The sequence below is a fragment of the Promicromonospora sp. Marseille-Q5078 genome (assembly GCF_050315395.1).
GTDB lineage: Bacteria > Actinomycetota > Actinomycetes > Actinomycetales > Cellulomonadaceae > Isoptericola.
This window is the reverse complement of record NZ_JBNPQG010000001.1, coordinates 1580514-1693210: the sequence shown is the minus strand read 5'-3', so window position 1 is coordinate 1693210 and position 112697 is coordinate 1580514. Positions and strand designations below refer to the sequence as shown.

Sequence of the window (112697 nt, the reverse complement as noted above, 5' to 3'; positions counted from 1 at the left end):
ATTCGAGACTCCAGCGGACACGCTGGAGGACCGGCATGGCGGCCGGTCCACCAGCCTACGCGACCCCGGCGCTCACACGCCGACCGGGACGGGCTCGTCCGCGTCCGCCGGCTCCGCCGCGGCGTCGTCGTCCGGCGCCCGGCCGTCCGCGGCCGTGGCCCACGGGTCGCTGCCCTCCGGGCCCTGGCCGGGAGCCGGGTCCGCGTCGGACCGGTCCACCACGCGCGTGAACCGCGCCAGCCCGCGCGTGACGTCGGGGCCGACGGCGTTCGCGTCGATCACGAGCTGCCAGCGGTCCTTGCCCTCCTTGTCCACCCACTCCTCGGTGGACAAGCGGCCGACCACCACCACCGGGTCCCCCTGCCCGAGGGACTCGGCCACGTTCCGCGCTCCGGTGCGGAAGGACTTCACGGTGAACCAGAGGGTCTGGCCGTCGGACCACTCCCCGCTGCGCTGGTCGCGCACGCGCCGCGTGCTCGCCACCCGGAAGGTGGTCCACTCGACGCCGCTCGGCGACCGGTTCAGCGTGGGCTTCGTCCCGACGAACCCGTTGACCGTGATGCTGACCTCGTTCATGCGCTCCTCCTGGGCTCGCCGCCGACGGGCGCCGGCGGTGCCCCCAGGATCAGTCGCGCGACGCCCGGTGGGCCCCCGCCTTCGGCGCATCTGTGGAGGACGGCGCCAGCTCGTGGCCTGTGGGCAGCCTCAGGGACCCGGTGAGCGGCTGCGACGTCGGCACCTCGGTCGCTGCCTGCGCGAGCTCGCGCACGCGGCGGTGCTCCACCAGCAGCTTCTGCGTCGGCTCCCCCAGCCCCTCCGCGAGCACCCGCTCGAGGGCGGCGCGGCCGGCGGCCGCGACGGCGTGCTCCCGCTTGCGCGCCAGCCCTCGCCGCGCCGCGGTGCCCGCGAGGGCCACCGCCAGCGCGGCCACGGCCGCGACGCCCGCCAGGCCGAGCAGCACGGCCGGCCACGGGGTCCCGAGGCCCAGCACGCCCGTGAGCGCGAGCACCCCCACGACCGCCGCGACGACGGCGACCGCGCCCAGCACCCACGCCGTGCGGCGCAGCACCCGCCCCGACGTCGGGCCGCGGGTGTCGAGCGCGACGCCGCGCAGCGCACCGGCCACGGACGTGCGCAGCTGGTCCGCCCCCGCGACGGACGACGCGAGCGACCGCTGCCAGCCCGGCCGGAGCGACGCACCGGCACGGGTGAGCCACCGGGCGCGCGAGAGCGCGACGGCGTCCCGGTCCGGCGGCGGCACCTCCGGGCGCCCGTAGCCGTTGCGCACCGCGTTGCCCACCTGCGTCGCGACCGCGGCCAGCCCGGTCGCGGCGACGAGCGCGTCGAGCTCGCGCTCGACGGCCGGACCCATCTGCCACGGCACCTCCGCGGGCGTCTGCGCCAGGAGCAGGCGGGCCGCCACGTCGAGCTCGGCCGCCGCGCGCCCGGCCGCGACCGACCGGCGCGCGCAGGCCTCCTCGAGGAGCACGCGCACCCGGTCGATCCCCTCGCCGGTCCGGGCGGAGACGCCCTGCACGTACACGCCGGTCAGCCCGTCGTCCTCGAGCAGGCGGGCCAGGTCCTGGAGCAGGTTCTCCCGCTGCGAGTCCGGCACGGTATCGACCTGGTTGAGCAGCACCACCATCGACGACTCGGAGCCCACGGAGTCGCGCAGGTAGCCGGAGTGCAGCGCGTCGTCCGCGTACTTCTGCGGGTCCACCACCCACACGAGCAGGTCCACGAGCGGCAGCACGCGGTCCACGACCTCGCGGTGCGCGGGCTCGACGGAGTCGTGGTCGGGCAGGTCGAGGAGCACCAGCCCGGCCAGCTTCTCCTCGTCCACGCCGTCGAGCTCGCCGCCCTGGGTGATGCGGCGCTCGCGGTCGACGCCCACCCAGTCGAGCAGTGCCTCCGCGTCGTCCGACCAGGAGCAGGCCGTGACGCGCGCCGTCGTGGGGCGCTTCACCCCGACGTCCGCGAAGCTCAGCCGCGACACCTTGTTGAACAGGCTCGACTTGCCCGAGCCCGTGCCACCGGCGAAGGCCACCACGGTGTGGTCGACGCCCAGCGAGAGCCGCTGGCGCACCCCGTCGACGGCGGCCGTCACGCGCCGGGACGTCGCGTCGTCGAGGCGCGGGCCGGCGATCTCGAGCGCCTCGGCGAGGTCCTCGGTGCGGGCGCGCAGCGTCGCGTCGTGGGTCGGGCTCTCGGTCATGTCAGCCTCCTGAGCTCGGCGAGTCGCACGCGCAGCCCCGCGGCCGCGTCGTCGGCGGGTTCGGACGGACCGAGGTCGTCCAGCACGGCCTGCACCTCGGCGTCGACGACGGCGGCCGCGCGGTCGCCGAGGTCGTCGCGCAGCGTGCCGACCAGCGCGTCCGCCGCGTCGCCGAGGACGCGGGCGAGCAGCCGGGCGGCCTCGTCGCTGCCCGCCGCCGACGCCAGCAGCAAGGTGGCGAGCCCGCGCGGCCCGAAGGCCTTGACCGCGGACTCGACGCGCGCCGTCGTCGAGGCCGACCCGCCGGAGGAGGAGGCAGCGAGGTCGGTGACGAGCGTGTCGGCCCCCTCGGCCCACGCCGTCACGCGCCCGGGCACGTCCGCCTCGCGGGCCGCCGTGCGCGCCGCTCCGTCGGGCGCCACGGCCTCGCCCCCGGCGGGCGCGCCCGGACCGGCGAGCACGGCGCGCAGCCGCTCCTCCACCCGGGCCCCCGACGCGGCGAGAGTGCGTGCCGCGGCGTCGACGACGTCGGCCCGCAGCCCGTCGAGCGCGACCTCGCGCGCGCGGCCGGCGCGCCGGGTGCTGCGCGCCCGGTCGCCGCGGACCTTCACCCGGTCGACCCCCGCGGTGCCGGACAGCTCGCGCCACCTCGCCTCGACGGACGCCCCGGCGACGACCCCGGCGGCGACCGCCTCGCGCGCCAGCCGCTCCGCCGCGGGGACCTCCTCCTCGACCCGGCGGCGCAGCGTGTGGGTCGCGTCCTGCTGGGCGTCGAGGGCGTCGGCCAGGGACGTGACCCAGCCGGGCAGCGCTCCCAGGGCGCCCTTGAGGGTCCGCACGACGACCGCACGGGACCGGTCCGGCCCGGCCAGCATCGAGAGCCAGCGCCGCACCGGCTGCACGACGGACGGGTCGAGCAGGCCCTCGTGCGGACCGACGTCGGGGACCACGAACAGCGGCACGTCGGTCATCCCGTGCTCGCGCAACCGCTGCAGCAGGTCGCCGCGCACGGTGGTCAGCGTCTCCTTCGGCACCCGGTTGAGGACCATCGCCACCGACGCCCCGCGCTCCGTCGCCCGGGAGAGCGCCTGCCACGGCAGGGCGTCGCCGTACCGGGAGGCCGTCGTGACGAACAGCCACAGGTCGGCGGCCTCGAGCAGCTGCTGCGCCGTCGACCGGTTCTTCTGCACGAACGAGTCGAGGTCGGGGGCGTCGAGCAGCGCCGTGCCGCGCGGCACGCCCTCGTGCTGCACGACGCGCGACAGGTCGGTCACCGGGCCGGGCGACATGACGTCGGCGTCCGCGGGGTGGTGGGCGAGCACGGGCTCGCGCGTCGTGGGGCGCAGCACCCCGGCCTCGGACACGGCCTCGCCGAGCAGCGAGTTGTACAGGGTGGACTTGCCCGCACCGGTCGACCCGGCGACCACGACGACGGCGGGCGACGACAGCTCCTTGAGCCGCGGCAGGAGGTGCTCGTCGAGCTGGGCGAGGAGCCGGTCCCTCGAGGCCGCGGCCTCCTCCGCCCCGTCGATCGGCAGCGGGAGCTCCACGGCGGCGACGTCGCGACGCAGGTCGCGGGCCACGTCGTGGACGGTGACGCCGATCTCCTCGCTCGCCCCCGCGTCTTTCCTGCTCGCGGCGCGGCGCGAGGCGCGGGTTTCCAGGGAAGGTGTCACGGGCACATCCTTCCCGCTGGGGCGTTCCGTGCCAAACGCGCGCGCCGCGCGGGAGGTCGATCCCCGCGCGGCACGCGATCGGCCCACCGGCCGGCTCGGGGTATCAGCGGCGGCGGAGGCTCTCGTAGATGCGCGCGAAGTCCTCCGCGCCGTGCCCCGCGTCGACCTGACGGCGACGCAGCTCCACCACCATCGCGATCGGCGCGGGGTCCACGCCCTGCTCCTCGCTGGCCCGCACCAGGTGGCCCAGGTCGGACCAGTCGAGGCTCTGCACGGGCCCGGAGTAGTCGCCGCCGTCGATCACCTCGGCGTCGAGCGCGAAGAACTCGGTCATCGCGGCGAGGAAGGGCGCCGCCCGGCGGGCGAACGAGGCCGCGTCCACCCCGTCGACGCCCACCATCGCGGCCCCGTGCAGGAACCCCGCGAACATCGTGTACATGCCGGAGAGCATGGCGAGGTCCAGCAGCGACGCGCGGCCGGGGTCGGTGCCCTCGAACGTGCCCGTCGCCCACACGTCCAGCACGCCGCGGGTCTCGCGGAACACGCCCTCGTCGCCGCTGTACAGGATCGCGGCGCCCGGCGCCCCGATCATCGGCGGGGCGGCCATGATCGCGCCGTCGATGTACCGCAGCCCGTGGTCGGACGCCCACGAGGCGAGCTCGCGGGCCTGGTTCGGCGTGGTCGTGGTCAGGTTGACCACGACGCGGCCGCGCAGCTGCTCGGCGAGCGGGTCGAGCGTCTCGTGCACCGACGCGTGGTCGTCGAGGCAGACGACGACGGTCGGCGCCGCGCGGACGGCGTCCCCGGAGTCGGCCGCCCGGCGGGCGCCGCGCTCGACCAGCCCGGTGTCCCGACCGGGCGAGCGGTTCCAGACGGTGACGGCGTGGCCGCCGTCCAGCAGCGTGGAGGCCAGCACGCGGCCCATATCGCCCAGCCCGAGCAGGGCGACGGCCTGCGGCTCCGGCCGCGACCCGCCGCTCATCGCGGGTCCCGGATGCCGTCGATGATGCGCGTCCAGGTGTCGCCGCCGTGCCCGTCGTCGATCGCCCGGCGATAGTGCGCCTGCACGGCCCGGGGCAGGACCGTGTCGATGCCTGCCGCCTCGCTCGCGGCCACGACGTGGTCGGCCGTCGCGCCCATCATGGTGACGGCCGACAGGTCGCCCGGGTGCCGCCCCGCGTCGATCTGCTCGCCCGAGCTCTCCCCTGCCTCGAGCATCGCCGGGATGCCCGTCAGGGTGGCCAGCGCCTCGGGCAGGAAGTCGCGCGCCGGGACACCGGCACTGCCCACCAGCGCGGTGGCGTGCATGAGCGCCGACAGGGAGGTGAGGAACACGTCGAGCTGCGCCTGGTACATCAGCTGGGCCGTCCCGGGGTCCGCGCCCACGTACCGCGGTGCGCCGATCAGCCTCAGCGTGCTGCGGTGCCGGTCGAGGATCTCCTGCGGCCCGGAGTAGTAGACGTAGGCATCGTCCGTGCCGACCGTCGGCGCGGGGCTCATCACACCGCCGGCGAGGAAGCGAGCCCCGTGCTCCGCGGCCCACGCGGACGCCTCACGCGTGCGCTCCGGCGTGTCCGAGCTGAGGTTGACGAGGGTGCGCCCGGCGAGCACGTCGGTCGCGCCGTCGAGGATCGCGTCCATCGCCGCGTAGTCGGTGAGGCTGAGCACGACCAGCTCGGCCGCCTCCAGCGCTTCCCGGGGCGTCGGCGCGAGGAGCGCACCGTCCGCCACCACGCCGTCGGCCCGGGACGGGGTCCGGTTCCAGACGGTCACGGGATGGCCGCCGTCGAGCAGGCTGCGGACCATCGCCTGGCCCATCGGCCCGAGTCCGATCACGGTGACCGGTGCGGGATGCTGCGTCATGCGTGTCTCCTTCTGCGCGTCGGGGCTTGTCCGTCGAACGGGACACCTCCATGCTGAGGGGGTACGGCGACGCCGTGAAGTACGCACCATTTACTGGGGTACTCACCTTCAGGTAAGTACCCGGAGGCGAGGAGCACGATGGCGACGAGCACCCGGCGCGGCCCCTACGTCTGCGGCATCGACGCCGCGCTCGACGTCGTGAGCGGCAAGTGGAAGGGCCTGATCCTCTGGGAGCTCGACGAGCACGGCGTGCGCCGCTTCGCGGAGCTGCGCCGCGGCCTGCCGGGCGTGAGCGAGAAGATGCTCACGCAGCACCTGCGCGAGATGGAGGCCGACGAGCTCGTGGTCCGGACCGTCTACGCCGAGGTCCCCCCGCGCGTCGAGTACACCCTGACCGAGCACGGCCACGCGCTCAACGACGCGCTCGCCCCGCTCGGCCTCTGGGGCAGCGAGCGGATCCGGCGCGAGGGCCGCGAGCTGGTCGACCACGCCGACGCGGCCGCGATGCCCCGCCCTTGACGAGGGCAGTCGGTGCCCCCGACAGGACTCGAACCTGCAACCGACGGATTAGAAGGCCGTTGCTCTATCCATTGAGCTACGGAGGCGCGGGGCCATCGTATCGGGCCGGCTCGCCGCGGAAGGATCGGCGCGGGACGGCAGTCCCGGCGGTCCCACCTGGGAAAAAGCCGTGCGCCGGACGAACGCCGCCCGGCAGACTCGTCCATGCACCGCGGTGACGCGCGGCCGGCCAGACGCCGGTCGCACGGGTGGTCCCTGGCCCGGACCGACGACCCCACGTCACGAAGGACACCATCACCATGTTTCCCCCGGAGAACCTGCTTCTCGTGCAGGCCATCCAGCGCGAGCGTCTCGAGGACGCCGAGCGCCGACGCACCATCCACCGACTGCAGGAGCAGCAGCGCACGCTGCGCCGGCAGCCGCACGCCCGACGACAGCGCACCAGCATCGCCCGGTGGCTGTTCGACTGGCTGACCGCATGACACCCGCCGAGCGGGCGCCGGCCGGGTATCGACCCGCCGACGACGCCACCACGAGGGCCCCGGGGCCCGGACCGTTCGCACCGAACCGTCCGGAGCGCCGGGGCCCTCGTCACGTCCGCGGGCAGGTGCTCGGGCAGGTGCTCGGACAGGTGCTCGGGCAGGAACCCCGGCACGACCCCGAGCAGGCTCCCGGGCACGCGGACCGTAGGCTGACCCCGTGAGCCCCGCGAACCCGAACGAACGCATCGTGTGGATCGACTGCGAGATGACCGGCCTGAACCTGCGCGCCGACGCGCTCGTCGAGGTCGCCGCCGTGGTCACCGACTCCGAGCTCAACGTGCTCGGCGAGGGGGTGGACGTCGTCATCGCCCCGCCCGCCGCCGCGCTCGAGCAGATGAACGACTTCGTCCGCGACATGCACACGTCGTCCGGCCTCATCGAGGAGATGCCCGCGGGCATGACGCTCGAGGAGGCCGAGCAGGCGGTGCTCGACTACGTCCGCGAGTGGGTGCCCGACCCGGGCAAGGCTCCGCTCGCCGGCAACTCCGTGGGCACCGACAAGATGTTCCTCGACCGGGACATGCCCGAGCTGGTGGGCCATCTGCACTACCGGATCGTGGACGTGTCCTCGATCAAGGAGCTCGCCCGGCGCTGGTACCCGCGCGTGTACTTCGCCTCCCCCAAGAAGGAGGGCGGCCACCGGGCGCTCGCCGACATCCTGGAGAGCATCGACGAGCTGCGCTACTACCGCGAGGCCCTCCTCGTCCCGCAGCCGGGCCCGGACTCGAAGACCGCGCGCGCCGTCGCCGAGCGCGTCAAGGAGACGTCGGTCACCCGGCGCCGGACCGAGGCCTGAACCGCCTCTCGGAGCATGTACACTTTTCGACGGTCCGGTGCTTCGGTACGCGGACCATGGTGGCTATAGCTCAGTCGGTAGAGCGCCTGGTTGTGGTCCAGGAGGTCGCCGGTTCAAGCCCGGTTAGCCACCCCACCCGCGAGGCCCCCGCAACGTCCGTCCGGACGCCGCGGGGGCCTCGCGCTCTGTCGGGTCGGCGCCCGCCTGCCACGGCCGCCAGGACGGCCGCGTCTCCCCTATTCGGTATACCATCGCCACCGGCCGCGGACGCGGCCCGTGACCGAAGGAGACGTTCCCGCCGTGGCACCGCAGGCCGCCCTCGCCCGACCGACCGGCCTCGCCGCGGCGTTCTCCTGCCTGCGGGGCAACCGCCCCTTCCAGCTCCTGTGGACGTCGAACCTGTTCTTCTTCGGCGGCGTCTGGACGCAGACCCTGGTGCTCGGCTGGCTCGCGTTCGAGCTGACGCACTCCGAGCTCCTCGTGGCGGTGTTCACCGCGGCTCGCCTGGCTCCCCTGCTCCTCGGCCCCGTCGCGGGGGCCCTCGCCGACCGGTACGACCGGGTCCGCCTGCTGGTCGTGGCCTGCTCGTGGGCGGCCGGCGCCGTCGCCGTCGTCGCGGCACTCGCCACCGCCGGCCTGCTGCCGTACTGGGCGCTCGTCGTGGCGGGCTTCGCCATCGGCATCGCCCAGTCGCCCTCCCAGCCGGCCCGGATGTCCCTCGTGCTCGACCTCGTGGGCCGGGAGAACCTCTCCAACGCGAACGCGCTCAGCTCGATGGCGCTCCACTCGACCCAGGTGATCGGGCCCGCCCTGGGCGGCGCGATGATCGCGGCGATCGGCGCTCCGGCAGCGCTCTGGGTCTCGACCGCCTGGTACGCGCTCTCGCTCGTCCTGCTGCTGCCGCTGCGCCGCGTACGCACGCGCGCGGTTGCCGCCGACCACCCGACGACGTCCGTGCTCGCCATGGTCGCGGGCGGGTTCCGCGCCGTGGCCGGCAACCGGCTCGCCGTCGCGGTCCTGCTCGTCACCCTCGCCGCGAACGTCTTCCTCTGGCCCGTCTACCAGTCGTTCATGCCCGTCTTCGCCGCCGAGTCGTTCGGGCTCGACGCCGCCGGCCTCGGCGCGCTGCTCACCTGCGCCGGCATCGGCGGCCTGGTCGGGTCGCTCGTCATCGCCATGCTCGGCGACTTCCGCCTCAAGGGCGCCCTGTTCGTCCTCGGCACCACGGTGTGGGGGCTGGCCTGGGCCGCGTTCTCCCTCGTCACGACGCCCGCCGCGGCCTTCGTGCTGATGGGGGTCATCGGGCTGTCCGGCGCCGCCTTCGGCGTGCTCCAGACCACGCTGCTGCTCCTGACCACCGAGCCCGCGGTGCACGGGCGCGCGCTGGGGCTGCAGGAGCTCGCCATCGGCGTCATGCCCGCCGCCACCCTGGCGATCGGCGCCGTCGCCGAGCACGTCGGGGTCCCCCGCACGGCGCTCGGCGCGAGCCTGGCGCTCGTCGTCGTCCTCGGCGTCCTCATGCTGGCCGTCCCGGACCTGCTGCGCCTCGGCCGCGCGGAGCGCGACAGGCCGCTGGAGGACGCGGGATGACGCCCCCGTCGGCTCTGGACCGGGTCAGGCCCGCGCGACGATCGCGTCCGCGAACGCGTCCAGCGTGGCCGCCGTCCCGGAGTGCTGCATCCACAGCGACGGCTCGGTGAGCTCGAGCTCGATCACCATCGGGGTGCCGTCGTCGCGGGTCACCAGGTCGACGCGGGCGTAGAGGAACGGCCGCTCTCCCCCGACCTGCTCGCGGGCGATCGCGAGCGCCTTCTTGGCCACGTCCACCTGCTCGGGGGTGGCCGTCGCGGGCTCCATCCGCTCCGCGGCGAAGAGCTCGTCGCTGGCCTCCGCCGGCCCGGTGAGCAGCGCGTGCTTGCGCACCGCGTGCCGCAGCTCGCCGTCCACGAAGACGAGGCCCATCTCCCCCGTCGTGTCCACCGACGTCACGTACGGCTGGATCATCACCGCGCGGCCGCCGTCGAGCAGGTCCACCGCGTGCTTGATCGCGAGCGCCCGGGACTGCGCGGACACCGGCTGGTAGCGGCCCGTGTCCTGCGCGCCCGCGCTGACCACGGGCTTGACCACGAAGTCGCCGAACGCCGGCATGCGCGTGTGCACGGCGCGCTTCGACAGGTGCAGGTCGGGGTCGAGCCAGATCGTCGGGATGACGGGCACGCCCGCCTCCTCGAGGATGCGCAGGTAGCCCTTGTCGGTGTTCCAGCGCAGCACGTCGGCCTTGTTCTCCAGGCGCGGCACCCCCTGCGCCCACGCGAGGAAGTCGTCGCGGCGCGGCGAGTAGTCCCAGGTGGAGCGGACGACGACGAGGTCGTAGACCGACCAGTCCACGTCCGGGTCGTCCCACACGACGGCCTCGGCCACCACGCCCCGCTCGGTGAGCGCGGCGAGCAGCGGACGGTCGTCGCTGTCCAGGCGGGGCAGGGCGGAGCAGGTGGCGAGGCCGATGCGGGTGGAAGTCACGCGCCGAGCCTAGTGGCCGTCGCCCGCCGTGCCCTCCGCAGGGGCCGCGGCGTCGGCGGCACGCCGCAGCCCGCCCAGGATCCCGGCCGCGGTGAGCGACCCGACGACGCTCCCCGCGTCGTCGGTCACGGGCACCCGCCCCTGGGACGACGTCGGCAGCGCGGCGACGGCCTCGAAGGCCTCGGCCAGGGTGGCGCCGAGCGGCACCGGGGCCGGCGCGGGCTGCACGACGAGGTCCGCGTCCTCCAGGTCGTCGCGCCGCACCTCGGCGAGCGCCAGCATGCGCTGGTGCGCGCCGGCGCCGACGAAGTCGCGCACGCGGTCGGTCGCGGGGTGCGCGAGGACGGTCAGGGGCGAGGCGACCTGCTCGAGGTGCCCCCCGCGCGAGAGCACGGCCACGCGGTCGCCGAGGCGCACGGCCTCGTCGACGTCGTGCGTGACCAGCACGACCGTCGACCCCACCTCCGCCAGGATCCGCGCGACCTGGTTCTGCAGGTCCCGCCGGCGCTCGGGGTCGACGGCGCCGAACGGCTCGTCCATGAGCAGCACCGGCGGGTCGGTGGCGAGCGCCCGGGCCACCCCGACGCGCTGCCGCTCCCCGCCCGAGAGCTGGTGCGGGTACCGGCGGCCGTACTGCTCCGCGGGCAGGCCGACGAGGTCGAGCACCTCGGCCGCCCGGTCGCGCACGCGCTTCGCGTCCCAGCCGAGCAGCCGGGGCACGGTGGCGACGTTGGCGGCCACCGTGCGGTGCGGCAGCAGGCCGACGTCCTGGATCACGTAGCCCGTGCGGCGGCGCAGCGCCACCGCGTCCACGTGCGTGACGTCCTCGCCGTCGACCAGCACGCGACCCGAGCTGAGCTCGACGAGGCGGTTGATCATCCGCAGGGTGGTCGACTTGCCGCAGCCCGACGGCCCGACGAGCGCGAGCACCTCGCCGGGCTCCACGGTGAGGCTCAGGCCCTCGACCGCGACGGTGCCGTCCGGGTAGGCCTTGCGGACGGCGTCGAGCTCGATGCCGGTGGACAACCGGGCGGGCCTCGAGGTGGACGGGGCGACGGGCGGCGCGGCGGACATGGCTGCGAGGCTATCCAGCCGCTCCGACACGCCGGCCCGCGGCGCGCCGGTGCGGCACCCGCCCGCGCGTCGGAGGCGCCCGCTACCGTCGGGCCCATGCTCAGCACCGTCAGCACCGCTGCGGACAACCCGTGGTTCTCCTGGTCGTACGTGACGGCGAACGCCGACGTCCTGTGGGCGCGGACCACCGAGCACGCGCTGCTCACGATCGAGGCGGTCGCCATCGCCGCGCTGGTCGCCGTCCCGCTCGGACTGCTCGCGTCGCGGGTCCGCTGGCTCGCCGCCCCGCTGCTGGGCACGGCCGCGATCGTGTACACGATCCCGTCGCTGGCGCTCTTCGCGATCCTCGCGCCGATCATGGGGATCGGCCGCCAGCCCGTGCTCCTCGGCCTCGTGCTGTACGCGCTGCTCGTCATCCTGCGGAACACGATCACCGGCCTCGACGGCGTCGACCCGGCCGCGGTCGACGCCGCCCGGGGCGTGGGGCACGGGCCCCTGCAGGTGCTGGCGCGGGTGCGGCTGCCGAACGCGCTGCCGAGCATCATGGCCGGGCTCCGGCTGGCCACCGTCACGACGGTCGCGCTGGTCACGGTGGGGGTCGTGGTCGGCTACGGCGGGCTGGGCCAGCTGATGTTCCAGGGCTTCCGCAACAACTTCTACCGCGCGGAGATCATGACGGCGACGATCGCCTGCGTCCTGCTCGCCCTCGTCCTCGACCTCGTGCTGTGGGCCGCCGGACGGGCGCTCACGCCGTGGCTGCGCGGGAGGTCCGCATGAGCGCCCCGGCCGCGAGCGCCGACTCCACGGGGGTCGTGGAGCAGGCCGTCGCCTACCTCAACGACCCCCTGAGCTGGACCGGCCCCGGGGGCATCCTCGAGCTGGGCCGGGAGCACCTGGTGCTCACCGCCTCGGCGGTGCTCATCGCCATGGTGATCGGCCTGCCGGTCGGGGCGTGGCTCGGCCACGGCCGGCGCGGCGGCGGCGTGACCGTGTGGCTCACCAACGCCAGCCGCGCCGTCCCCACCCTCGGCATCATCCTGCTGCTGGCGACCGCTGGGCTGTTCGGCGACGGCGCCACGGTGGTGGCCGCCGCCGTCTTCGCCCTCCCGGTGCTGCTCGTCAACACGTACGAGGGCGTGCGCGGGGCGGACCCCTCGGCGCGCGACGCCGCGATCGGCCTCGGGATGCCCGGCCACCAGGTCCTCACCCGCGTGGAGCTCCCCCTGGCCACGGCCCTCGTGGCCGCGGGCGTGCGCACCGCCGTCGTGCAGGTCAGCGCCACCGTCCCGCTCGCCGCGCTCGCGGGCGGCGGCGGCCTCGGGCAGATCATCGCGCTCGGCATGGGCACGCAGCGGTACGGGCAGGTGCTCGCCGGCGGCGTCCTCGTCGCGCTCCTGGCCCTCGTGCTCGACGGCGTGTTCGCCGTCGTGCAACGCCTCGTGACCCCCGCACCGCTGCGCGCCGCCGCCCGGCGGTGAGCGGGTCCCGCCCGAGAGATCGGACAAACCGGTTGCCCCGCCGGGACCCTCGCGGTCGAATGGGGCGGTCCCCCCTTCTCTTCTCACCCGGTACCGGCCCGACCACCGCCGGCCCCACCCACGGACGGAGCGCACGATGACCTCCCACCGCACGACCACCCTGCGACGCACGACGGCCGCCCTTGCCGCCGTCGTCGGTGCGACCGGCCTGCTCGCCGCCTGCGGCGAGCCGGGCTCGGGAGGGGGCGGCGGATCGTCGTCCGCCTCCGCCTCGGGCGACGCCGCCGCGACCTGCGAGGCCGTCCCCGGCGACGAGCTCGTGGTCCTCGAGGACGACAAGAAGCTGCAGACCGTCGACAACATCATCCCTGCGGTCAACGCCGACCTCGCCTCCCAGGCGCCCGACCTGATCCCGCTGCTCGACACCGTGTCCGCGGCGCTCGACACGGACACCCTGATCAGCCTCAACAAGGCGGTCGACATCGACCGCAAGACGTCCGAGGACGTCGCCGCGCAGTTCGTCGAGGACGCCGGCCTCGCCTCCGACGACACCTCGGCGGGCGAAGGCGTGACGGTCGCGATCGGCGCGGCCGACTTCGCCGAGAGTGCCACGCTCGGCAACATCTACGCGGACGTGCTCCAGAGCGCGGGCTACGACGCCTCGGTCACCACGATCGGCAACCGCGAGACGTACCTGCCCGCCCTGCTGAAGGGCGACCAGGTGCAGATGGTGCCCGAGTACACGGGCACCCTCACCGAGTTCCTCAACAAGGACCTCAACGGTGCGGACGCCGAGCCGCTCGCGAGCGGCGACCTGGACTCGACCGTGAGCGCGCTGACCGACCTCGGCAAGCAGGCCGGCCTGGCGTTCGGCACCCCGTCGCCGGCGCAGGACCAGAACGCGTTCGCCGTCACGACGGCGTTCGCCGCCGAGCACGACCTCACCACGCTGAGCGACCTGTCCGCCGCCTGCGGCGGCCTCGTGCTCGGCGCCGGGCCGGAGTGCACGGAGCGCCCGTTCTGCCAGCCGGGCCTCGAGGACACCTACGGCCTGACGTTCTCCGAGTTCCGGTCGCTGGACGCCGGCGGCCCGCTGACCAAGGCGGCGCTGCAGAAGGGCGAGATCACCCTCGGCCTGGTGTTCAGCTCCGACGGCTCGCTGTCGACCTCGGCGGGCTGACTTCCCGCGAGATAGAGAGGCTCCTCGCCGAGATAGAGAGGGCGGACCGTGTGTGCCACGGCCCGCCCTCTCTATCTCGGCGAGGAGCCTCTCTATCTCGCGTACTAGTGCTTGGCGACCGCCTTCTCGGCGCCGGCACCGGTGAGCGACCGGACCTCCATCTCGGCGAACTTCTCCGGGTGCGGCTTCTCCTTGGACAGGAACGTGCCGACGACGCCGAGCACGAAGCCCAGCGGGATCGACACGAGGCCCGGGTTCGTCAGGGGGAAGACCGCGAAGTCCGCGCCCGGGAACATCGCCTTCTCGTCGCCCGACACGGTGGGCGAGAGCACGATGAGCACGATGCACGAGACGAGCCCGCCGTAGATGCTCCACAGCGCGCCCGACGTGTTGAACCGCTTCCAGAACAGCGAGAACAGGATCGTCGGCAGGTTGGCGGACGCGGCCACCGCGAACGCGAGCGCCACGAGGAACGCGACGTTCTGGTTCTGGGCGAAGATGCCGCCCACGATGGCGATGATCCCGATCACGACCACGGTCCAGCGCGCGATCCGCACCTCGGAGTCGGGCTTGACCTCGCCCTTCTTGATGACGTTGGCGTAGATGTCGTGCGAGAAGCTCGCCGCCGCGGTGATGGTCAGGCCGGCCACGACCGCGAGGATCGTGGCGAACGCGACGGCCGAGATCAGGCCGAGCAGGATCTCGCCGCCCAGGGCGAACGCGAGCAGCGGCGCGGCCGAGTTCACGCCGCCCGGCGCGTTCTCGATCGCCTCCGGCCCCACGAGGGCCCCGGCCCCGTAGCCGAGCACCAGGGTGAACAGGTAGAAGATGCCGATCAGCCAGATCGCCCAGACCACCGAGCGCCGGGCCTCCTTGGCCGTGGGCACGGTATAGAAGCGCATGAGCACGTGCGGCAGGCCCGCCGTGCCGAGCACGAGGGCCAGCGCCAGGGACAGGAAGCTCAGCTTCGAGGTGGCGTCCGCGCCGTACTGCTTGCCCGGCTCGAGCAGCGACTCCCCGCCGGGCCCGGCGGCCTCGACGGCACCGCCGAGCAGGTCGGAGAGGTTGAATCCGAACTGGGCCAGCACCCAGACGGTCATGATGGCCGCCCCCACGATGAGCAGCACCGCCTTGATGATCTGCACCCAGGTGGTGCCCTTCATGCCCCCCACCAGGACGTAGAGGATCATCAGCGCGCCGACGACGGCGATGACGAGGCTCTGCCCGGCCCTGCTGTCGACGCCGAGGAGCAGCGCGACGAGGCCGCCCGCCCCCGCCATCTGGGCGAGCAGGTAGAAGAAGACCACGAGCAGGGTCGCGAGGGCGGCCGCCATCCGCACCGGGCGCTGGCGCAGCCGGAAGGAGAGCACGTCGGCCATCGTGAACTTGCCGGTGTTGCGCAGCAGCTCCGCCACGAGGAGCAGCGCCACGAGCCAGGCGACGAGGAACCCGATCGAGTAGAGGAAGCCGTCGTAGCCGTTGAGCGCGATGGCACCGCAGATGCCGAGGAAGGACGCGGCGGACAGGTAGTCGCCCGCGATCGCGGTGCCGTTCTGCGGCCCGGTGAAGTTGCGCCCGCCGGCGTAGAAGTCGGCGGCGGACTTGTTCTGCCGCGAGGCGCGGAAGACGATGACGAGGGTCACGAGGACGAACGCGGCGAAGATGCCGATGTTCACCCAAGGGTTGCCGATGTCGGTGCCGGTCTCGCTCACAGCTCGCCCTCCTCGATCTCACGGCGCAGCGCGTCGGCCCGCGCGTCGAACTTCCGGTTCGCCCAGCGGGCGTAGAGCATCGTGATGACGAACGTGGAGACGAACTGGCCGAGCCCGAACAGCAGGCCGACCGTGATGTTGCTGTCGCCCAGCCGGGTGCTCATGAAGTCGTGGGCGTAGTTGGCGAGCAGGACGTAGACGAAGTACCAGACGAGGAACAGCGCCGTCATGGGGAAGACGAAGTTCCGGAAGGCGCGTCGCAGCCCCTGGAACTCGTCCGACCGCTGCACCCTCTGGTACTCGGTCTCCCCCGGTGGTGACTCCGCGGTGGACAGGTCACTCATGATGCCTCCGTTGGCTCATGCGGGCGCCGGGGCCACGCTGCCCCGGTCGATAACGTTTCGCGAGGCCACCCTGCTAGAGGCGGAGGGTGTGGCGCAAGCCACTCTCCGGGCGCGTCCCCAGGTCAGCGACCGACGGGCTCAGGCGCGCACGTACTCCAGGTCCGTCACGACCCGCCCGGCGGCGGACCCCTTCTTCTCGAAGCTCGTCAGCACGCGGCCCTCGAACCGCGGGGCGCGAACCCCGCGCCCGTGCGCGTTGCGGAAGTCGTCGCTGGCCTCGAGGACGTCGATCATCTGGTCGGCGTAGTGCAGCCAGTCCGTCGCGAGCCGCCACACGCCGCCGGGCCGCAGCACCCGCGCGGCGAGCTCGGCGAACGCCGGGGTGACGAGGCGCCGCTTCTGGTGGCGCGACTTGTGCCACGGGTCGGGGAAGAAGACCCACAGCTCGTCCACCGACGCCTCCGGCAGCGCCGTGGCCAGCAGCTCCGCCGCGTCCGCCTGCACCAGCCGCAGGTTGTCGAGCTCGTTGCCGGGGGCTCCCCCGGCGACGCCGGGGTCGGCCCCGGCGTGCCCGGCCCGCACGATGGTCTGCGCCAGGCCGGGGGTGTACACCTCGACGGCCAGGTGGTCGCGCTCGGGGTGCCCGGCCGCGGCGGACACGATCGCCTCGCCCTGCCCCGACCCGATCTCCACCACGAGCGGCGCCGTGCGGCCGAAGGCCTGCGCGGGGTCGAACCGCCAGGAGGGCTCGACGGACGTCACGGTCAGGTCGCGGGGCACGTCCACCAGGTAGCGGTCGCGGCGGGTGTCCCACGCCTTGTGCTGCGCGGCCGTGAGGCGTGCGCTGCGCCGCACGAAGCTGACGGGCTGTCGGCGGTACAGCGGGTCGACGGCGTCAGGGTTCTGCTCGGAGGTCACGGGATCGGGCACGGGTCCAAGGGTAAGCGGCGCCGCGGGTCCCCCTCGGACCGTCAGCCGCTGAGCTGCACGAGGGCGAGCAGCGCCGCGCCGTACGCCCCGGCCGGCTCCGCGTCGGCGAAGCTCCGCCGCTCGCCGAGCAGTTCGACGTCGACCTCGTACCCCTCCCCCGTGCGCCGGAGGCCGACGAACGTGGTGCGCAGCAGGTCGCGCAGCTGGTCCTCGCGCGGCAGCCAGAGAGCGTCCTCGATCGCGACGGAGTCGAGCGCCCACTCCGTCGTGCCGTTGAACCCCAGGATGGTGCCGGTGGGGAACTCGTGGGCCTGGATCGTCATCGTGCTGACCGTGAAGACGTCCGCGGACAGCTCGGGCGCGTCGATGCGGAACCGGTCGCCGTCGGCGGGGCGCCAGACCAGCCCCGCGTCGCGCAGCCGGGCCGCGAGCTCGGTGGAGATCATCGCCTCATCCTCCGCCCCGTCGCGGCCCGGCGCGCGCCGGGGTCGCCCCTCGGGACGGGTCAACCCCGTCAGCCCAGCCCCAGCACCCGCTGCACGAACCAGAACAGCCCGACCGCAGCGACGCCCGCGGCGACGACCGCGGTGACCCACCGCGCCGCGCCCGGCGCACGGCGCCGCAGCAGCACGAGCAGGGGGAACACCACCGCGATGATCCCGAGCTGCACCACCTCGATGCCGACGTTGAAGACGAGCAGCGACCCGAGCAGCCCCCACGACCACGGCTCGTCGAGCCCCAGCGCGCCGGCGAACCCGAGCCCGTGCACCAGGCCGAAGGCGAACACGACCGCGAGGCGCGCCACGTCCGCCCGCGACAGGTCGAACCACGACCGGCGCGGCTCGGCCACGACGTCGAGCGCGAGCGCCGCGCCCGGCCGCGCCGTCCAGAGGTGCCCCGCGGCGACGGCCGCGATCGAGAGCGCGATGACCGGCTCCACCACGGCCCCGGGCGCGCTCACGGCGCCCGTCGCCGCCAGGAGGAAGGTCACCGAGTGCGCCACCGTGAACGACGTCGCCACCAGCACGACGTCGCGCAGCCGGCGCGAGCCGACGATCAGCGCCAGCAGGAAGAGCACGTGGTCGGGGCCGAGCAGCAGGTGCTCGGCCCCCAGCACGAAGAACTCGCCCAGCCGGTGCCAGGTGCGGTGCTCGCCGGTCGTGACCGTCGGGTCCGCCGGCGTGAGGACGGCCGACCCCTCCTCCTCGTCGAGGTCGTACGTGACCATCGTCTCCGTGGAGTGCACGAAGGACTCCGTGTCGGGGAAGAGCGCGCTGAACAGCGTGTGCGCCGAGTCCGGGCCGCCGGGGCAGGCGTAGTCGAGCGCGACGGTCGCGTACGGCGTGCCGCCGCGGTCGCCCGCGGTCGGGTCGGCCGCGAGCGCCGGCGTGCAGAGGTCGTCGCCGGCGGCCACCTGGAACCGTTCGATGACGTAGGCCGCGACCTCGTCGGCGTGCTCCGCGAGCTGCGCGTCCTGCGCCTTGTCACCGCGGGCGTCGTAGGCCTCGGCCGTGAGCCAGGCGGACTTCATGAGCAGGTCGTACTCGAGGTCCAGCTCCACGTGCACGTCCGCGCCGCCGGCCGCGGTGACCTGCGCGTACGCGTCGGTGGTGGCGTCGTGGGCGGCGGCGGGCACGGCCGTCGCGACGCCGAGGAGGCCGACGACGCCGGTGCCGAGCGCGGCGAGGGACGCCAGGACGGCGCCGCGACGCGACGCCGTCCTGGTGGGTGTGCGTGTCACGACCGGTGCCCCCCGGGGACCTGGGACCCGGGCACCGTCTCGGTGCCCTTCGGCCACGGCCGCCCGGCGCGGGTGGTGAAGAGCGCCGGGTCGGCGGCGGTGACGCCACCGCCGCGCGTGCTGGCCGTGACGACCCACGCGTACTGCGTGTCCCGCCGCAGGTGGTCCCACCGCACGGACGCGACCTCGCCGGAGGTCACCGCCCGCGTGCCGATGACGCGGGTGGGCGCGTACACGGCCAGCGAGTCCGTGCTGAACGACGTCGTGCGCGAGGTGAGGTCCACCGGCAGCACCATGGTGTCGGCGGTGGAGTCGTACCGGGCGTCCGGGTCCCACTCGTCGGCCCCGAAGTCGTCGAGGAACGGCGAGTAGGTGTCCACGCTCATCTCGGCGCGGTCGACGTCGAACTGCAGCAGGCGGAAGTACGAGGCCCCGAACCGCAGCCGCTCGGCCGGGTCGTAGCCGCCGATCGTGCCCAGGCCCACGCGCCCGGCCGGCACGGTGAACGCCTGGTAGTCCGCGAGCAGCTCCACGACGCCGTCGGCGATCTGCCCGACCTTCGGCTTCACGTTCGTCGTGACGCCGTGCACGTGGCCGGCGAGCACGAGGAACACGTTGTCGTTCGGCTCGACCACGTACGTGTACAGCGGCGAGCCGTCCGGCGTGGCGAAGCCCGCGTTGCGGCCGTCCTTCTGCGTGCTGGCCGCGAGGTACGCGTGCGTCATGAGGATGCCGTTGCGGTCGGGGTACCGCTCGAAGATCCCGTCCGCCCACTCGGCCTCCTCGCGGGTGACGCCGTAGCCCATGCCGACCGCGACGAAGTCGAGCCCGCCCGCGGAGAACAGCACGTAGTGGTTGGAGTTGTCGCCGTCGCGCCAGGAGCCGTACTCGGCGTTCTCCCAGGACTCGGCCGCGGCCTCGTACCGGTCGGGGCCGAAGTACTCGTTGTACTTCTCCTGCCCGCCCGCGGCCCCCGACCAGTTGTCGTGGTTGCCGGCCACGGCGGAGTTGGGGATGCCGTCGATCTTCGCCTGCTGCCGCGAGGACACCTCGAACTCGCCGGTCACCTCCTCCTTCATGGCGTCGTCCCGGGGCTCGCGGATGTTGTTCTCGATGAGGTCGCCGGTGTGCGAGACGAACGCGATCTTGCGCTCGTCGGCGTTCTCGGCGATCCAGTCGACCACCCCGGCGTACGCGGACTCCCAGACGGCCCGCTCCTCGGCGGTCTCCTGCTCGACGGCGCCCTCGGACAGGTACTGCGTGTCCGTCATGTGCGCGATGGAGAAGTCGTAGTCCGCCGGGTCGGCGAAGCCCTCCCCGCCCGCGTCGAGGTCGTCCGCGAACGGGTCCGTGGCGGCCACCATGACGTGCACGACGCCGCGGTCCCGGTGCCCGGGGCCCGCGGTCGCGACCAGGACGGTGTCGCCCTCGGCCGCGCCGCGCGACGACGCGAGCGGGTCCCACGCCTTCGCGCGGACGTCCCAGACCAGCAGGGAGATCTCGCGCGCCGGGTCGGCGGTGCCGCTCCAGCGCACCACCGGGTGCTCCTCGCGGGACCGCACGCGGACGTCGAAGCGCTGGAACGACACGGCGTCGGCCTCTGGCGCGGCCAGCTCCTTCCCGTCGCCGGCGGCCAGCCCCTTCGCGGAGACCTTCGTCGTGCCGCGCGGGTCCAGCTCGGTGGGCACGGCGTCGGCCGTGCCCTGGCGCACCTCGCCGGGGAGCAGCACGTCGGCCTGCGCGAACGTCGCGGTGACCTTGCCGCCGTCGGGCCCGGCCACCCGCGCCGACAGCGTCACCGGGTCCTCGACGTCCGTCGTCCCGGTGGCGGGCGCGAGGTCGGCCGGGGCGTCGGGGACGCCGGCGCTGGTGAAGGCGATCTCCCGCGTGGCCGTGTTGCCGAGCGAGTCGGCGGTCGCCACCTCGAGGGTGTGCCGGCCGGCGGTGAGGCCGGGGCCGACGTCGTCGCCGAGCTCGACGGCCTCGCCGTCGAGCGTCACCGCCGGGTCGCCGACCACGCCGTGCGCGTCGGCGAGCTCCACCGCGAGGGGCACGGCGCCGGTGATCCGCGCGCCGTCGGCGGGCGTGGACGCCGCGACCCGCGGCGCCGTGTTGTCCGTCTCCAGGACCCGGGTGGCGGCCTGGCCGGTGGCCGAGACGGCCGCGAGCTCGTGCTCGCCGTCCTCGAGGTCGGCGGTGTCGACGTCGGCGCGCAGGCCGCGTGCGGGGGCGTCGACGAGGAAGTGCAGGTCGACCTGCCGGAACGAGTTGAGGTTCGAGCCGCAGGTGCCGTCGCCCAGCGCGTACGACGCGGCGGCGTTCTGCTGCTGCGCAGTGCCGGCCGCCGGGGTGAGCACGACGTCGGAGACCGTGAAGTCGTCCAGGTTGCAGTCGTTCTCGAACGTGCCGGTCACGATGTCGACCTGGTTCCAGCCGGGCAGGAGCCACTCGTCCGGGAACGTGATCACCCCGCGTCCGCCGACGATCGTCTGGTCGATCCGGCGCTCGACGCCGTTGATCCGCAGGGCGTTGCTCGCCGACCCGTCGAGCGAGTTGGAACCGACGACGAACGACACCGTGGCCTCGCCGTGGCCCAGTGCCGGGAACGAGGTCTCACCGGCCGCGTCGAGGGTCCAGGTGAGCTCCACCTCCGGCAGCGCGGTGCTGCTGGAGCCGCAGCTGCCGTCGCCCATCGCGTACGCCGCCTGCAGGTCCGCCGGGGGCGTGACGGTGCCGTCGGCCACGCTCAGCGCCAGGCCCGAGGCGGAGAAGTCGTCGAGGTTGGCCCCGCACGACGAGGAGACGTCGCCCGCGACCAGCGCGATCGAGTTCTCCCCGGGGTGCAGCAGGCGGTTCGGCACGCCCACCTCGACCCGCTCGGAGACGAGGTCGCGCCCACCCTCCCCGCGGAGGTCGAGCCGCGTGCCGTTGACGAGCAGGTGGTTCTGGTAGCGCGTCTCGATCGAGTTGGTACCGACGTCGAACGAGAACACCGACACGCCGTCGCCGAGCGTCGCCGGACCGGCGGCGGGCTCGCCGTCGACGGTGAGCGACGCGGTGCCACCGTCGCCGTCCGCGGGCGCGGCCGCGGTCACCGTCTGCGTGCCGCGGGTCAGCGTCCCGTCCTCCGGGGTCACGACGGGCGCCCCCGCGGGCGCGTTGTTGACCCGCACCGTGTGCGTGGCCGTGGCGCCGGAGCGCGTGGTGGCGACGACCGAGTGCGCGCCGTTGGCGAGCGCGGTGGTGTCGACGTCGGCGGCCAGGCCGGTCGTGGCGCCCGGGACGCTCTCGACCTCGAACGTGACGGTCGCCTCCTTGACGTAGGAGGTGTTGCTGCCGCAGGAGCCGTCGCCCATCGAGTACCCGAACGAGTTCCCGGCGTCGCCGGCGGTCTCGCCCAGGAGCTCGAGCTGCAGCTCGGAGAGCACGAAGTCGTCGAAGTTCATGCCGCAGGACGAGTCCAGCCCGCCCGCGTGGATCTCGACGGTGTTGGTGCCCTGCACGAGCCACTCGTTCGGCACGGGCACCTCGACCCGCTCCGACACCCAGGTGCGCTCCTGGTCGACCCGGTGGCCGTTGACCACCAGGAAGTTGCCGAACCGCGCGTCGGCGGAGTTGCTGCCGACGTCGAACGTGAGGGCGGAGGTGCCCGCCGTCGTCGCGAGGCCGGGCAGGTCGGCGCCGTCCACCGTGATCCGCCCGACCGGGTCGCCCCCCGTCGTCGGGGCGGCCGCGAACGTCACGCTGCCCGTGAGGTGGGCGCCGTCCGCGGGCGCGAGCGTGGGCGCGGAGCCGGGCCTGCCGGGCTTGCCTGGCCTGCCCGGCTTCGTGTCGCCCTTCGTGCCGGACTCCGTGCCGGCCGTCGTGTCGGGGCCCTGGTCGGTCCAGCCGGGGAAGCCCGGGAACCGGCCGTCGTCCGAGGCGTCCGTCGCGTCCGTCGCGGGCGACGGGCTCGCGGGCGGGGTCGAGGGCTGCGCCGCCGCCGGCGCGAGGCCGGCGGTAGGGATCGCCAGCGACGCCGCCACGACGCACGCGGCGACGGTCGACGCGCGCAGGCGTCCTGAGGGTTTCGGCCGCATCAGCGTGCCGTCCTTCCTGTCGTCGATGAAGGGAAGGGCGCTCCCGCAGGCAGCCCGGGCTCACCCGGGACCACACGCTGGCGACACCGGGTGAACGCTGCGGTGCCCGCGAGGGACGGCAGGGAGAACACTGGACGGCCACTGGACGTGGCGTCCCAGATCGTGGGACGGCACGACGAAGCCCCGCCCGGCGATGCCGGACGGGGCTGGGTGGTGCGCCATCAGGGACTCGAACCCCGAACCCGCTGATTAAGAGTCAGCTGCTCTGCCAATTGAGCTAATGGCGCATGGCCAGAGGTCGCCCACGGTTCGCACCGGAGGAGGTCCTCACGCGACGAGGTCCCCGCGGTGCGAGGACCTCGTGCTGGTGCGCCATCAGGGACTCGAACCCCGAACCCGCTGATTAAGAGTCAGCTGCTCTGCCAATTGAGCTAATGGCGCTGGCGGGGTGAAACATTACCAGCCGTCCGCACCTGCCGGGAAACCGTCCTGCCCGGTCAGCGCTGTGACCTCCGCGACAGCCGCGCCGGAACGCCGCCGGCCGGCGTCCCGACGGTCACCGGAAGGCCTGGTGGCCCGTGAGGTGCCGCCCGAGGATCAGCGTGTGCACCTCGTCGGTGCCCTCGTACGTGCGCACCGACTCGAGGTTCGCCGCGTGCCGCATCGGCGAGTGCTCCAGCGTGATCCCGTCGCCGCCGAGCACCGTGCGTGCGGTCCGGGCGACCTCGATCGCCGACCGCACGTTCGCGAGCTTGCCGGCCGAGATCATGTGCGCCTCCAGCCGGCCGGCGTCCTTGAGCCGGCCCAGCCGCAGCGCGAGCAGCTGCGCGCGGGACACCTCGAGCGCCATGTCCACGAGCTTCGCCTGCGTGAGCTGGAACGCGGCGATCGGCCGGCCGAACTGGACCCGCTCCCCCGCGTGCCGCAGGGCGGCGTCCAGGCTGTCGCGCGCGGCGCCCGCCGCGCCCCAGGCGATGCCGTACCGCGCCTCGTCGAGACAGGCGAACGGCCCGGCCAGCCCGGGGTGCTCCGGCAGTAGAGCGTCCGCGGGGAGGCGCACGTCGTCGAGGGTCACGTCGCACTGCACGGACGCCCGCAGCGACAGCTTCGGCTCGATGGGCCTCGCGGCGAAGCCCGGCGTCGTCGTCGGGACGAGGAACCCGCGCACCCGCGGCGCGCGCCCGCCGTCGGCGGCGGCGTCGTCGTCGTGCTCAGGAGCGACGGCCCGCGCCCAGACCACCGCGACGTCCGCCACCGACGCGAGCCCGATCCAGCGCTTGCGCCCGGAGAGCACCCACCCGTCCCCGGTGCGGGTCGCGGTGGTCTGCATCGCCGCCGGGTCGGAGCCGGCGGCGGGCTCGGTGAGGGCGAAGCAGCCGAGCAGCTCCCCGGCGGCCATGCCCGGGAGCCAGCGCTCCTGCTGCTCGGCCGAGCCGTGCTTCGCGATCGCGGTCATCGCCAGCGACCCCTGCACCGAGACGAACGTGCGGATCCCGGAGTCGCCCGCCTCCAGCTCCGCCATCGCGAGGCCGTACTCGACCGCCGAGCGCCCCGCGCAGCCGTGCCCGGGCAGGTGCATGCCCAGCAGGCCCGCCTCCGCCAGGCGTGGCACGAGGTCGAGGGGGAACACCGCGTCGGCGAACCAGCGCGCGACGTGCGGGCGGACGTGCTCGTCGACCAGCGCCCGCACCCGGTCGCGCGTCTCGCGCTCCGCGGGGCTCAGCTCGTCCTCGAGCGCGAGCAGGTCGAGGGGGTCCGCGGGGCGGGCGTCGTCGCCGGTCATGGGCCCACCGTAGCGACGGCGGGCCGGGCCTTCAGGAGCGACGTCAGAGGTACAGGCCGGTCGCGCCGCCCTCGGCCTCGGTCTCGGTGACGCCGTGCACGTCGCGCTCCCGCAGCAGCACGTAGTCCGTGCCGCCGAGGTCCACCTCGGCGCGCTCCTCCGGGTCGTAGAGCACGCGGTCGCCCACGGCCACCTGGCGCACGTGCTCGCCCTTCGCCACCACCACGGCCCACGCGAGCCGCTTGGGCCCCGTCGCGGTGGCGGGGATGACGAGCCCCGCCGTCGACTGCCGCTCGGACGAGTCCACCTCCGGCTGCACCAGCAGGCGGTCGTGCAGCATGCGGATGGGCAGGGGCGTGGTGCTGGGCACGGCGTCGGTCACGGGTCAACGCTAGACGACACGGGCGTCTACGCTCGACGCCGGGGCGCCGCCGCACGCCGGCCCGGTGCCCCCGTGACCGACCGGTCGCCGCGCGACCGCCACCTCGACCCAGGAGCACCCGTGACCCGTCTCGCCGTCGGCGACGCCGCCCCCGCCCTCGAGCTGCCCGCCGTCCTGCCGGACGCGTCGGGCACCGGCACCATCACCGGCACGTTCTCCCTGGCCGCCGCGCTGGCGGCGCCGGGCCTCCGGGGCGTCGTCGTGTACTTCTACCCCGCCGCGATGACGCCCGGCTGCACCACCGAGGCCTGCGACTTCCGCGACTCCCTCGCGTCGCTCCAGGGCGCCGGGTACGCCGTCGTCGGCGTCTCGCCCGACGACGTGGACAAGCTCGCCCGGTTCGCCGAGCGCGACGCCCTGACGTTCTCCCTCGCCGGCGACACCGAGCACTCCGCGCTCGAGGCCTGGGGAGCCTGGGGCGAGAAGAAGAACTACGGCAAGACGTACGTGGGCGTCATCCGCTCCACCGTCGTCGTCGACCCGGACGGCAAGGTGGCCGTCGCGCAGTACAACGTCAAGGCGACCGGGCACGTCGCGCGCCTGCGCAAGACCCTCGGCCTCGACTGACGCCGACTGCCTACACTGGCCCGGCGCGCGAGTGGTGGAATGGCAGACACGCTGGTCTTAGGAACCAGTGTCTTCGGACGTGCGGGTTCGAGTCCCGCCTCGCGCACCGGCAATCGACGACGCCCGCCCCGGGAAGCCGGGACGGGCGTCGTGCGTGGTGCTGGCGGTGCGGCGATCAGGCCTGCGGCGCACCGTTGTTCGCGGCGGCGATCTGGGCGCGCACGTCGTCCATGTCGAGGTCCTTGACGGCGTCGACGACCTGCTTGAGCGCGGGGGCGGGCAGCGCACCGGCCTGGTTGAAGACCAGCACGCCCTCGCGGAACACCATGAGCGTCGGGATGGCGCTCACGCCCGCGGCGGCGGCGACGCCCTGGTGGGCCTCGGTGTCGATCTTCGCGTGCACGACGTCCGCGTTCTCCTCGGACGAGGCCTCGAAGACGGGCGCGAACTGCTTGCACGGGCCGCACCACTCGGCCCAGAAGTCGACCAGCACGATGTCGTTGTCGGTGACGGTCTTCTCGAACGTGTCGTCGGTGAGCTCGACGGTGGCCATGGGTGTCCTTCCGTGGGGGATCTCCTCGGCACAGCACCGGGACCGGCCCCAGTATTCCCGGCGCGCTCCCGCGGGGCACGGGCTGGTAGAAACGACCTGTGACGGACACGGCCGAATTCCCCCCCGACGACGAGTTCTACCGCGACGAGCCGCAGCCTGCGGGCTGGCTCACCCCGGAGGACCTCGCGGCCGTCCGGGCGCAGCTCCCGCTCGTCTACGTCGACGCGGTGCCGGTGCGCGTGGACGACTCGGGCGACGTCGTCGCCGTCGGGCTGCTGCTGCGCGTCACGCCGCTCGGCACCATGACCCGCGCGCTCGTGTCCGGCCGCGTGCTCTTCCACGAGCGGGTGCGCGACGCGCTGCTGCGCCACATCGAGAAGGACCTCGGCCCGGTCGCGCTGCCGCAGGTCCCGGCGTCGCCGCAGCCGTTCACCGTGGCCGAGTACTTCCCCACCCCCGGCATCACGGCCTACCACGACCCGCGACAGCACGCGGTGTCCCTGGCGTACGTCGTGCCGGTCACCGGCGACTGCCGCCCTCAGCAGGACGCGCTCGACCTGGCGTGGCTCACGCCGGAGGAGGCCTGCAGCGACACCGTGCAGGCGGAGATGATCCACGGCCAGGGCACCATCGTGAAGCAGGCGATGGCCTGGGTGGGACGCCTCAGCTGAGGTCGAGCACCGGCCAGTCGGCGAGGTCGGCGCGCATGCGGCGGTCGTGGGTCGCGACGACGACGGCGGCCGGGGTGGCGACCAGCGCCCGGGTCAGCTCGTCCACGAGGTCCACCGACAGGTGGTTCGTGGGCTCGTCGAGCAGCAGCAGGTGGGGCGCGTGGAGCAGAGCCCGCGCCAGCTCGAACCGGCGCCGCTGACCGGCGGAGAGCTCCGCCAGCGGACGCTCCAGGTCCTCGTCGCCGAGCAGGCCGAGCGCGGCCACGGGCACCACGTGCTCCGGGTCCAGCTCGCCGCGCTCCAGCAGCTCCAGCGCCTCCGTCGCGTACGCGTCGAACCCGGACCTCGGGCCGCCGTCAGGGGCGTCCCGGTCGCCCGGAACGGGGGCGCGGTCGGGCGCGAGCGCCGTCTCCTGCGTCACGACGCCCAGCCGCGCGCCCGCCGTCACCGTCCGCGTCCCGCGCGCCAGCGGCACGCGGCCCGCGAGCGCCGCCAGCAGGGTCGACTTGCCCGCGCCGTTGGGCCCGACGACGAGCAGCCGCCCGGACGGCGGCACCGCGACGCGCGTGCCCGGCAGGTCGAGCCGCACCCCGCCGTCGTCGGCCACGACCCGCGGCGAGCGCACCTCGACGAGCGGGTCGCCGGGGTCCCAGCCGGGCGACATCGCGGGCAGGTCGGGGAAGGAGAGCCGCGCCGGCGGGACGGGCACCTCCACGGCCTCCGCCTCGAGCTTCTGCACGAGCCGGTCCGCGGCCTTCACGTGGATGCGCGCCCGGGTGGCCCGCCGGTGCTTCTGCGAGCCCTTCTCCGGGCGCCACTCGTCGGACAGCCCCTCGTAGGAGGTGTCCAGCCGCTCGGCGAGCACGCGGGCGCGCTCCTGCTCGGCCCGGTAACGCTGGCGCCACCGGTGCAGGGCCTGGTTCTTCGCGAACCGGTACGCGAGGTACCCGGGCTGCCCGTACAGCACGGGCCGGCCGTCCATCGACGGGTCGAGGTCGAGGATGCCGGTGGCGACGTCGTCGAGCAGCTCGCGGTCGTGCGTCACGACGACCACGCCGCCGCGCCAGGCCACGAGCTCGCCCGTGAGGAACTCGATCGCCGAGTCGTCGAGGTGGTTCGTGGGCTCGTCGAGGAGCAGCAGGTCGGCGCGCTCGGCGAGCCGGCACGCGAGGCGCACGCGGTAGCGCTGCCCGACGGAGAGGGTCTCGAGGCGCCGGCGCGGGTCCCGCTCCGCGCCCAGGCGGGTGAGCGCGACGTCGACCCGCCGGTCGGCGTCCCACGCGGCGAGGTGCTCGGCCCGGGCCAGCAGCCCGGACAGCCGGCGCAGGTCGCCCGACTCATGATCGAACCCCGCGGCCTCCGCCTCGATCTCGGCGGACAGCGCGCGCAGGCCGGCGAGCGTGCCCTGCACGAGGTCGCCGACCGTCTCCGCGGGGGTCGTGGGGAGCTCCTGCTCGACCAGCGCGACGCTCCCCCGCCTGCGGACCTCGCCGCGCGCGGGGGGCAGGTCGCCGGCCAGCAGGTGGAGCAGGGTCGACTTGCCGGACCCGTTCTCCCCCACGACGCCGAGCCGGGTGCCGTTCGACACCCGCAGGCTCACGCCGTCGAGCACCGGGCGGCCGGGGTACGCGAACGCGAGGTCCGTGGCGGTGAGGTGCACCCGTCGATCCTAGGTGCGGGCGAACGTCTAGGGTGGCGGCATGACTTCCCCCACTTCTCCCGACGCGGTCGTGCGCGCCGACGGCCGCACGCCCGACCAGCTCCGCCCCGTCACGATCACGCGCGGCTGGACCGAGAACGCCGAGGGCTCGGTGCTGGTGGAGTTCGGCCGGACGCGCGTCCTGTGCACGGCGTCGTTCACGGCGGGCGTGCCGCGCTGGAAGAAGGGCTCCGGCGAGGGCTGGGTCACCGCGGAGTACGCGATGCTCCCCCGCGCGACCAACGAGCGCAGCCAGCGCGAGTCGGTCAAGGGCAAGATCGGCGGCCGCACCCACGAGATCTCCCGCCTCATCGGCCGCGCGCTGCGCGCCGTCGTCGACGTCTCGGCCCTCGGCGAGAACACGATCGTGCTCGACTGCGACGTGCTGCAGGCCGACGGCGGCACCCGCACCGCGGCGATCACGGGCGCGTACGTCGCGCTCGCCGACGCCGTCGCGTGGGGCGCCCGGCACGGCCACGTCACCGGTGGCAAGCAGGTGCTCACCGACTCGGTCGCGGCGGTGAGCGTCGGCATCATCGACGGCACGCCCATGCTCGACCTGCCCTACGTGGAGGACGTGCGCGCCGAGACGGACATGAACGTCGTGACGACGGGCTCGGGCACGTTCGTCGAGGTCCAGGGCACCGCGGAGCACGCCCCGTTCGACCGCGCGGAGCTCGACGCGCTGCTCGACCTCGCCCTCGCCGGCACGGTCGAGCTCACCGAGAAGCAGCGGGCCGCGCTCGCGCAGGAGCTCTGACGATGACGGCCCCGACCCCCGGCACGGTCCCCGCCGGCGCCCGCCTCGTGCTGGCCACGCACAACCGCAAGAAGCTCGTCGAGCTGCGCGCCATCCTGCGCGAGCAGCCGGGCCTCGACGCGCTGCCCGACGACGCCGTGGTGACGGCGGGCGACCTCGGCGCCCCCGAGCCGGTCGAGGACGGCGTGTCGTTCGTCGAGAACGCGCTCATCAAGGCGCGCGCCCTCGCCGCGGCGACGGGGCTGCCCGCCGTCGCGGACGACTCCGGCCTGAGCGTGGACGTCATGGGCGGCGCGCCCGGCATCTTCTCCGCCCGCTGGTCCGGGCGGCACGGCGACGACGAGGCGAACCTCGAGCTGCTGCTGGGCCAGCTGGCCGACGTCCGCGACGAGCACCGCGGGGCGGCGTTCGTGTGCGCGGCCGCGCTCGTGACCCCCGACGGCCGCGAGGAGGTGTGCCTCGGCGAGATGCCCGGCACGCTCGTGCGCGCGCCGCGCGGGGACAACGGCTTCGGCTACGACCCGATCCACGTGCCCGTCGAGCAGGCCGCGGGCCCCGACGGGACGCCCGGGACGCGGACGTCGTCCGAGCTCGAGCCGGCGGAGAAGAACGCGATCAGCCACCGGGGCAAGGCCTTCCGTGCCCTCGCCCCCGAGATCGCCGCCGCCCTCTGACGGCGGCTCGTCGCCCGCCCGTCAGGCGCGACGGCGGGCGGCGAGCGACGCGAGCGCGCGCCACCCGAGCATCGTCACGCCGAGGAACACGGCCGTGACGATCGCGAACGAGGGCTCCACGCCGCCGACGCCAAGCACCGGGCGCAGCGCCAGGCCGAGGGCCACGGTGGCGAACCAGACGGCCACGCCGGTGGGCCAGACCTGCGCGGGCGCGCGCCAGGCGCGGGTGGCGAGCCAGCCCACGGCCAGGCCGACGAGGACCGGCAGGCCCACCATCGCGACGTGACCGACGTCGCCCGCCGTCTCGTGGTTCACGGTGCCCACCACGGTGAACACGAGCACGCACACGAGGTCGCAGACGACCGCGGGCCAGGCGGGCAGGGTCGTCGGGGCCGCGGGGGTGGTGGAGGAGGCGTCGTTCACGGTGCCGAGGCTACCGCTCACAGCTCGTGCACCCCGCCGGCCTCCGCGACCGCGACGGGCCCGTCGTAGGCGGACCGCGCCTCGGCCAGAGCCACCTCCGGGGAGTTCCAGACCGGCAGGTGCGTGAGCAGCAGGCTGCCCACCCCCGCGCTCGCCGCGGCCTCGCCGGCGCGGCGGCCGGTGAGGTGGATGCCGCGCACGACGCCGTCGTCGCGCCCCTCCTGGAACGCCGCCTCGGCGAGGAACAGGTCCGCGCCGCGGGCGCCCTCGACCAGCCCGTCGCACGCGTCCGTGTCGCCCGAGTAGACCAGCGTGGCCCGCTCGCCGGGCCGCACGCTCGACGGGCCCGTGACCCGGATGCCGTACGCCTCCACCGGGTGGTAGACGGCGAACGGCTCCAGCTCGAACGGCCCCACGCGCACGGCGGTGCCGGGCTGCCAGGGGCGGACGTCGTACTCCCCGTCCATCGACTCCCCCGGGCCCAGCCCGTACATGGCGGCCGCGCGCTCGGCCGTGGCGCTCGGGCCCAGCACGGGCAGCCGCCGCCCGGCGCCGGTGACCACGCCGCCCCGCTCCGGGTGGTAGCGCAGGTACACGTACAGCCCGGACAGGTCCGCGCAGTGGTCCGGGTGCAGGTGGGACAGGCCGACGGCGTCCAGGTCGAGCGGGTCGACGTGCCGCTGCAGCGCGCCGAGCCCCCCGTTGCCGAGGTCGAGCACCACGTTCCAGTCCCGCGCGTCGTCGCCCGTGAGGCCGGACGCCGCGGCCAGGGCGGCCGGCACCTGCAGCAGGTACGTGGACGCGGGCGAACCCGGGCCCGGGAACGAGCCGGCGACGCCGACGGTGACGAGCCTCATGCGGCCTCCACCAGGTCCACCTCCGGCCCCAGGAAGCGCCGCGCGAGCTGCTCGAACGGCTCCGGCGTCCCCGTGGCCAGGAACCGGTGCACGGGCGGGGGCGCGTCGACGGACCGCTCCAGGTCGTGCTGCACGAGGTTCCGGTACACGTCCTTCGCGGTCTCCTCGGCACTGGAGACGAGGGTGACGCCCTCGCCCATGACGTACGAGACCGCGCCCGCCAGCAGCGGGTAGTGCGTGCAGCCGAGCACGAGCGTGTCGACGCCGGCGGCCTTCACCGGGTCGAGGTACCGGTGCGCCACCTCGAGCACCTCGGGGCCGGACGTCTGCCCGCGCTCCACGAGCGGGACGAAGTCGGGGCACGCCTGCGTGGTGATCTCCAGGCCGGGGGTCACGTGGAAGGCGTCGTCGTAGGCGCGCGAGTCGACGGTGGCCTTGGTGCCGATCACCCCGATGCGGCCGGTCTTGGACGCGAGCACCGCGCGGCGCGCCGCCGGCCGGATCACCTCGACCACCGGGATGCCGCGCCGCACCGTGTACCGCTCGCGTGCGTCGGGCAGCGCCACCGCCGTGGCGGAGTTGCAGGCGATGACGAGCATCTTCACGCCCTCGTCGACCAGGCGGTCCATCACGGCGAGCGCCATGGCGCGCACGGCGGCGAGCGGCTTGGGCCCGTACGGGCTGTTGGCCGTGTCGCCCAGGTAGAGCACCTGCTCGTGGGGCAGCTGGTCGAGGATGGAGCGCGCGACGGTCAACCCGCCGACGCCGCTGTCGAAGATCCCGATGGGGGCGTCGTTCACGCGAGGAAGCCTAGTCGCGACGGGCGGCCCCGACCGTGCGGAGTGAGCGGCGACACGGCGTGGCGCCCGCCACAGCGGGCGCCGGACCTGCGGCTACGCCGTGGGACGCCCGGCCCGCAGGTCCGCGAGCATCTCGTCGACCAGCGACTCCTGCGCGAAGCCCGCCGCGACGAACACGCCGCCCCAGTACCGCCGCTCCGCGCCCGTCAGCCCGACGCGCTCCCACCCGGCGAGCTCGTCGCCGTCGTCGAGCTCCTCGTCGTCGTCGCTGTCGTCGTCGCTGTCGTCGTCGCTGTCGTCGTCGTCGAGCCCCGCCAGGACGTCGTCGTGCAGCGTCTCCACGTCGGCGTCGTCCACGAGGCCCAGGCGCTCGGCGAGGACGAGCCGCAGGTCCGTCAGCGCACCGGCGAACTCCTGCGCCCCCTCGCGCGGCACCACGATCTCCGCCCCCGCCCGCGGGTCGTCCGGGAGCTCGTCCCGGGAGTCGATCTGGTCCGCGAACGCGACGAGCCGCGCGACCTTCCCCGCCGCCAGGTCGGTCTGGGTGAGGTGCCGGAACTCGGTGGCGACGTCGGCGTCGTCGTCGTGCGCGTCAGGCAGCAGCCGCTGCACCGCCGGGTCCTGCGGCACCCGCGCCACGCCCGTGAACGCGACGCCGTCGCCCACCTCGATCCCGGGCTCCAGCCCGGACTCGGCGCGCACCAGCTCCGCGACGTCCCGCGCCACGCGCGCGAGCACCTCCCGCTCGACGTCGTCCCACCGGGCGACGTAGCCCGCCGGCGCGGACCGGAACGGCGTCACGCCGCTCCCCCGTCCGCGCTGCCGTCGGACGCGCCCGACTGCCGCAGCGTGGCCCACAGCCCGAACCCGTGCATCGCCTGCACGTCCACCTCCATGCGCTCGCGGGGGCCGGTCGACACCACCGCGCGGCCGTCGTGGTGCACCTGCATCATCAGCTTCTGCGCCTTCGACGGCGGGTAGCCGAAATAGCTCTCGAAGACGTAGCTCACGTACGACATGAGGTTGACCGGGTCGTTCCACACGATCGTGATCCACGGGTCGGCGACGGCCGCGACCGCCTCGGTCTCCGCCTCGCGCTCCACCCCGGTCGCCGCGACCGCCGTCGCGCGCGTCGTCGTCTGCCCGTTCACCCGCCCAGCCTAGGCACAGGCGGCCGGTGGGCGTCGACCGTCCGCCAGGCGGGCGTCACCCTGCCGGATGACCGGACGGGCCCTACCGTGTCCCCATGACCGACGAGCCCCGGGGCAGCGTCGCCCCGCCGCCGTATGCCGTGCCTGCCGCCCCGCTCCCCACCATCCGTCCGTCGGTCGCGCTCCTCACGGACCGCTACGAGCTGACGATGCTGCAGGCGGCGCTCGCCGACGGCACCGCGCACCGGCACTGCGTCTTCGAGGTGTTCACGCGGCGGCTGCCCGCCGGGCGGCGCTACGGCGTCCTCGCGGGCACCGGCCGCATCCTGGAGGCGCTCGCCCACTTCCGCTTCGGCGACGCGGAGCTGGCCTACCTCGAGCGCGCCGGCGTCGTCGACGACCGCACCCTCGACTTCCTGCGCGGCTACCGCTTCACCGGCAGCGTCCAGGGGTACGCCGAGGGCGAGATCTTCTTCCCCGGATCGCCGGTGCTGCAGGTCGAGGGCACGTTCGCCGAGGCCGTGCTGCTCGAGACGCTGATCCTGTCGATCCTCAACTACGACTCGGCGATCGCCTCCGCGGCGTCCCGCATGACCAGCGCGGCCGTGGACCGGCCCGTGCTGGAGATGGGCTCGCGGCGCGCGCACGAGCAGGCCGCCGTCGCGGCGGCGCGGGCGGCGGTCGTCGGCGGGTTCACGGGCACCTCGAACCTCGAGGCGGGCATGCGGTACGGGCTCGACACCATCGGCACCGCGGCGCACGCGTTCACGCTGCTGCACGACGACGAGCGCTCGGCGTTCGACTCCCAGGTCGCGTCGCTGGGCGCCGGCACCACGCTCCTGGTCGACACCTACGACGTGCGGCGCGGCGTCGAGAACGCGATCGCCGCGGCCGGCACGTCGCTCGGGGCCGTGCGGCTCGACTCGGGCGACCTCGGCGTCCTGGCCGTCGAGGTGCGCCGCCAGCTCGACGACCTCGGCGCGACCGGCACCAAGATCGTCGTGACGTCCGACCTCGACGAGCACGCCATCGCCGGGCTCGCCGCCATGCCGGTGGACGTGTACGGCGTGGGGACGTCGCTGGTCACGGGCTCGGGCGCGCCGACGTGCGGCATGGTCTACAAGCTGGTCGCCCGCGCGGACGCCGCGGGCGTGCTGCAGCCGGTCGCGAAGGCGTCCGCGCACAAGACCAGCCAGGGCGGGCGCAAGGGCGCCGCCCGGCGGTTCGGCCCCGACGGGCGCGCCGTCGAGGAGGTGCTCGTCACCGGCCCCGACGACCTCGTCGTGGCCTGGAGCCCCGAGGACGGCGCCTCGACCGTCCCGGACCGCGACGCGCCCGACGACGGCGAGGGCGGCAGCGAGCGCTCCGACCTGCGCGGTCTGCTGGTCCCGCTCGTGGTGGACGGCGCCGTCGACTCCCGCTGGGTGGGCTCCTACGGCGTCCAGAACGCGGCCGAGCACCACCTGCAGGCCCGCGCGGAGCTGCCGCGCGGCGGGCGCCGGCTCTCGGCCGGCGACCCGGCGATCCCCACCGTCGAGCTCCCGCTGGTCTGAGGCCTGCTCCCCCGGGGCCCTACCGCTTGCCGACGAACCAGCCGCGCACCATCTCGACGCGCGCGGTGAGCTGGTCGGCGGTCGCCAGCGGCACCTCGGGCCCGCCGCAGCGGCGGCGCAGCTCGTTGTGCACCGAGCCGTGCGGCGTGCTGCTCTTGCGCGCCCACGCGGACACCAGCTTGGAGAGCTCCTTGCGCAGGTCGGCGGCCCGCCGGTGCTCCGCCTCCGACTGCTCGAGCGCGGCCTCGGACGCCGTGGCGCCGCCCCGCCCGCGCACCTGCTGCGCCTGCCGCTGCCGCAGCAGCGTCGTCACCTGGTCCGCCTCGAGCAGCCCCGGGAGCCCGAGGAAGTCCAGCTCCTCGGCGGAGCCGACGTCGGCGCCCGTGCCGAACTCGCCGCCGTCGAACAGGACGCGGTCGAACGACGCCTGGGCCTCGAGCGCCTCGAAGGAGCCGAGGAGCTCCCCGGACGCCTTCTCCTCCTTGTTCGCCGCCGCGAGGAGCGCCGCCTCCGGGTCGTACTCGATGCCCTGCTCCTCGGCCGTCTTCGGCCGGTCGAGCGCGTGGTCGCGCTCGAGCTCCATGCCGTTGGCCAGCTCGAGCAGCAGCGGCACGCTCGGCAGGAAGACGGACGCCGTCTCGCCGCGCTTGCGGGCGCGCACGAAGCGGCCCACCGCCTGCGCGAAGAACAGCGGGGTGGAGGTGCTCGTCGCGTACACGCCGACGGCGAGCCGCGGCACGTCCACGCCCTCCGAGACCATGCGCACCGCGACCATCCACCGCGAGTCGCTCTGGGCGAACTCGTCGATGCGCGCGCTCGCGCCGTCGTCGTCGCTGAGCACCACCGTCGGGCTCTGCCCGGTGAGCCGCGCGAGGTGGCCGGCGTACGCCCGGGCGTCCGTCTGGTCGGTCGCGATCACCAGGCCACCGGCGTCGGGGACGACGCGGCGCATCTCGGTGAGCCGCTTGTCCGCGCCCGCGAGGACCGACGGGATCCACTCGCCGTTCGGGTCCAGCGCGGTGCGCCAGGCCTGGGCGTGCATGTCCTTGGTCATCGCCTCGCCGAGGCGGGCGCTGACCTCGTCGCCGGCCTTGGTGCGCCAGCGCATGCTGCCCGAGTAGGTCATGAACAGCACCGGCCGCACGACGTGGTCCCGCAGCGCGTCGCCGTAGCCGTACGTGTAGTCGGCCTTGGACCGGCGGATGCCCTCCCGGTCCTCCTCGTAGGTGACGAACGGGATCGGCGCGGTGTCCGACCGGAACGGCGTGCCCGTCAGCGCGAGGCGCCGGCTGGCGTCCTCGAACGCCTCGCGGACGGCCTCGCCCCAGCTCAGGGCGTCGCCGCCGTGGTGCACCTCGTCGAGGATGACGAGCGTGCGCGCGGCGTCCGTGCGGGCGCGGTGCAGCGCGGGCTTGGCCGCGACCTGCGCGTACGTCAGCGCGACGCCGTCGTAGTGCGAGCCGTGCCGGCCCTGGCTGTTCTTGAACGACGGGTCGATCCGGATACCGACGCGCGCGGCGGCGTCCGCCCACTGGTGCTTGAGGTGCTCCGTGGGCGCGACGACGGTCACGCGGCGCACGATCCCGGCCTCGAGGAGCTCGGTGGCCACGCGCAGCGCGAACGTCGTCTTGCCGGCGCCGGGCGTCGCGACCGCGAGGAAGTCGCGGGGGTTGCGCTGCCGGTACAGCTCGAGCGCCTCGGCCTGCCAGGCACGCAGGTTCGACGCCGTGCCCCACGGCGCGCGGCGCGGGAACGCCGGGCTGAGGTGGGACGCCGCGGACGACGACGGCGACTGCGGGAGCGGCTTGGCCGGCTCCGCCGCGGCCTCGAAGAGATCGGGGGTGGACTCGGGCTCGTTCAGCGGCTGCGCGCTCACTTGCCGGAGTCGCCCTCGCCGCCCTCGCCGTCCTGCGGGTCGCGGAGGCCGTCGTAGATCTCCTTGCAGACCGGGCAGACCGGGAACTTCGCCGGGTCGCGGCCGGGCACCCACACCTTGCCGCACAGCGCGATCACGGGCTTGCCCGACAGGGCGGACTCCATGATCTTCTCCTTGCGCACATAGTGCGCGAAGCGCTCGTGGTCGCCCGGCTCCGCCGCCTGCTCGCGGGTGTCCGGACGCTCCAGCACGCTGGTGCCGGCCCCGGTGTCCTGCGAGGGGTCGGCCGGCGGGGTGGAGAGGGGATCGCTCATGCGGGGAAGTCTACGACGGCCCCTCCGACGGTCCCCGTCCACGCCCGCCCCCGAGCCGCGGATCCGGGCACGGATCACAGGCCCTGCCAGTCGGGCTTGGACGCGAACGTCTGGCGGTAGTAGTCGCCGAGCTGCAGCCGCGAGGCCGCCGCGTCGTCCACCAGCACCGTGGCGTGGGGGTGCATCTGCATCACCGTGCCCGGCCACATCGCGGAGATCGGGCCCTCCACGAGCTGGTGCACGGCCTCGGCCTTGCCCCGGCCCGTGGCCAGCAGCACGAGGTGGCGCGCGTCCATGATCGTGCCCAGCCCCTGCGTGAGGCAGTGGGTGGGCACCTGCTCCACGTCGTCGTCGAAGAACCGCGCGTTGTCCACGCGCGTCTGCCGGGTGAGGGTCTTGATCCGGGTGCGCGACGCCAGCGACGAGCCCGGCTCGTTGAACGCGATGTGCCCGTCCGTGCCGATCCCCAGGATCTGCAGGTCCACCCCGCCGGCGTCGGTGATCGCCTGCTCGTAGGCGGCGCAGGCGACGGGGAGGTCCTCGGCCAGCCCGTCCGGGCCGTGCACCTGGCCGGCCGGCCACGCGACGCGGGAGGCGATCTCCGTCTCGATGACGTTGCGGTAGCGCTGCGGGTGGTCGGCGGGCAGGCCCACGTACTCGTCGAGCATGAAGCCGCGGGCCCGCTCGAAGGACAGACCGTCCTGCTCGTGGCGCCGCGCCAGCTCGTCGTAGACCCGCAGCGGGCTCGACCCGGTCGCCAGCCCCAGCACCGTCGCGGGGTTGCGGCGCAGCAGCGCCTCGATCGCGTCGGCCGCGAGCACGGCCAGCTCCTCGGCGGGGGCGATCACGACTTCCATGCGGGGCTCCAGTCTCTCGGTTCCGGGATCGAGCGCGTCGTCCCGGCGTGCAGTCGTCGGGCGGCACGCGTGCGGCCCGGTCGTTCCGGCCCGATCATTCCTCAGGATCGGCCGGGGGCGCGTTGAGCATCGGCGTGAGGCGCGCGTCGAACTCCTGGGCCAGCGTCGCGACGTCGCCGCCGCCGGCGATCCGGCCGAACAGGTCCTCGTACACGCCCGCGTCCTCGATCGACGCCCAGCCGGGCGCCGCCGGGGTGAGCTTCGACGCGGCCGCCGTGCGCACCAGGGTGCGCCCGAACTTGTCGCCCTTCATCAGCTCCTGCGCGTCGGCGTCCGCCGGGCCTAGCCCGCTCTCGGCGAGCCTCGACTGGAACTCGTCCGAGAAGACGACGCGGAGCACGTCCTCGGCCAGCTCGGGGCTCGGCGACGTGGCCGAGACCGCGATGTTCGACCCGCCGGCGAAGACGGGGGCCAGGCCGCCGTCCACCCCCGGGAGCGGGAAGATGTCGAACGTCGAGGAGTCCTTCATCCCGTCGCGCACCTCCTCGCCCTCGTCGTTGCGCTCGAGGTCGCCGATCGACCACCGCGCCCACGCGGGCGCCATGATCGTGGCCGCGGCCGGCGGCGCGTCCTCCACGCCGTCGTTGAGGAAGTCCCAGTAGGAGACGTCCTTCTCCGTGGACGGCAGGTACGACGCGTTCTCGTACACGTCCTGCCACATCTCGAGGCCCTCGACCGTCTTCGGGTCCGCGAGGGTCGAGACCCAGCGGTCGCCCTCCTTCACCGCGAGCTCGCCGCCCGTGGCGAACACCCAGGAGATGCCGTTGCGCCAGTCCTGGCCGCCCATCGCGAGCCCGGCGTGGACGTCGTCGGTGAGGCTCTTCACCGCCTCGCCGAACTCCGCCAGCGTGCTCGGCTTCTCGAGGCCGGCCTCGCGCCACACGTCCTTGCGGTAGAAGACGTAGCGCGAGCCGAAGTAGTACGGCAGCGCGTAGTGGCGGCCGTCCACCGAGCCCGCCTCGACGAACGACGGCAGCAGGTCGTCGCCGCCCAGCTCCTCGTACAGCTCCGGCGAGATCTCGCGGAACGCGCCCGACGTGGTGAACGTGGGCGACTGCGTGTTGCCGATCTCGACGACGTCCGGGGTCGTGGCCGGGTCGGCCAGCGCCTCGGTGAGGGTGTCGACGAGGTCGCCCCACTCCTGCTGCTCGATGGTGAGCGTGGCGCCGGGGTGCTCGTCCTCGAAGGTCTGCACCAGGTACTCGCGCAGATCGGGCGTGGTGTCCGTGCCGACGAGCCACAGCGTCAGGTCGGTGTCCGGTCCGGTGTCCTCCGGCTCGTTTCCCAGCGCGGCGCACCCGGCCAGGGCGAGCGCCACCGACCCGGCCAGCACCACGGCCACGGGCCGGGTCGTCGACAGGGAATTCGACCGGGACGCCTGGCGCCCGGTCACGACGCCACCCCGTTCAGCGGGTTCATGGGGGCGCGGCCCGCGACCGACCGGCCCACGACCGCCGCGCCGACCGCGCCGACGGGCACGCGGCCCGGGGCGAGCCGCACGCGGTCCGCGAGGTGCAGGGAGCCGAGGAAGCCGGACGAGGCGGACTCGCGCACGAGGGCGGCGCGCACGGCGTCGAGCAGCGGCTCGCCGAGCTGGGCCACGCCGCCGCCCAGCACGACGTGCCGCACGTCGACGGTGAGGACGAGCATGCGCACCGCCGCGGCGACCGCCGAGGCGTACGTGTCGCGGGCCTCGAGGGCCGCGGGCACGCCGCGCCCGGCCGCCTCGAAGAGCTCGACGGGCGCGGGTCGGCCCGTGCGGGCCGGCCACAGCCGGTCCACGGCGGTGCCGGACGCGTAGAGCTCGAGGCAGCCGCGCTGGCCGCAGGGGCACTCGGGGCCGGCGGGGTCCACGGGGACGTGCCCGATCTCCCCGGCCGCGCCGCCGAAGCCGCGTCGCAGCTCGCCGTCGAGGACGAGGCCCGCCGCCAGCCCGGTGCCGAGCGCGAGGAACGCGAGGTCGACCTGCGACCGGGGCGTCCCGGTCGCGGTGGCCTCGAGGTGCGCGGCGCCGAGCGCGGCGACGTTGAGGTCGTTCTCCAGGCCCACGGGGATCCCCCCGAGCGCGTCGCCCAACAGCGCGGCGAGCGCGAGCGGCTCGCCGTCCACGCCGACGTTGACGGCGTGCCGGACGGTGCCGGCCTCCGGGTCGACGAGGCCCGGCATGCCCACGCCGATGCCGACCACGTCGGCGAGGTCGATGCCGGCCTGGCGCGCGACGCCGCGCGCGGCGCGGGCGGCGCCCGCCACGACGCCGCGCGGGCCGCGCTCCGTGGCCAGCCGGGCCTGCGCCACCGTGGTGCCGTCGGCGTCGAGCAGCACGGCGAGCGTCTTGGTCCCGCCGATGTCGAGACCGACGGTCGGGCCGGTCACGGCCTCCTCGGTCAGGGGTGTGCCGTCGTCCACGTCAGCCCTTCACCGCCCCGGAGACCAGGCCGGACGTCATCCGGCCCTGCACGAAGAGGAAGAAGACGATCACCGGCACCGCGATGAGCGTCGAGGCCGCCATGACCTCCGCCCAGTCGATGCCGCGGTTCGCGGACGCGGACAGGAAGCTGCGCAGCCAGATCGGCAGTGTCTGCCGGTCCTCGGCGGGCAGGATCACCAGCGCCGTCGTGAACTCGTTCCACGCCTGGAGGAACGCGTACACCCCGGACGCGACGAGGCCGGGCGCGAGCAGCGGGAACGTGATCCGCAGGAACGCCTTCGTGCGCGAGAGCCCGTCGACCATCGCCGCCTCCTCGAGCTCCGCGGGGATGCCCGCGACGAAGCCGCGCAGCATCCAGATCGTGAACGGCACCAGCATGGCGGTGTACAGCACCGAGATGCCGAGCACCGAGTTGAGGCCGAGCACGGGCGCGCTCTCCCCCACCGAGGAAAGCATCTTGTACTGCGCGATGAACAGCCCCTCGGCCGGCAGCATCTGGATGAAGAGCACCGCCAGCACGAAGCTCGTCCGGCCGCGGAAGCGCCAGCGGCTGATGGCCAGCGCCGCGAGGAACGCGAACGCCAGCACGAGGACGATCGTGACGCCCGTGATCATCAGGCTCATCCGCAGCGCCCCGCCGAAGCCGGAGTCGCTGATGACGCTGGTGAAGTTGGCGAGCGTGAAGTGCGTGGGCAGGAAGCTCGGGGTGCTCGCCTTCAGGCGCGCGTTCGGCGTCACGGCCGACAGCAGCATCCAGTAGACGGGGAACACCCACACCAGGGACAGCGCGATCCCCAGCACGCCCAGCAGGATCTTGCCGACGCGCGGGCGCGGGCGGCGGGCGGGCGGCCTGATCTCGCGGGACGCGACCGCGGCGGGCGGCCGGACGGTCTCGGTCGCGGCGCTCATGCGGCGTCCTCCTTCATGAGGCTGCGCACGTACGGCGCGGCGAGCAGCACCGTGAGCAGCAGGACGAAGATCGAGACGGCGGCGGCGCCGGAGAAGTCCTGGCTGCCGATGCCGAGCTCGTAGATGAAGTTGCCCAGCAGGTTGGTCTCGGACACCGGGGCGCCGCCGTCCTGCAGCAGCCGGATCTGCGCGAAGACGCGCAGGTCCCAGATGATCTGCAGCAGCAGCACGATGGCGAGCACCGGGCGCACCAGCGGCAGCAGGATGTGGCGCAGGATCTGGCGCGGGCTGGCGCCGTCGAGCCGCGCGGCCTCGAGGACCTCCTCGGAGACCTGGGTCAGGCCGGCGTACAGGGACATGGCCACGAACGGCACCGACATCCACACGATGACCAGGGTCGCGACCAGGAAGAACGTCAGCGGCTGCGCGAGCCACGCGTACCCCTGGTACTGGTCGAGCCCGATCTGCACGAGCAGCCAGTTGACGACGCCCGAGCGGTAGTCGAAGAGCCACCGGAACACGGTCACGGCGGCCACCAGCGGCGTGGCCCAGGCCAGCAGCAGCACCACCTGCATGGTGATGCGCACGCCGGCGTGCACGGCCTTCATGAGCAGCGCCAGGCCGAGGCCGATCGCCACGGTGAGGAAGGCGTTCACCAGGCAGAAGACGATGGACCGCCCGACGACGGCCCACAGGCGGTCGTCGGTGAAGATGCGCGCGTAGTTGTCCAGCCCCGCGAACGTCGGGGGCGCGCCGAACTGCTGCATCATGCCGTACTGCTGCAGCGAGGTCACGACCTGCCAGTACACGGGGTACCCGAGGCCGACCAGCAGGATCAGCACGGCGGGGAGCAGCAGGAGGTAGGGGGTGGCCGGCGTGCGCCGACGGCGGATCGCGATGGCGGACGCGGGCGTCGCGGTGGTCATGCGGTCCTCCTTCCCGGGGGTCGTGGGTGACGGGCGGAGCGGCACCGGTTCGTCGGGCACCGCCCCGCCCGTCGTGGCGGGGAGCCGAGGAGGGTCAGCCCGCCTGGCCGTTGAGCATCGGCGTGAGCTTCGCGTCGTACTCCTTCGCGATGGCCGTCACGTCACCACCCTCGGCGATCTTCTGGAACAGCTCCTCGTAGACCAGGGCGCCCTCGACGGCGGCCCAGCCCGGCGCGGCCGGGGTCAGCTGGGAGGCCTGGGCGGTCTCGACGGTGACCTCGCCGAACTTGTTCGGGTTGCCGTCCTCGTCCACCGTCATGAGCTTGTCGAAGTCGGCGTTGGCCGGGCCGAGACCCGCCTTCGCGAGCATCGTCTGGTACTCGTCCGAGTAGATGATCCGCAGCAGGTTGTCCGCGAGCTCCGGGTGCTGCGACTTGGCCGAGACAGCCATGTTCGAGCCGCCGGCGAACACCGGGGCGACGCCACCGTCGACGCCCGGCAGGGCGAAGATGTCGAACGTCGAGTCGTCCGCCATCCCGTCGCGGACCTCCTCGCCCTTGTCGTTCTTCGTCATGTCGCCGAGGGACCAGCGGGCCCAGCCCGGCGCCATGATCGTCGCGCCGTCGGGGGCCTCGCCGTCCGTGCCGTCGTTGAGGAAGTCCCAGTACGCCTCGTCCTTCGCGGTCGGCGGGAGGTTCGAGGCGCCCTCGAACACGTCCTGCCACTGCTCGAGGCCCTTGACCGTGTTCGGGTCGGACAGCGTGGAGGTCCACTGGTCGCCGTCCTTGACGGCGAGCTCGCCGCCGTTCGCGAAGACCCAGGAGATGCCGTTGCGCCAGTCCTGGCCGCCGATGGCGAAGCCCGACTGCTTCTTGCTCTGCAGCTTCTTGACCGAGTCGCCGAACTCCTCCAGCGTCTTCGGGACCTCGAGGCCGGCCTTCGTCCAGATGTCCTTGCGGTAGAACATGTAGCGCGAGCCGTAGTAGTAGGGCAGCGCGTACTTCGTGTCGTCGATCGACCCGGCCTCGACGAAGGACTGCAGCAGCTTGTCGCCGCCCAGCTCCTCGTACAGCTCGGGCGAGATCTCGCGGAAGGCGCCCGCGTAGGTGAACGTCGGCGCCTGCGTGTTGCCGATCTCGACGACGTCGGGCGTGTTCGCGGCGTCCGGCAGCGCGGTCGTGAGCTTGGTGACCAGGTCGGTCCAGTCCTGCTCCTCGATCGTCAGCGTCGACCCGGGGTTCTCCTCCTCGAACGTGTCGACGAGGTAGGTGCGCAGGTCGTCGCTCGTGTCCGCGCCGGCGAGCCACAGGGTGATGTCGCCGGCCTCGGGGGTGCCGCCGGTGTCGCCGCTCCCCTCCTCGTCGGCAGGCGCGCACGCGGCGAGCGCGAGCGCCAGGGTCAGGCTCGTCGCCACGCCGGTGGCGACGACACGGGTCCTCTTCACTGGGGATTCCTCTCGATCTGTCCAGGGTCGATCTGAGCAGCGCGGCGCCAGGGACGGCGCTGCTGGGGGTGCGGGTCGTCCGTCAGGGGGTCACGAGACCCCGAGCTGGGCGGCCAGCACCAGGACGGCCGCCCCGGCGAGGACGACGTCCTCGTCGAGCGTGGCCATCCGCAGCCGCAGGCCGGCGGCGGTGGCCGGCATCGTGCGGTCGGTCAGGGACTGCAGGGCGGCGGTGCGCAGCGCGCCGTCGAGCAGGTCGGCCGGGCCGCTGAGCAGCACCTCGGCCAGGTTCAGGGCGCCCACGACGGGCGCGAGCGCGGTGCCGAGGGTGCGGCCGACGCCGGCCAGCGCCTCGTCGGCGGCGGCCGGGTCCAGCCCGGCGACGGCCCGGCGCAGCGCCGGGACGCCGAGCACGGTCTCGAGGCAGCCGCGGCGGCCGCAGGCGCAGAGCTCGCCGTCGTCGACGACCGTGACGTGCCCGAGCTCGCCCGCGGCGTCGGCCGCGCCGCGCACCCGCGCGCCGTCGACCATGACGCCGGCGCCGACGCCCAGCCCGACGGTGAGCACGAGCATCGAGCCGTCGGCCCCGCCGTACGTGTACTCGCCGAGCGCCGCGGAGTTCGCGTCGTTGGCGACGTGCACGGGCAGGGCGAGCCGGTCGGTGAGGATCGCGGCCAGCGGCAGGTCGACCCACTGGCGGTTGGGCGCCTCGACGACGCGCCCGGCGTCGTCGACCACGCCGGGCGACCCGACGCCGACGCCGATGACGGGGCGCGTGGCCGCGGAGATCAGGGTGCGCGCGAAGCGCGCGAGGAGGTCCACCAGCTCGTCGCCCACGTGCCCGGACACCGGCAGCGACCGGCGCACGACGGCCTCGCCGGTGAGGGTCATGACGGCGCCGCGCATGACGGCGTCGTCCGAGAGGTCGACGGCCACGATCTGGTAGGCGTCCGTGCGCATCCCGACGAGGATCGCGGGCTTGCCGACGCGGCGGCCGGGCTGCACGCCGAGCTCCTCGACCAGCCCCTCCCCGAGGAGGACGTTCACCAGGTCCGAGATCGTCACCCGGGTCAGCGACGTGGCGCGGGCCAGGTCGGCCCGGGAGGTCGGCCCCTCGTGGAACAGGTGCTGGAGCACGAGGGAGCGGTTGTGCGCCCGGGCGTGCTCGGGGAGCACCTTGGAGGTGGCTCGCAGGCCGGCACCCAGACCTCGTCGTGCGGTGCGCGTCGTCGGCGTGGACATGTTTGTTAGTACAGCGTCTTAACTAGCTGGCTGTCAATCCGCTGCCGCCCCTCGACGCCGCGCGTTATCGGATCGTGACGACCGCGCGCGGACCGCGCGGGCGCGCCAGGTCACGGTCGCGGCACGGTCCGGTCACGATCCCGCGATCGCCACCAGCGACGACGCCCCGCCGCCCTACGCTCGGAGCCATGCCTGCCACCCCGCGCCCCGACCGGGCCCGCCGCGCACCCCTCGTCGCGGCGCTCGCGACGGCCCTCCTCCTCGCCGTCGCGGGCTGCTCGTCGGGCGGGGGCGACGCGGGCGGTGCGTCGTCCGCCGTCGAAGGGGACGCGGGCGCGGCGCTCGACGCCGCGGGCGAGGCCGGAGCGGGCGAGGCCGGCGCGGGCGAGGCGCTCGCCGACGGCCAGACCCCGGGCGCGGCCGCGGAGCGCGAGATCGTGACCACGGGCAGCGCGACCGTCGTCGCCGACGACCCCGCGGCCGCCGCGAGCCGGCTCGCCCGGCTCGTCGAGGAGGCGGGCGGGCGCGTGGAGCGGCGCACCGAGACCGCCGCGACGGACGACTCCGCCGGCTCGGCCTCGATGACCGTGCGCCTCCCGTCCGACCGGATGACCGGGGCCGTCGAGGCGCTGGGCAAGCTCGGCACGGTCGAGGACGTCGACGTGCAGAGCGTGGACGTCACCGGCGAGGGCCAGGACCTCGACGCGCGGATCGCCGCCCTGACGACCTCCACCGACCGGCTGCGCGACCTCATGAAGGCGGCCGGGAGCACGGAGGACCTGCTGCAGGTCGAGCAGGAGCTCTCCGAGCGCCAGGCCGACCTGGACGCGCTCACCGCGCAGCGCCAGCGCCTCTCGGACCAGGTCACGATGTCGACCCTCGACGTCGAGATCGTCCCCGAGCCCGTGGCCGCCGCCCAGTCGCGCGGCGGCTTCCTCGGCGGGCTGTCGTCCGGGTGGGGCGGCCTGGTGACCACCGTGCAGACGGTCGTCCTCGTGCTCGGCGTCCTGCTGCCCTGGATCGCCGTCGCCGCGCTCGGCTACCTCGGCTACCGCTGGGCGCAACGCCGGACCCGGCCGGCGGCCGACGCCGAGGGCGGGGCACCGGGCGGGTCCGACGGCGACGGACCGGACGGGCCCGGCGCGCCGTCCCCCTCGGCGCCCACCGCGCCGGACGAGACCCCCGAGCCGGTGCCCGCGGGCCGCTGACGCCCCGCGTCGTCAGGCCCGAGGACCGGATCCCGACGCTACGTGCCGGGCTCGGCGCCGTCGCGGCCCTCGACCCAGCCGCCCATCCCGGCCCAGCCGGCCGCGGCGCGCTCGGTCTCCAGGTCGCGCGGGTAGCCCGCCACGCCGGGCCGTCGCTGCCAGGGCCGGGGCCCGTCGAGCGGGCGGTACTCGACGCCCGCGGCGTCCAGGCGCGCCAGGTGCGCGCGCAGCCGGTCGCCGAACCCGGTGGCGCCGGGGTTCCACACCGCCTCCGCGAACGCGACGAGGCGCGGGAAGGCCGCGTAGTCGACGCGGCGGGCCGAGTCGAGGTGCTCGCTCCACACCTGCGCCTGCGCGCCCAGCACCGTGCCGGGCAGGTCCCCCGCCAGCTCCGGCCGCGCCGCCAGCAGCGCGGCGGGCAGCGGCTCGAACGCGCGCACGTCCTCGACCGTGCGCACGAAGCCGACGGGCACGGGCTCGTGGGGGCCGTCGCCCGCGCGGTGGTCGAGGTACACCTCCTGCTCGGGGGCCATCACCACGTCGTGCCCGGCGGCGAGCGCGTCGGCGGCCACGGCGTGCCCGCGCCAGCACGTGACGACGACGTCGCGCGGCAGGTCCGGGCCGAACGCCTCGTCCCACACCACCGCCCGGCGGCCCCGCGACCGCAGGTGCTCGGCGAGCCGGGCGAGGAACCACCCGTGCAGGCGGGCGACGTCCCCCTCGCCGTCGGGCCCGACCAGGCCGAGCCCGGCGGCGCGCGCCACCACGTCCGGCCGCTCCCGCCAGGCCGTGGTGGGCACCTCGTCCCCGCCCAGGGCGACGAAGGGCGAGTCGAAGACCTCGCACACCTCGTCCAGCACGCCCGCGAAGAAGTCGACGGCGGCCGGCGACGGGTCGATCACGTCCTCGCTGATGCCCCACGTCGTGCGCACCTCGTGCGCGCCGGGGCGCGCGGCCAGCTCCGGGTACGCGGTCAGCAGGGCCTGCACGTGACCCGGGGAGCCGATCTCCGGCACGACGGTCACACCGCGCTCGCGCGCGTAGGCGACGATCTCCTCGAGGTCGGCCCGCGTGTAGAACCCGCCGTGCGGGCGGCCGTCGTACCGCCCGGCGCGCCACGTGCCGACGCCGGACTCGCGCCGCCACGACCCGACCTCGGTGAGCCGCGGGTACCGCCGGACCTCCATCCGCCACCCCTGGTCGTCGGTGAGGTGGAGCTGCAGCACGTTCAGGTGGTGCGCGGCCGCGAGGTCCACGAACCGCAGCACGTCAGCCTTGGGCAGGAAGTGGCGGGCGACGTCGAGCAGCACGCCGCGCCAGCCGCACCGGGGCGCGTCCTCGACCACGACGGCGGGCAGCGCGAGCGGCGCGCTCCCCGCGCGGCGGAAGGCCTGCTGGCCCGCGAGCTGGCGCAGGGTCTGGGCGGCGGCGTGCGCGCCGGCGGCGTCGGCGGCGGTCACCCGCACGCGGGCCCGCCCGCCGCCGTCCCCGACGTCGACCCGGTAGCCGCCCGCAGCGACGGCCGGGTCGACGTCGAACGTCACGTCCGCGGTGTCGCCCGGGCCCGCGGGCACGAGGTCGACGCCGAACGCGTCCTCGCTCGCCCGCCGCCACCAGCGCGCGGCGGCACGCAGGGCGGGGTCGGCGGCGACGCGGGCGCCGTCCGGCAGGGCGAGGTCCTCCCCCACGACCTGCGACGACACGGGTGCGGGGACGACGTCGGCGGCGCGCATCCCGCCACCCTAGTGAAGGTCGCGCGCGTCAGGCCTCGTGCGGCACGACGACGGCGCGACCGGCCACCTTCCCGGACTCCAGGTCGCGGTAGGCGTCCAGGGCACGGTCGAGCGGGTAGCGCTGGACCTGCGGCGTGATCTGCCCGGCGCGGTACATGGCGACGACCTCGTGCAGGTCCTCGATGGTGCCCCAGTAGGTGTTCGTGATCGTGGCCTCGTAGGGGTTGGCGAAGAACGACCACTCGGCGGCCCCGCCCCCGATCCCGACCACGGTGAGCCGGCCCTGGCGGGCCATCGACGCCTGGGCCGTGCGGATCGTCGGGGTGGCGCCCACGAAGTCGAACGCGGCGTCGACCCCGCGGCCGCCCGTGATCGCGCGGATCGCCTCGACCTGGCCGTCACCGGCGGGGACCGTCACGGCGCCGTTCGCGGCGGCGCGCTCCATCGCCTCGGGCTTGGTGTCCGTCGCGATGACGGTGGCGCCCGTGAGGGCGGTGAGGATCTGCACGGCGACCTGGCCGAGGCCGCCCAGCCCGATGACGAGCGCGAACTTCCCGCCGCCCGCCAGGTTCGGCAGCGCCAGCTTGATCGCGTGGTACGGCGTGAGGCCCGCGTCGCTCAGGGGGGCCGCGTCCACGGGGTCGGCGTCCCCGAGCGGCACGAGGTTGCGCACCGGCACGCGCACGTACTCGGCCATGCCGCCGTCGCGCCCGATTCCCGTCGCGAGGTAGGGCATGCTCGCCACGTTCTCGCAGTAGGTGTCCTGCCCGCGGGAGCACGCCGCGCAGCGGCCGCAGCCGATGGGCCCGTAGACCAGGTACGCGTCTCCCACCTGCACGCCGTCGACACCCGTGCCGAGCTCCTCGACCCAGCCCGACACCTCGTGCCCGAGCACGAAGGGCGGGTTCTGCGCCCCCGGCGCACCCTCGGTGAACTCGCGGTAGATGCTCACGTCGGAGTGGCACGCGCCCGAGCCCGCGACCTTGAGCAGCACCTCGCCCGGCCCCGGCGTCGGTCGCTCGACCTCCTTCAGCTCGGGGAAGGTCTGGAACTTCTCGAACACGACGGCGCGCACGGCGGTGCCTCTCTCTGCGACGGATGCATGTCTGGGACCCGTCGCCCTCGCGGCGAGTCGTTCATCTTTCAACCGTACCCCCGTAGGACGTGTGCCCCGGGCACCTCGAGGGCGTGGGATGGGCCACTCCCCGCCCGGCGGCGTCGCGCGGGCACGACGAAGGCCCCGCCGGCTGGTGGCCGGCGGGGCCTTCGTCGTAGGGGTGGAGCTGCCGGGAATCGAACCCGGGTCCGGTGGCGCCTTTCGAGGACTTCTCCGGGCGCAGTCTGCTGTGATTTTCTCGGCCCCCGCACTCACGCAGACAAGGTGCGGACGGGCCCAGTCACCTGGGTGTCCCCGCCGCCCCGGTGACGAGGGCGGCGAGCAGTGGCTCTCTAGATGACGTGAGCTACCGGGTCGAGAGCGATCCCGGGCTCACGGACTTCGGAGCTCGCTCAGGCGGCGAGGGCGAAGTCGGTGCGCTTGTTATCGGCACCTATAGGTTTGCAGGCAAGCGTTCACGAGATGAGCCTGCATCCTCGGCCCGCTTCTCCTCGAAGTACGACCACCGTCGAAACCGATCAGCCCCTATGGATTTTTCAACCGCCGGCGCTCGCGCGCCGACGTCCTCCAGTCTAGGGGATCAACCGCCGCGGCCGCGCCGTTATTTCCGCTCAGCATGTCCGCTCAGCCGAGGAGCTCCTGGTGCCGGATGGCCCGCTGCGCCTCGCGCATGTCCTGCTGCTCGCGCAGCGTCTGCCGCTTGTCGTACTCCTTCTTGCCGCGCGCCAGGGCGATCTCGACCTTGGCGCGGCCGTCCAGGAAGTACAGGCTCAGCGGGATCAGGGTGTGCCCCTTTTCCCGCGACTTGACGCCGAGCCGGTCGATCTCCTCGCGGTGCAGCAGCAGCTTGCGCTTGCGCCGCGGCGAGTGGTTGTTCCAGGTGCCCTGGAAGTACTCGGGGATGTGCACGTTCTCGAGCCACGCCTCGCCGTGGTCGATCGCGGCGTACCCGTCGAGCAGCGACGCGCGCCCCATGCGCAGCGCCTTGACCTCGGTGCCGGACAGGACGATCCCGGCCTCGACGACGTCCTCGATCACGTAGTCGTGGCGGGCCTTCTTGTTGTTCGCCACGATCGTGCGCGGGTCGCCCTGCTTCTTCTTGGCGCCACCCTTGGCTCTGGACATGGTCTCCTCCTCCCGGGATCGCGGACGTGCGACCACTGACGTGCGACCACTCAGGATACGGGAGCGCCGGGCCGTGGCCAGGACTTTTCCGCGGTCGGCGGACGGGCCGGTCAGTTCAGCCAGCCGCCCATCGGGTCGGTGGTGCTGCCGTTGACGTACACCTCGAAGTGCAGGTGGCACGCCTCCGCGGTCCCCGTGGAGCCCGAGTAGCCGATGATCTGCCCCTTGTTCACGTACTGGCCCACGCCCACCGTGTCGTACGTCAGGTGCAGGTAGCGCGTCATGACGTTGTTGCCCCGGTACGTGCCGTGGTTGATCAGCACGTTGTTGCCGGGCCCGCTGCCGAAGTAGGCCTGCTCGACGTACCCGCTCTGCGCCGCGTAGATCGGCGTGCCGCAGTAGGTGCGGATGTCCGTGCCGGCGTGCAGCCGCGAGTAGTGCAGGATCGGGTGGAACCGCATCCCGTAGGAGCTCGTCACGACGTGGTAGTTCGTCGGCCAGCCGAGGAACGACCCCGACGTGGACGAGCCACCGCCGCCGCCGCCGCTGCCCGACCCGCCACCGCCGCTGCTCGACCCGCCGCCGTCGCTGGAGCCGCCGCCACCGCTGTTGCTCTTGCGCTCGGCGGCCGCCTTGCGGCGCGCCTCCTCCTCGGCCTTGCGGCGCTGCTCCTCGAGGCGGGCGTCGCGGGCCTTCTGCTTCTTGATGATCTCCTTGAGCTGCGACTCGAGGCTCTGCTGCGCCTGCTCGTTGGCCTTGAGCTCGGTGAGGGCGTTCGCCTTCTGTGCCTCGATCGACGCCTTGAGCTTGCGCTGCTTGGAGATCAGGCGCTCCACCTCGGCCTTGCGGTCCGCGGCCTCGCGCTGCGCCTTCTCGGCCGCGACCACGTTGGCGTCGGCCTCGCGCTTGAGGTCGGCGATGGCCGAGCGGATCGCGTCGAGGCGCGCCTGCTGGTTGCGCGCCACCGCCTCGGCGTCCTGCAGGTCGGTGAGGGTGCGCGCCTGGCTGCGCGCGGCCGACGACGACACGGCGAACTCGTCGAGGAAGTCCTCCGTCGACTGGGCGCCGGTGACGATGCCGATCGTGCTGGTGTCGTCGCCGTTGCGGTACGCCTGCCGCGCCATCTGCACGACGTCCGCGCGCGCCGCCTCGACCTTTCCCTTGCCGGCGTCGATCTGGTCGGAGACGGAGGCCTCCTCCGCCTCGGCGTCCGAGAGGCGCTGCGCGAGGATCGCGGCCTTGCGCCGCGCCTCCTCGAGCGCCGCCTGCGCCGCGGCGAGCTCGGCCTCGGCCACCGGCAGCCGCCCCTCGACCTCGTTGAGGTCGAGCACGGCCTGGCGGAACTTGGCGTTGGTGTCTTCGAGCTCCTCCTGGAGGCCGTCGCGCTCGCGCTCCTTCGCGCGCTGCTTGGCCTCGGCGGCGGCCCGCTGGTCGTCGATGTCGTCCGCGGCCGCCGTGCGCGCGGACACGCTCGCCGACACCGTCGCGGACGTCGTCGCCCCGCCCAGCACCAGCACCGCGGCCACCAGGCCGCCCAGCACGCGTCGCCCGGCGCCGCCCGTCGTCGTCATCTGCGATCTCACACCCTCGTGTACCGGTTGAGCGTCACCACGGACGACACCACCGCCAGGAGCACGGCGATGCCGATCAGCAGCGGCGCGATGAGCAGGACGTCTCCCACGTCCACGTACGCCACCCAGTCGACGGAGTCCTGCAACCAGTCCGTGACCAGGTACTGCACGGCGAGCCAGAGCCCGCCCACGGCCAGCAGCGCCCCGACGAGCGCCGCGATCGCGCCCTCGAGCATGAACGGCAGCTGCACGAACAGGTTCGACGCGCCCACCAGCCGCATGATGCCGGTCTCACGGCGCCGCGAGACCGCGGACAGGCGGATGGTCGTCGTGATGAGGAGCACCGCGGCCAGGAGCATCACGCCGGCCAGCCCGGCGGCCAGCAGGGACGCGCGGTTGAGCGCGAGGAAGAGCGGCTCGAACACCTCGCGCTGGTCCTCGACCACCTCGACGCCGGAGCGTCCCTCGAGCACGTCGTCCACCACCTGGTACTGCTCGGGGTCGACGAGCTTGAGCCGGAACGACGCCTGCATGTCGTCCTCGGTGAGCTGGGTGCCCTGGTACCCGTCCGGGTACATGTCGGTGAACGCCTCGAAGGCGTCCGCCTTGCTCTCGTAGTAGGTGGTCGCGACGACGTCCGACAGCTCGGAGTCGATGACCTCCTTCAGCGCGTCCACCTGCTCGGGTGTGGCCTCGCCGTCGGCGCAGGTCGGCGCGGTGGAGCCCGTCGGGCAAAGGAAGACCGAGACCTCGACGAGGTCGTACCAGTCCCCCTTGAGCTTGGTGACCTGGGTCTGCAGCAGGGCCGCCGCGCCGACGAACGTCAGGGACACGAACGTCACGAGGACGACCGAGATCACCATGGACAGGTTGCGCCGCAGGCCGCCCAGGACCTCGGTGAGGACGAACTGGAGCCGCACGCCTCAGGCCTCCCGTCCCGCGCGCACGCGCTCGTGCTCGCGCAGCACCTGCTGCACCACCTCGTCGGCCGAGGAGGGTGCACCGCTCTCGGGCACCGGGGCGGGGGCCGCCGCGGGCACCGGGTCCGGCTCGGGAGCCGCTCCCGGGTCGGGCGGGTCCTCGACCTGCGCCCGCGCGGCCGCGGCCTCCGCGGCGCGCTCCGCCTCGAGGTCGGCGGGCTCGGGCGTGACCTGCACGCGCTGCACGGCCCGCGCGCCGCGGCCGGGGGCGTCGAGCACCGGCGTCTGGCCCACCAGGGGCAGGATCGACTCGCGCTCGCCGTACACGGCGTCGACCTCGTCGCGCACCACCGAGCCGGTGGACAGCTCGACGACGCGCTTGCGCATCTCGTTGACGATCTCGTCGTCGTGCGTCGCCATCACGACCGTCGTGCCGGTGCGGTTGATCCGGTCGAGCAGGCGCATGATCCCCAGCGAGGTCGTCGGGTCGAGGTTGCCCGTGGGCTCGTCGGCCAGGAGGATCTGCGGCCGGTTCACGAAGGCCCGCGCGATCGCCACGCGCTGCTGCTCGCCGCCGGAGAGCTCGTGCGGCAGCCGCTTCTCCTTGCCGTCCAGGCCCACCATCTCCAGCACCTCGGGCACCGTGGTGCGGATCGTGTGCCGCGGCTTGCCGATCACCTGCAGGGCGAACGCGACGTTCTCGTGCACCGTCTTGTTCGGCAGCAGCCGGAAGTCCTGGAAGACCACCCCGATGCTGCGGCGCAGGGACGGCACCTTCCAGCTCGAGAGCCGCGACAGGTCACGACCCGCGACGTAGACGCTGCCGCCCGTCGGTCGTTCCTCGCGCAGCACCAGCCGCAGGAAGGTGCTCTTGCCCGAGCCCGACGCGCCGACGAGGAAGACGAACTCCCCCCGCGAGACGTCCACGGAGACGTCGTCGAGCGCAGGCCGCGCCCCTCGGGCGTAGACCTTCGAGACGTTCTCGAACCGGATCACGTCGTGCCTCTCCCCTGCCAGGTCGACCGTGCGGCACCGGTTCAGGTCACGCCTGGGCGGGGCCGCCCGATTTCCGAGAGTCGCACCCGGCGGGGAGGGGCACAGGAAGGACACGCCGGTGAGGCGCGGGTCCGGACCTGCGACCGGACCTGGGGCGAGGAGGGCGTCAGGCGGCGTCGGCGCCGCCGGAGCGGCGCCAGCGGATGCCGGCCTCGATGAAGTCGTCGATGGCTCCGTCGAACACGGCCTGCGTGTTGCCGGACTCGTGCTCGGTGCGCAGGTCCTTGACCATCTGGTACGGCTGCAGCACGTAGGAGCGCATCTGGTCGCCCCAGCTCGCCTTGATGTCGCCGGCGAGCTCCTTCTTCTTCGCGGCCTCCTCCTGCTGACGGATCAGCAGCAGGCGCGACTGCATGACGCGCAGGGCGGCGGCGCGGTTCTGGATCTGCGACTTCTCGTTCTGCATCGACACGACGGTGCCGGTGGGCAGGTGCGTCATGCGCACGGCGGAGTCCGTGGTGTTCACGGACTGCCCGCCCGGGCCCGAGGAGCGGAACACGTCGATCTTGAGCTCGGACTCGGGGATCTCGATGGAGTCCGTCTGCTCGATGAGCGGCACGACCTCGACGGCGGCGAACGACGTCTGGCGGCGGCCCTGGTTGTCGAAGGGCGAGATGCGCACGAGGCGGTGCGTGCCGGCCTCGACGGACAGGTTCCCGAAGGCGTACGGCGCGTTCACCTCGAACGTCGCCGACTTGAGGCCGGCCTCCTCCGCGTACGAGGTGTCCATGACCTTGGTCGGGTAGCCGTGCCGCTCCGCCCAGCGCAGGTACATGCGCATGAGCATCTCGGCGAAGTCCGCGGCGTCGACGCCGCCGGCGCCCGCGCGGATCGTCACGACGGCATCGCGGGCGTCGTACTCGCCGGCGAGGAGGGTGCGGACCTCGAGCGCGTCGAGGTCCTTGCGGATCGTGGCGATCTCGCCCTCCGCCTCCGTCAGCGAGTCCTCGTCCTCCATCTCGTGCCCCAGCTCGACGAGCGTCTCGACGTCGTCGATGCGGCGGGCGAGCCGCTCGACGCGCTGCAGCTCGTTCTGCGTCGTCGACAGGGCGGAGGCGACCTTCTGCCCCTGCTCGGGGTCGTCCCACAGGTCGGGGGCGGACGCCTGCTGGGTGAGGTCGTCGATCTTCGCCTGCAGCACCGCGGGGTCGCTCACGGCCTCGATGGTCTCGAGGGTGGCGCGCAGCGCCTTGATCTCTGCGGGGAAGTCGATGGTGGCCACGATCCTCAAGGTTACCCGCCGTGGGAGCACCGCCGGCCCCAGGCCGCTCAGGACCCGGCGGGAGACCCGGGCCGAGCCTCGGGCAAGGCGCGGCCGAACATCTGCGCCGTGTCCCGTGCGCTCGGCGTGCCCGCGTCGGGGTCGGCGCCGGCGGCCAGCAGCGCCTCGATCACGTCGTCCGAGCCCTTGAAGACGGCGCCGGCCAGCGGCGTCTGGCCCCGGGCGTTGGCCCGGTCGGCGTCCGCGCCGCGCTCGGCGAGACCACGCACCAGCGCGGCGTGCCCGTGGTACGCCGCGAGCATGAGCAGCGTGTTCCCGGCGGCGTCGGCGTGGTCGGCCGGGACGCCCGCGTCGACGAACTCCAGCAGCAGGTCGGCGCCCGCGCGGGCGAGGTCGAACATCTGGTCCAGGTCGACGGGCAGCTGGTCGTCGGGGCGGGCGTCGTCGGTCATGCCGGCGAATCTACCCGGGCGAGGCGACGGCTCCGGGCCGATGCTGGACATGGGAGGACTGGGGGTGGTGCGCCGTGACCACGTACCGGTGGCGCGGGCTCGGGACCGGCAGCGTCGAGCACCTCGACGTGGTCCTGCGCGACGGCCTGGTGCGCGCCCGGTCCGTCGTCGACCTCGGGCCCGAGCGGCTGGAGTACGCGATGGAGCTCGGCCCCGACTGGGTGTTCCGGGCGCTGCGGCTGCGGTCGTCCACCGGCCGGGAGGTCGACGTCGGCCGGGACGCCGACGGTCTCTGGCACGTCGACGGCGCGGCGCGGCCCGACCTGGCCGACGCGGTGGACGTCGACCTGTCGTTCAGCCCGTTCACCAACACCCTGCCGGTCCGGCGCCTCGGCCTCGAGGTCGAGGCGGCGGCCGACCTCGTCACGGCGTACGTCGACGGGTCGACGTCGGCCCCGCCGTCAGCCTCGTGGTACCCGGTCACGCCCGACCCGCAGCGCTACACCCGGCTGTCGCGGGACCGCTACGTCTACGAGTCCCGCGGCAGCGAGTTCCACCGCGAGATCACCGTGGACCAGGACGGGTTCGTCGTCGACTACCCGGGGCTGTTCGCCCGCCTGCCCGCGATCGCGTGAGCCGCCGCGCACCCGAGACCGCTCAGCCGGCGCGCGCCGACGACGTCGCCGCGACGGTGAACCCGCCGCCCAAGGCGTCGGTGAACCAGGTCAGCAGCGCCGGGTGCGACGTCGCCGCGAGGCCCACCCGCGCCGTCCGCCCGTCCGGCGACGACGCCTCCACGACCCGCAGCCCGTCCAGCCCCTCCGCCTCGCCGGGGTGCGCCGCGAGGTAGTCGCGCACCGACGCCTCGACGTCGGCACCGGTGAGGGTGAGCACCGCCTCCCCCTCCGACGCGCGGGCGCCGCCCACGTAGAACCGCTCCGGCGGCACGGCGTCGGCGGCGTCCGCCGCGAGCGCGTCGGCGAGGTCGTACAGGTGCTTGCGGTCGAGGTGCACCGCGGTGGCGGACGCGACCATGCCGACGATCATCAGCGCGAGCGCCACCACGCCCGCCGTGAGCAGCATGATCCGCCCGTCCTCGCCCGCTCCGTCGCGGACGGCGCGGACGGCACGCCCGGTCACGGCCGCGCCTGCCCGTACTCGTCGACCGTCGCGACGTGCGTCGCGGTGACCGGGATCTCGAGCGGCACCCAGCCGCGCAGGCCCGCCGGAACGAACGGCAGCGGCACCGTCAGGCGGGTCCGCACGCCGACCGTGGCGCCCGGCGTCAGGCACGGGTCGGCCGAGCACTCCAGCGACACGGAGCCGTCGTCGACCTCGAAGCCCTGGTCCGAGAACGCGATCCCGGCGGCTGCTCGGGCGCGCTCCGCACCCGCCTCCGACGAGTCCGCCGTGACCATCGCCCGCCCGGCCTCGCGCGCCGCACCCTCGACCGCGAACGCCCCCGCCTGCACCTGCGCGACCGTCAGCACGAGGTACACCAGCGGCACCAGCAGCAGCACCGCGGTGCCGAGGAACTCCACGAGGGCGGCGCCGGCCTCCGGGTCCGGGCGGTCGGGGTTCTCGGCGCGGTGCACGGGCGCCTGGCCCACGGGCGCGCTCACGACTCCTCCAGCGCGTGCCCTTGGAGCGTGAGGACGCCCGACGGCCCGAGCAGCCCCACCACCGGGAGCGGCACCTGCACCGTCACCTCGACGACGTCGAGCCCGTCCCGCGCGGTCCTGCGCACGGACACGTCGTCGGCGTACCGGCTCCCGAGCGCCGCGGCGAGCAGCTCGCGGGTGCGGGTGGCGCCGCTCGCGAGGTCCGCGTCGGCCCGCGCCGCCACGCGGGCGCCCTCGGCGGCGGCGTCGATCGACAGCGCCCGCACATGCATCGCCAGCGCCACCTGCACCACCCCGAGGAAGAGCGCGAGCACGAGGGCCGCGACCATGACGAACTCCGCGACGGCGGACCCGGCCTCCCCGTCGCCGACGGTCGGCGAGGGGTCGGCGGCTCCAGGGCTCACGGGCGCTCGTCCTCGACCGGCGGCGCCCACCCCGGGCGCGGGACCAGGCAGAACGGGTGGCCCGCCGGGTCGGCGTACACGTCGCCCTCGCCCGCTCCGGGCCCGGCGGAGGTGAGCCGGCGCGCGCCGAGCGCGAGCACGCGGTCGTGGGCTACGGCCACGTCGTCGACCATCACGTCCAGGTGCATCTGCTGCGGTCGCTCGGGGTCGCCCCGGTCCGGCGCCCGGTGGTCGGGAGCGCGCTGGAACGCGAGGCCGGAGTGCCGGTCGCTGCGCGCGACCACGACGAAGTCGTCGTCGGCGTAGGTGATCTCCTGCCCGAGGACCGCCGACCAGAACGCCGCCAGGGCGTGCGGGTCGGGGCAGTCGACCACCAGGTGGTGCAGCCGGCCGACCGCCACGTCAGCGGCCCGTGACGCTCGAGATCGCCTGGGTGAACGCGTCCTCCAGCAGCGGCCCGGCGATCGCCCAGAGCGCGACGACCAGTCCGGCGGTCATCAGCGTCACGAGCACCCAGCCCGGCACGTCCCCGCGCTCCGGGTCGTCCGCGGCGGGCCGGTCGTCCGCGAGCCGGTCGTGCGGCCGGGGCTCGGTCTCGTCGTGGTGCATGGTCGGTCCTTTCGGTGGCGCCGCGAGGTGGCGGCGTGGTCGGCGGTCGGGGTGCACGGTCACAACCCGATCCGGAGGGTGGCGAGGGACGGGAAGACGGCGAAGACGACGGTGATCGGCAGGATGAGGAAGACCACCGGCACGAGCATGGCGACCTCCTTCTTGCCGCCGGCCTCCATGAGGGCGCGCCGGCCGGACTCGCGGACGTCCTGCGCCTGCGCGCGGAGCACGTCGGCGAGCGGGGTGCCGCGCTCCAGCGCGACGGCGACCCCCTCGGCGAAGCGGGTGAGCGACGGCAGGCCGGTGCGGTCCGCCATCGCGGTCAGTGCGGACGCGATCGGCGCGCCGGCGCGCACGTCCGCGAGCATCGAGGAGATCTCGCCGGAGAGCTCCCCGCGCGCCGTCGTGGCCACGCGCTCGAGCGCGGGCACGGGGCCCTCGCCGGCGGTGACTGCCAGGGCGAGCAGCTCCGCGATCGTCGGGAACTCCGCGAGCATCCGTTCCTCGCGGCGCGCCACCGCCCGGCTCAGCCACTGGTCGCACAGGACGAAGCCGGTGCCGCCGCACAGCAGGACGAGCGCCGCGAGCGGCACCGGGGACGACCCGCGCGTCGCGGCGAGCAGCAGCGCGAGCACGAGCCCGGCGGCCAGGCCCAGCGCCGCGGAGACCACCTGCCGGGTGCGGAACGCCTCGACGCTCTCCGACCATCCCGCGCGGTCGAGGCGGCGGCGCACGTCGGCGCGCGAGGAGCCGAGCCGCTCGAACCAGTGCGCGGCGTCCGCGACCCACGGGGCGAGCAGTCGCTCGAGGACGGGGAACGGCGCGTGCGCGGGCTGCTCCCGCAGCAGGCCGGACGTGGCGTCACGCGGGCGCAGCGCCGGGGCGAGCCGCTGGTCGAGCGTCGTACGGCGCGCGCGGAGCCGGGAGACCACGAGCAGGACGCCGAGGCCGCCGAGCAGCCCCACGAGGGCGCCGGTCACGGAGAACCACTGGTCGATCACCGCAGCACCCGCCCCTCCTCGGGCAAGCGGCCGATGCGGCGCATGAGCCAGTACGCCACCACCGAGGTGACGGCGCCCGCGGCCAGCACGGCGACGCCCGCCGCCGAGTTGTAGGCCTGCGCCGTCTCCGGTCGCGTGGCGAGGAACGCCAGCACGACCCACGGCCCGGCGGCAGCGAGCCGGGCGCCGTTCACCGTCCACGACTGCCGCGCCTCGAGCTCCCCGCGGGTGCGCACGTCCTCGCGCAGGAAGGACGACAGCGTGCGCAGCAGCCTGCCCAGGTCGGTGCCGCCGACCTCGCGCGTGAGGCGCAGCGCCTCGACGATGCGGTCGGCGACCGGGTCGGCGAGCCGCGCCTTCAGCAGGTCGAGGCACTCCCCGAAGCGGCCCGTGGCGCGGTAGTCGGCGGCGAACCGGGCGAAGGGCTCGCGCAGCTCGGCCGGGCCGCGCTCGCCCAGCTGGGCCACGGCCTCGGGCAGGGACAGGCCGGCCCGCACGCCGGACGCGAGGTGATCCACCACCTCGGGCCAGACGTCCCGCAGGTCCCGCCGACGGCGCCGGGCCCGCGCCCGGACGAGCGCCTCGGGCGCGACCGCGGCCATGAGCGCGAAGCACGCGGCGATCGCGGGCGAGCGCGTCAGCGCCAGCCCCGCCAGGAGGACCACGACCCCCGCCACGGCGCTGAGCCACCACAGCGCGGCCGGGGTCACCGACGGCGCGCCGGCCTGCACGAGCAGGTCCTGCACGGCGGCGACCCGGCCCGCGCGCCGCCGCGAGCGCGCCGCGGGCTCCCAGAAGGACAGCCACACGCACACCAGCCCCGCACCGAGGAGCAGCCCGACCACGACGCCCATCAGCGACCCCCGGCCAGCAGCGCCGTGACGTCGACGCCGATGCGCGCGAAGCGCTCCTCGCCAGGCGGGAAACCGTCGCCGCGCACCAGCTCGGCGCCCTGGTCGGCGGTGGTCCGGTGGAAGAGCCCGGCGGTCTCGACCCGGTCGCCCTCGACGCGCCCCGTCACCGCGACGACCTCGCGCACCTGCCGCGCCCCGTCCGGGGCCACGTCGAGGTGCACCACCAGGTCGATCGCCGACGCCACGGTCGGCACGACGAACCGGTCCGACACGTTCTCGCCCGCGAGCAGCGGCAGCGTGCACATCTTGGTGACCGCCTCGCGGGCGGAGTTGGCGTGCACGGTGCACATCCCCGGGATGCCGGCGTTGAGCGCCACGAGCATGTCGAAGCTCTCGGCCTCCCGCACCTCGCCGATGACGATGCGGTCGGGCCGCATCCGCAGCGCCTCCTTGACGAGGCGACGCAGCGGGATCTCGCCCGTGCCCTCGAGGCTGGGCTGGCGGCACTGCATCGCCACGTGGTCGCGGGCCGCGAACCGCACCTCGAAGACCTCCTCGCAGGAGATCACGCGCTGGCCGGCGGGGATCGAGCCGACGAGGGCGTTGAGCATGGTCGTCTTGCCCGCCTGCGTCGCGCCGGAGACGAGCACGTTCAGCCCGGCGCGCACGGCCGCGTCGAGGAAGGCCGCCGCGTGGGGCGTCAGGGAGCCGAGCCGCACGAGGTGGTCGAGATGGTCCGCGCGGACCAGGTGCTTGCGGATGTTCACGGCCATGTGGTCGCGGGTGACGTCGGGGATCACGACGTGCAGCCGTTCGCCCCCGGGCAGCGAGGCGTCGACGAACGGGCTGCTGAGGTCCAGGCGGCGCCCGGAGGCCTTGAGCATCCGCTCCACGAGGTCGCGCACCTGCGCGGCGGTGAGGATCGTCGTGGTGAGCTCGGGCACGCCGCGCCGGGCGACGAACACCTTGGCGGGCTCGTTGATCCAGATCTCCTCGACCTCGGGGTCGTCGAGGTACCGCTGCAGCGGGCCGAGCCCGCCGAGGGCGTCGACGACGGCGCGCGCGGCGCCCTGCGGGTCGGCGAGGGCGGGCACCACGCCCCGGGTCGCACGGTCCGCGTAGTCGGCGGAGGCCTCGGCGACGAGGCGTTCCAGCCCTGCGCGGTCCCGGACCGGGTCGAGGGCGCGGCGGCGCACCAGCTCGCGGACCTCGTGCTCGAGGATCGCGGCGGCGCCGGTCGGCGCCAGCGTGTCGATCGACACTGATCTCCCTCTCGTCGGAGCCCCTCATCGGCGGCGAAAGCGGCTCCAGGGTAGGGGACCCGGGCAACCGCCCGGCGCCGCCCTGTGGACAACGCCGTCCGGTGGGGCCGGACGCGGCCGCAGGAACCGGTGTGACCAGGTGCGACTCCCCTCGTCCGGCCGCGATCGCCCGGCTCCCTCTGTCTCACATCGTGAACGGCACACGCCCGCGCGGGGCCCGGCCGGACGGACGACGGCACCCCGCCACGCCCCGGGCTAGGGTCGGCCCATGCCGACCTCTCCCCCGCCCGGCCGCTGGAACGACGTCGCCCGCGCGACGGGTCTGCTCGGCGCCGACGGCGCCGTCGCGCAGACGATCTTCGCGGAGATGACGGCCCTCGCCGCGCGCACGGGCGCGATCAACCTGGGACAGGGCTTCCCCGACGTCGACGGCCCGGCGTACGTCCGCGAGGCCGCCAAGGACGCCATCGACGCGGGCCGCAACCAGTACTCCCCCGGCGACGGGGTGCCCGAGCTGCGTCGCGCGATCGCCGACCACCAGCGCCGCCGCTACGGCCTCGTCGTCGACCCCGACACGGAGGTCACGGTCACCACGGGCGCCACGGAGGCGCTGGCCGCGTCGATCCTCGCCCTCGCCGGCCCGGGGGACGAGGTGGTCACGCTCGAGCCCTACTACGACTCCCACGCCGCGAGCATCGCCATGGCCGGGGCCACGCACGTGCCGGTGCCGCTCACGGCCGAGGGCTTCCGGCTCGACGCGGCCGCCCTGCGCGCCGCGGTCGGCCCGCGCACGCGCATGATCGTGCTCAACACCCCGCACAACCCCACGGGCACGGTGCTGACCCGGGCCGAGCTGGAGCAGGTCGCGGCCGTCGCGCGCGCGGCCGACGCGATCGTCCTCACCGACGAGGTGTACGAGCACCTCGTGTTCGACGACGCCGTGCACGTGCCGATCGCGACGCTGCCCGGCATGGCCGAGCGCACGCTCACCGTCTCCTCCAGCGGCAAGACGTTCAGCCTCACGGGCTGGAAGGTCGGCTGGGTGCACGGCCCGGCCGAGCTCGTCACCGCCGTGCGCACGGTGAAGCAGTTCCTCACCTACACGTCGGGCGCTCCGTTCCAGCCCGCCATCGCCCTGGCGCTGGCCGACGACGAGACGCCGCGCGCCCTCGCGGCGTCGCTCGCGTCCCGCCGCGACCTGCTGTGCGAGGGGCTGACCGCCGCGGGCTTCGACGTCGTCGTGCCCCAGGGCACGTACTTCGTCATCGCCGACGGCGCGCACCTCCTCGACCGGCTCGGCCTCCCGGACGGTCACGAGCTGTGCCGCCGCCTGCCCGAGCTGGCGGGCGTCGTCGGGGTGCCGGTGTCCGCGTTCTGCCGCCCGGGCACGGCGACGGCCGAGGCGCTCGCCTCACGCGTGCGGTTCACGTTCGTCAAGCGCGAGGACGTGCTGCGCGACGCGGTCGACCGCCTCCACCGCCTGGCGAGGTAGTTCGATCCTCGCCGAGGTGGTGGTCTGGACCACTACCTCGGCGAGGATCGAACTACCTCGGCGTCAGCGCGGGCAGCACCAGGCTCACGGCGACGACCAGCATGATCGCGGCGACCACGCCGTCGACGACGCGCCACGCGCCGGGTCGTGAGAGCACCGGGGCGAGCAGCCGCGCGCCGTACCCGAGGCCGACGAACCACAGCACGCTCGAGACGATCGCCCCCGCCGTGAACGCCCAGCGCAGGTCGCCGTGCGAGGCGGCGAGGGAGCCCTGCAGCACGATCGTGTCGAGGTACACGTGCGGGTTGAGCCAGGTGAGCGCGAGGGTCGTGAGCAGCACGGGGCGCAGGCGCCGACCAGCGTCCGCGACGGCCCCGGACTCCGCGGCCTCCAGGCCCGGCTCGTCGCCGCGCCACGCCCGGCGCGCCGCGAGCGCCCCGTAGCCGAGCACGACGGCGGCGCCCGCCCACCGCGCGACCTCGACCACCCCCGGGTGGCGCGTCACGAGCGCCCCCAGGCCCGCCGTCCCCGCGGCGTACAGCACGGCGTCCGAGGCCGCGCAGACCGCGACGACGACGCCCACGTGCTCGCGTCGCACGCCCTGGCGCAGCACGAAGGCGTTCTGCGCGCCGATGGCGACGATGAGGGACAGGCCGAAACCGAGGCCGGCGAGGAGGGTGAGCACCCCTCGACGCTAGGCGCGGCCGGAGATGAAGTCCATCTACTGTTTCTTCATCTGACGAAGCAGATCTTCATCTAGGGTCGTCGGCATGAGGACACGGTCATGAGGTGGGACTCCCGGCAGCTCGAGGCGCTCGCCGCCGTCATCACGGAGGGCTCCTTCGAGGCGGCCGCGCACGTCCTGCACGTCACGCCGTCGGCCGTGAGCCAGCGGGTGCGGGCGCTCGAGAACGCGGCCGGCTCGGTGCTGGTGCGGCGCACCCGCCCCGTCGCCCCCACCGATCCCGGGCGCACGCTGCTGCGCCTCGCGCGCCAGGTCGAGCTGCTCGGCGCGGAGGCGAGCCGCGCGCTCGGGCCCCGGGACGCCGACGACGCCGGGACCGACGACCCGCCACGGCCCGTGACCGTCCCCCTCGCCGTCAACGGCGACTCGCTCGCGACCTGGGTGATGCCCGCCCTGGCCCGGGTGGACGGCGTCTGCTTCGACCTCTACCGCGAGGACCAGGACCGCACGGTGGACCTGCTGCCGGCGGGCGTCGTCATGGCCGCGATCACCTCGCAGCGCGAGCCCGTGCAGGGCTGCACCTCCGCGTTCCTCGGGATCACGCGCTACCGCCCCGTGGCCACCCCGGCGGTGCTCGAGCGGTGGTTCCCCGACGGCCCCACGACGGACGCGCTCGACCGCGCCCCGATGGTCGTCTTCAACCGCGCCGACGACCTGCAGGACGCCTGGCTGCGCGAGCGCGCCGCCGCCACGGGCACGGGCATGGGCACGGCGGTGCCGAGCCCGCCCCGTCACCACGTGCCGAGCACGTCGGAGTTCCTCGACGCCGTGCGGCGCGGCCTCGGGTGGGGCATGTGGGGCCCGCTGCCCGGGGCGGGCGCCCGGTTCCCGCTCCTCGGAGACGCCCTCGAGACCGGCGAGGTGCGCCCCCTCGCCGACGACGCCGTCGTCGACGTCCCGATCTACCTCCAGCAGTGGAAGCTGCGCTCGGCCGTCCTCGACCGCGTCACCGGTGCCCTCCGGGCCGAGGCGCGCGGCGCGCTGCCCCAGTCCTGACCGGCGTCGTCAGGCGCAGACGCCGGGGAGCAGCGACGGGCTGGGCGACGGGCCCGACGAGCGCTTCGGGGACGACGACGTGTCGCCCTTGGCCCCGTCGGCGCCGGGCGACGCGACCTCGTCGTCGACGGCCTTCGCACCGCTCGACGAGGGCGTCGGGGACGACGTGCCCTGGGTCCCGTCGCCCTTCGGGTCGGCCGGCGCGGTGCCGGGCGGCGCCTTGTCGGCGCGGATCCGGGCCCAGATCTCGTCGGCGCCCGAGGTCCACACCACGCGGTTGGGGTCGCTCGGCGCGGTGGCCACGGGCACGGCGGTGAACACGATCCGCGCCGGGTCGAGGTCGCGGATGCTCCACGCGAGCCCGGCGAGCGCCGTCGGGCTCGCGAGGTCGGGGTCGGTCGAGATCGAGCCGAGGATCTCCCGCACCATGCGGTAGAGCCGGGGCGAGTCGGTGATGACGTTCTGCGACAGGATCTCGCGCATCGTGGCGTCGAAGAACGCCTGCTGCCGCTCGATCCGCTTGAGGTCGCTGCCCACCTCCAGGCCCATGCCCTCGCCCTTGCGGGCGCGCAGGAAGTTGATCGCGGTGTACCCGTCGAGCTTCTGCTCGCCCTTCGGCAGGTCGAGGTCCACGCGCACGCCCTTGACCGGCTCGGGCAGGCACATGGTGACGCCCCCGATCGCGTCGACCACGCCGATCACCCCGGTCATCTGGACCACGACGTGGTCGGTGACCCGCACGCCGGTGAGCTTCTCGACCGTGCGGATGGTGCACGCGGCCGCGCCGGTGACGTCCTTGTCGGCGCCGCCGCCGAGCGCGAAGGCGGTGTTGAACATGGCGCCCGACTGCGGCGCCGTCTGCCCGCCGCCGGGCAGCTTGCACGACGGGATGTCGACGAGCGAGTCGCGCGGGATCGACACGGCCTCGATGCGGCTGCGGTCGCCCGAGACGTGCACCAGCAGCGTGGTGTCGGAGTGGAACTCGTCGCCCGCCCCCGCGATCTCCGCGTTGGCCTCGTCGCGGAAGTCGGTGCCCATCACCAGGATGTTCAGGTCCTTGCCGGCGAAGGGGTCGCTCGGGTCCTTCTCGGTCGCGACGGCCGGCGGGCGGCCGCTCTCGCCGAGGAGGTCGTCCACGTCGGAGACGCCGATCTGGTTGCGCAGGTCGACGAACGTCGCGACCGAGGCCGCCGCCGCGAACGCCACCACCGCGGTGACGACGAGGGCGATCGAGCGGACGACGCGGTGCGAGGCGAGGGCTGCCGTATGCCGGGGCGGGGTCCGCACAGCGCGAGCCTAGGCGCTGAGCAGCACGTTCGCGCGAGGGGTGCCCCTGCGCACCGGCAGGTTCACCCCTCGCGCGACCCGTCGGGTCGGCCTCGTCGGCACCCGACCCGTCAGCACCCGTCCGCCGGTCCCGTCCGTCAGTCGCGCGCGGCGATCGCCGCGACGGCGAGGCCGGGCTGGTCGGAGAAGACGCCGTCCACGCCGGCGTCGAGGAAGACGTCGAGCTCCCCCGCCAGGTCGCCGTGCGCGTTCGGGTCCGCCGAGGAGCGGTGCTCGGCCGGCAGGAACTGGTTCTCGGCGCGGAACGTCCAGGCGTACACGTCGAGGCCGGCGCGGTGCGCGTCGCGGACCACCCCGCTGGGCTCCCCGAGCGTGCCGGCCCCGGTGCGCGGGACGACCACGTTCTTCTCCAGGCTCGCGATGTCGGCGTACCGGGCGACGTCACGCAGCCCGCGCGGGGTGACGAGGTCGGCGTAGGTGCGCGGGTCGCCGGCGGCGACCAGGTCGTACGGGGCGCCGCTGGGCGAGACGTTGAGGGCGAGGCGCACGTCGGTCAGCCGGTCGAGCTCGCGCAGGTTCGTGGTCTCGAACGACTGCACGACGACGGGTGCCCGCCGCGAGCCCAGGCCGTTCGCCTCGAGCTCGGCGACCAGCGGCTCCTCGAGGGACAGCCCGACCGAGTCGAAGTACGTGGGGTGCTTGGTCTCGGGGGCCACCCCGACGGGCCTGCCGTCGCAGGTCTCGGAGTGCCGCGCCAGGTCCAGGACCTCGTCGAGGGTCGGCACCTGGTAGAGCCCGTCGAAGGCGGTGTTGCCAGGGCGCACCTCGGGCAGCCGCTCGACGGCGCGCAGCGTGCGCAGCTCCGCGAGCGTGAGGTCCTCGGTGAACCAGCCGGTCACCGCGCGGCCGTCCACCGTCTTCGTGGTGCGGCGGTCGGCGAGCTCGGGGTGGTCCGCGACGTCCGTCGTGCCGCTGATCTCGTTCTCGTGCCGGGCGACGAGCACGCCGTCCTTCGTCGACACGACGTCGGGCTCGATGTAGTCCGCGCACTGCGCGATCGCCTGCTCGTAGGAGGCGAGGGTGTGCTCGGGCCGGTCACCGGACGCACCGCGGTGCCCGACGACGGTCACGCCGTCGTCCCGCGTCCGCGTCTTCTCCAGGTCGACGACGACCATCTCCGTGTCGTCCGGCGTCCCGGGGTTCCGCGCGGCGTTGCCCGGGTAGTTGTTGTCGTTGCCGATGAGGATCCGCCCGTCGCGCAGGCGCAGCACCGTCTCGAACGACTGCACCGGCAGGGCGTAGGTCTCGCCGAGGCCGTAGCCCTCCCCCGCGTCGATGCCGTCAGGGTTCTCCACGCGCAGGGCGTCGAGCACGAGCTCCTTGCGCAGGAAGCCACCACGACCGGAGCCCTCGCGGTCCGTCTCGCTCAGGTCGATCTCGTAGATGCGCTTCGTGACGGACGCCGGGCCCTCGAAGTCGTCCCGCTCCACGATCCAGAACGAGTCCTTCCCGACGGCGAAGGCGTCGCCGAGGACGTTCGCCTCCTGGTCGGCCTGGTAGTCCCAGGTGCGGCCCGTGTACTGGCCGCGACGGGTGTCGAACTCGTGGATCACGCGGCGGCGCTGGTCCGTGTCGCCGACGAGGGCGCCCTCGAGCACGGGGTACAGGTACCGGCCGGAGCGGGCCATCGCCTCGAAGCCCCGGCTGGCACGGACCGTCGGCGTCTCGCCGTCGGCCAGGTACGGGTTCTGGGGAGACCGCAGCCCGCCGGGCAGCGGGTACGGCTTCTCCAGCAGCGTGCCCTCGGCGTCGAAGTGCAGCAGGAACGGCCCGAACTCCTCGCCCACCCACAGCGTGCCGTCGTCGGCGCGCGCCACGGACTCGATGTCGAAGTCCGCCCCGGTGAGCAGCCGCTCGTCCGTGTCCTCCTGGACGATGTCGACGTCGAGCACGCCGTTCGCGTCGTTGTACGAGACGTGGTCGAGCACCTCGATCTCGCCCGACCCCCTCCCCTGGCGGCCGGTGTCCCAGTCGGGCCGCACGAGGTAGCTGCGCAGCAGGAAGTCGGCGGAGTTGCCCTGGCTGCCGAAGCCGTTGTCCGGCTGCGCCCAGAACGTCCCGTCCCCGTTGTCGATCATCGCGGAGAAGCCGGGGATCACCTGCCCGTCCCACGGGCCCTGGCGGCCGTTCGCGGCGGACGCGGCGGCGCCCGACGGCGGGCCGTCGGCCAGGAAGTCCGCGGACAGCGTCGCGCGGCCCTCGAGGGTGGGGACGAGGTGGGTCGTGCCGGAACCGTGCCCGCCACCGCGGCCGTCCCGGCCCTCGTGGCCGTCCCGGTCGTCGGCACGGCCGCCGGCGACGGCGGCGCCCGCGGTGGTGAGCACGACCGCGGCGGCGGTCCCGGCCGCGACGGCGCGGAGGATCAGTGATCGTCTCATGCGCCCGATCCCACCGACGCGCCGCGACGGCGGGCCCAACCCCGGGTGAACCCTGGCCGTCCGCTGGATGACGATCGCGTGCCCCCTGGGCGCAGACCGCCCGTCCGGCCCTCTCCCGGGTCATGCCTAGATCTGCTAGGTTCGACACCCCTAGCAGATCTAGACATGGGACGGGTCGTGCACATCGACAAAGACCTGGTCGCGGCCTCCGCGACCCCGCTGGTCCTCGGGATCCTCGCCGACGGCGAGTCCTACGGCTACGCGATCCTCAAGCGCGTGAACGACCTCTCCGGCGGCCGCATGCAGTGGACCGACGGGATGCTCTACCCCCTGCTGCACCGGCTCGAGCGCCTCGGGCTGGTCGTCGCGTCGTGGGGCACGTCCGAGGTGGGCCGGCGCCGCAAGCACTACGCGCTGACGTCCGCCGGCCGCGACGCGCTCGCGGAGCGCCAGCAGCAGTGGACCGTCGTCGCGGACGTGCTGCAGCAGGTGTGGCAGGCCGCGCAGACGCCCGTCGTCCGCCCCGCCGCGGCCGAGGGGTGGGCCTGATGCCCGGGTCAGCGCACGAGAGCGCGCACCAGGACGAGCACGAGCACCAGGACGAGCACGCGCGGCTCGAGGCGCAGATCGACCAGTGGCGCTCGTACGTGCAGCGGCGCCGTGCCATCTCCGCCGCCGACGTGGACGAGATGGAGGACCACCTGCGCGGGCAGGTGACCGACCTCGCCGCCACCGGGCTCGACGACGACGAGGCGTTCCTGGTGGCCGTCCGGCGCATGGGCAACCTCGACGCCGTCTCCCGCGAGTTCGCCCGCGAGCACTCCGACCGGCTCTGGAAGCAGCTCGTGCTCGTCCCGGACGGCCCCGCGCAGGACGCGGCGCCCGCGTGGCGCGAGCTCGCCGTCGTCCTCGCGCTCGCTGTCGGCGCCGGGATCGCGGCGAAGGTCGGGCTCGCGGCGTTCGACGCCGACTCGGTGCTGCTGCGCAACCTCCCGCTGCTGACCGCCCCGTTCCTCGCGGGCTACTTCGTGTGGAAGCGCCGCGTCGCGTGGCGGGTCGTGGCCGCGCTGCTGGTGCCGTACGCGCTGCTCGCCGTGGTGCTCAACGTCTACCCGTACGTGGAGACCGGGTCCACGGTGCTGCTCGCCGCGCTGCATGCGCCCGTCGTGCTGTGGGCCCTGGTGGGGGTGACCTACGTGGGTGGCCGGTGGCGGGCCGAGGACGCGCGGATGGACTTCGCGCGGTTCACCGGTGAGCTGGTCGTGTACGTCACCCTGCTGGCCCTCGGGGGCGGCGTGCTGCTCGGCCTCACGGGCGCCACCCTCTCGCTGGTCGGGGTGGACATCGAGGACGCGATGGGGAACTGGATCATGCCGTTCGCCGTGCCCGGCGCGGTGGTCGTGGGCGCATGGCTGGTGGAGGCGAAGCAGGACGTCGTGGAGAACATCGCGCCGGTCCTGACCCGGGTCTTCACGCCGCTGACCACCGTGATGCTGCTGGTGACGCTGGTCGTGCTGCTCGGCGCGGGCGACCTCACGGCCGCCGACCGGGACCTGCTCATCCTCATGGACGCGATCCTCGTGCTGGTGCTGTGCCTGCTGCTCTACTCGGTCTCCGCGCGCGACCCGCTCGCCCGCCCCGGGTGGTTCGACGGGCTGCAGCTGCTGCTCGTGGTCGCGGCGCTCGCCGTGGACGCCGTCGCGCTGACGGCGATGCTCACCCGGATCGCGGAGTTCGGGTTCAGCGCCAACAAGGCGGCGGCGCTGGGCCTGAACCTCCTGCTGCTGGTGCACCTCGCCCGGTCGGGCCGGCTCCTGCTCGGGTTCCTGCGCGACCGGCGGCCGTTCGGCGCCCTGACCCGCTGGCAGACGCGCTTCCTGCCGGTCTACGCGGTCTGGGCCGCGCTGGTGGTCCTGACCTTCGGGCCGCTGTTCGGCTTCGCCTGAGCCGTCAGGCCAGCTTGACCCAGCCGTCGCGCCGGAAGGCGGGGGTGGCGAACGCCAGCACCGCCAGCGCGCAGGCCAGGGCGCCGAGCATCACCCACGACATCGCGACGGCGTCGCCGCCGAGGACGCCGACCAGCGGCGACACCAGGCCCGCGACGCCCGACTGCACGGCGCCGATGACGGCCGCCGCCGTCCCGGCACGCTCGCCGTGCCGGGACAGCGCGATGGCCGACGCGTTCGCGGGGATCAGGCCCTGGAAGGCGAGCACGAGCCACAGCATCGCGAGCAGCCCGAGGAGCCCGCCCGCCCCCGTGAGCGCGACGACCAGCAGGCCGACCGCGACGACGCCCTGGATCGCGAGCGCGGCACGCAGGAGGCGGATCGGCGCGACGCGGCGCACCAGCGCCGCGTTCACCTGCGCGGACAGCACCAGCCCGAGGCCGTTGACGGCGAACAGCACGGAGAACTGCCCGTGGCTCAGCCCGTAGCCCTCCTGGAAGATGAACGGCGACCCGACGACGTAGCTCATGAGCACGGCCTGCCCGAGGCCGGGGATGACCGCGAGCGCCATGAACTGCTTGTCCTTGACGAGGGTGCGGTAGCCGGCGAAGACGGTGCGCGCACCGCCGGTCTGCCGCCGCGCGGCCGGGAGCGTCTCGGGCATGAACCGCCACACGACGACCGCCATCGCGACGCCCGCGAGGGCGAGGAAGCCGAACACCCAGCGCCAGCCGGCCGCGGCCGCGACCGCGGAGCCGAAGGTCGGCGCCAGCATCGGCGCCACGCCGATGACGAGCATGAGGCGCGACAGGATGCGTGCGGCCTCCGCGCCGACGAACCGGTCGCGCACGACCGCCATGGAGGCGACGCCGCAGGCGGCGTTGAAGAACCCCTGCATGAGCCGCAGCGCGATGAGGATCGTCATGGTCGGCGCGACCGCGCACAGCAGCGACGTCACGACGTGCAGCCCGAGGCCCCACATGAGCGGCGCCCGGCGCCCGAACCGGTCGGACAGCGGCCCGATGGTGAGCTGGCCGAGGGCGCCGCCGATGAGCATCACGGACACCGAGAGCTGCGCGAGCGAGGCGGTGGAGCCGAGGTCGTCCGCCACCTCGGGCAGCGACGGCAGGTACATGTCGACGGTGAACGCCGGCAGCGCGGCGAGCGCTCCGAGCATGATGACCCAACGGAACGGAGAGCGGGCGCGCGGAAGTCTCGCGGAGGCGTCGGGCATGCCCGCCATCCTATCGAATCGTTACGACCCGGTGCAGGGGCAATCCCCCGGCCCGCCCCGTGGCTGTCGGTGGGATGCGTCACGATGGACCCATGTGCGGCCGCTACGCGTCCTTCCGCGACGCCCAGGACATCGCCGACGACCTCGCCGTCGCCGAGATCGCGGAGGACGCGCGCCTCCTGTCCCCGTCGTGGAACGTCGCCCCCACCGACCCCGTCCGCATCGTCGTCGAGCGGCCGAAGCGCCTCGAGGGCGGCAGCACCGGGGAGATCACCCGCTCGCTGCGGCTGGCCCGCTGGGGCCTCGTCCCGTCGTGGGCGAAGGACCCGTCCGTGGGCGCGCGCATGATCAACGCGCGCACCGAGACGCTGCTCGACAAGTCGGCCTTCGCCAAGCCCCTCGCGGTGCGGCGCTGCCTGCTGCCCGCGGACGGCTACTACGAGTGGCGCAAGCTCGAGCAGCCGGCGGCGCCCGCGCGCGGGCGCGCGGGCAAGGTGCCGAAGCAGCCGTACTGGCTGCACCCGGACGACGGCGGCGTCGCGGCGCTCGCGGGCCTCTACGAGTTCTGGCGCGACCGGACGAAAGCCGACGACGACCCCGACCGGTGGCTGGTCTCCGCGACCGTCATCACCACGGCGGCGTCGCCCGACCTCGAGCGCATCCACGACCGCATGCCCGTGATCCTCCCCCGGGCGTCGTGGGACGCGTGGCTCGACCCGGCCGTCGGCGCGGAGCAGGCGATGGGCATCGTCACGGGTCCGCAGGTCCCGATGGCCACGCGGCCGGTGGGCGACGCCGTCGGGTCCGTGCAGAACAACCGACCGTCGCTCATCGACCCCGACCCGGACCCGCGGGACCCGGACGTGGTCACCGCGGGCCGGGACTGAGGGGCGTCAGGCGCCGGTGTACGCGCGCTGCAGCCGCACCGGCGTGATCTCGCCGATGCCCTGCGCCTCCCGCGCGGGCTGCGCCGTCAGCGCGTAGCGCGACGACGACGCGAGCAGCGACGCCGTGTGCGGGTCCACCAGCACGGTGGCGGGCTCGGCGAGCTCGGTGATCCGGGAGGCGAGGTTCACGTCGGAGCCGAAGACGTCGCCGAACCGCGACAGCACCCGCCCCCACACGAACCCGACCCGCACCGGGATCTCCGTCTCCGTGGCGTGCGGGGCGGCCAGGCCCAGCGCCACCTCCGCGCCCGTCGTCACGTCGTCGGCGACGAACAGGACCGCGTCGCCGATGGTCTTGACCACGCGCCCGCCGGCCTCCGTGATGACGTCGCGGGCCCGGGACTCGAAGAGCTGCACGAACTCCGACAGCTCCTGCGACCCGAGGCCCGCCGTGCGCTTGGTGAACGACACGATGTCCGCGAACCCCACGGCGCGGGGCAGCGGGAGCTCGTCGTCGTGCGCCTCCTGCGTGCCGCGGCGGGCGCCGCCGAACTCGGTGGCCAGCCGCCCGGTGAGCGCGGCGAGCTGGCGCCGCCACGCGTGCTCGAGCTGGCGGGACAGCCGCTCGGTGAGGTCGGGCAGGCGGTCGATGGCGGCGAGGCGCGCGCTGACGTCGTCCAGGCCCCCGCGGCGGCTCAGGTGCTCGACGAACGCCTCGACCTGCCACAGCGCCAGGCGGTCGGTGGTGTGCCCGAGCGAGCGGATGAGCGTCATCTGCGCCTGCTCGTCCAGCTGCTCGGCGTCCACGAGCTCGCCGATCTCGCGCAGAGCCTGCATGTCGGCGTCCGTGAACCCCACCTCCGTGGGGTGCGTCACGGGCAGGCCGAGCCACCGCCAGTAGTTCTCGATGAACTCCTGCGACAGGCCGGTGCCCTCCACCAGGTCCGAGAGCGTGAACTTCCGCGGGCCGCCGAGGATCTCCTCGTCCAGCCGGGCGGCGGTGTCCCCGGACCTCCGGGCGTCGTCGTCCGTCGGCAGGTCCGGTCCCGTGGTGGTGTCGCTCGTCACGCCCCCACTGTAGCCAGCGCGGGCTGAGCACCCGCTGGGAGGCCGACGGGCTCGCTCCCGCGGTCGCCGAGCTCGCCGGCCGATAGCCGCTACCCGTGCTGAGCGTCGGGCACGGCGTCGAGCACGGTCAGGCCGTCCGCAGGTGGTGCACGTCGCCGGCCGTCACGGTGCGCTCGCCCGCGGCCGTGGCGAGGACGAGCGACCCGTCCGCCGCGACCCGGACCGCCTCGCCCTCCACCGCCTCGTCCCCGCCGGCGAGCTCCGCCCGCACCGGCGTACCGAGCGTGGCCGACACCGCGGCGTACCCGGCGTCCAGCCCGGCCGCCGCGGCGTCGCCGCCCGCCGCCTCGAGGGTGGCGACGGCGGTGACGAGCTCACGCGCCAGCCCGCCGAGCAGCGTGCCCCGGTCGACGTCCGCGCCCGCGAGCGCCACCGACGTCGCCGTCGGGACGGGCAGCTCCGCCGCCGTCTGGTCGACGTTCAGCCCGACCCCGACGACGACGGCGGGCCCCGCGGCCTGCGGCACGACCTCCGCCAGCACCCCCGCCACCTTGCGGAACCGGCCCAGGCCGGGCGCGTCGTCCGGGGCGGGCAGGAGCACGTCGTTGGGCCATTTCAGCGCCGCGCCCTCCACCCCCGCGGCGCCGAGCGCCCGCACCACCGCGAGCCCGGCGAGCAGGGGCAGCCAGCCGAGCTGCGGGGGCGCCAGCCGCGGGCGCAGCAGCACGGAGACGGTGAGCGCGGCCCGCGGCGGGGTCTGCCACGCCCGCCCCGCGCGGCCGCGGCCGGCGGCCTGGTGCTCGGCGACGAGCGCGGCGGGCGCCGGCCACGCGGCGGGGTCCGCGCGGACGGCGTCGGACAGCTCGGTGTTGGTCGACGGGGAGACCTCGACGACGTCGAGGCGCGCGAGGGGGCCGTGCGGCGCGAGCAGGTCGCGGCGCAGGGCGGGGACGTCCAGCGGGTCGCGGGTCACCCCTCGATGGTCCCGCACGGCGGCCCGTTTGTGGGGTCCCTCCAAACAATCCGGGCGGGTCGCAGCCTGTCGCGCATCGATGCGTGGCAACCCACCAACTAGGGTCGGTCGGGTGAACGACGCCACCACCGCCCAGGACGCTGCCCAGGAGCCCGCCGCGGCACGACCCGGCACGGCCGCCAAGCTCGCCGACCTGGACCGCCGGCGGGCCGAGGCCGTCGCCGACGCCGAGGAGAAGGCCAAGGCGCGGCAGCACCCCCGCGGCAAGAAGACCGCGCGCGAGCGCATCGAGGCGCTGCTGGACGAGGGCAGCTTCGTCGAGCTCGATGCCCTGGCCATGCACCGCAGCCGCAACTTCGGCCTCGACAAGCGCCGCGTCGCGGGCGACGGCGTGGTGACCGGCCACGGCACGATCGACGGGCGCCAGGTGTGCGTGTTCAGCCAGGACTTCACCGTCTTCGGCGGCTCGCTCGGCGAGGTGCACGGCCAGAAGATCGCCAAGGTGCAGGACCTCGCGCTGCGCACCGGCGTGCCGATCATCGGGATCTCCGACGGCGGCGGCGCGCGCATCCAGGAGGGCGTGGCCGCGCTCACCCAGTTCGCGGAGATGTTCCGCCGCAACGTCGCGGCCTCGGGCGTGGTCCCGCAGATCTCGCTCATCCTCGGTCCCAGCGCGGGCGGCGCGGTCTACTCGCCCGCCCTCACCGACTTCATCGTCATGGCCGACGGCACGTCGAACATGTTCATCACCGGCCCGGACGTGATCCGCACCGTCACCGGCGAGGACGTCGACTTCGAGACCCTGGGTGGCGGCCGCACCCACAACGCGACGTCGGGCGTGGCGCACTACCTGGGCGCGGACGAGGACGACGCGATCGACTACGCCCGCCACCTCGTGGGCTACCTGCCGCAGAACAACCTCGGCGACGCCCCGTCGTTCCCGCCCGAGGACGAGACGCCGCTGGAGGTCACGCCCGACGACGAGGCGCTCGACGTCATCGTCCCCGACAGCGACAACCAGCCCTACGACATGCGCGCGGTGGTCGAGACGGTCCTCGACCCCGACTCGTTCCTCGAGGTGCAGCCGCTCTTCGCGCAGAACGTGCTGATCGGCTTCGGCCACGTGGAGGGCCAGTCGGTGGGCATCATCGCCAACCAGCCGCTGTCCATGGCGGGCACGCTCGACATCGACGCCGCCGAGAAGGCCGCCCGGTTCGTGCGCACCTGCGACGCGTTCAACCTGCCCGTGCTCACCTTCGTCGACGTGCCGGGCTTCCTGCCCGGCGTCGGCCAGGAGCACCAGGGCATCATCCGCCGCGGCGCCAAGCTCATCTACGCGTACGCCGAGGCGACCGTCCCGCTCGTCACGGTCATCACGCGCAAGGCGTACGGCGGCGCGTACATCGTCATGGGCTCCAAGCAGCTGGGCGCCGACGTCAACCTCGCCTGGCCGACGGCGCAGGTCGCGGTGATGGGCGCGTCCGGCGCGGTGAACATCCTGCAGCGGTCGGCGCTCAAGGAGGTCGCGGAGACCGGGGGCGACGTCGAGGCGGAGCGCGCGCGGCTCGTCGCGGAGTACGAGGACGCGATCGTCAACCCGTGGGACGCCGCCGAGCGCGGCTACGTGGACGCCGTCATCCGCCCCTCGGAGACGCGCGTGCAGGTGGTGCGCGCGCTGCGTGCCCTGCGCACCAAGCGCGCGAGCCTGCCGCCCAAGAAGCACGGCAACATCCCCCTGTGACACCTCCTGCGACCCCGCGCGGCGACCGCCGGCGCCGGGCGCGCGTGTCGAGACCACCGAGACCGGGGAGAATGAACGCATGAGCCACGAGGACGCCACGCACGGACCGGCCCCGCTGGGGTCGGTCGACCCGGAGCCGATGCACAGCGCCGTCGACGCGCTCGCGGCCGCGCTGCACGAGTACGTGCAGACCGCGGTCGGGGTGCGCGCCGAGTTCGGTGCGGCCGAGGCCGACGAGGACCCGCGGGTGCTCGCGCTGGAGAACAGGGTGGGCCAGCTCAACGCCGCCGTCTTCGACGCGCTGCACGACGGCCTGGGCATGCACCCCGACCTCACGAGCTCGGTGTGGGAGGGCGACGGCGAGGAGCCGGAGCACGCGCACGACGCCCCCGAGGGCGCGGTGCCGGCCGAGGTGTTCTACCTCGGGTTCGTCGTGGCCGACCCCGCGCCGGGGGCGCCGGGCACCCTGGACGGGGTCGTGGAGCTGCTCGACGAGGCCGGCGGCGACGTCGCGCAGCGGCTCTTCGACGGCGGGTACGAGGTGGCCGAGTGGGCCACGTCGCGCGGCGCCGCCGTGGAGTTCGGCGACGACGACCTCGACGACGAGCTGGACGACCAGGTGGACGACCAGGCGGACGACCAGGCGGACCGACTGGACGACGAGGACGGCGACGACCCGCAGGGAGGCGCGCGATGAGCGCCTCGGTGCGGGTGGTGCGCGGCCGGCCCGACGACGTCGAGGTCGCCGCGCTGGTCGCCGGGCTCGCCGCCGTGGCCTCCGCGACAGGGCTGCCGGACGACGAGGCGCCGGTCGACGAGTGGACCAACCACGCCCGCACGGTGCGCGGCAACGGTGCCGGCGTCACCGCGAAGAGCTTCGGCGGCCGCTGGGGTCGCCACCACGCCGACGCGTGGCGCTGGAGCCTGCACTCGTGAGCGTCGCCTGGCAGCAGGTGGACAGCGCCGACGGCGTGGAGGCCCCGCTCGACGAGCTCCCCGCCCCGCCGCGGCCCGGGTGGCTGCGGCGCTGGCTGTGGGCCCCCGCCCTGGTGGTCACGGCGGCCCTCTACGTGCTGCGACGCACCATCGACGACCCGTCCGGGGAGCTCGAGCTCTGGCTGTTCATGGGCATGCTCGCGGGGCTCATGGTCACCGCCGTGGCCGCTCTGGTGCGCTACCGCGACGACCAGCGACGGACCGCCGAGGGGCGCGACGCCGAGGCCTTCGCCGCCGGCCCGCGCTCCACGACCGGCTCGGTCACGGTGCGCGAGCGCGGCACCAGCTCGGGCCTGCTGGTCAGCGGCGTCGTGTCCTACCCGACCGACGACGGCACGGACATGCGGTCCTTCTCGCTCATGCTGCGCGACGACGAGTCGCTGCCGCCGCGCGACGGCGACCCGGTGGCCGTCTGGTGGGCGCCCGGCACCGAGTCGGTCGTGGTCCGCTACCACCGCGACTGGGCCGACGCCGTGCGCAAGCGCGCCCGGGGCCGCTGAGCCCGTCCTCGCGGCCGGCGCCTCCGGGCGACCGGGTCAGCGCGCGGCGCGCCCCGCGGCGAACAGCCGGCAGGCGTGCGCGGCCGTGCGCTCCAGCTCGGTCACCGCGTCCCGGGAGAGCTCCGCGAGCGAGCGGGGGCCCGGCGCGATCGAGAACGCGGCCGCGATCCCGGCGTCGGCCGCCTGGGTGGGCGTGAGCTCCACTCCCCCCGCCACCACGACGACCGCCGCGCGGCCCCCCACGAGCCGCACCACGGTGTCGACGACCTTGCCGTGCAGCGACTGCTCGTCGAGCCGCCCCTCGCCGGTGAGCACGAGGTCGGCGTCCGCCAGCGCGGCGGGCAGCCCCACCGCCTCGGCGACGAGCTCGCCGCCGGGCACCAGCTCGGCGCCCAGCGCGGCGGACAGCCCGACCGGCAGCCCCCCGGACGCGCCCGCGCCCGGCAGGTCGCGCGCGTCGTGACCGGTCGCCCCGGAGAGCGCGTCGGCCAGGTGCGCGAGGCCCTCCTCGAGCGCGGCGACGTCCTGCGGCGTCGCGCCCTTCTGCGGCGCGAAGACGGCGGCCGCCCCGCGCGGGCCGAGCAACGGGTTGTCGACGTCGCAGGCGATGCGCCACCGCAGCGCGCGGGCGCGGGCGTCGAGCCCGGTCAGGTCGACCCCCGCCAGGGCGCGCAGGCCACCGCCGCCCGGCGGCACCGGCGTGCCCGCCGCGTCGACCAGCCCCGCGCCGAGCGCTGCGAGCAGGCCCGCGCCGCCGTCGGTGGTCGCCGAGCCGCCCACGAAGAGCACGACCTCCTCGGCGTCGGGCGCGGCGTCCAGCGCCGCGAGCACCACCGTGCCGACCCCGTGGCTCGTCGCGGCGAGCGGCTGCAGCGGCACGTCCGCGACCTTCGGCAGGCCGTAGGCCTCCGCGGCCTCCACCGCGAGGGTGCGACCGTCGGGCGACACGCCGAACCGGGCCGTCGTCGGGCGGCCGAGGGCGTCGGTCGTGGGGCAGGAGCGCGGGGCCTGGCCCCACGCCCCGAGGATCGCGTCGAGCGTCCCCTCGCCGCCGTCGGCGAACGGCACCGCGCGGACGTGCGCGTCGTCGCCCAGGGCGGCCCGGGCGCCGGCGGCGAGCGCGTGGGCCACCTGCGTCGCGGTGGCGCTGCCCTTGAACGAGTCGGGCGCGACCACGACGCGCAGCGGCCGGTCGCGCCCTCCTGCCCGGGCGTGGTCCGGCGTGGCGTCGGCGGCGGCGGTGGTGTTCTTCACGTCCTCGTGCACGAGGGTCGAGGCTAGCGGCTCACCACGACGAGGGGCGCGGGCGTCTCGCGACCGCCCGCGCCCCTCGCGCGTCACCCCCGGGCCGGGGGCAGCTCCAGTCCCCCGGCCGGTTCCCCCGTCAGCCCTGCGTCTTCTTCCGGTCGGCGAGCGCCTTCTCGAACTCGTCGCGGATCTTGTCGCCGCCGCCCTTGGCCCAGGCCTCGGCGGCGGGCTGCCAGGCGGTGACCTTCTGTCGCCCGGCGAGGATGTCCGTCTCCACCGCCCCCAGCTTCTCGCCGATCTGGCCGCCCTTGCGGCTGGCCGTGTCGCTGAACAGGCCCGACACGGGGTTCTTCACCGCCGTGGGCACGACGGCGGCCTGGGCGTCGTGCTCGGCCTGCGCCACGCTCGGGTCGCCGGCCTGGAAGTTCACCCACGGCCCCTCGACCACGTACTTGAGCCCGAGCTGCACCTCGGTGCGCCCCTTCTCGGTCGGCACCGGGTCGGTGCCGTCCAGCTCGTAGTGCACGCCCTCGATGCCGTACGTCTTGAACATGTGCTCCTCGGTGCCGAACGGCGCGGCGAGGTAGTTGATCACGTCGAGCAGCGCCTCGACCCGGTCCGCCGACTTCGCGCTGATCGACGTGATGTTCTGGACCTGCGGTCCCAGGTGGATGCCCGCGGTGCCGCCGCCCTCCGCGAGCGGCGGCGGCACCACGGCGAGCTGGAAGCCCTCCCCGAGCGGGTAGTTGGAGAAGTCCGGCCAGGCGCTGAACGTGTCGTCGAGGAAGCGGACCGTGCCGTTCACCAGCCAGGTCTTGCGCTGCGGCTGCGTCGCCGTGACGCCGTCCGGGTGGACGAGGCCGTCCGCGACCAGGCGGCGCGCCGCCTCGAGGGCGTCCTGCTGCCGCTCGTGCAGGTTGGCGCTGGTGAGCGTGCCGCCCTCCTCCGACCAGCCGTTCGGGATCTCGTACATCTGGCGGATGTACCCCAGCGGGACGCGGCCGAGCGCCCAGGTGTTGCCGCCGGTGAGGTCCTTGCACAGGTCGTAGAACTCCTCGAAGGAGGCGACCTGCGGGTCGATGCCCTCGGACTCGAAATAGTCCTGCCGCGCGTACATCACGCCGCTCTGCGCCGGGCCGCGCGGCACCGGCACCGCGAAGACCTTCCCGTTGAAGACACACGACTCCCAGCTCTCGGTCGGGATGTTCGCCAGGAACGGGTACTTCGCCACCGCGTCGCCCGCGAGGTACTCGGTGAGGTCGGTGGCGCGCTCCTCGAGGAGGCTCGGCAGGCCGGGGATGTCCCCGGAGAACATCGCGAAGATGTCGGGGAGCTGGTCGCCCGCGACCGTCGTCTGGAAGCGGTCGGAGTAGTCGCCGCTCGGCGTGAGCGCGACCGACAGGCCGAACCCGAGCCGCTCGTTGAGCTCCTGCCAGTACGCGTTCTTCTCGAGCTTGGGCGGCGTGGGCGTGTTCGTCATCACGAAGACGCCGACGTCCTCGCCGTCGCCCGGCTGGCCGCTGGTCGCCTTCTTCGGGCTCGCCGGGTACTTGAGCATCGTGTCGGGCACGCCGTCGGCGCCCTTGATGTCCATGGGGACGCCGGTGTACGGGATGTACTTCGGCAGCACGGACGAGTTCTTGGCGGCGGAGACGGTGACGCCGCCGCGCCCCTCGTTGCTGCAGCCGGCGGCCGAGAGGAGGGCGAACGCGCCCACCCCCAGGCCACCGAACAGCACGTTCCGCCGGGACGGCTGCTGGCCGATGGTTCGGATCTCAGACATGGCAACTCCTCGTCGAGTGAGGTCGAGAGTGATGGTGTTTCGAGGTGGTGGAACAGGTCCCTGTGGGCACGGCCGGCACGGTCAGCCCTTGACGGCGCCGGTAAGCATCCCCTTGGCGAAGTGGCGCTGCAGGAACGGGTAGACCAGCAGCACCGGCACGACGGAGACCACGAGGATCGCCATCTGCAGGGAGGTCTGGGGAGGCAGGGACGCGGCGTCGATGCCCAGGTCCTGCGAGCCGAGCTGGGACCCGTCGACGACGTAGGTGCGCAGCACGAGCTGCAACGGCCACTTGCTCGAGTCGGACAGGTAGAGCAGCGCGCTGAAGAAGGCGTTCCAGTAGCCGACGCCGTAGAACAGCCCGACCACGGCGAGCACGGGCTTCGACAGCGGCAGGCCGATGCGGCGGAAGAGCTGCCATTCGGTGGCCCCGTCGATGCGGGCGCTGTCGATGATCTCGTGCGGGAGCTGCACGAAGAACGCCCGCACGACGACCACGTTGAAGGCCGACACCGACGTCGGGATGATCAGCGCCCACAGGCTGTCCAGGAGCCCGAGCCGCTGCACCACCAGGTAGCTGGGGATCATGCCCGGGTTGAAGAGCAGGCTGACCAGCACCAGCAGCAGCATCCCCCGGACGCCGAAAGCGCCGCGGCGGCTGAGCGCCCAGCCCAGGGTGGTGGTGAGGGCGAGGCTGATCGCGGTGCCGACGACGGTGACGAAGACGCTGACCCACAGCGCCTGCGTGACGACGCCCCCGGCGAAGATCATGCGGTACGCGCTGAGGTCGATCCCGGTGGGCAGGAGGACGAAGCCGCCCGCCTCCGTCACCTGCTCGGGCGTCGCGAGGCTGGTGGAGACGATGCCGACGAACGGCAGGATCACCAGCGCGCACGCGACGGTCAGGATGATGCCCTTGGCGGTGCGCTCGACGGGGCCGGGCATGGCCACCCCGTCGACGACGGCGCGCCGGCGCTTGACCGGCGCCGGGGCGACAGGGCCGCGGGCTGCGGGCTCTCGGGTGATGGTCATGCGCGATAGACCCCTTCCTCGCCGAACATGTGGGCGACCTTGTTCGCGACGAGCACCAGCACCAGGCCGATCACGCCCTTGACGAGGCCGACGGCGGCGGCGACACCCCAGTACCCGCCGACGACGCCCTGGTTGTAGACGTAGGTGTCCAGCACCTGGGACACGCCCAGCCCCACCGCGTCCTGCTGGAGGAGGAGCTGCTCGAAGCCGACGCTGAGGGAGTCCCCGAGCTTGAGGATGAGCAGCATGATGATGATCGGCCGCATGCCCGGCAGCGTGATGTGCCAGGTCTGGCGCCAACGGGTGGCGCCGTCGACGGCCGAGGCCTCGTACAGCGACTTGTCGATGCCGGCGAGCACCGCGAGGAAGAGGATCGTCGCCCAGCCGGTGTCCTTCCAGATGACCTGCGACGTGATGAGGCCGTAGAACGCGTCGGAGTTGCCGATGACGTCGATCGGCTGCCAGCCGTGCGCGCGCAGGAAGTTGTTGATCAGGCCGGCCCCGCCGAGCACCTGCTGGAAGACCGCGACCACGATCACCCAGGACAGGAAGTGCGGCAGGTACAGCACCGACTGCACCCACTGCCGCACCCGGTTCGAGACCAGGCTGTGCAGCAAAAGCGCCAGCACGATCGGCGCCGGGAAGACGATGACCGTCTGCAGCAGGGTGATGATCAGCGTGTTGCGCAGCGCGTTGAGGAACTCCGGGTCCCCGTTGAACAGGATCGAGAAGTTCTCGAGCCCCACCCACAGGCTGCGCCCGATGCCGAGGTACGGCTGGTAGTCCTGGAACGCGATGACGTTGCCGCCGAGCGCCAGGTACTGGAACACGATGATGACGACCATCGCGGGCAGCGCCAGCAGCAGCACGGCGCGGTCGCGGGCCATCCGGCGCCACCACGGGAGAGGCGGGCGCGCCAGGGGCGGCCCGTCGCCGGTCGGGGTCGCGTCCTCGGGCCCGGCGCCGCGTCGCGTCCGGGCCTCCTCGAGCGCGGTCATCCGTCCCCCCGCTGCCGGAGGGGTGGGGGTGGTGCCATGGGTCGGTCCTCTCGTCGTCGAGCGGGCATCGGGAACCGCGTCGTCCCGCGGGGTGCGCCGGTGCACAAGTGATCGATCACTTCCGGCGTCACCGTAGAAGGTGATCGATCACACCGCAACCACCTCGTCCCGGTCGACGCGCGGGCGGGCGTGCCAGAATGGCCGGGCGTCGCACCGAGGGCGGCGCGGAGACCAGCAAGGACGTGGCATGACGGAGCAGCGAGCGAGGCGGGACCGGCGCGCGACGATCTGGGAGGTCGCCAGGGCGGCCGGGGTCTCCCACCAGACCGTCTCGCGCTACCTGCGGAACGACCCCCGCATGCGGCCCGAGACGGTCGAACGGGTCAGCCGCGCCGTCGCCGAGCTCGACTACCGCCCCAACCTCACCGCCCGGTCCATGCGCACGCGGCTCAGCGGCCGGGTCGCGGTGCTGCTCCCCGCCGTCGCGACCTACGGCCCGCCCCAGATCCTCGGCGGCGTGATGGAGGTCGCCCACGAGCACGGCTACACGATCGAGGCGTTCAGCGTGGAGGGCACGGCCTCGGAGCGCTTCGACCGCGTGCTCGAGCTCGCGGACTCCGGCCAGGTCGAGGGCGTCCTCGCCCTCGCGCCGCTGCCGCCCGCGTCCGAGCACTCGGTGCCCGCGCGCGCCGCGATCGTCGCGTCGGCCGACTACGACGACCGCTTCCGCGGCGTGGGCGAGCTCGCCGACGGGTCGCCCGTCGCCGAGATCGTCGAGCACCTGGCCGACCTCGGCCACCGACGGTTCCTGCACGTGACGGGCGCCCTCGACTTCGCGTCCGCGCGCGGCCGCCGCGACGTCTTCGTCGCGACCATCGAGCGGCTCGGGCTGGGCCCGGCGCTGGTGCACGAGGGCGACTGGTCGCCCGCCTCCGGGCTGGCCGCGGTCCGCGCCCTGGCGGAGGACGACCACCCGACGGCCGTCGTCGCGGCCAGCGACCCGGTCGCCGCCGGCGTGGTGCAGGGCGCCCGCGAGCGCGGGTGGACGATCCCCGGCGACCTCAGCGTGACCGGCTGGGACAACAGCCTCCTCGGCGCCTACCTCGAGCCCACCCTCACGACCGTCCAGGTCGACCACCGCCGCCTCGGCCGGGTCGCCATGGCCCGGATGGTCGCGACGCTGCGCGACGAGCCCGAGCCGCCGCCGCCCGAGGGCGTCCTCAACACGATCATCTGGCGCGGGTCGACAGGGCCGCCGCGGAATGGACGGGATCCGGGCGCGGGCACGCCCTAGGCTGCGGCGTGTGACCTCGAGCACCCAGCCCACGCCCCGCACCCCCTCCGCGGTCGACGCCGTCGCCGACGCGTACGTCGCGCGCTTCGCCGAGCTCGACCCCCTGCTCGCCACGTCGATCGGGCTGCCGGGTCACGACCACCGCATGACGGACCTCTCCCCCGCGGGGCACGAGGCCCGCGCCGACGCGGACCGCGCGGTGCTGCGCGACCTGGACGCGGCGGAGCGCGCCGGCGGCCCCCTCGACGCCGTCGACCGGGTCACGCTGGCCGCCATGCGCGAGCGCGTCGGGCTGCAGCTCGAGCTGCACGACGCGGGCGAGCCGTTGGCCGCCCTCAACAACATCGAGTCGCCCGTGCAGCAGCTGCGCGACGTCTTCGACCTCATGCCGACCGGGTCCGTCGAGGCGTGGGAGAACGTCGCCGCCCGCCTCAACGCCGTCCCGGACGCGATCGACGGCTACGTCGCCTCGCTGACGGAGGCGGCCCGCCGCGGGCAGGTCGCCGCGATCCGCCAGGTGCACGAGGGCGTCTCGCAGTCCCGCGAGCTCGCCGGGGCCGACTCGTTCTTCCGCGGCCTCGTGCGCGGCGAGGACGCCGCGGCGGTGCTCGACGACTCGTCGGCGTGCAGCCTCGTGCGGGCGGAGCTCGAGCGCGGGGCCGACGCCGCCCGCGCCGCCTACGCCCGCCTGGCCGACTTCCTCGAGCGCGACCTCGCGCCGCGGGCGCCCGAGCGGGACGCCGTCGGCCGCGACCGCTACGCGCGCTTCTCGCGCGAGTTCCTCGGCGCCGAGGTCGACCTCGACGAGACGTACGAGTGGGGCCTGGACGAGCTGGCCCGCATCGTCGCCGAGCAGGAGTCCGTGGCCCGGCAGATCGCCGGCCCGGGCGCGAGCGTCGAGGACGCCGTCGCCGCCCTCGACGCCGACCCCGCCCGCACCCTGCACGGCACCGACGCGCTGCGCCGCTGGATGCAGGAGACCGCCGATGCCGCGATCGACGACCTCGCCGGGACGCACTTCGACATCGAGGGCCCGGTGCGCACCATCGAGTGCCGCATCGCCCCCACCCAGACCGGCGGCATCTACTACACGCCCCCGAGCGACGACTTCTCCCGGCCCGGCCGCATGTGGTGGTCCGTGCCCGCCGACGTCACGGAGTTCAACACCTGGCGCGAGAAGACGACCGTCTACCACGAGGGCGTGCCGGGCCACCACCTGCAGTGCGCGGCCGCCGTCGTCGCGCGCGACACCCTCAACTCGTGGCGCCGCCTGATGTGCTGGGTCTCCGGGCACGGCGAGGGCTGGGCCCTGTACGCCGAGCGACTGATGGCCGACCTCGGCCACCTCGACGACCCGGGCGACCGCTTCGGCATGCTCGACGCCCAGCGGATGCGCGCCGCCCGCGTGGTGCTCGACATCGGCGTGCACCTGGGCAAGCAGGCGCCCGCGACGTGGGGCGGCGGCGTCTGGGACGCGGAGAAGGCGTGGCCGTTCCTGAAGGCGAACGTCAACATGCCCGAGTCGTTCGTGCGGTTCGAGCTCAACCGCTATCTGGGCTGGCCCGGCCAGGCCCCGTCGTACAAGGTGGGCCAGCGCCTCTGGGAGCAGGCGCGCGAGGACGCCCGCGCGGGGGCGCGGGCGCAGGGCGAGGAGTTCGACCTGCGCGCGTTCCACGCCAGGGCGCTGAGCCTCGGCTCCGTCGGCCTCGACGTGCTGCAGGCCGCGCTGCGCGACGCCTGACGGCGCGCCCGGCCACGCACCCGCATGCAAGGGATCCTCACCGGCTTCGCGATCATCGGCGTCGTCATCGCCGTCGGCTACGTCGCGGCGCGCCTGCGCCTCGGCGGGCCCGACGCCCGGACCGCGCTGAACCGCATCGGGTTCTTCGTCGCGAGCCCCGCCCTGCTGTTCACGGTGATCGCCGACGCGGACATCGGGGAGCTGTTCCAGGCCCCGCTGCTCGTCCAGGCCCTCGCGGCCGTGGCGATGGCGGCGGCGTTCGTCGTCGTCAACCTGCTGTGGCTGCGCCGCCCCGGCACGGAGGCGACGATCGGCGCCGTGTCGGCGGGGTACGTCAACGCCAACAACATCGGCCTGCCGGTGGCGGTCTACGTGCTCGGCGACCCGGCCGCCGTGGTGCCCGTCATCCTGCTCCAGCTGCTGATCCTGGCGCCGGTCACGCTCCTCGTGCTCGACGCGCAGACCACGGGCCGGGTGTCGGTGCGGTTCGTGCTCGCCCAGCCGGTGCGCAACCCGATCATCCTGGGTTCGCTCGCGGGCGCGGTCGTCTCGGTGACCGGCTGGCACGTCCCCGCGCCGGTGCTCGCCCCGCTCGAGATCCTCGGCGGCGCTGCCGTGCCGATGATCCTGCTCGCCTTCGGCATGTCCCTGCACGGCTCGCGCCCGTTCCAGCAGCCGGGCGGCCGCACGTCGGTGGTGGTGGCGTCGGCGCTCAAGGCGGTCGTCATGCCGGCGCTCGCGTTCGTGCTGGCGCGGTACGCGTTCGGCCTCGACGACGCGCAGGTCGCGACGGCGGTGACGCTCGCGGCGCTGCCCGTCGCGCAGAACGTGTACAACTACGCCGCCCGGTTCCGTACGGGCGAGCTGCTCGCACGCGACACGATCCTGGTCACCACGGTGGCGTCGCCGGTCGTGCTGCTCGTGGCGACCCTGCTGCTGCACACCGGCTGAGTGGCTAGGGTGCGCAGCGTGCCTCTCACCGCGCCCGTCACCCTGGTCCTCGCCTCGCAGTCCCCCGCCCGCCTCGCCACGCTCGCCGCCGCCGGCGTCACGCCGCAGGTGGTCGTCTCCGACGTCGACGAGCCCGCGGTGCTCGACGCAGCCCGGGCGCGCGCCGAGGGCCCGCTCGACCCCGCGGACGCGGTCCTCGTGCTGGCCCAGGCCAAGGCCGAGGCCGTGAGCCGGCAGGTGGAGGACGAGGTGTCCGCCCTCGTGCTGGGCTGCGACTCCATGCTCGAGCTCGACGGGGAGGTCGTGGGCAAGCCCGTCGACGCCGCCGACGCCCGCCGCCGCTGGCAGGCGATGCGCGGTCGGGCCGCCGTCCTGCACACCGGCCACTGGGTGGTCGACCTGCGCGACGACGAGGACGGCGGCACCGGCGCCACGCTCGGCGCGTCGTCGGCGACCACCGTCCACTTCGCCGACGTGGACGACGACGAGATCGACGCCTACCTCGCGACCGGCGAGCCGCTGCACGTGGCCGGCGCGTTCACGATCGACGGGCTCGGCGGCCCGTACGTGGAGCGCATCGAGGGGGACCACCACGGCGTCGTCGGGCTCAGCCTGCCGCTGCTGCGCGAGCTGCTCGGCGAGCTCGAGATCCCGTGGCGGGGATTGCGCGACGCGCGCTGAGGCTGCCGGGCCTGTCGAAACCACCAACGGGGAGCCTGTCAGGCACCCCTATCCGCACGGGTCCATGTGGGATCTCGACAAACGGCCCCGAGCGGCGTTGGTACCGGGCACAGACTTCGGCACGCACGCCCCGAGCGTGCCGGAGGACGGCGGAGCACGCGTTACCGTGAGCCGTGCCCACCATCAGCAAGGTCCTCGTCGCGAACCGCGGTGAGATCGCCGTCCGCATCGCCCGTGCCTGCACCGACGCCGGGATCGCGTCCGTCGCCGTCTACGCCGACCCCGACCGGGACGCGCTGCACGTCCGGCTCTCCGACGAGGCGTTCGCGCTGCAGGGCCAGCGCGCCGCCGACACCTACCTCGACGTCGACAAGCTGCTCGACGTCGCGCGCCGCTCCGGCGCGGACGCGGTGCACCCCGGCTACGGCTTCCTGTCGGAGAACGCGCAGTTCGCGCAGGCGGTGCTCGACGCCGGGCTCGTGTGGATCGGCCCGCCGCCCGCCGCGATCGAGTCCCTCGGCGACAAGGTGAGCGCGCGGCACATCGCGCACGCCGCGGGCGCCCCGCTGGTGCCCGGCACCGCCGACCCGGTCCAGGGCGCGGACGAGGTGCACGCGTTCGCCGCCGAGCACGGGCTGCCGATCGCGATCAAGGCGGCGTTCGGCGGCGGCGGCCGCGGCCTGAAGGTGGCCCGCAGCGCCGACGAGATCGACGAGCTGTACGAGTCCGCCGTGCGCGAGGCCGTCGCCGCGTTCGGCCGCGGCGAGTGCTTCGTGGAGCGCTATCTCGACCGTCCCCGGCACGTCGAGACGCAGTGCCTCGCCGACACGCACGGGAACGTCGTGGTGGTCTCGACCCGCGACTGCTCGCTGCAGCGCCGCCACCAGAAGCTGGTCGAGGAGGCGCCCGCGCCGTACCTCACCCCCGAGCAGGAGGCCGAGCTCGACCGCGCGTCGCGGGCCATCCTGCGCGAGGCCGGCTACGTGGGCGCCGGCACCTGCGAGTTCTTGGTCGGCACCGACGGCACCCTGTCCTTCCTCGAGGTGAACACCCGCCTGCAGGTGGAGCACCCGGTCACCGAGGAGGTCACGGGCATCGACCTGGTGCGCGAGCAGCTGCGCATCGCCGCCGGCGAGCCCCTCGGCTACGACACCACGACCGCGCGCGGGCACTCCTTCGAGTTCCGCATCAACGGCGAGGACCCGGCCGCGGGCTTCCTGCCCTCCCCCGGCACGGTCACCACGCTGCGCTGGCCCACCGGCCCCGGCGTCCGCGTCGACACGGGCGTCGTCGAGGGCGACACGATCTCGGGCGCGTTCGACTCGATGATCGCCAAGCTGATCGTCACCGGCGCCACGCGCGAGCAGGCGGCGCAGCGCGCCCGCCGCGCCCTGCGCGAGCTCGAGGTGGCCGGCATCCCCACGGTCGTGCCGTTCCACCGCGCGGTCATGGAGGCGGAGGACTTCGTCCCGTCCGGCGGGGACGCCTTCCGCGTCCACACCCGCTGGATCGAGACCGACTTCGCCGGCGAGCTCAGCGCCCTCGCGCCCGCTGCGTCCGCCCCCGCGCCGGACACCGAGGACGACCCGGAGGAGCTCGCCGAGCGAGTCGTCGTCGAGGTCGGCGGCCGCCGCCTCGAGGTCGTGCTCCCCGCCGGGCTCGGCGTCGCCGCGGGCCGCGCCCGCCGCGCGAGCGCTGCCCGCCGGCCCGCCCGCCGGGGCGCGTCGCGCACGTCCTCCGCGGCGAGCGGGAACACCCTCGCCTCGCCCATGCAGGGCACCATCGTCAAGGTCGCCGTCGAGGACGGGGCGCAGGTCGCGGAGGGCGACCTCGTGGTCGTGCTCGAGGCCATGAAGATGGAGCAGCCGCTCCTGGCCCACCGCGCGGGCACGGTGCGGTCCCTGTCGGCGGCCCCGGGCGCGAGCGTCACCGCTGGCGCCGCCATCTGCGAGATCGTCGACTGACGCATCCTCGCGAGGTAGTCCGCATCCCGCGAGGTAGTCCGCATCCCGCGAGGTAGTTCGAAACCCCGCGAGGTAGTTCCGAGCACGGCGAGGTAGTTCGCCGCCGGTAGGTCCTCGAACTACCTCGGCTGTCCTCGAACTACCTCGCGGATTCCGGGGTGGGCTCGGCGGCCTTCGCCGGTCGGGCGATGGCGGCGAGCGACCGCCGGGCGGAGGGTACGGAGAGTACTGCCGCGACGAAGGCGGCGAGCAGGGTGCCGGCGACGACGAGCAGGACCTGCACGGAGACGCGGTCGGCGAGCGGGCCGAAGACCACCATGCTCAGCGGCATGGCGACGGTCATGACGATGCCGACGAACCCGAAGACTCGCCCCTGCATCTCGGGCTCGACGGTCTCCTGCAGGATCGCCATGCTCGGCGCGGACATCAGGGTGAACGAGACCCCGACGAACAGCCCCAGCGTGAAGAACAGCCACATGTTCGTCGACAGGCCCAGCCCCACCGTGAACACCCCCGCCCCGAAGGTGGTGCCCACGATGAGCGCCACCCGGTTCGTCACCCGGGTACCGACCAGCGCCATCGCGAGCCCGCCGGCGAGCATGCCCGCCGCCCAGAACACCTCGTTGGTGGTGAGCTTCCAGACCTCGTCACCGAAGGTGCGGGTCACCATGAGCGGCGTGAGGTAGGACGGCGCGCCGATGAGCACCATCGTGACGGCGAAGATCGTCATGAGCCACTTCACCGGGCCGTGCCCGCGGACGTACCGGACGCCGGCGGCAAGGTCGCCGAAGTAGGTCGGCCGCGCCGGTGGCGCCTCGGCGGCCTCCTCGGCTCCCGGGTCGTCGCGGCGCACCAGGCGGGGCACGGTCACGAGCAGCAGCATGCCGACGCCGAGGACGGCGGTGACGACGTCCACGAGGAACACGGCCACGATGTCGAAGCTCGCGTAGATCGCCGCGGCGAGCACGGGGGCGAGCAGCATCATCCCCGACTGGATCGACTGGTTGATCCCGTTGATGCGGATGAGCTGCGGCGCCGGCACGATCTGCGGCACCAGCGCGTTCACCGCGGGCGTCTGGATCCCGGCGAACGTGGAGCGCACCGCGAGCGCCACGTAGATCAGCCACAGGTCGTCGACGCCCGAGAGCATGAGGAGCGCGAGCGCCAGGGTGATGGTCGCGATGGCGCTGTCCGCGCCGATGATGAGCAGCTTGCGGGAGTGCCGGTCGGCCCAGACCCCGCCGAAGATCGACACGAACGCCTGCGGCAGCATGCCGAACACGATGCTCAGCATGAGCACGGAACCGGACTGCGTGACGATCGTGAGGTGCCACATGACGGCGAACTGCACGAGCATCGACCCGAGCAGGGAGACCGTCTGGCCCGTGAGGAAGATCGCGACGTTGCGCTTCCAGCCGGGCATGCCGTCGTCCGGCGGCTGTTCGAGCAGCGGCTCGGACGGCCCGTCGCTCACGGTGGTCACCTGGTCGTCCTCCATGGATCGGGCAGACGACGTGGGGCCGTGGAACTCATCGCTCACCCGACCATCGTCGCCTGTAGCCTGGCGGCGTGCCCAGCCCGATTCCCCCGCGTGAGACGCTCCACCGGCACCCCGGGGACGGCTGGGTGGCGTGCGGCGACCACCGGCACTGGGGCCTGTACGGGGCGGCGGGCCTGCTGCTCGCCCGGCGCGCGGGTGCGACCGGGCGCGCGACGGACGTCGTGCTGCAGCACCGGGCCCCGTGGTCGGACCAGGGCGGCACGTGGGGCGTTCCCGGCGGCGCTCTGGCGCCCGGCGAGTCGCCGGTGGACGGAGCGCTGCGGGAGAGCCTCGAGGAGGCGGCGGTCGAGCCGCGCACGGTGCACGTGCTCGGCACGCACGTGCTCGACCACGGCCCCTGGGCCTACACGACCGTCCTCGCGGACGTCGTCCCCGGCGCCACCGTCGAGCCGACCGCGGCGGACCCGGAGAGCCTCGAGGTGCGGTGGGTCGCGGTCGATGACGTGCCGACCCTGCCGCTGCTGCCCGCGTTCGCCGCGGCCTGGCCCGAGCTGCGCGCGCGGCTCGACGCCGGCCGCTGACGCGACCGGCCCCGACGGACGTCAGTCGGTGGCGCTCTGCCCCGACTGCCCGTGCAGCACGCGGGCGGCCTCGGCGACGGAACCGGACAGCGACGGGTAGACGGTGAACGAGTCCGCGACGTCGTCCACCGTGAGCCGGTGCGCCACGGCGAGGGTGATCGGGAAGATCAGCTCGCTGGCGCGGGGCGCCACGACGACGCCGCCGAGCACGACGCCCGCGTCGGGGTGGGCGAAGAGCTTCACGAAGCCGTCGCGCATGCCCAGCATCTTGGCGCGCGGGTTGCGCGCCAGGGGCAGGGTGGTCGTGACGTACCGGTACCCGGTCGCCCGCAGCTTCTCCTCGCTGTAGCCGACGGTCGCGATCTCGGGCGCGGTGAAGATGTTGGCGGCCACGCGCCCCAGCTTGAGCGGCGCGACGGCGTCGCCGAGGGCGTGCGACATCGCGATGCGCCCCTGCATGGCGGCGACGGAGGCCAGCGGCAGGACGCCGGTGCAGTCGCCGGCGGCGTACACGCCGGGCACCGAGGTGCGCGACACGCGGTCGACCTCGACGTGCCCGCTCTCCGCGAGGCGCACGCCGGCCTCCTCGAGCCCCAGGCCCTCGGTGGACGGCACGGCGCCGACCGCGATGAGCACGTGCGACCCCTCGACGACGCGCCCGTCCGCCAGGGTGACGGCGACGCCGTCGGCGGTGCGCTCCGCCGAGGCGGCGCGGGAGCGGGACATGACGGTCATGCCACGGGAGCGGAAGACGCCCTCGAGCAGCTCCGCCGCGTCCATGTCCTCGCCGGGCAGCACGCGGTCGCGCGAGGAGACCAGCACGACCTGGGAGCCCAGCGCCTGGTAGGCGCCGGCGAACTCGGCGCCGGTCACGCCGGAGCCCACGACGATCAGTCGCTCCGGCAGCTCGGTGAGCCGGTAGAGCTGGGTCCACGTGAGGATCCGCTCGCCGTCCGGCACGGCGGTGGGCAGCGTGCGCGGGGTGGCGCCGACGGCGAGCAGCACGGTGTCCGCGTCGAGCGCCGTCGTCGCCCCCGAGGCGTCCTCCACCACGACGCGGGACGGCCCGTCGAGGCGGCCGGCGCCGGCGACGATGTCCACGCCCTCGCGCTCCAGGCGCGCGTGGATGTCCCGCGACTGCGCGTCGGCGAGGGCGAGGACGCGGGCGTTGACCGCCTTGAGGTCGACCAGGTCGCGACGCTCCCCCGCCGGGGCCTCGCCGCGGACCCCGAGCTCCGGGCCCTGCTCCGCGGTGGTGAACCACTCGGCGGTCGCGATGAGCGTCTTGGAGGGCACCACGTCCGTGAGCACGGCGGCGCCGCCGAGGCCCTGCCGCTCCACCACGGTGACGCGGGCACCGAGCCGGCGGGCCACGAGGGCGGCCTCGTAGCCGCCCGGGCCGCCGCCGACGACGACCACGTGCGGGGAGCGGGGGTCGGTCTCCGGGACGCCGGGGGTGGCGGCGATCGCGGAGGCCGGGGTGTCGGGGGCAGTGTCCTGCGAGGGGGTGTTCACGGTGGGCACGGGGCCATTGTGTCAGGCCGGGGGCCGCCTGCGCCGGCGCGGCGACGTGCCCCGGCCCGGACTACCCTCGGGACCATGAGCACCACGAGCCGCAGCGTCGGGGACCTCGACGACCCGACCACCGACCCGTTCGACGTCGCGCGTGCCGCGGCCGCCCACATCGCCGAGGCCACGGGGGTGCCCGGCCACGACCTCGCGCTGGTGCTGGGCTCCGGCTGGGGCGGCGCCGCCGAGCTGATCGGCGACACGGTGGCCGAGATCCCGACGCACGAGATCCCCGGCTTCGCCCGTCCCTCCGTCGCGGGGCACGGGTCGACGACCCGCTCGATCCGCGTGGAGCGCCCCGACGGCTCGGTGCGGCACGCGCTCGTGATCGGCAGCCGCACCCACCTGTACGAGGGCAAGGGCGTGCGCCGCGTGGCCCACGGGGTGCGCACCGCCGCCGCGACCGGCTGCGAGACCGTCGTCCTCACCAACGGCTGCGGCGGCCTGCACATCGCGTGGCGCCCGGGCCAGCCCGTGCTCCTCCGCGACCACATCAACCTCACCGGCACGTCCCCCCTCGAGGGCGCGACGTTCGTCGACCTCACCGACCTGTACTCGCCGCGGCTGCGCGAGGTCGCCCGGTCCGTCGACCCCGAGCTGCCCGAGGGCGTCTACGCGCAGTTCCACGGCCCGCACTACGAGACCCCGGCCGAGGTGAAGATGGCCGGCCTCATGGGCGCGGACCTCGTGGGCATGTCGACCACGCTGGAGGCCATCGCCGCCCGGCACGCCGGCATGGAGGTGCTCGGCATCTCCCTCGTGACGAACCTCGCCGCGGGCATCAGCCCGCAGCCGCTCTCGCACGAGGAGGTGCTGGAGGCCGGCCAGGCCGCCGGCCCGCGCATCAGCGAGCTTCTCGCCCGCATCGTCACGACCCTGTGACGCCGTCTCCCAGCGAACCGAGGGGATCCGCCATGAGCCTGGACACCGACGACCCGGCCTTCGAGCCGGCCGCGACGGCGACCGACCTGACCGCGTTGCTGGACCGGGTGGAGCGCTGGATCCGCTACGACGTCGACGACGACGACAAGGCCGAGCTCTCGCGGCTCGCCCAGCAGGCGACGTCCCCGCGGGCGAGCACGCGCGACCGCGCCGTGGCGCTGCTGCGCGACCGGTTCGCCGGCACGCTCCAGTTCGGCACGGCGGGCCTGCGCGGCGCGATGGCGCCCGGTCCGAACCGGATGAACCGCGCCGTGGTCACGACGGCGGCCGCCGGCCTCGGCGCCTACCTCGCGTCGGCCCTCAGGCCGGGCGTGGCACCGCGCGTCGTGGTCGGGTACGACGCCCGCGACCGGTCCTCCACCTTCGCGACGGACACCGCCGCGGTGCTCACCGCCGCCGGCGCGGAGGTCCTGCTGCTGCCGTCCGCGCTGCCCACCCCGGTGCTCGCGTTCGCCGTGCGCCACCTGCACGCCGACGCGGGCGTCATGGTCACCGCGAGCCACAACCCCGCCCGGGACAACGGCTACAAGGTGTACCTGGGCGGGCGCGTCGTGGCCGACGCCGGGCAGGGCGCGCAGATCGTCCCGCCCCACGACGCCCTCATCGCCGAGCGCATCGCGGACGCGGGCCCCGCGTCGGGCGTCCCGCGGGTGGAGTCCGGCTGGACCGTCCTCGGGCGCGACGTGGTCGACGCCTACCTGGCGTCCGTGCACGACCTCGCCGGCCGCGCGGGCACCTCCACCGGGCCGCAGGAGCGGGCCGCGCTACGCGTCGTCACGACCTCCCTGCACGGCGTCGGGGGCCGCGTGCTCGCGCGGGCGCTCGCCGACGCCGGCTTCACGCACGTCACCCCGGTGGAGGAGCAGCTCGACCCCGACCCCGCGTTCCCCACCGTCCGGTTCCCGAACCCCGAGGAACCCGGCGCGATCGACATGGCGGTCGCGCTCGCGGAGGCCCACGCCGACCTGGTCATCGCGAACGACCCCGACGCCGACCGCTGCGCGGTCGCCGTCTACGACCCGTCGGTCGGCACGCACCAGGGCGCGGAGACGGCCCGCTCCCAGGGCTGGCGGATGCTGCACGGCGACGAGGTGGGCGCTCTGCTCGGGCGGGAGGCGGTGCGGCGCATCGCCCGGGGCGAGGTCCCCGCGCCCGACGGCACCGGGGGGCCGGTCGTGGCCTGCTCGGTCGTGTCGTCGCGCCTGCTGTCGTCCATCGCCGTCCGGTACGGCGTCGGGCACGCGACCACCCTCACCGGGTTCAAGTGGATCGCGCGCACCCCGGGCCTGGTGTTCGGCTACGAGGAGGCACTGGGGTACTGCGTCGACCCCGCGCACGTGCGCGACAAGGACGGCATCAGCACCGCGGTCCTCGTCGCGCTGCTCGCCGCCCGGTTCAAGGCCGAGGGCCGCACGCTGGTCGACGCCCTCGACGACGTCGCCCGCGAGAACGGCCTGTTCGTCACCGACCAGCTCTCCGTCCGCTTCGACGACCTGGACCGCATCCCCGACACGATGGCGCGGCTGCGCACGTCGCCGCCGCGCACCCTCGCGGGAGCGGGCGTGGCCCAGGTGCTCGACCTGTCCGACGGCATCGACGGGCTCCCGCCCACGGACGGCATCGTGCTGCTGGGGGCGGACGACACCCGCGTCGTCGTGCGCCCCAGCGGCACCGAGCCGAAGGTGAAGTGCTACCTCGAGGTGGTGGAGCCGGTCGAGCCGGACGCGTCCGCGATCGACGTCGGCCGGATGCGCGTCGCCGCGCACCGCAAGCTCGACCGGATCAAGGCGGACCTGCGGGCGGCCCTGGGCCTGTGACGGCGTGGTGCCGGTGACGCTCCCGCGTCAGCCGGCCAGCGCGGCGTCGTCCTGGTCGACGGCGGCGTTCCAGTCGCGCTTGCGCGCGCGCCAGTCCTCGTCGTCGCTGCCCCGGCGCCAGTAGCCCGACGCCGAGAGCAGCTCGCGCGGCACCTCGAGCTCGGCCCGCACCCAGCGGCGCAGGTCGCGCACGCAGCCCGCCTCGCCGTGCAGGAACACGTCCGGCGCGCCCGCGGGGAACGACCCCGCGGCGTGCGCGGCGCGCACCGTGGCGGCCAGCGCGCCGGCGTCGCCGCCGTGCCCGCGGTGCACCCAGGTGAGGGTGAGGTCCGCCGCCGTCTCCAGGGGCAGCTCGTCCTCGGGGCCGGGCACCTCGACGACGGCGTGCGCGACCGCGCCGGCCGGCAGCGCCTCGAGGGCCGCGGCGATCGCGGGCAGCGCCGAGTCGTCGCCCACGAGCAGGTGCCACGGGGCCTGGGGCGCGGGCGCGTACCCTCCGCCGGGACCCATGAAGGTGACGGCCTCCCCGGGCGCGACGCGCGTGGCCCAGGGCCCGCCGACGCCCTCGTCGCCGTGCACCACCAGGTCGAGGTCCCACTCCGGGCCCTGCGTCGTGTGCCGCGCCGCGCGCACCGTGTACGCGCGCAGCAGGGGGCGGCCGTCGGCCAGCTCGCCGAGCACGAGCTTGACGTAGCTGTCGGTGTGGCCGGTGGGGTCGAGCTCGGCGAGCTCGGGGCCCGCGATCGTGACCCGCACCAGGTGCGGGGTGAGGCGACGCACGGCCGAGACGGTCGCGTGCCGAGGGATGCGCTTGCGGGCCGGCGGGCCGGCGGGAGTCTCAGGCTGTGTGTCAGACATGGTGAGGCGAGCCTAACTTCCCGCGGAGCGGCCGACGCGTGTGACGTCGCTCACCGGGCCGGGCCCGCCGGTGTCGGGCGAGGTGTCAGGCGCGCTCGAACCGCCGCACCGCGGCCGCGGCGAGCCCGGCGGCGAGCGCCAGGGTCACCGTCGCCGCGGCCGGTCCGGCGCCCGGTCCTGCCCGGTCCAGCAGCCACGCCACGGCGAGGACCACGAGCCAGCCGCGCAGGTACCACGCGCCGACCACGAGCATCGCCATGTCGCCGTTCGGCGTCGCCATCGGCGTGAAGAGGCCGGGCGGCGCCGCCGTGGCGCCCGCCACCCAGGCGCGGACCGCGAGGACCGTGACCGCCACGAGGAGCGCGGTGACGGCTCCGCCCGCTCCCCCGACGGCCGCCGCCACCGCCACGACGACGAGCGCCAGGACCGCGGGCACCACCGCGTGCCCGGCGACGGCGCGGCCCGCCGACCCCGGCAGGAGCGCCCCCGGCTGGGGCTGCCCGGCGAAGGCGTGCAGGCCGTCGGCCCACGTCCGCGCCGCGCCGTAGAGCGCCGCCGCACCGGCCACCGTCACCAGCGCGGGGCCGCCCTCCGCACCGGCCCCCACGAGCAGCGCCCCCGCCAGCCCCGCCGCCAGCGACGCGACGAGCGCCGCCGGCCGCCGTCGCAGCCCCAGCAGGTCGCGCGCCACCAGCGGCGCGCGCCGTAGGACCCACCGCGGGAGGCGCGCCCCGCGGCCCGCGTACGTCCGGGGGCCGAGCACGTCCGCGAGCGCGCCGGACTCCCCGCCGACCAGGCCGCGCCCGGCCGTCACGGTGCGCGCCTGGCCCGCGGCCGCGCGGGCGACGTCGAGCTCGTCCGGGAGCACCCGCACGACGAGGCGGACGGACGCCGCCCCCACCACTGCCACGAGCAGCGTCGTCGCGACCAGCACCGGGGTCGGGAGCACGCACGACCCGCCCGGGGCGCCGAGCACCGGCTCGGCGCACGCGAAGACCACGGCCTGCGCCCCGGCGTCCGTCGCCAGGGCGAGCAGCTCCAGCAGGCCGACGGCGAGCAGGAGGCCGGCGACCCCGCGGGCCGTCCCGCGCCGCCGGGAGGTCTGCGCGGCGACGCCGACCGCCAGCGGCACCTGGGCGAGCGCCGCCGCGCCCACGGCCGCCGTCACGAGGGCGGCGGGCGCGCCGCCCTCCGGCGCCGGCGCGATCCCCTGCGTCGCGGCGGTGGCCGCGAAGGCGCCGACCGCCGCGGCGCCGACGACCAGGAGCACGGCACGCCGCCGCAGCACGTCGCGCGGCCGGAACTGACCGGACAGCGCGAACGTGGACTCCGCCGGGCTCGTCCACAGCGGGCCACCCGCGCGGGCGGCGGCGAGCCCGGCGAGGCACGCGACGCCGAGGGCGAGGGCGGCCCCGGCGACCAGCGCCGCCGCGCGCCGCTCCGGGTCCGCCGGCAGGGGCAGCGCCGCGGACGCCTGGGCGAGGGCGGACCAGAGGATCGGCCCGTAGACGAGCGCGAGGAGCACCACCCCGTACCCGAGGTACACCCGGTCGTGCGGGTCGCCGCCGGACTCGGCCGCCCGCACGACCAGCGCGCGGCGCCGCAGCGAGCCCACCCAGCGACGCCAGCGGCGGTACGGCACGCGACGGCCGTCGTCGACGTGCCCGGCGGGTGCGCTCACGGGGCCGTCACCGGGGCCCCGGCGCCGCGAGCTCGACCTCCCGCCCGCGGCGGGCGAGGTCGGCGCGCAGGTCCGGGTCGTGCGTCGCGACGAGCAGCGCGCGGCCGGCGTCCAGCGCCCCCGCGACGAGCCGGCGGGCCACGGCCCGCCACCGGGCGTCGAGGCGCTGCTCGGGCTCGTCGAGCAGGACGAGGCGGGCGGGCCGGTAGAGCGTGGTCGCGAGGGCGAACATCTGGCCCTCGCCCGACGAGAGCTCGCCGGGGAGCTGGTCGCGCACCCGCCCGAGCTCGGCCGCCTCGAGCGCCTCGTCGACGCCGGGGCCGGGGTGCCGGCCCGCCCAGGCAGACGCGACGAGGCGCAGGTGCTCGGCGACGGTCAGGTCCGGGTACGCGGACAGGCCGCCCAGCAGGACCGCGACGTCCTCGCGGCGCCGCAGCCGCGCCTGCCCGGCGGGCAGCCCGAGCACGCGCACGTCGCCCGACGTCGGTTCGTCCTTGCCCGCGACCAGGCGCAGCAGGGTCGACTTCCCGCTGCCGTTCGGCCCGACGACGGCGGCCGCCTCGCCGGGGCCGAGCGCCAGCGAGGTCGGTCCGAGGACCTGCACCGTGCCGTGCGTGCGCGTGGCGTCGCGGACCTCGACGAGCGGCCCGGGCAGGCTCGCGGCGGTCAGTAGCCGCCTTCGCCGGCGGCGGGTGCGCCCCCGGCGAAGCCCGCGAGCACGCCCGCGGTCCCCGAGAGCCCGAGGCGCGTGGCACCGGCGCCGATCATCGCGAGCGCGTCGTCCAGGCTCCGGATCGCGCCGGAGGCCTTGACCCCCAGCGCCCCGCCCACGGTGTCGGCCATGAGCACCACGGCGTGCACGGACGCGCCGCCCGCGGGGTGGAACCCGGTGGACGTCTTCACGAAGTCGGCGCCGGCGTCCTGCGCCGCCCGGCAGACGGCGACGATCTCGTCGTCGGTGAGGGCCGCGGCCTCGATGATCACCTTGAGCACGTACTCGGCCGGGACAGCGGCGCGCACGGCCGCGATGTCGGCCCGGACGGCGTCGAACGCGCCCTCCTTGGCGGCACCGACGTCGATCACCATGTCTACCTCGTCGGCGCCGTCCGCCACCGCACGGGCGGCCTCGGCCGCCTTGACCGCGCTGACGTGCTTGCCCGAGGGGAAGCCGCACACGGTCGCCACCGCGAGGCGGCCCGCGGCCACGCGCGCCGCGTGCGCGACGAACGTGGGCGAGATGCACACGGAGAACACGCCGAGGGCCACGCCCTCCTCGACCAGCGCGGTGACGTCGGCCGTCGTCGCCTCCGGCTTGAGGAGCGTGTGGTCCACGTACCCCGCGAGGGCGGTCGGGTCGGCGGGCAGACCGGCAGGCGTCGCCCGGGGCGCGTCGTTCATCGCTGCGCCCCCTCGACGCGCTGGTACCCCGGCAGGATGACCTCGTCGACGAGGGCACGGCGCTCGTCGTGGTGCATGAACGTGCTCCACGCGGCCGTCAGCGTGACGTCCGCGAGGTCGTCGATCGTCCAGCCCGCCTCGGTGACGAGCCGGGTCATCTCGTTCGACATGGAGGTGCGGGACATGAGGCGGTTGTCCGTGTTGAGCGTGACCGCGAAGTCCAGCTCCTTGAGTCGGGTGATGGGGTGGTCGGCGACGGTCGTCGCCGTCGTGGCGCCGGTCTGCAGGTTGGAGACCGGGCACACCTCGAGCGCGATCTGGTGGTCGCGCACCCAGTGCGCCAGGGTGCCCAGCTCGGCGCGGCGCTCGCCGTTGTCGTCGAAGCCCTCGTGGACGGTGATGTCCTCCACGATCCGCACGCCGTGGCCGATCCGGTCCGCCTGCCCCAGGTGCACGGCCTCGGCGATCGAGGCGGGGCCGGCGGCCTCGCCCGCGTGGATCGTCGTCGGGAAGTCCTGCTCGGCGAGGTAGCGCCAGATCTCCACGTGCCGCGAGGGCGGGAACCCGTCCTCGGGGCCCGCGATGTCGAAGCCGACGACGCCGCGGTCGCGGTGGGCGACGGCGAGCTCGGCGATCTCCTGCCAGCGGTCGGTGTGCCGCATGGCCGTCACCAGCTGCCCCACCCGGATGATCTGCCCGCGGGCGGCGGCCTCGCGGATGCCCTCGTCGATGCCCGCCTGCACGGCCTCCACCGTCTCGGGAAGGGTGAGCCCGCCGGCGAGGTGCTGCTCCGGCGCCCAGCGCTGCTCGGCGTACACGACGCCGTCCGCGGCCAGGTCGAGCACGGCCTCGCGCGCGACGCGGGCCAGCGCGTCGGCCGTCTGCATGACCGCGATCGTGTGGTCGAACGTCTCGAGGTACCGCACCAGCGACCCCGAGTCGGCGGCCTCGACGAACCAGGCGCCGAGCGCGTCGGCGTCGGAGGCCGGCAGCTCGTGCCCCACCTCGGCGGCGAGCTCGAGCACGGTCTGGGGTCGCAGGCCACCGTCGAGGTGGTCGTGCAGGAGGACCTTGGGCAGGGACGGGATCAGGTCGACGAGGGCTTGCGTCATGGGGTCAACCTACCGGCCGTCAGGCGTCGTCGACGGCCTCGGGGTCGTCAGGCCCCGGGACCTCCTGGCTCTGCTCCACGACGTCCGCCTCGGCGGCCTCGCCGTCCAGGTCGGGGCGCGCGTGCCGGGGCCGGTACTCCTCGGCCGCGGCGGGCTCCGGGGCCGCGTCGTCGGGGGCGTCCGCCTCCTCGACCAGGCTGGTCGTGTCGTCGGGACCCTGCAGCCCGGCGTCCCGCCAGGCGTCGTCCGGGACGGTGCTCATGGCGCCTTCTCCTTCGCTCGACCACGGTGCGTTCCCCATCGTGGCCCGGGGTCCCGCGGCGCGCCAGAGGAGCGGAGGGTCAGGTGCGCGGCCGGGCTTGGCGGCCGGGCCGGCGGCCGGGTCGGGCGAGCCGGTCAGCCGCGCGCGTCGCGCGGCAGCAGCGCCCACACGACGTGCGGCCACCCGCCGAGCGCGGGCCCGAGGACGCGGGACTCGCCGCCGTCGTCAGCGGTCAGCGTCGCCACGGGCACGGCGTGCAGGCGGCCCGACGACGGCTCGTACAGGGTGGCGAGCCCGCCCCGGGCGGCGGTCAGCAGCACGACGTGCCGGGGTACGGCCGTCGCGACCCCGCGGGCGAGGTCGCCGCCGGTGTAGAGCGGCACGGGCACGCCCGCGGCCGCCGCTCCCACGGCCGCCGCCAGGACGCCGCGCGCGCCGCGGCCGTCCACCAGCCGGTGGGTGTAGCGCACCCGCCCGTACCGGGCCGCGCGCGCCGCGCCCCACGGCGGGGTGCCCAGCGCGGCGGGCCACGACGGCAGCCGGGACGACAGCCCGCCCGGCCCGTGGGTCGTGCGCGCGTGCCAGCGTCGCTGCAGCCCGGCGAACGCCGCGGCGGCCCCGGTCGGCCACCGGGCCAGCTCGAGCGCGCGGCGCGGGTCGCCCGCGAGGCTCAGCATGCTCGGCACGGCGGCCCCGCAGGTGCGCTCGTCGACCTGCCGGGCCGGAGCGAGCACGCCCTCGGCGGCCGGGAGGGCGAGGGTCCGGGGCCGGCCGGGGGCGGGCGGCGGCGCGTCCCGGCCGAGCGGGTCGAGCACCCACGCCCGCGCGGGCCGCGGGAGCGCGTCGAGCGCGGGCGCGAGGTCGCCGGGGACGTCCGGGCGGGCGAACCGACCGGCGGGCGGCGCCGCCGGCGGGAGCCCCGAGAACGCTCCCACCGCGGCGAGGAGCGAGGTCGCCCGGAGCCGTCCCGGGGCCCGCGTCCCCGCACCCATCGCGCGGCCCGCTCAGCCGATCCGGTCGAGCACCAGCGCCGGGGCCGCGACGCCGGCAGCGCCCGCGGCGCCCCCGTCGCCGTCGTCGCCGTCGACCGACCACGCCCCGTCGAGGGCGGCGCGGGCGCGGTCGAACCGCTCGGGGGTGTCGGTGTGCAGGGTGAGCACCGGCTGGCCCGCCTCGACGCGCTCGCCGGGGCGGGCGTGGATCTCGACGCCGGCCCCGGCCTGGACCGGGTCCTCCCGGCGGGAGCGGCCGGCGCCGAGCCGCCAGGCGGCGATGCCCACCGCGTACGCGTCCAGACGCGTGACGACCCCGGAGCGGTCGGCGACGACGTCCTGCCGCTCCCGGGCCCGGGGCAGCTCCGCGTCCGGGTCGCCGCCCTGGGCGGCGATCATCCGGCGCCAGACCTCCTTCGCACGGCCGTCGGCCAGCGCCGCCCGCACCTCGGCCTCCGGCACCGGCCGACCCGCGCCGGCGAGCATCTCGACGGCGAGCGCTACGGTGAGGTCGACGACGTCGGCCGGGCCGCCGCCGTCGAGCACCTCCACCGACTCCCGGACCTCGAGCGCGTTGCCCGCGGTGCGGCCCAGCGGCACCTGCATGTCCGTGAGCAGCGCGACGGTGCGCACCCCCGCGTCGGTGCCGAGGTCGACCATCGTGCGGGCGAGCTCGCGCGCGGCGTCGAGGTCCTTCATGAACGCTCCGGAGCCCACCTTCACGTCGAGCACGAGCGCGCCCGTGCCCTCCGCGATCTTCTTGCTCATGATCGAGCTCGCGATGAGCGGCACGGACTCGACCGTGCCGGTCACGTCCCGGAGCGCGTAGAGCTTCTTGTCCGCGGGGGCGAGGCCGGCGCCCGCGGCGCAGATCACGGCGCCCACGTCCTCGAGCTGGTCCATCAGCTCGTCGTTGCCGAGCGACGCGCGCCAGCCCGGGATCGCCTCCAGCTTGTCGAGGGTGCCGCCGGTGTGGCCGAGCCCGCGGCCCGACAGCTGCGGCACCGCCACCCCGAACGACGCGACGAGCGGCGCGAGCGGCAGCGTGATCTTGTCCCCCACGCCGCCGGTCGAGTGCTTGTCCGCGGTGGGCCGCGACAGGCCGGAGAAGTCCATCCGCTCGCCGGACGCGATCATCGCGCCGGTCCAGCGCGCCACCTCGGGCCGCGTCATGCCCCGCAGCAGGATCGCCATCGCGAGGGCCGACATCTGCTCCTCGGCGACGGCGCCCCGGGTGTAGGCGTCCACCACCCAGTCGATCTGCGCCGCCTCCAGGGGCTGCCCGTCCCGCTTGGTCCGGATGACGTCGACGGCGTCGAACGGCTCGCGCCGGGACGACTCGGTGCTCATGCTCCGCTCCTGGGGTGGGGACGGTCGAGGTCGTGCGCGTCGAACGCGTCCGGCAGCACCTCGGTCATCGGCACGACGCCCCGCACGGACTCGACGAGGAGGGCCGGGCCGCCGTGCTCCCAGAGCAGCTGGCGGCACCGGCCGCACGGCATGAGGGTCGCGCCGGCGCCGTCCACGCACGTGAACGCGACCAGGCGGCCGCCGCCCCCGGTGACCAGCGCGGACACCAGCGAGCACTCCGCGCAGAGCGTCACCCCGTAGGCGGCGTTCTCCACGTTGCAGCCCACCACCACCCGGCCGTCGTCGACGAGCGCCGCGGCGCCCACCGGGAAGCCGGAGTACGGCGCGTACGCCCGGCCGACGACGTCGCGCGCCGCCGCCCGGAGCGCGTCCCAGTCGACGCCCGCGCCGGTCGTCTCGTCGCGCGTCTCGTCGGGCACGTCGTCGGGCATCGCTACTCCTTGGTGTAGGGCGTCCCGGACGCGGCAGGCGCCCGGGAGCGGCCGACCAGACCGGCCACGGCCAGCAGCGTCACGAGGTACGGGAGCATGAGCATGAACTGGCTCGGCACCGGCGACCCCACGACCGACAGCACGTTCTGCAGGTTGGTCGCGAAGCCGAACAGCAGGCCCGCCAGGGCGGCACGCAGGGGATCCCACTTGCCGAAGATCACGGCGGCGAGCGCGATGAAGCCGGCGCCGGCGGTCATCTCCCGGCCGAACTGGTTGATCGACACCACGGTGTAGAACGCGCCGCCGAACCCGACGACGGCCCCGCCGATGAGGACCGCCCGGTACCGCGTCCGCAGCACGTCGATGCCCACCGTGTCCGCGGCCTTGGGGTGCTCGCCCACGGCCCGCACGCGCAGGCCCCAGCGGGTACGGAACAGCGCGAACCACACGGCCGGGACCGCGAGGAACATCAGGTACACGACGATCGTCTGGTTGAACAGCACCGGCCCGATGATCGGGATGCGCTCGAGCAGCGGGATCGGCAGGCGCTCGAACCGCACCGTCGAGTTGAGCGTCTCGGCGTTGGGGACCAGCACCTCGGAGTAGAAGAAGCTCGTCAGGCCGATCACCAGCACGTTGAGCACGACGCCGACGATCACCTGGTTGACCCGGTAGGTGATGGTGAACAGGCCCAGGACGAGCGCCACCAGCGCGCTCGCGATCACGGCCGCCACGAGGCCGGCCCACGGGCTGTCCGTCAGCGAGCCCACGATCGCGGCGACGAACGCCCCCGCGAGCAGCTGCCCCTCGATGGCGATGTTCACCACGCCGGCGCGCTCCCCGATCACACCGCCGAGCGCGCCGTAGACGAGCGGGACCGCGAGCCCGACCGCGCCGCCGAGGAGGCCGACGACGGACAGGTCGCGCGGGCTGCCCGCGGCGGCCCAGGCGAGGAAGCCCACCAGCAGCGCGGCCGCGAAGAGCGCGATCGCCCACACGGGCACCGCCCGCCCGGCACGGGTGCGCACCACGGCGAGGACGAGCACGAGCAGCCCGACGGCGCCGCACACCCACGCGGTGGCCATCGCCGGCACGACGATGGTGGACAGCACGACGAAGTCGGTGCTCGTGGAGAGCGCGAACCGCGCCGAGCCCTCGTGCGGGGCCAGGAGCAGCAGCAGCGCGTACAGGGCGAGGACCACGCCGAGGCCGATGGCGGCCTTCCACGACACGGTCGCGGCGGTGCGCGGGGCGGGCTTCGACGCGGCGGTCCCCGCCGCGTCGACGGTGGTGGCGGTCATGCCTGTCCCTCCTCGGTGCCGGGCGTGGTCGCGGCCCGGCGGCGCGCGGGCCGTCGGTCGCGTCGTCGGGGCGTCCGCTCCGGCTGCGGCAGCCGGAAGATCGCCCGCACCAGCGGCGGCGCCGCGATGAACAGCACGATCAGCGACTGCACGACGAGCACGATCTCGATGGGGATGCCCTGCGCGGCCTGCATCGCCGAGCCGCCGGCCTTGAAGCCGCCGAACAGGATGCCGGCGCCCAGCACGCCCCACGGCGACGAGCCGCCGAGCAGCGCCACGGTGATCGCGTCGAAGCCGATGCCCGCGTCGATGTCGGAGCCGAAGCCGGTGGTCACGGTGCCCAGCACCTGCTGCACGCCGGCGAGCCCGACCAGGCCACCGGCGATGAGCATGACGAGCACCGTGGTGCGGGAGACGTCGATGCCGGCGACGCGCGCGGCCTTCGGGTTCTCCCCCACCGCGCGGAACGCGAAGCCCGCGCTCGACCGGTTGAGCAGCCACCACACGCCGACGACGGCGAGGAGCGACAGCACGAAGCCCCAGTGGAGGTTGTAGCCGTCGCCGAGCAGGGGCGGCAGCACCGCGCTGTCCTGCATCGGCGGGGTCTTCGGGTTCGCCGAGCCGGGGGCCTGCATGAGCCCGGGCGTCGCGAGGAAGTAGGACAGCAGGTAGAACGCCACGTAGTTGAGCATGATCGTGACGATCACCTCGTGGGCCCCCGTGCGGGCCTTGAGCAGGCCCGCGATCCCGGCCCAGAGACCACCGGCGGCGACGCCCGCCACCAGGCACAGCAGCATGTGCCACGGGAACGGCAGCCCGGTGACGCCGAAGCCGATCCAGCCCGCGGCCGTCGCGGCGACGAGCATCTGGCCCTGGCCACCGATGTTGAACAGGCCGGCGCGGAACGCGAGCGCGACGCCGAGGCCGGCCGCGATGAGCGGCGTGGCGTTCGTGAGCGTCTGCGTGAGCGGCCGGATGCCCTGCGCGAACGAGTCCGCGCCGAAGTTGTAGACCGCGCCCTGGAACAGGGCGGAGTACGCGCCGCCCACCGCCTGCCCGATCGCGGCGAACGTGTCGGACGGCCGCGAGAAGAAGTACGGCGCGGCCGCGAGCACCTGCTCGTTCGTCACGACGATGAGGATCGAGCCCGCGACGACGGCGAGGACGATCGCACCGAGGGCCACGGCCCAGCCGCCGGACGTCGCCCGGCGCACGGCGTCCCGCCAGCGCTGGCCGGACTCCTCGACGGCCGCCGCCTGCTCGCGGGCGACCTCCTGCTCGAGCTCCTCCGCCAGGCCCGGCTCCGCGGCCGGGTCGACCGTCTCGAGCGCCTCGGCCAGGGGCGAGCCGGTATCGACGTCGGGGACGACGCCGTCGGGCTCTGCCCTCGCCGGCCCCGTGCTGGTCGGCCCCGTGCTCGCCGGCTCCGTGCCCTCCGGCTCCGCGCCGTCGGGGCGGGGCGTCTCGCCGCTCACGCCGCGTCTCCTTCGTTCTCGGGGTCCGTCCCGGAGGCGTCCTCGGGCGGGATGCCGGCCATCATGAGGCCGAGCACGTCGCGCGGGGTGTGCGCCGGGACGATGCCGACGACGCGCCCGCGGTACATGACCATGATCCGGTCGGCGAGGGCGACCGCCTCGTCGAGCTCGGTCGACACGACCAGCACCGGGATGCCCGCGTCGCGGGTCTCGACGACCCGCTTGTGGATGAACTCGATCGACCCGACGTCCACGCCTCGGGTCGGCTGGGCCGCGACCAGCAGGCGCAGCTCGCGCGACAGCTCGCGCGCGAGGACCACCTTCTGCTGGTTGCCGCCCGAGAGGCGGCCCACCCGCGTCTCGATGCCCTGCGTGCGCACGTCGAACTCGGCGACCTTCTCGCGGGCGAACGCGTCGCGCGCCGCGAGCTGCAGCGTGCCGCGCCGCACGAACGGCGGCCCGTCGGTCCGGTCGAGCACGAGGTTCTCGGCGATCGTGAACTCCCCGACCAGCCCGTCCTCGTTGCGGTCCTCCGGGACGAAGCCCACGCCCGCGTCCAGGATCCGGCGCACCGACCGGCCCACGAGCTCCGTGCCGTCGAGCCGCACGCTGCCCGTCACCGTGTCCTGCAGGCCCACGAGCGCCTCGGTGAGCTCCGTCTGCCCGTTGCCCTGGACCCCGGCCACCACCAGGACCTCGCCGCCGCGGACGGTGAAGCTCACGTCGTCCACCAGGACCTGGCCGTCGGCACCCGTGACCCGCAGGTCGGTGACGACGAGCTCGTTGTCCGTCGTGCGGGGGGCGTCCTTGCGCACCGTCAGCTCGACGGCGCGGCCCACCATGAGGGAGGCGAGCTCGCCGTCGGTCGCGGTGGGGCTGGCCTCGCCGACGATCTTGCCGTGCCGGACCACCGTGATGCGGTCGGCGACGGCGCGCACCTCGCGCAGCTTGTGCGTGATGAACACGATCGCGGCGCCCTCGTCGCGCAGCTGGCGCATGATCGCCATCAGCTCGTCGGTCTCCTGGGGCGTGAGCACGGCGGTCGGCTCGTCGAAGACCAGCACGTCCGCGTCCCGCGAGAGCGCCTTGATGATCTCGACCCGCTGCTGCACCCCGACGGGGAGGTCCTCGACCAGCGCGTCGGGGTCCACCTGGAAGCCGAAACGGGCGGAGATCTCCGCGACCTTCGTGCGGGCGCTGTCCAGGTCGAGCACCCCCGCCGAGCGGGTGGACTCGTGCCCGAGCATGACGTTCTCCGCGACGGTGAACACCGGGACGAGCATGAAGTGCTGGTGCACCATGCCGATGCCCGCGACCATCGCGTCGCCGGGCCCCTCGAACGTCTGGACCTCGTCGTCCAGCAGGATCTGGCCCTCGTCGGCCTGGTAGAGGCCGTAGAGCACGTTCATCAGGGTGGACTTGCCGGCGCCGTTCTCGCCCAGCAAGCAATGGATCTCGCCCGGTTCCACCACCAGGTCGATGTGGTCGTTCGCCACGAGAGCGCCGAAGCGCTTCGTGATGCCGCGCAGCTCGAGCCTCATGCTCCGCCTTCCCTCGATCGCGGGGACGTCAGTGCCGTCGGTACCGTCGGAGCCGGCAGGGCCCACAGGTCCAGGTCAGGGACCGGACCGACGCACCGTCGCCAGCGTCTCACCGCGGCGGCGTCGCCGCCGCACAGATCGTGCGCGGGCCCCCGGGGGTGTTCCCCGCGGGCCCGCGCACGAGCGTCACCGGTGTGCCGTCGCCGCGGTCACTCCTGGCCGGCGAGGTAGGACTTGACCGTGACCTCACCGGAGATGATCTTCTCCTGGAGGGCCGTGACCTCGTCCATCAGGGCGGGGTCGACCTTGTCCTCGAAGTTGTGCAGCGGGGCGAGGCCCACGCCCTCGTTCTCGAGGGTGCCCACGTACGGCGTCGCGTCGAAGTCGCCGTTGCCGGCGGCCGTCACCGCGTCGTTCGTGGAGACGTCCATCTTCTTGAGGATCGACGTGAGCACGTAGTCCTGCGTGGACGGGTCGGTCTCGTAGAAGTCCGCGTCCACGCCGATGAGGGCGATGTCCTTGCCCGAGTCCTGGATCGCCGCGATCGCCGACTGGTAGATCGGGCCGCCGACCGGCAGCAGCACGTCGACGCCCTGGTCGATGATGTTCTGCGCGGTCGTCTTCGCGGTCTCGTTGGCCTCGAAGCCGCCCGTGAACGAGCCGTCCTCGCCGCCGGAGAAGCCGACGACCTCGACCTTGGTGCCCTTGGTCTCGTTGTAGTACTCGACGCCCTGCTTGAAGCCGTCCATGAAGATGGTGACGGTCGGGAAGGGCTGGCCGCCGAAGGTGCCGACCTTGCCCGCCTCGGAGTACCCGGCGGACAGGTAGCCGGCGAGGAACGCCGCCTGCGCCGTGTCGTACAGCAGCGGCTTGATGTTCTCGGCGTCCGCCTTGCCGTCGAAGTCCGCGTCCGCGGCGTCGTCGACGATGATGTACTCGGTCTCCGGGTTGGCCGTCGCCGACTCGATGGTCGCGGCAGAGAGCGCGAAGCCCACCGACACGATGGCGTTGCAGTTCTGCCCGACGAGCGACTCGAGGTTGGGCTTGAAGTCGCTCTCGGACTGCGACTGCACGGAGACGAGCTTGGCGCCCAGACCCTCGGCGGCCTGCTGCGCACCCTCGAAGCTGAGCTGGTTGAAGCTCTTGTCGTCGAACCCGCCCTGGTCCGACACGATGCACGGCTTGAAGTCGCTGGCCGCAGCCGAGCTCTCGCCGTCGCCGGACTCCTCCGGGGCCTCGGCACAGGCCGCCAGCGCGAGCGCGGCGACGCCGGCGAGGGCAGTGAGCTGGATCGCTCTCTTCACCTGTCGCTCCTGTCGATCGTTCGTCGGGCCAGGATCGTCCGGCCCGTCACCGTGGTGAGCCTAGTCACCACCGACGGGCCGGAGAACCGTCAGCGACAAACCCGCAGGAGTCGTTACCGAAGCGGTATCGAGCGGGAACGCGCCGGACACTTTCCGGCGGCTCAGGGCTGCAACGCGAAACGTCCCAGCAGCCGGGCGCCGACGGCGATCGCCCGTTCGTCGACGACGAGGTCGCCCTGGTGGATGTCGTAGCGCCGCTCCCCCGGCGTGCCCGTGCCCAGTCGCGCCATCGCCCCCGGCACCTTGGTGAGGTACCAGGCGAAGTCCTCGCCGCCCAGCGACTGCTCCGTGAGCACCACGCCGTCGGGGCCGAGCACGGCCTCGCCGGCCGCCTCCAGGGCGCCCGTGACCGCCGCGTCGTTGTCCACCGGAGGGACGCCGCGCGCGTGCCGCACGGAGACGTCCACCTCGTACGGCGCCACGACCTGCTCCACGGCGTCGTGCAGCACCTGGCCCGCCCGCTCCCACGCCCGCACGTCGAGGCAGCGCAGCGTGCCGCTGACCGTGCCCGTGGACGGGATGGCGTTGTGCACGTTGCCCGCGTGCACGGCGCCCCACGTGAGGTTCACGCCGGAGCGCGGGTCGAGCCGCCGGCCCAGCACCGCCGGGACCTGGGTGATGACCTGGCCCAGCGCGTAGACCACGTCGCCCGTGAGGTGCGGGCGCGAGGTGTGGCCGCCGGCGGACGAGAGCGTCACCGTCACCGAGTCGGACGCCGACGTGATCGGGCCGATCCGCGTGCCCACCTGGCCGACGTCGAGCTTCGGCTCGCAGTGCACGGCCGCGATGCGGTCGACGCCGTCGAGCGCGCCCTGCGCCACGACGTCGTGCGCGCCGCCGGGCATGATCTCCTCGGCCGGCTGGAAGACGAGGCGCACGCCGCGCTCGAGCAGGCCCTCGTCGTGCAGGGCCGCGAGCGCCAGGCCGGCGCCCAGCACCACGGTGGCGTGCACGTCGTGGCCGCAGGCGTGCGCGACGCCCGGCACCACCGAGCGGAACGGCAGCCCGCAGGAGTCGTCGAGCGGCAGCGCGTCGATGTCGGCGCGCAGGGCCACCCGGCCGAGCCCGTCCGGCGACCGCTCCGGGCCGACGTCGCACACCAGGCCCGTGCCCTCGAGCAGCCGCGGCTCGAGGCCGGCGGCGCGCAGCCGGTCGGCCACCAGCGCGGTGGTGCGCACCTCCTGCCGGCCCAGCTCGGGGTGCGCGTGCACGTCGCGGCGGATCGTGACCAGCTCGGCCTCCAGCGCCGCGACGACCTCGTCGAGCCGGGCGCCGGCGTCCACGCGGCTCACAGGACGTCCTCGCGGCCGTGCACGCGCATCGCGTCGACCATGTCCTTGACCTGCTGGGCGCGCGCGCGGGTGGTCACCAGCAGGGCGTCCGGGGTGTCCACCACGACGACGTCGTCGATGCCGAGCAGCGCGACGACCCGGTCGCCGCCGGGCACCACGACCGACCCGGCCGACTGCACGCGGACCACGTCCCCCGGGTCGCCGAGCACCTTGGAGCCGCCGTCGTCGTCCGACGGCAGGAGCGCGGCGAGCGAGTTGAAGTCCCCGACGTCGTCCCAGCCGAACGTGCCGGGGACGACGGCGACCCCGCCCTCCGCCGCCACGGGCTCGGCGACGGCGTGGTCGATCGCGATCTTCTCCAGCCCGGGCCAGACCTCGGCGAGCACCTGCGCGCGACGCGGGGTGTCCCAGGCCCGGGCGATCGTCCGCAGGCCGTCGTGCAGCGCGGGCCGCAGCCGGGCGAGGTGCCCCAGCAGCACCGAGCTGCGCGCGACGAAGATGCCCGCGTTCCAGCGGTACTCGCCCGTGGCCACGTACTCGCGGGCCGTCGCGGCGTCCGGCTTCTCGGTGAACCCGCGCGCGTGCAGCGCGCTCGGCGCGCCCTCGACGCCCAGGGGGTCGCCGCTGCGCACGTACCCGAACGCCACGGACGGGCGCGAGGCGGCGATCCCGATCGTCGCGACGTAGCCCGCGCGGGCGGCCTCGACGGCCTCCCGCACGGCGGCGTCGAACGACGCGGCGCCCGACACCACCTGGTCCGCCGCGAACGACCCGACCACCACGTCGCCGTGCCGCTGCTCGAGCACCGCGGCCGCGAGGCCGATGGCCGCCATGGAGTCGCGCGGGGACGGCTCGGCCAGCACGGCGTCGTCGCCGAGCTCGGGCAGCTGGTCCCGGGCGGCCGCCACGTGCGGCTCCCCGGTGACGAGGACGACCCCGTCCGGACCGGTCAGGGGACGGAGCCGGTCGACGGTGCCCTGCAGCAGGGTGCGCCCGGCGCCGGTGAGGTCGTGCAGGAACTTGGGCGCGCCCGCGCGCGAGAGCGGCCAGAGGCGGGTGCCGGCCCCGCCGGCGGGGACCACGGCGTAGAACCCGGGGACCGGTGGTCGGGAAGGGGGCGCCGCAGTGCTCATGTCCGCAGCATAGGCGTGCTGACGCCCGGGCCGTCGGCGACGTCAACCCTGTGGAATAGGTCACGAATGGCACCGAAGCGTCCCGGTTTGCCGGGACTCGTGTGCCGTGAGACGACCGGATGTCACTACAGTGACCGTGAACGGAATCCCCACAGAATCCGCCAACGGAGGCTCCCCCCGTGCCTACAGCACCTGCTGGCACGCTCTACCGCGGCCGTGAAGGCATGTGGTCATGGGTCGCGCATCGCGTGACCGGCGTGCTCATCTTCTTCTTCCTGCTCGTGCACATCCTGGACACCGCGCTGGTCCGGGTCTCGCCAGAGGCCTACAACGCGGTCATCGGGACGTACCAGACGCCGATCATGGGGCTCGGGGAGGCCGGCCTCGTCGCCGCGATCGTCTTCCACGCGTTCAACGGCGTCCGCGTGATCCTGGTCGACTTCTGGGCCAAGGGTCCGAAGTACCAGAAGACCATGCTCTGGGTCGTCGTCGGCCTGTTCGTCGTGACCATGGCCGGGTTCCTGCCGCGGCACCTGATGAACGTCTTCGGAGGTGGGCACTGATGGCTCAGACCCAGACCCCGTCCGCGATCGACGCACCGCGCTCGCCGTACGCCCGCCGCAAGACCACGCGCGGCAACTACGAGCTGTACAGCTGGGTGTTCATGCGGGCGTCCGGCGTCGTGCTGCTCGTCCTCGTCTTCGGGCACCTGTTCGTCAACCTCATGGTGGGCGACGGCGTGCACGCGATCGACTTCGCCTTCGTCGGCGGCAAGTGGTCCAGCCCGTTCTGGCAGGTCTGGGACCTGCTGATGCTGTGGCTCGCGATGTTCCACGGCTCCAACGGCGTGCGCACCATCATCAACGACTACGCCCAGCGCGACACCACGCGCGGCGTGCTCAAGGCGCTGCTGTACCTGGCGACCGTGATCGTGGTCGTCCTCGGCACGCTCGTGATCTTCACGTTCAACCCGTGCCCGCCGGACGCGCCGGCGAACCTCCTGCCGTCGATCTGTTCCGCGAACTAAGGACTGGCTCCCCCGATGCAGACCCATCAGTACGACGTCGTCATCGTCGGCGCAGGCGGCGCCGGCATGCGCGCGGCGCTCGAGGCCTCCGGCGAGGCCCGCACCGCCGTCATCTCGAAGCTCTACCCCACCCGCTCCCACACCGGCGCCGCCCAGGGCGGCATGGCCGCGGCCCTCGCGAACGTCGAGGAGGACAACTGGGAGTGGCACACGTTCGACACCGTCAAGGGCGGTGACTAC

At 74.5% G+C, this 112697-nt stretch carries 107 protein-coding genes, 5 tRNA genes, 1 other RNA gene and 1 pseudogene (1 of these 114 only partly in view); 36 read left to right on the top strand and 78 right to left on the bottom strand.

Features of this window, described 5'->3' with window-relative positions; all coding sequences use genetic code 11:
* Positions 1–72: 72 nt before the first annotated feature.
* The 5 genes from ACQFYA_RS07845 to ACQFYA_RS07825 form a co-directional block, all read right to left on the bottom strand.
* On the bottom strand, positions 73–576 hold the full coding sequence (locus tag ACQFYA_RS07845; protein ID WP_499122773.1) for a single-stranded DNA-binding protein: 504 nt from the start codon (positions 574–576) through the stop codon (positions 73–75).
* A gap of 49 nt (positions 577–625) precedes the next feature.
* Positions 626–2215: a GTPase gene (locus ACQFYA_RS07840; protein WP_499122771.1), complete on the bottom strand. Its 1590-nt coding sequence runs from the start codon at positions 2213–2215 to the stop codon at positions 626–628.
* Entirely contained in the window at positions 2212–3891 is a 1680-nt protein-coding gene (locus tag ACQFYA_RS07835; protein WP_499122770.1) for a GTPase, read from the bottom strand. The genes ACQFYA_RS07840 and ACQFYA_RS07835 overlap by 4 nt, the downstream gene beginning before the upstream one ends.
* Positions 3892–3994: 103 nt before the next feature.
* Positions 3995–4873, bottom strand: a complete 879-nt coding sequence (locus tag ACQFYA_RS07830) for an NAD(P)-dependent oxidoreductase (protein WP_499122768.1) — start codon at positions 4871–4873, stop codon at positions 3995–3997.
* The gene (locus tag ACQFYA_RS07825) at positions 4870–5754 is read right to left on the bottom strand and encodes an NAD(P)-dependent oxidoreductase (RefSeq protein WP_499122766.1); all 885 of its coding nucleotides are present in this window, start codon (positions 5752–5754) and stop codon (positions 4870–4872) included. The genes ACQFYA_RS07830 and ACQFYA_RS07825 overlap by 4 nt, the downstream gene beginning before the upstream one ends.
* Before the next feature lie 138 nt (positions 5755–5892).
* On the opposite strand from ACQFYA_RS07825, the gene ACQFYA_RS07820 reads away from it, so the two are divergent.
* Positions 5893–6273: a winged helix-turn-helix transcriptional regulator gene (locus ACQFYA_RS07820; RefSeq protein WP_499122765.1), complete on the top strand. Its 381-nt coding sequence runs from the start codon at positions 5893–5895 to the stop codon at positions 6271–6273.
* A gap of 13 nt (positions 6274–6286) precedes the next feature.
* Here ACQFYA_RS07820 and ACQFYA_RS07815 read toward each other — a convergent pair.
* Positions 6287–6359, bottom strand: a tRNA-Arg gene (locus ACQFYA_RS07815).
* Between the two features lie 213 nt (positions 6360–6572).
* Here ACQFYA_RS07815 and ACQFYA_RS07810 point away from each other — a divergent pair.
* From ACQFYA_RS07810 to ACQFYA_RS07795, 4 genes are all read left to right on the top strand, one after another.
* The gene (locus ACQFYA_RS07810) at positions 6573–6755 is read left to right on the top strand and encodes a hypothetical protein (protein ID WP_499122762.1); all 183 of its coding nucleotides are present in this window, start codon (positions 6573–6575) and stop codon (positions 6753–6755) included.
* Positions 6756–6972: 217 nt separating this feature from the next.
* On the top strand, positions 6973–7611 hold the full coding sequence (gene orn / locus ACQFYA_RS07805; protein ID WP_499122760.1) for an oligoribonuclease: 639 nt from the start codon (positions 6973–6975) through the stop codon (positions 7609–7611).
* A gap of 59 nt (positions 7612–7670) precedes the next feature.
* A tRNA-His gene (locus ACQFYA_RS07800) sits at positions 7671–7746 on the top strand.
* 165 nt (positions 7747–7911) lie between these two features.
* Positions 7912–9201: an MFS transporter gene (locus ACQFYA_RS07795; RefSeq protein ID WP_499122759.1), complete on the top strand. Its 1290-nt coding sequence runs from the start codon at positions 7912–7914 to the stop codon at positions 9199–9201.
* Positions 9202–9225: 24 nt separating this feature from the next.
* Here the strand turns inward: ACQFYA_RS07795 and ACQFYA_RS07790 are convergent, their stop codons facing one another.
* Positions 9226–10131, bottom strand: a complete 906-nt coding sequence (locus tag ACQFYA_RS07790; protein WP_499122758.1) for an ATP-grasp domain-containing protein — start codon at positions 10129–10131, stop codon at positions 9226–9228.
* A gap of 9 nt (positions 10132–10140) precedes the next feature.
* A complete protein-coding gene (locus tag ACQFYA_RS07785) occupies positions 10141–11205 on the bottom strand; it encodes an ABC transporter ATP-binding protein (protein ID WP_499122755.1) in 1065 nt (354 codons plus the stop codon).
* A gap of 96 nt (positions 11206–11301) precedes the next feature.
* On the opposite strand from ACQFYA_RS07785, the gene ACQFYA_RS07780 reads away from it, so the two are divergent.
* The 3 genes from ACQFYA_RS07780 (at position 11302) to ACQFYA_RS07770 (ending at position 13863) form a co-directional block, all read left to right on the top strand.
* Positions 11302–11982 carry an ABC transporter permease gene (locus ACQFYA_RS07780; protein ID WP_499122753.1) on the top strand — a complete coding sequence of 227 codons (681 nt, stop codon included), beginning with the start codon at positions 11302–11304 and terminating at the stop codon, positions 11980–11982.
* The gene (locus ACQFYA_RS07775; protein WP_499122751.1) at positions 11979–12683 is read left to right on the top strand and encodes an ABC transporter permease; all 705 of its coding nucleotides are present in this window, start codon (positions 11979–11981) and stop codon (positions 12681–12683) included. The genes ACQFYA_RS07780 and ACQFYA_RS07775 overlap by 4 nt, the downstream gene beginning before the upstream one ends.
* Positions 12684–12819: 136 nt before the next feature.
* Positions 12820–13863, top strand: a complete 1044-nt coding sequence (locus tag ACQFYA_RS07770; RefSeq protein WP_499122749.1) for a glycine betaine ABC transporter substrate-binding protein — start codon at positions 12820–12822, stop codon at positions 13861–13863.
* A gap of 104 nt (positions 13864–13967) precedes the next feature.
* Here ACQFYA_RS07770 and ACQFYA_RS07765 read toward each other — a convergent pair whose 3' ends face one another.
* From ACQFYA_RS07765 to ACQFYA_RS07720, 10 genes are all read right to left on the bottom strand, one after another.
* Complete coding sequence (locus ACQFYA_RS07765; protein ID WP_499122747.1) at positions 13968–15575, bottom strand: monocarboxylic acid transporter; 1608 nt, start codon at positions 15573–15575, stop codon at positions 13968–13970.
* The gene (locus tag ACQFYA_RS07760; protein ID WP_499122745.1) at positions 15572–15919 is read right to left on the bottom strand and encodes a DUF485 domain-containing protein; all 348 of its coding nucleotides are present in this window, start codon (positions 15917–15919) and stop codon (positions 15572–15574) included. The genes ACQFYA_RS07765 and ACQFYA_RS07760 overlap by 4 nt, the downstream gene beginning before the upstream one ends.
* A 138-nt stretch (positions 15920–16057) precedes the next feature.
* Positions 16058–16849, bottom strand: coding sequence for a tRNA (guanosine(46)-N7)-methyltransferase TrmB (trmB, locus tag ACQFYA_RS07755; protein ID WP_499122744.1), 792 nt, complete (start codon positions 16847–16849; stop codon positions 16058–16060).
* A gap of 41 nt (positions 16850–16890) precedes the next feature.
* A complete protein-coding gene (locus ACQFYA_RS07750; protein ID WP_499122743.1) occupies positions 16891–17295 on the bottom strand; it encodes a pilus assembly protein CpaE in 405 nt (134 codons plus the stop codon).
* Between the two features lie 68 nt (positions 17296–17363).
* On the bottom strand, positions 17364–18590 hold the full coding sequence (locus tag ACQFYA_RS07745) for a HupE/UreJ family protein (RefSeq protein WP_499122741.1): 1227 nt from the start codon (positions 18588–18590) through the stop codon (positions 17364–17366).
* The gene (locus tag ACQFYA_RS07740) at positions 18587–22669 is read right to left on the bottom strand and encodes a metallophosphoesterase (protein WP_499122738.1); all 4083 of its coding nucleotides are present in this window, start codon (positions 22667–22669) and stop codon (positions 18587–18589) included. The genes ACQFYA_RS07745 and ACQFYA_RS07740 overlap by 4 nt, the downstream gene beginning before the upstream one ends.
* 211 nt (positions 22670–22880) lie before the next feature.
* Positions 22881–22956 (bottom strand) — tRNA-Lys (locus ACQFYA_RS07735).
* A gap of 78 nt (positions 22957–23034) precedes the next feature.
* Positions 23035–23110, bottom strand: a tRNA-Lys gene (locus ACQFYA_RS07730).
* 115 nt (positions 23111–23225) lie between these two features.
* On the bottom strand, positions 23226–24452 hold the full coding sequence (locus tag ACQFYA_RS07725; RefSeq protein ID WP_499122735.1) for an acyl-CoA dehydrogenase family protein: 1227 nt from the start codon (positions 24450–24452) through the stop codon (positions 23226–23228).
* Between the two features lie 43 nt (positions 24453–24495).
* The gene (locus ACQFYA_RS07720; RefSeq protein ID WP_499127473.1) at positions 24496–24792 is read right to left on the bottom strand and encodes a GroES family chaperonin; all 297 of its coding nucleotides are present in this window, start codon (positions 24790–24792) and stop codon (positions 24496–24498) included.
* 162 nt (positions 24793–24954) lie between these two features.
* Between ACQFYA_RS07720 and ACQFYA_RS07715 the strand changes: the two genes are divergently transcribed.
* Both ACQFYA_RS07715 and ACQFYA_RS07710 read left to right on the top strand, forming a co-directional pair.
* Positions 24955–25461 carry a peroxiredoxin gene (locus ACQFYA_RS07715; protein ID WP_499122733.1) on the top strand — a complete coding sequence of 169 codons (507 nt, stop codon included), beginning with the start codon at positions 24955–24957 and terminating at the stop codon, positions 25459–25461.
* Positions 25462–25486: 25 nt separating this feature from the next.
* A tRNA-Leu gene (locus tag ACQFYA_RS07710) sits at positions 25487–25567 on the top strand.
* A 69-nt stretch (positions 25568–25636) separates the two neighbouring features.
* Here the strand turns inward: ACQFYA_RS07710 and trxA are convergent.
* Positions 25637–26014, bottom strand: a complete 378-nt coding sequence (trxA, locus tag ACQFYA_RS07705; protein ID WP_499122732.1) for a thioredoxin — start codon at positions 26012–26014, stop codon at positions 25637–25639.
* A gap of 98 nt (positions 26015–26112) precedes the next feature.
* Here trxA and ACQFYA_RS07700 point away from each other — a divergent pair, with 98 nt between their 5' ends.
* The gene (locus tag ACQFYA_RS07700) at positions 26113–26685 is read left to right on the top strand and encodes an NUDIX hydrolase family protein (protein ID WP_499122729.1); all 573 of its coding nucleotides are present in this window, start codon (positions 26113–26115) and stop codon (positions 26683–26685) included.
* On the opposite strand, the gene ACQFYA_RS07695 is transcribed toward ACQFYA_RS07700, so the two are convergent.
* Positions 26678–28345: an ABC-F family ATP-binding cassette domain-containing protein gene (locus tag ACQFYA_RS07695; RefSeq protein ID WP_499122727.1), complete on the bottom strand. Its 1668-nt coding sequence runs from the start codon at positions 28343–28345 to the stop codon at positions 26678–26680. The two genes, ACQFYA_RS07700 and ACQFYA_RS07695, sit on opposite strands and share 8 nt — an antisense overlap.
* A 40-nt stretch (positions 28346–28385) precedes the next feature.
* Between ACQFYA_RS07695 and rph the strand changes: the two genes are divergently transcribed.
* Complete coding sequence (gene rph, locus ACQFYA_RS07690) at positions 28386–29144, top strand: ribonuclease PH (protein WP_499122724.1); 759 nt, start codon at positions 28386–28388, stop codon at positions 29142–29144.
* Between the two features lie 2 nt (positions 29145–29146).
* On the top strand, positions 29147–29818 hold the full coding sequence (gene rdgB, locus ACQFYA_RS07685) for an RdgB/HAM1 family non-canonical purine NTP pyrophosphatase (protein WP_499122722.1): 672 nt from the start codon (positions 29147–29149) through the stop codon (positions 29816–29818).
* A 21-nt stretch (positions 29819–29839) separates the two neighbouring features.
* On the opposite strand, the gene ACQFYA_RS07680 is transcribed toward rdgB, so the two are convergent.
* The 5 genes from ACQFYA_RS07680 to clpS all read right to left on the bottom strand — a co-directional run bounded on the left by ACQFYA_RS07680 (position 29840) and on the right by clpS (position 33001).
* A complete protein-coding gene (locus tag ACQFYA_RS07680; protein ID WP_499122720.1) occupies positions 29840–30241 on the bottom strand; it encodes a DUF3054 domain-containing protein in 402 nt (133 codons plus the stop codon).
* A 17-nt stretch (positions 30242–30258) separates the two neighbouring features.
* Complete coding sequence (locus ACQFYA_RS07675; RefSeq protein WP_499122719.1) at positions 30259–31098, bottom strand: MBL fold metallo-hydrolase; 840 nt, start codon at positions 31096–31098, stop codon at positions 30259–30261.
* The gene (gene murI, locus ACQFYA_RS07670; protein WP_499122718.1) at positions 31095–31898 is read right to left on the bottom strand and encodes a glutamate racemase; all 804 of its coding nucleotides are present in this window, start codon (positions 31896–31898) and stop codon (positions 31095–31097) included. Before murI ends, ACQFYA_RS07675 begins: the two co-directional genes overlap by 4 nt.
* A 93-nt stretch (positions 31899–31991) precedes the next feature.
* On the bottom strand, positions 31992–32699 hold the full coding sequence (locus tag ACQFYA_RS07665) for a DUF2017 family protein (RefSeq protein WP_499122716.1): 708 nt from the start codon (positions 32697–32699) through the stop codon (positions 31992–31994).
* The gene (gene clpS, locus ACQFYA_RS07660) at positions 32696–33001 is read right to left on the bottom strand and encodes an ATP-dependent Clp protease adapter ClpS (protein ID WP_499127472.1); all 306 of its coding nucleotides are present in this window, start codon (positions 32999–33001) and stop codon (positions 32696–32698) included. The genes ACQFYA_RS07665 and clpS overlap by 4 nt, the downstream gene beginning before the upstream one ends.
* Positions 33002–33144: 143 nt before the next feature.
* Between clpS and ACQFYA_RS07655 the strand changes: the two genes are divergently transcribed.
* Positions 33145–34602 (top strand): nicotinate phosphoribosyltransferase, encoded by a 1458-nt coding sequence (locus tag ACQFYA_RS07655; RefSeq protein ID WP_499122714.1) that lies wholly within the window; start codon positions 33145–33147, stop codon positions 34600–34602.
* 19 nt (positions 34603–34621) lie between these two features.
* Here ACQFYA_RS07655 and ACQFYA_RS07650 read toward each other — a convergent pair whose 3' ends face one another.
* From ACQFYA_RS07650 to ACQFYA_RS07610, 9 genes are all read right to left on the bottom strand, one after another.
* Positions 34622–36463, bottom strand: a complete 1842-nt coding sequence (locus ACQFYA_RS07650; protein ID WP_499127471.1) for a DEAD/DEAH box helicase — start codon at positions 36461–36463, stop codon at positions 34622–34624.
* A gap of 11 nt (positions 36464–36474) precedes the next feature.
* Positions 36475–36792 (bottom strand): DUF3039 domain-containing protein, encoded by a 318-nt coding sequence (locus tag ACQFYA_RS07645; protein ID WP_079576050.1) that lies wholly within the window; start codon positions 36790–36792, stop codon positions 36475–36477.
* A gap of 74 nt (positions 36793–36866) precedes the next feature.
* On the bottom strand, positions 36867–37649 hold the full coding sequence (nagB, locus tag ACQFYA_RS07640) for a glucosamine-6-phosphate deaminase (RefSeq protein WP_499122712.1): 783 nt from the start codon (positions 37647–37649) through the stop codon (positions 36867–36869).
* Positions 37650–37743: 94 nt separating this feature from the next.
* On the bottom strand, positions 37744–39102 hold the full coding sequence (locus ACQFYA_RS07635) for an extracellular solute-binding protein (RefSeq protein WP_499122710.1): 1359 nt from the start codon (positions 39100–39102) through the stop codon (positions 37744–37746).
* Positions 39099–40115, bottom strand: a complete 1017-nt coding sequence (locus ACQFYA_RS07630) for an ROK family protein (protein WP_499122707.1) — start codon at positions 40113–40115, stop codon at positions 39099–39101. Before ACQFYA_RS07630 ends, ACQFYA_RS07635 begins: the two co-directional genes overlap by 4 nt.
* Position 40116: 1 nt before the next feature.
* On the bottom strand, positions 40117–41046 hold the full coding sequence (locus tag ACQFYA_RS07625; protein WP_499122706.1) for a carbohydrate ABC transporter permease: 930 nt from the start codon (positions 41044–41046) through the stop codon (positions 40117–40119).
* Positions 41043–41972: a carbohydrate ABC transporter permease gene (locus ACQFYA_RS07620; RefSeq protein ID WP_499122705.1), complete on the bottom strand. Its 930-nt coding sequence runs from the start codon at positions 41970–41972 to the stop codon at positions 41043–41045. The genes ACQFYA_RS07625 and ACQFYA_RS07620 overlap by 4 nt, the downstream gene beginning before the upstream one ends.
* A gap of 94 nt (positions 41973–42066) precedes the next feature.
* On the bottom strand, positions 42067–43416 hold the full coding sequence (locus ACQFYA_RS07615) for an extracellular solute-binding protein (protein WP_499122703.1): 1350 nt from the start codon (positions 43414–43416) through the stop codon (positions 42067–42069).
* A 90-nt stretch (positions 43417–43506) separates the two neighbouring features.
* Entirely contained in the window at positions 43507–44658 is a 1152-nt protein-coding gene (locus tag ACQFYA_RS07610) for an ROK family transcriptional regulator (protein ID WP_499122701.1), read from the bottom strand.
* Positions 44659–44846: 188 nt separating this feature from the next.
* Between ACQFYA_RS07610 and ACQFYA_RS07605 the strand changes: the two genes are divergently transcribed.
* A complete protein-coding gene (locus ACQFYA_RS07605; RefSeq protein ID WP_499122698.1) occupies positions 44847–45866 on the top strand; it encodes a DUF4349 domain-containing protein in 1020 nt (339 codons plus the stop codon).
* 38 nt (positions 45867–45904) lie between these two features.
* On the opposite strand, the gene ACQFYA_RS07600 is transcribed toward ACQFYA_RS07605, so the two are convergent.
* From ACQFYA_RS07600 to ACQFYA_RS07560, 9 genes and pseudogenes are all read right to left on the bottom strand, one after another.
* Positions 45905–47599, bottom strand: coding sequence for a beta-N-acetylhexosaminidase (locus ACQFYA_RS07600; protein ID WP_499122697.1), 1695 nt, complete (start codon positions 47597–47599; stop codon positions 45905–45907).
* A gap of 28 nt (positions 47600–47627) precedes the next feature.
* Positions 47628–48674, bottom strand: coding sequence for an NAD(P)-dependent alcohol dehydrogenase (locus ACQFYA_RS07595; RefSeq protein WP_499122695.1), 1047 nt, complete (start codon positions 48672–48674; stop codon positions 47628–47630).
* A gap of 200 nt (positions 48675–48874) precedes the next feature.
* Positions 48875–49242: a transfer-messenger RNA gene (ssrA, locus tag ACQFYA_RS07590) on the bottom strand.
* A 98-nt stretch (positions 49243–49340) separates the two neighbouring features.
* Entirely contained in the window at positions 49341–49841 is a 501-nt protein-coding gene (smpB, locus tag ACQFYA_RS07585) for an SsrA-binding protein SmpB (RefSeq protein WP_499122693.1), read from the bottom strand.
* Positions 49842–49951: 110 nt separating this feature from the next.
* Complete coding sequence (locus ACQFYA_RS07580) at positions 49952–51412, bottom strand: peptidoglycan DD-metalloendopeptidase family protein (RefSeq protein WP_499122691.1); 1461 nt, start codon at positions 51410–51412, stop codon at positions 49952–49954.
* A gap of 8 nt (positions 51413–51420) precedes the next feature.
* Positions 51421–52332, bottom strand: coding sequence for a permease-like cell division protein FtsX (ftsX, locus tag ACQFYA_RS07575; RefSeq protein WP_499122689.1), 912 nt, complete (start codon positions 52330–52332; stop codon positions 51421–51423).
* Positions 52333–52650: 318 nt separating this feature from the next.
* Positions 52651–53328 (bottom strand): annotated as a pseudogene (ftsE, locus tag ACQFYA_RS07570) (cell division ATP-binding protein FtsE); the annotation flags it as partial.
* Positions 53329–53494: 166 nt separating this feature from the next.
* On the bottom strand, positions 53495–54610 hold the full coding sequence (gene prfB / locus ACQFYA_RS07565; RefSeq protein ID WP_499122686.1) for a peptide chain release factor 2: 1116 nt from the start codon (positions 54608–54610) through the stop codon (positions 53495–53497).
* A 47-nt stretch (positions 54611–54657) separates the two neighbouring features.
* On the bottom strand, positions 54658–55062 hold the full coding sequence (locus tag ACQFYA_RS07560; RefSeq protein WP_499122683.1) for an ankyrin repeat domain-containing protein: 405 nt from the start codon (positions 55060–55062) through the stop codon (positions 54658–54660).
* 74 nt (positions 55063–55136) lie between these two features.
* On the opposite strand from ACQFYA_RS07560, the gene ACQFYA_RS07555 reads away from it, so the two are divergent.
* Positions 55137–55697 (top strand): putative glycolipid-binding domain-containing protein, encoded by a 561-nt coding sequence (locus ACQFYA_RS07555; RefSeq protein WP_499122681.1) that lies wholly within the window; start codon positions 55137–55139, stop codon positions 55695–55697.
* Positions 55698–55719: 22 nt separating this feature from the next.
* Here ACQFYA_RS07555 and ACQFYA_RS07550 read toward each other — a convergent pair whose 3' ends face one another.
* The 8 genes from ACQFYA_RS07550 to ACQFYA_RS07515 are packed head-to-tail and all read right to left on the bottom strand — an operon-like array spanning position 55720 to position 60814.
* Positions 55720–56202 (bottom strand): hypothetical protein, encoded by a 483-nt coding sequence (locus ACQFYA_RS07550; protein WP_499122680.1) that lies wholly within the window; start codon positions 56200–56202, stop codon positions 55720–55722.
* Positions 56199–56684 (bottom strand): pilus assembly protein, encoded by a 486-nt coding sequence (locus tag ACQFYA_RS07545; RefSeq protein WP_499122678.1) that lies wholly within the window; start codon positions 56682–56684, stop codon positions 56199–56201. The genes ACQFYA_RS07550 and ACQFYA_RS07545 overlap by 4 nt, the downstream gene beginning before the upstream one ends.
* The gene (locus ACQFYA_RS07540; protein WP_499122676.1) at positions 56681–57088 is read right to left on the bottom strand and encodes a TadE family protein; all 408 of its coding nucleotides are present in this window, start codon (positions 57086–57088) and stop codon (positions 56681–56683) included. The genes ACQFYA_RS07545 and ACQFYA_RS07540 overlap by 4 nt, the downstream gene beginning before the upstream one ends.
* Positions 57085–57489 (bottom strand): VOC family protein, encoded by a 405-nt coding sequence (locus ACQFYA_RS07535; RefSeq protein WP_499122673.1) that lies wholly within the window; start codon positions 57487–57489, stop codon positions 57085–57087. The genes ACQFYA_RS07540 and ACQFYA_RS07535 overlap by 4 nt, the downstream gene beginning before the upstream one ends.
* A gap of 1 nt (position 57490) precedes the next feature.
* Complete coding sequence (locus tag ACQFYA_RS07530; protein WP_499122672.1) at positions 57491–57697, bottom strand: hypothetical protein; 207 nt, start codon at positions 57695–57697, stop codon at positions 57491–57493.
* 59 nt (positions 57698–57756) lie between these two features.
* Positions 57757–58695: a type II secretion system F family protein gene (locus tag ACQFYA_RS07525; protein WP_499127470.1), complete on the bottom strand. Its 939-nt coding sequence runs from the start codon at positions 58693–58695 to the stop codon at positions 57757–57759.
* Positions 58695–59552, bottom strand: coding sequence for a type II secretion system F family protein (locus tag ACQFYA_RS07520; RefSeq protein WP_499122670.1), 858 nt, complete (start codon positions 59550–59552; stop codon positions 58695–58697). Before ACQFYA_RS07520 ends, ACQFYA_RS07525 begins: the two co-directional genes overlap by 1 nt.
* Positions 59552–60814 carry a TadA family conjugal transfer-associated ATPase gene (locus ACQFYA_RS07515; RefSeq protein WP_499122668.1) on the bottom strand — a complete coding sequence of 421 codons (1263 nt, stop codon included), beginning with the start codon at positions 60812–60814 and terminating at the stop codon, positions 59552–59554. The genes ACQFYA_RS07520 and ACQFYA_RS07515 overlap by 1 nt, the downstream gene beginning before the upstream one ends.
* Positions 60815–61082: 268 nt before the next feature.
* Here ACQFYA_RS07515 and ACQFYA_RS07510 point away from each other — a divergent pair, with 268 nt between their 5' ends.
* Positions 61083–62306, top strand: a complete 1224-nt coding sequence (locus tag ACQFYA_RS07510) for a pyridoxal phosphate-dependent aminotransferase (protein ID WP_499122666.1) — start codon at positions 61083–61085, stop codon at positions 62304–62306.
* Between the two features lie 52 nt (positions 62307–62358).
* Here ACQFYA_RS07510 and ACQFYA_RS07505 read toward each other — a convergent pair whose 3' ends face one another.
* On the bottom strand, positions 62359–62991 hold the full coding sequence (locus ACQFYA_RS07505; protein ID WP_499122663.1) for a LysE/ArgO family amino acid transporter: 633 nt from the start codon (positions 62989–62991) through the stop codon (positions 62359–62361).
* Positions 62992–63090: 99 nt separating this feature from the next.
* On the opposite strand from ACQFYA_RS07505, the gene ACQFYA_RS07500 reads away from it, so the two are divergent.
* Positions 63091–64047 carry a LysR family transcriptional regulator ArgP gene (locus ACQFYA_RS07500; protein WP_499122661.1) on the top strand — a complete coding sequence of 319 codons (957 nt, stop codon included), beginning with the start codon at positions 63091–63093 and terminating at the stop codon, positions 64045–64047.
* A 9-nt stretch (positions 64048–64056) separates the two neighbouring features.
* On the opposite strand, the gene ACQFYA_RS07495 is transcribed toward ACQFYA_RS07500, so the two are convergent.
* Together ACQFYA_RS07495 and ACQFYA_RS07490 are read right to left on the bottom strand one after the other, a co-directional pair.
* On the bottom strand, positions 64057–65334 hold the full coding sequence (locus ACQFYA_RS07495) for an LCP family protein (RefSeq protein ID WP_499122660.1): 1278 nt from the start codon (positions 65332–65334) through the stop codon (positions 64057–64059).
* 137 nt (positions 65335–65471) lie between these two features.
* Complete coding sequence (locus ACQFYA_RS07490; RefSeq protein WP_499122658.1) at positions 65472–67772, bottom strand: esterase-like activity of phytase family protein; 2301 nt, start codon at positions 67770–67772, stop codon at positions 65472–65474.
* Positions 67773–67949: 177 nt separating this feature from the next.
* Here ACQFYA_RS07490 and ACQFYA_RS07485 point away from each other — a divergent pair, with 177 nt between their 5' ends.
* Positions 67950–68321 carry a PadR family transcriptional regulator gene (locus tag ACQFYA_RS07485; protein WP_499122657.1) on the top strand — a complete coding sequence of 124 codons (372 nt, stop codon included), beginning with the start codon at positions 67950–67952 and terminating at the stop codon, positions 68319–68321.
* Entirely contained in the window at positions 68321–69718 is a 1398-nt protein-coding gene (locus ACQFYA_RS07480; RefSeq protein ID WP_499122655.1) for a permease prefix domain 1-containing protein, read from the top strand. The genes ACQFYA_RS07485 and ACQFYA_RS07480 overlap by 1 nt, the downstream gene beginning before the upstream one ends.
* Positions 69719–69722: 4 nt before the next feature.
* On the opposite strand, the gene ACQFYA_RS07475 is transcribed toward ACQFYA_RS07480, so the two are convergent.
* Positions 69723–70952, bottom strand: a complete 1230-nt coding sequence (locus tag ACQFYA_RS07475) for a multidrug effflux MFS transporter (protein WP_499122653.1) — start codon at positions 70950–70952, stop codon at positions 69723–69725.
* A 92-nt stretch (positions 70953–71044) separates the two neighbouring features.
* On the opposite strand from ACQFYA_RS07475, the gene ACQFYA_RS07470 reads away from it, so the two are divergent.
* Positions 71045–71839 carry an SOS response-associated peptidase gene (locus ACQFYA_RS07470; RefSeq protein WP_499122651.1) on the top strand — a complete coding sequence of 265 codons (795 nt, stop codon included), beginning with the start codon at positions 71045–71047 and terminating at the stop codon, positions 71837–71839.
* A 6-nt stretch (positions 71840–71845) separates the two neighbouring features.
* On the opposite strand, the gene ACQFYA_RS07465 is transcribed toward ACQFYA_RS07470, so the two are convergent.
* Together ACQFYA_RS07465 and ACQFYA_RS07460 are read right to left on the bottom strand one after the other, a co-directional pair.
* The gene (locus tag ACQFYA_RS07465) at positions 71846–72907 is read right to left on the bottom strand and encodes an adenylate/guanylate cyclase domain-containing protein (protein WP_499122648.1); all 1062 of its coding nucleotides are present in this window, start codon (positions 72905–72907) and stop codon (positions 71846–71848) included.
* Positions 72908–73034: 127 nt separating this feature from the next.
* Positions 73035–73880: a biotin--[acetyl-CoA-carboxylase] ligase gene (locus ACQFYA_RS07460; protein WP_499122645.1), complete on the bottom strand. Its 846-nt coding sequence runs from the start codon at positions 73878–73880 to the stop codon at positions 73035–73037.
* A gap of 79 nt (positions 73881–73959) precedes the next feature.
* On the opposite strand from ACQFYA_RS07460, the gene ACQFYA_RS07455 reads away from it, so the two are divergent.
* The 4 genes from ACQFYA_RS07455 to ACQFYA_RS07440 all read left to right on the top strand — a co-directional run bounded on the left by ACQFYA_RS07455 (position 73960) and on the right by ACQFYA_RS07440 (position 77117).
* Complete coding sequence (locus ACQFYA_RS07455) at positions 73960–75621, top strand: acyl-CoA carboxylase subunit beta (protein ID WP_499122642.1); 1662 nt, start codon at positions 73960–73962, stop codon at positions 75619–75621.
* A gap of 79 nt (positions 75622–75700) precedes the next feature.
* Complete coding sequence (locus tag ACQFYA_RS07450) at positions 75701–76318, top strand: hypothetical protein (RefSeq protein WP_499122641.1); 618 nt, start codon at positions 75701–75703, stop codon at positions 76316–76318.
* Positions 76315–76557 (top strand): acyl-CoA carboxylase epsilon subunit, encoded by a 243-nt coding sequence (locus tag ACQFYA_RS07445; protein ID WP_499122639.1) that lies wholly within the window; start codon positions 76315–76317, stop codon positions 76555–76557. The genes ACQFYA_RS07450 and ACQFYA_RS07445 overlap by 4 nt, the downstream gene beginning before the upstream one ends.
* Positions 76554–77117 (top strand): hypothetical protein, encoded by a 564-nt coding sequence (locus ACQFYA_RS07440; protein WP_499122637.1) that lies wholly within the window; start codon positions 76554–76556, stop codon positions 77115–77117. Before ACQFYA_RS07445 ends, ACQFYA_RS07440 begins: the two co-directional genes overlap by 4 nt.
* Positions 77118–77153: 36 nt before the next feature.
* Here the strand turns inward: ACQFYA_RS07440 and ACQFYA_RS07435 are convergent, their stop codons facing one another.
* The 4 genes from ACQFYA_RS07435 to ACQFYA_RS07420 all read right to left on the bottom strand — a co-directional run bounded on the left by ACQFYA_RS07435 (position 77154) and on the right by ACQFYA_RS07420 (position 82178).
* Positions 77154–78383 carry a glycerate kinase gene (locus ACQFYA_RS07435; protein ID WP_499122636.1) on the bottom strand — a complete coding sequence of 410 codons (1230 nt, stop codon included), beginning with the start codon at positions 78381–78383 and terminating at the stop codon, positions 77154–77156.
* A 118-nt stretch (positions 78384–78501) separates the two neighbouring features.
* Complete coding sequence (locus tag ACQFYA_RS07430) at positions 78502–80148, bottom strand: type 2 periplasmic-binding domain-containing protein (protein ID WP_499122634.1); 1647 nt, start codon at positions 80146–80148, stop codon at positions 78502–78504.
* A gap of 81 nt (positions 80149–80229) precedes the next feature.
* Complete coding sequence (locus tag ACQFYA_RS07425; protein ID WP_499122632.1) at positions 80230–81180, bottom strand: carbohydrate ABC transporter permease; 951 nt, start codon at positions 81178–81180, stop codon at positions 80230–80232.
* Positions 81177–82178 (bottom strand): ABC transporter permease, encoded by a 1002-nt coding sequence (locus ACQFYA_RS07420; protein ID WP_499122631.1) that lies wholly within the window; start codon positions 82176–82178, stop codon positions 81177–81179. Before ACQFYA_RS07420 ends, ACQFYA_RS07425 begins: the two co-directional genes overlap by 4 nt.
* Before the next feature lie 247 nt (positions 82179–82425).
* On the opposite strand from ACQFYA_RS07420, the gene ACQFYA_RS07415 reads away from it, so the two are divergent.
* The 5 genes from ACQFYA_RS07415 to ACQFYA_RS07395 all read left to right on the top strand — a co-directional run bounded on the left by ACQFYA_RS07415 (position 82426) and on the right by ACQFYA_RS07395 (position 88809).
* On the top strand, positions 82426–83472 hold the full coding sequence (locus ACQFYA_RS07415) for a LacI family DNA-binding transcriptional regulator (RefSeq protein ID WP_499122628.1): 1047 nt from the start codon (positions 82426–82428) through the stop codon (positions 83470–83472).
* Complete coding sequence (locus tag ACQFYA_RS07410; RefSeq protein ID WP_499122626.1) at positions 83441–85213, top strand: DUF885 domain-containing protein; 1773 nt, start codon at positions 83441–83443, stop codon at positions 85211–85213. The genes ACQFYA_RS07415 and ACQFYA_RS07410 overlap by 32 nt, the downstream gene beginning before the upstream one ends.
* Before the next feature lie 24 nt (positions 85214–85237).
* The gene (locus ACQFYA_RS07405; RefSeq protein ID WP_499122625.1) at positions 85238–86164 is read left to right on the top strand and encodes an AEC family transporter; all 927 of its coding nucleotides are present in this window, start codon (positions 85238–85240) and stop codon (positions 86162–86164) included.
* 18 nt (positions 86165–86182) lie between these two features.
* A complete protein-coding gene (locus ACQFYA_RS07400) occupies positions 86183–86845 on the top strand; it encodes a Maf family protein (RefSeq protein WP_499122622.1) in 663 nt (220 codons plus the stop codon).
* 173 nt (positions 86846–87018) lie between these two features.
* Positions 87019–88809 (top strand): acetyl/propionyl/methylcrotonyl-CoA carboxylase subunit alpha, encoded by a 1791-nt coding sequence (locus ACQFYA_RS07395; protein ID WP_499122620.1) that lies wholly within the window; start codon positions 87019–87021, stop codon positions 88807–88809.
* Positions 88810–88948: 139 nt separating this feature from the next.
* Here ACQFYA_RS07395 and ACQFYA_RS07390 read toward each other — a convergent pair whose 3' ends face one another.
* Entirely contained in the window at positions 88949–90292 is a 1344-nt protein-coding gene (locus ACQFYA_RS07390) for an MFS transporter (protein ID WP_499122618.1), read from the bottom strand.
* 86 nt (positions 90293–90378) lie between these two features.
* Here ACQFYA_RS07390 and ACQFYA_RS07385 point away from each other — a divergent pair, with 86 nt between their 5' ends.
* The gene (locus tag ACQFYA_RS07385) at positions 90379–90891 is read left to right on the top strand and encodes an NUDIX domain-containing protein (RefSeq protein WP_499122616.1); all 513 of its coding nucleotides are present in this window, start codon (positions 90379–90381) and stop codon (positions 90889–90891) included.
* A gap of 21 nt (positions 90892–90912) precedes the next feature.
* On the opposite strand, the gene ACQFYA_RS07380 is transcribed toward ACQFYA_RS07385, so the two are convergent.
* The gene (locus ACQFYA_RS07380; RefSeq protein WP_499127469.1) at positions 90913–92358 is read right to left on the bottom strand and encodes an NAD(P)H-quinone dehydrogenase; all 1446 of its coding nucleotides are present in this window, start codon (positions 92356–92358) and stop codon (positions 90913–90915) included.
* A 132-nt stretch (positions 92359–92490) separates the two neighbouring features.
* Here ACQFYA_RS07380 and ACQFYA_RS07375 point away from each other — a divergent pair, with 132 nt between their 5' ends.
* Positions 92491–93342: a purine-nucleoside phosphorylase gene (locus ACQFYA_RS07375; RefSeq protein WP_499122615.1), complete on the top strand. Its 852-nt coding sequence runs from the start codon at positions 92491–92493 to the stop codon at positions 93340–93342.
* A gap of 32 nt (positions 93343–93374) precedes the next feature.
* Positions 93375–95219 (top strand): phospho-sugar mutase, encoded by a 1845-nt coding sequence (locus tag ACQFYA_RS07370; RefSeq protein WP_499122613.1) that lies wholly within the window; start codon positions 93375–93377, stop codon positions 95217–95219.
* A gap of 27 nt (positions 95220–95246) precedes the next feature.
* Here ACQFYA_RS07370 and ACQFYA_RS07365 read toward each other — a convergent pair whose 3' ends face one another.
* The 15 genes from ACQFYA_RS07365 to ACQFYA_RS07295 form a co-directional block, all read right to left on the bottom strand.
* Positions 95247–96077 carry a siderophore-interacting protein gene (locus tag ACQFYA_RS07365; RefSeq protein WP_499122610.1) on the bottom strand — a complete coding sequence of 277 codons (831 nt, stop codon included), beginning with the start codon at positions 96075–96077 and terminating at the stop codon, positions 95247–95249.
* Positions 96078–96162: 85 nt separating this feature from the next.
* Positions 96163–97758, bottom strand: a complete 1596-nt coding sequence (locus tag ACQFYA_RS07360; RefSeq protein WP_499122608.1) for a hypothetical protein — start codon at positions 97756–97758, stop codon at positions 96163–96165.
* A 7-nt stretch (positions 97759–97765) separates the two neighbouring features.
* Complete coding sequence (locus tag ACQFYA_RS07355) at positions 97766–98362, bottom strand: ABC transporter ATP-binding protein (RefSeq protein WP_499122606.1); 597 nt, start codon at positions 98360–98362, stop codon at positions 97766–97768.
* A gap of 62 nt (positions 98363–98424) precedes the next feature.
* On the bottom strand, positions 98425–99156 hold the full coding sequence (gene deoC, locus ACQFYA_RS07350; protein ID WP_499122603.1) for a deoxyribose-phosphate aldolase: 732 nt from the start codon (positions 99154–99156) through the stop codon (positions 98425–98427).
* Positions 99153–100268, bottom strand: coding sequence for an adenosine deaminase (locus ACQFYA_RS07345; protein WP_499122602.1), 1116 nt, complete (start codon positions 100266–100268; stop codon positions 99153–99155). Before ACQFYA_RS07345 ends, deoC begins: the two co-directional genes overlap by 4 nt.
* Before the next feature lie 19 nt (positions 100269–100287).
* Entirely contained in the window at positions 100288–100530 is a 243-nt protein-coding gene (locus ACQFYA_RS07340; protein ID WP_499122600.1) for a hypothetical protein, read from the bottom strand.
* Between the two features lie 134 nt (positions 100531–100664).
* Positions 100665–101465: a hypothetical protein gene (locus tag ACQFYA_RS07335; protein WP_499122599.1), complete on the bottom strand. Its 801-nt coding sequence runs from the start codon at positions 101463–101465 to the stop codon at positions 100665–100667.
* 69 nt (positions 101466–101534) lie between these two features.
* Positions 101535–102872, bottom strand: a complete 1338-nt coding sequence (locus tag ACQFYA_RS07330) for a thymidine phosphorylase (RefSeq protein ID WP_499122597.1) — start codon at positions 102870–102872, stop codon at positions 101535–101537.
* Entirely contained in the window at positions 102869–103324 is a 456-nt protein-coding gene (locus ACQFYA_RS07325; protein WP_499122595.1) for a cytidine deaminase, read from the bottom strand. The genes ACQFYA_RS07330 and ACQFYA_RS07325 overlap by 4 nt, the downstream gene beginning before the upstream one ends.
* Positions 103325–103326: 2 nt before the next feature.
* The gene (locus ACQFYA_RS07320; protein ID WP_499122593.1) at positions 103327–104625 is read right to left on the bottom strand and encodes an ABC transporter permease; all 1299 of its coding nucleotides are present in this window, start codon (positions 104623–104625) and stop codon (positions 103327–103329) included.
* Positions 104622–106100 (bottom strand): ABC transporter permease, encoded by a 1479-nt coding sequence (locus ACQFYA_RS07315; protein WP_499122591.1) that lies wholly within the window; start codon positions 106098–106100, stop codon positions 104622–104624. Before ACQFYA_RS07315 ends, ACQFYA_RS07320 begins: the two co-directional genes overlap by 4 nt.
* Positions 106097–107641: an ABC transporter ATP-binding protein gene (locus ACQFYA_RS07310; protein WP_499122590.1), complete on the bottom strand. Its 1545-nt coding sequence runs from the start codon at positions 107639–107641 to the stop codon at positions 106097–106099. Before ACQFYA_RS07310 ends, ACQFYA_RS07315 begins: the two co-directional genes overlap by 4 nt.
* Before the next feature lie 209 nt (positions 107642–107850).
* Positions 107851–108945, bottom strand: coding sequence for a BMP family lipoprotein (locus tag ACQFYA_RS07305; protein ID WP_499122588.1), 1095 nt, complete (start codon positions 108943–108945; stop codon positions 107851–107853).
* A 161-nt stretch (positions 108946–109106) separates the two neighbouring features.
* Positions 109107–110297 (bottom strand): amidohydrolase, encoded by a 1191-nt coding sequence (locus tag ACQFYA_RS07300; protein WP_499122587.1) that lies wholly within the window; start codon positions 110295–110297, stop codon positions 109107–109109.
* The gene (locus tag ACQFYA_RS07295; RefSeq protein ID WP_499122585.1) at positions 110294–111430 is read right to left on the bottom strand and encodes a mannose-1-phosphate guanylyltransferase; all 1137 of its coding nucleotides are present in this window, start codon (positions 111428–111430) and stop codon (positions 110294–110296) included. Before ACQFYA_RS07295 ends, ACQFYA_RS07300 begins: the two co-directional genes overlap by 4 nt.
* A gap of 179 nt (positions 111431–111609) precedes the next feature.
* Between ACQFYA_RS07295 and sdhC the strand changes: the two genes are divergently transcribed.
* The 3 genes in view from sdhC to sdhA are tightly spaced (at most 15 nt apart) and all read left to right on the top strand, a layout consistent with a single transcriptional unit that may run on beyond the window.
* Positions 111610–111993: a succinate dehydrogenase, cytochrome b556 subunit gene (sdhC, locus tag ACQFYA_RS07290; protein ID WP_499122583.1), complete on the top strand. Its 384-nt coding sequence runs from the start codon at positions 111610–111612 to the stop codon at positions 111991–111993.
* Positions 111993–112457: a succinate dehydrogenase hydrophobic membrane anchor subunit gene (locus ACQFYA_RS07285; protein WP_499122581.1), complete on the top strand. Its 465-nt coding sequence runs from the start codon at positions 111993–111995 to the stop codon at positions 112455–112457. Before sdhC ends, ACQFYA_RS07285 begins: the two co-directional genes overlap by 1 nt.
* Before the next feature lie 15 nt (positions 112458–112472).
* On the top strand, positions 112473–112697 hold the start of the coding sequence (gene sdhA, locus ACQFYA_RS07280) for a succinate dehydrogenase flavoprotein subunit (RefSeq protein WP_499122580.1). 1611 nt of this gene lie beyond the right edge of the window; the window shows 225 of its 1836 coding nt (coding positions 1–225); its start codon is at positions 112473–112475; the stop codon falls past the right edge of the window.

Bases quoted from the DNA above. Each gene is read 5' to 3' on its own strand.
- ACQFYA_RS07845 (WP_499122773.1), bottom strand. From the start codon at position 576: ATGAACGAGGTCAGCATCACGGTCAACGGGTTCGTCGGGACGAAGCCC.
- ACQFYA_RS07840 (WP_499122771.1), bottom strand. From the start codon at position 2,215: ATGACCGAGAGCCCGACCCACGACGCGACGCTGCGCGCCCGCACCGAG.
- ACQFYA_RS07830 (WP_499122768.1), bottom strand. From the start codon at position 4,873: ATGAGCGGCGGGTCGCGGCCGGAGCCGCAGGCCGTCGCCCTGCTCGGG.
- ACQFYA_RS07825 (WP_499122766.1), bottom strand. From the start codon at position 5,754: ATGACGCAGCATCCCGCACCGGTCACCGTGATCGGACTCGGGCCGATG.
- ACQFYA_RS07820 (WP_499122765.1), top strand. From the start codon at position 5,893: ATGGCGACGAGCACCCGGCGCGGCCCCTACGTCTGCGGCATCGACGCC.
- ACQFYA_RS07810 (WP_499122762.1), top strand. From the start codon at position 6,573: ATGTTTCCCCCGGAGAACCTGCTTCTCGTGCAGGCCATCCAGCGCGAG.
- ACQFYA_RS07785 (WP_499122755.1), bottom strand. From the start codon at position 11,205: ATGTCCGCCGCGCCGCCCGTCGCCCCGTCCACCTCGAGGCCCGCCCGG.
- ACQFYA_RS07780 (WP_499122753.1), top strand. From the start codon at position 11,302: ATGCTCAGCACCGTCAGCACCGCTGCGGACAACCCGTGGTTCTCCTGG.
- ACQFYA_RS07775 (WP_499122751.1), top strand. From the start codon at position 11,979: ATGAGCGCCCCGGCCGCGAGCGCCGACTCCACGGGGGTCGTGGAGCAG.
- ACQFYA_RS07770 (WP_499122749.1), top strand. From the start codon at position 12,820: ATGACCTCCCACCGCACGACCACCCTGCGACGCACGACGGCCGCCCTT.
- ACQFYA_RS07760 (WP_499122745.1), bottom strand. From the start codon at position 15,919: ATGAGTGACCTGTCCACCGCGGAGTCACCACCGGGGGAGACCGAGTAC.
- ACQFYA_RS07750 (WP_499122743.1), bottom strand. From the start codon at position 17,295: ATGATCTCCACCGAGCTCGCGGCCCGGCTGCGCGACGCGGGGCTGGTC.
- ACQFYA_RS07740 (WP_499122738.1), bottom strand. From the start codon at position 22,669: ATGCGGCCGAAACCCTCAGGACGCCTGCGCGCGTCGACCGTCGCCGCG.
- ACQFYA_RS07725 (WP_499122735.1), bottom strand. From the start codon at position 24,452: ATGACCGGCGACGACGCCCGCCCCGCGGACCCCCTCGACCTGCTCGCG.
- ACQFYA_RS07720 (WP_499127473.1), bottom strand. From the start codon at position 24,792: ATGCTGCACGACCGCCTGCTGGTGCAGCCGGAGGTGGACTCGTCCGAG.
- trxA (WP_499122732.1), bottom strand. From the start codon at position 26,014: ATGGCCACCGTCGAGCTCACCGACGACACGTTCGAGAAGACCGTCACC.
- rph (WP_499122724.1), top strand. From the start codon at position 28,386: ATGACTTCCCCCACTTCTCCCGACGCGGTCGTGCGCGCCGACGGCCGC.
- rdgB (WP_499122722.1), top strand. From the start codon at position 29,147: ATGACGGCCCCGACCCCCGGCACGGTCCCCGCCGGCGCCCGCCTCGTG.
- ACQFYA_RS07675 (WP_499122719.1), bottom strand. From the start codon at position 31,098: ATGAGGCTCGTCACCGTCGGCGTCGCCGGCTCGTTCCCGGGCCCGGGT.
- ACQFYA_RS07655 (WP_499122714.1), top strand. From the start codon at position 33,145: ATGACCGACGAGCCCCGGGGCAGCGTCGCCCCGCCGCCGTATGCCGTG.
- ACQFYA_RS07645 (WP_079576050.1), bottom strand. From the start codon at position 36,792: ATGAGCGATCCCCTCTCCACCCCGCCGGCCGACCCCTCGCAGGACACC.
- nagB (WP_499122712.1), bottom strand. From the start codon at position 37,649: ATGGAAGTCGTGATCGCCCCCGCCGAGGAGCTGGCCGTGCTCGCGGCC.
- ACQFYA_RS07625 (WP_499122706.1), bottom strand. From the start codon at position 41,046: ATGAGCGCCGCGACCGAGACCGTCCGGCCGCCCGCCGCGGTCGCGTCC.
- ACQFYA_RS07620 (WP_499122705.1), bottom strand. From the start codon at position 41,972: ATGACCACCGCGACGCCCGCGTCCGCCATCGCGATCCGCCGTCGGCGC.
- ACQFYA_RS07610 (WP_499122701.1), bottom strand. From the start codon at position 44,658: ATGTCCACGCCGACGACGCGCACCGCACGACGAGGTCTGGGTGCCGGC.
- ACQFYA_RS07605 (WP_499122698.1), top strand. From the start codon at position 44,847: ATGCCTGCCACCCCGCGCCCCGACCGGGCCCGCCGCGCACCCCTCGTC.
- ACQFYA_RS07600 (WP_499122697.1), bottom strand. From the start codon at position 47,599: ATGCGCGCCGCCGACGTCGTCCCCGCACCCGTGTCGTCGCAGGTCGTG.
- smpB (WP_499122693.1), bottom strand. From the start codon at position 49,841: ATGTCCAGAGCCAAGGGTGGCGCCAAGAAGAAGCAGGGCGACCCGCGC.
- ACQFYA_RS07580 (WP_499122691.1), bottom strand. From the start codon at position 51,412: ATGACGACGACGGGCGGCGCCGGGCGACGCGTGCTGGGCGGCCTGGTG.
- ACQFYA_RS07560 (WP_499122683.1), bottom strand. From the start codon at position 55,062: ATGACCGACGACGCCCGCCCCGACGACCAGCTGCCCGTCGACCTGGAC.
- ACQFYA_RS07530 (WP_499122672.1), bottom strand. From the start codon at position 57,697: ATGCACCACGACGAGACCGAGCCCCGGCCGCACGACCGGCTCGCGGAC.
- ACQFYA_RS07520 (WP_499122670.1), bottom strand. From the start codon at position 59,552: ATGGGCGTCGTGGTCGGGCTGCTCCTCGGTGCGGGGCTGGTGTGCGTG.
- ACQFYA_RS07510 (WP_499122666.1), top strand. From the start codon at position 61,083: ATGCCGACCTCTCCCCCGCCCGGCCGCTGGAACGACGTCGCCCGCGCG.
- ACQFYA_RS07500 (WP_499122661.1), top strand. From the start codon at position 63,091: ATGAGGTGGGACTCCCGGCAGCTCGAGGCGCTCGCCGCCGTCATCACG.
- ACQFYA_RS07490 (WP_499122658.1), bottom strand. From the start codon at position 67,772: ATGAGACGATCACTGATCCTCCGCGCCGTCGCGGCCGGGACCGCCGCC.
- ACQFYA_RS07480 (WP_499122655.1), top strand. From the start codon at position 68,321: ATGCCCGGGTCAGCGCACGAGAGCGCGCACCAGGACGAGCACGAGCAC.
- ACQFYA_RS07475 (WP_499122653.1), bottom strand. From the start codon at position 70,952: ATGCCCGACGCCTCCGCGAGACTTCCGCGCGCCCGCTCTCCGTTCCGT.
- ACQFYA_RS07470 (WP_499122651.1), top strand. From the start codon at position 71,045: ATGTGCGGCCGCTACGCGTCCTTCCGCGACGCCCAGGACATCGCCGAC.
- ACQFYA_RS07455 (WP_499122642.1), top strand. From the start codon at position 73,960: ATGCGTGGCAACCCACCAACTAGGGTCGGTCGGGTGAACGACGCCACC.
- ACQFYA_RS07450 (WP_499122641.1), top strand. From the start codon at position 75,701: ATGAGCCACGAGGACGCCACGCACGGACCGGCCCCGCTGGGGTCGGTC.
- ACQFYA_RS07445 (WP_499122639.1), top strand. From the start codon at position 76,315: ATGAGCGCCTCGGTGCGGGTGGTGCGCGGCCGGCCCGACGACGTCGAG.
- ACQFYA_RS07430 (WP_499122634.1), bottom strand. From the start codon at position 80,148: ATGTCTGAGATCCGAACCATCGGCCAGCAGCCGTCCCGGCGGAACGTG.
- ACQFYA_RS07425 (WP_499122632.1), bottom strand. From the start codon at position 81,180: ATGACCATCACCCGAGAGCCCGCAGCCCGCGGCCCTGTCGCCCCGGCG.
- ACQFYA_RS07420 (WP_499122631.1), bottom strand. From the start codon at position 82,178: ATGACCGCGCTCGAGGAGGCCCGGACGCGACGCGGCGCCGGGCCCGAG.
- ACQFYA_RS07415 (WP_499122628.1), top strand. From the start codon at position 82,426: ATGACGGAGCAGCGAGCGAGGCGGGACCGGCGCGCGACGATCTGGGAG.
- ACQFYA_RS07410 (WP_499122626.1), top strand. From the start codon at position 83,441: ATGGACGGGATCCGGGCGCGGGCACGCCCTAGGCTGCGGCGTGTGACC.
- ACQFYA_RS07405 (WP_499122625.1), top strand. From the start codon at position 85,238: ATGCAAGGGATCCTCACCGGCTTCGCGATCATCGGCGTCGTCATCGCC.
- ACQFYA_RS07375 (WP_499122615.1), top strand. From the start codon at position 92,491: ATGAGCACCACGAGCCGCAGCGTCGGGGACCTCGACGACCCGACCACC.
- ACQFYA_RS07370 (WP_499122613.1), top strand. From the start codon at position 93,375: ATGAGCCTGGACACCGACGACCCGGCCTTCGAGCCGGCCGCGACGGCG.
- ACQFYA_RS07365 (WP_499122610.1), bottom strand. From the start codon at position 96,077: ATGTCTGACACACAGCCTGAGACTCCCGCCGGCCCGCCGGCCCGCAAG.
- deoC (WP_499122603.1), bottom strand. From the start codon at position 99,156: ATGAACGACGCGCCCCGGGCGACGCCTGCCGGTCTGCCCGCCGACCCG.
- ACQFYA_RS07345 (WP_499122602.1), bottom strand. From the start codon at position 100,268: ATGACGCAAGCCCTCGTCGACCTGATCCCGTCCCTGCCCAAGGTCCTC.
- ACQFYA_RS07340 (WP_499122600.1), bottom strand. From the start codon at position 100,530: ATGAGCACCGTCCCGGACGACGCCTGGCGGGACGCCGGGCTGCAGGGT.
- ACQFYA_RS07330 (WP_499122597.1), bottom strand. From the start codon at position 102,872: ATGAGCACCGAGTCGTCCCGGCGCGAGCCGTTCGACGCCGTCGACGTC.
- ACQFYA_RS07325 (WP_499122595.1), bottom strand. From the start codon at position 103,324: ATGCCCGACGACGTGCCCGACGAGACGCGCGACGAGACGACCGGCGCG.
- ACQFYA_RS07320 (WP_499122593.1), bottom strand. From the start codon at position 104,625: ATGACCGCCACCACCGTCGACGCGGCGGGGACCGCCGCGTCGAAGCCC.
- ACQFYA_RS07310 (WP_499122590.1), bottom strand. From the start codon at position 107,641: ATGAGGCTCGAGCTGCGCGGCATCACGAAGCGCTTCGGCGCTCTCGTG.
- ACQFYA_RS07295 (WP_499122585.1), bottom strand. From the start codon at position 111,430: ATGAGCACTGCGGCGCCCCCTTCCCGACCACCGGTCCCCGGGTTCTAC.
- ACQFYA_RS07285 (WP_499122581.1), top strand. From the start codon at position 111,993: ATGGCTCAGACCCAGACCCCGTCCGCGATCGACGCACCGCGCTCGCCG.